The sequence below is a fragment of the [Bacillus] enclensis genome, assembly GCF_001456935.1.
Classification (GTDB): domain Bacteria; phylum Bacillota; class Bacilli; order Bacillales; family Bacillaceae_B; genus Rossellomorea; species Rossellomorea enclensis.
This window is the reverse complement of sequence record NZ_KQ758484.1, coordinates 170,380-252,382: the sequence shown is the minus strand read 5'-3', so window position 1 is coordinate 252,382 and position 82,003 is coordinate 170,380. Positions and strand designations below refer to the sequence as shown.

Annotated in this window: 83 protein-coding genes and 2 other annotated features (1 of these 85 cut by a window edge); of the genes, 51 read left to right on the top strand and 32 right to left on the bottom strand. The window is 46.9% G+C overall.

The annotated features are described in order from the left end of the window. On the top strand, positions 1–881 hold an 881-nt coding region (locus AS034_RS14040), incomplete at its 5' end, for a hypothetical protein (protein ID WP_058298974.1). A gap of 49 nt (positions 882–930) precedes the next feature. Here AS034_RS14040 and AS034_RS14035 read toward each other — a convergent pair. Further along, positions 931–2,220: an MDR family MFS transporter gene (locus AS034_RS14035; protein WP_032085623.1), complete on the bottom strand. Its 1,290-nt coding sequence runs from the start codon at positions 2,218–2,220 to the stop codon at positions 931–933. 162 nt (positions 2,221–2,382) lie between these two features. Here AS034_RS14035 and AS034_RS14030 point away from each other — a divergent pair, with 162 nt between their 5' ends. Beyond that, complete coding sequence (locus tag AS034_RS14030) at positions 2,383–2,964, top strand: DUF6944 family repetitive protein (RefSeq protein WP_058298973.1); 582 nt, start codon at positions 2,383–2,385, stop codon at positions 2,962–2,964. Positions 2,965–3,046: 82 nt separating this feature from the next. On the opposite strand, the gene AS034_RS14025 is transcribed toward AS034_RS14030, so the two are convergent. Beyond that, positions 3,047–4,279, bottom strand: a complete 1,233-nt coding sequence (locus AS034_RS14025; protein WP_058298972.1) for an aminopeptidase — start codon at positions 4,277–4,279, stop codon at positions 3,047–3,049. A 220-nt stretch (positions 4,280–4,499) separates the two neighbouring features. Between AS034_RS14025 and AS034_RS14020 the strand changes: the two genes are divergently transcribed. Further along, positions 4,500–4,892, top strand: a complete 393-nt coding sequence (locus AS034_RS14020; RefSeq protein ID WP_244888161.1) for a hypothetical protein — start codon at positions 4,500–4,502, stop codon at positions 4,890–4,892. Positions 4,893–5,182: 290 nt separating this feature from the next. Here AS034_RS14020 and AS034_RS14015 read toward each other — a convergent pair whose 3' ends face one another. After that, entirely contained in the window at positions 5,183–5,635 is a 453-nt protein-coding gene (locus AS034_RS14015) for an RrF2 family transcriptional regulator (RefSeq protein ID WP_032085627.1), read from the bottom strand. 175 nt (positions 5,636–5,810) lie between these two features. Between AS034_RS14015 and hmpA the strand changes: the two genes are divergently transcribed. Beyond that, positions 5,811–7,043: an NO-inducible flavohemoprotein gene (gene hmpA / locus AS034_RS14010; RefSeq protein ID WP_058298970.1), complete on the top strand. Its 1,233-nt coding sequence runs from the start codon at positions 5,811–5,813 to the stop codon at positions 7,041–7,043. A gap of 46 nt (positions 7,044–7,089) precedes the next feature. Here hmpA and AS034_RS23000 read toward each other — a convergent pair whose 3' ends face one another. Further along, positions 7,090–7,257, bottom strand: coding sequence for a hypothetical protein (locus AS034_RS23000; RefSeq protein ID WP_169792814.1), 168 nt, complete (start codon positions 7,255–7,257; stop codon positions 7,090–7,092). Positions 7,258–7,510: 253 nt separating this feature from the next. Here AS034_RS23000 and AS034_RS14005 point away from each other — a divergent pair, with 253 nt between their 5' ends. Next, complete coding sequence (locus tag AS034_RS14005) at positions 7,511–7,885, top strand: DnaJ family domain-containing protein (RefSeq protein WP_058298969.1); 375 nt, start codon at positions 7,511–7,513, stop codon at positions 7,883–7,885. Positions 7,886–7,931: 46 nt separating this feature from the next. Here AS034_RS14005 and AS034_RS14000 read toward each other — a convergent pair whose 3' ends face one another. The 5 genes from AS034_RS14000 to AS034_RS13980 all read right to left on the bottom strand — a co-directional run bounded on the left by AS034_RS14000 (position 7,932) and on the right by AS034_RS13980 (position 12,932). Then, a complete protein-coding gene (locus AS034_RS14000; RefSeq protein ID WP_058298968.1) occupies positions 7,932–8,528 on the bottom strand; it encodes a hypothetical protein in 597 nt (198 codons plus the stop codon). After that, on the bottom strand, positions 8,515–9,555 hold the full coding sequence (locus tag AS034_RS13995; protein WP_058298967.1) for a hypothetical protein: 1,041 nt from the start codon (positions 9,553–9,555) through the stop codon (positions 8,515–8,517). Before AS034_RS13995 ends, AS034_RS14000 begins: the two co-directional genes overlap by 14 nt. Continuing rightward, entirely contained in the window at positions 9,555–10,469 is a 915-nt protein-coding gene (locus AS034_RS13990; RefSeq protein ID WP_032085632.1) for an ABC transporter permease subunit, read from the bottom strand. The genes AS034_RS13995 and AS034_RS13990 overlap by 1 nt, the downstream gene beginning before the upstream one ends. A gap of 669 nt (positions 10,470–11,138) precedes the next feature. Then, complete coding sequence (locus tag AS034_RS13985) at positions 11,139–11,330, bottom strand: hypothetical protein (RefSeq protein ID WP_032085633.1); 192 nt, start codon at positions 11,328–11,330, stop codon at positions 11,139–11,141. 120 nt (positions 11,331–11,450) lie between these two features. Then, on the bottom strand, positions 11,451–12,932 hold the full coding sequence (locus AS034_RS13980) for a methyl-accepting chemotaxis protein (protein WP_058298966.1): 1,482 nt from the start codon (positions 12,930–12,932) through the stop codon (positions 11,451–11,453). Between the two features lie 226 nt (positions 12,933–13,158). On the opposite strand from AS034_RS13980, the gene motA reads away from it, so the two are divergent. The 10 genes from motA to AS034_RS13930 all read left to right on the top strand — a co-directional run bounded on the left by motA (position 13,159) and on the right by AS034_RS13930 (position 26,350). Further along, positions 13,159–13,950 carry a flagellar motor stator protein MotA gene (motA, locus tag AS034_RS13975; RefSeq protein ID WP_058298965.1) on the top strand — a complete coding sequence of 264 codons (792 nt, stop codon included), beginning with the start codon at positions 13,159–13,161 and terminating at the stop codon, positions 13,948–13,950. Beyond that, positions 13,937–14,722, top strand: coding sequence for a flagellar motor protein MotB (motB, locus tag AS034_RS13970; protein WP_058298964.1), 786 nt, complete (start codon positions 13,937–13,939; stop codon positions 14,720–14,722). Before motA ends, motB begins: the two co-directional genes overlap by 14 nt. A 241-nt stretch (positions 14,723–14,963) precedes the next feature. Continuing rightward, positions 14,964–16,364, top strand: coding sequence for an alanine/glycine:cation symporter family protein (locus tag AS034_RS13965; protein WP_032085637.1), 1,401 nt, complete (start codon positions 14,964–14,966; stop codon positions 16,362–16,364). 373 nt (positions 16,365–16,737) lie between these two features. Beyond that, positions 16,738–17,832, top strand: coding sequence for a carbohydrate kinase (locus AS034_RS13960; protein ID WP_058298963.1), 1,095 nt, complete (start codon positions 16,738–16,740; stop codon positions 17,830–17,832). Positions 17,833–17,883: 51 nt separating this feature from the next. Next, positions 17,884–18,810 carry a pseudouridine-5'-phosphate glycosidase gene (locus AS034_RS13955; protein WP_141687734.1) on the top strand — a complete coding sequence of 309 codons (927 nt, stop codon included), beginning with the start codon at positions 17,884–17,886 and terminating at the stop codon, positions 18,808–18,810. A 514-nt stretch (positions 18,811–19,324) separates the two neighbouring features. Then, a complete protein-coding gene (locus tag AS034_RS13950; protein ID WP_058298961.1) occupies positions 19,325–21,778 on the top strand; it encodes a PAS domain S-box protein in 2,454 nt (817 codons plus the stop codon). A gap of 253 nt (positions 21,779–22,031) precedes the next feature. Next, positions 22,032–23,351, top strand: coding sequence for an FAD-dependent oxidoreductase (locus AS034_RS13945; protein WP_032085639.1), 1,320 nt, complete (start codon positions 22,032–22,034; stop codon positions 23,349–23,351). Beyond that, positions 23,348–24,337, top strand: a complete 990-nt coding sequence (locus AS034_RS13940) for a class I SAM-dependent methyltransferase (RefSeq protein ID WP_058298960.1) — start codon at positions 23,348–23,350, stop codon at positions 24,335–24,337. The genes AS034_RS13945 and AS034_RS13940 overlap by 4 nt, the downstream gene beginning before the upstream one ends. A gap of 119 nt (positions 24,338–24,456) precedes the next feature. Continuing rightward, positions 24,457–25,755, top strand: coding sequence for a lysine N(6)-hydroxylase/L-ornithine N(5)-oxygenase family protein (locus AS034_RS13935; RefSeq protein WP_058299148.1), 1,299 nt, complete (start codon positions 24,457–24,459; stop codon positions 25,753–25,755). 79 nt (positions 25,756–25,834) lie between these two features. Beyond that, positions 25,835–26,350 carry a type 1 glutamine amidotransferase domain-containing protein gene (locus tag AS034_RS13930; RefSeq protein WP_032085641.1) on the top strand — a complete coding sequence of 172 codons (516 nt, stop codon included), beginning with the start codon at positions 25,835–25,837 and terminating at the stop codon, positions 26,348–26,350. A 495-nt stretch (positions 26,351–26,845) separates the two neighbouring features. Here AS034_RS13930 and AS034_RS13925 read toward each other — a convergent pair whose 3' ends face one another. Next, the gene (locus tag AS034_RS13925) at positions 26,846–27,067 is read right to left on the bottom strand and encodes a DUF1128 domain-containing protein (protein ID WP_032085642.1); all 222 of its coding nucleotides are present in this window, start codon (positions 27,065–27,067) and stop codon (positions 26,846–26,848) included. A 285-nt stretch (positions 27,068–27,352) separates the two neighbouring features. Here AS034_RS13925 and AS034_RS13920 point away from each other — a divergent pair, with 285 nt between their 5' ends. The 4 genes from AS034_RS13920 to AS034_RS13905 all read left to right on the top strand — a co-directional run bounded on the left by AS034_RS13920 (position 27,353) and on the right by AS034_RS13905 (position 31,226). Further along, positions 27,353–27,769 (top strand): hypothetical protein, encoded by a 417-nt coding sequence (locus tag AS034_RS13920; protein WP_058298959.1) that lies wholly within the window; start codon positions 27,353–27,355, stop codon positions 27,767–27,769. A gap of 37 nt (positions 27,770–27,806) precedes the next feature. Further along, positions 27,807–28,649 (top strand): YihY/virulence factor BrkB family protein, encoded by an 843-nt coding sequence (locus AS034_RS13915; protein ID WP_032085643.1) that lies wholly within the window; start codon positions 27,807–27,809, stop codon positions 28,647–28,649. A gap of 113 nt (positions 28,650–28,762) precedes the next feature. After that, positions 28,763–30,526 (top strand): sensor histidine kinase, encoded by a 1,764-nt coding sequence (locus tag AS034_RS13910; RefSeq protein ID WP_058298958.1) that lies wholly within the window; start codon positions 28,763–28,765, stop codon positions 30,524–30,526. Further along, complete coding sequence (locus AS034_RS13905) at positions 30,504–31,226, top strand: LytR/AlgR family response regulator transcription factor (protein ID WP_058298957.1); 723 nt, start codon at positions 30,504–30,506, stop codon at positions 31,224–31,226. Before AS034_RS13910 ends, AS034_RS13905 begins: the two co-directional genes overlap by 23 nt. 42 nt (positions 31,227–31,268) lie before the next feature. Here the strand turns inward: AS034_RS13905 and AS034_RS13900 are convergent, their stop codons facing one another. After that, complete coding sequence (locus AS034_RS13900; protein ID WP_058298956.1) at positions 31,269–32,165, bottom strand: glycerophosphodiester phosphodiesterase; 897 nt, start codon at positions 32,163–32,165, stop codon at positions 31,269–31,271. A gap of 300 nt (positions 32,166–32,465) precedes the next feature. Here AS034_RS13900 and AS034_RS13895 point away from each other — a divergent pair, with 300 nt between their 5' ends. Continuing rightward, the gene (locus AS034_RS13895; protein ID WP_058298955.1) at positions 32,466–33,914 is read left to right on the top strand and encodes a carbon starvation CstA family protein; all 1,449 of its coding nucleotides are present in this window, start codon (positions 32,466–32,468) and stop codon (positions 33,912–33,914) included. 12 nt (positions 33,915–33,926) lie between these two features. On the opposite strand, the gene AS034_RS22760 is transcribed toward AS034_RS13895, so the two are convergent. Beyond that, positions 33,927–34,076 (bottom strand): hypothetical protein, encoded by a 150-nt coding sequence (locus AS034_RS22760; protein WP_156416146.1) that lies wholly within the window; start codon positions 34,074–34,076, stop codon positions 33,927–33,929. Between the two features lie 745 nt (positions 34,077–34,821). Between AS034_RS22760 and AS034_RS22995 the strand changes: the two genes are divergently transcribed. From AS034_RS22995 to AS034_RS13850, 9 genes are all read left to right on the top strand, one after another. Further along, positions 34,822–34,995, top strand: a complete 174-nt coding sequence (locus AS034_RS22995; RefSeq protein WP_169792813.1) for a hypothetical protein — start codon at positions 34,822–34,824, stop codon at positions 34,993–34,995. Between the two features lie 361 nt (positions 34,996–35,356). Next, on the top strand, positions 35,357–35,911 hold the full coding sequence (locus AS034_RS13890) for a sigma-70 family RNA polymerase sigma factor (RefSeq protein ID WP_141687721.1): 555 nt from the start codon (positions 35,357–35,359) through the stop codon (positions 35,909–35,911). Continuing rightward, the gene (locus tag AS034_RS13885) at positions 35,904–36,530 is read left to right on the top strand and encodes a hypothetical protein (protein WP_058298953.1); all 627 of its coding nucleotides are present in this window, start codon (positions 35,904–35,906) and stop codon (positions 36,528–36,530) included. The genes AS034_RS13890 and AS034_RS13885 overlap by 8 nt, the downstream gene beginning before the upstream one ends. A 47-nt stretch (positions 36,531–36,577) precedes the next feature. Further along, positions 36,578–36,826, top strand: a binding site (T-box leader). A 90-nt stretch (positions 36,827–36,916) separates the two neighbouring features. Further along, positions 36,917–38,134, top strand: a complete 1,218-nt coding sequence (locus tag AS034_RS13875; RefSeq protein WP_058298951.1) for an MFS transporter — start codon at positions 36,917–36,919, stop codon at positions 38,132–38,134. Between the two features lie 48 nt (positions 38,135–38,182). Next, positions 38,183–38,374, top strand: a binding site (T-box leader). A 44-nt stretch (positions 38,375–38,418) separates the two neighbouring features. After that, positions 38,419–39,849: a proline--tRNA ligase gene (gene proS, locus AS034_RS13870; RefSeq protein ID WP_058298950.1), complete on the top strand. Its 1,431-nt coding sequence runs from the start codon at positions 38,419–38,421 to the stop codon at positions 39,847–39,849. 605 nt (positions 39,850–40,454) lie between these two features. Beyond that, a complete protein-coding gene (locus AS034_RS13865; protein ID WP_032085650.1) occupies positions 40,455–40,637 on the top strand; it encodes a hypothetical protein in 183 nt (60 codons plus the stop codon). A gap of 129 nt (positions 40,638–40,766) precedes the next feature. Further along, positions 40,767–41,258: a hypothetical protein gene (locus AS034_RS13860; protein WP_058298949.1), complete on the top strand. Its 492-nt coding sequence runs from the start codon at positions 40,767–40,769 to the stop codon at positions 41,256–41,258. A gap of 73 nt (positions 41,259–41,331) precedes the next feature. Next, on the top strand, positions 41,332–41,895 hold the full coding sequence (locus AS034_RS13855; protein WP_032085652.1) for a GNAT family N-acetyltransferase: 564 nt from the start codon (positions 41,332–41,334) through the stop codon (positions 41,893–41,895). 376 nt (positions 41,896–42,271) lie between these two features. Beyond that, positions 42,272–42,793: a hypothetical protein gene (locus AS034_RS13850; protein WP_058298948.1), complete on the top strand. Its 522-nt coding sequence runs from the start codon at positions 42,272–42,274 to the stop codon at positions 42,791–42,793. A gap of 160 nt (positions 42,794–42,953) precedes the next feature. On the opposite strand, the gene AS034_RS13845 is transcribed toward AS034_RS13850, so the two are convergent. The 8 genes from AS034_RS13845 to AS034_RS13810 form a co-directional block, all read right to left on the bottom strand. Then, positions 42,954–43,466, bottom strand: a complete 513-nt coding sequence (locus AS034_RS13845; RefSeq protein ID WP_141687720.1) for a DinB family protein — start codon at positions 43,464–43,466, stop codon at positions 42,954–42,956. Between the two features lie 78 nt (positions 43,467–43,544). After that, on the bottom strand, positions 43,545–45,137 hold the full coding sequence (locus tag AS034_RS13840) for an FMN-binding glutamate synthase family protein (RefSeq protein ID WP_058298946.1): 1,593 nt from the start codon (positions 45,135–45,137) through the stop codon (positions 43,545–43,547). Between the two features lie 11 nt (positions 45,138–45,148). Continuing rightward, positions 45,149–45,415, bottom strand: a complete 267-nt coding sequence (locus AS034_RS13835; RefSeq protein WP_058298945.1) for a hypothetical protein — start codon at positions 45,413–45,415, stop codon at positions 45,149–45,151. 4 nt (positions 45,416–45,419) lie between these two features. Beyond that, positions 45,420–46,004, bottom strand: coding sequence for a cytochrome c oxidase subunit 3 (locus tag AS034_RS13830; RefSeq protein WP_058298944.1), 585 nt, complete (start codon positions 46,002–46,004; stop codon positions 45,420–45,422). Continuing rightward, positions 46,001–47,929, bottom strand: a complete 1,929-nt coding sequence (locus AS034_RS13825; protein ID WP_473243013.1) for a cytochrome c oxidase subunit I — start codon at positions 47,927–47,929, stop codon at positions 46,001–46,003. Before AS034_RS13825 ends, AS034_RS13830 begins: the two co-directional genes overlap by 4 nt. A 45-nt stretch (positions 47,930–47,974) precedes the next feature. Further along, entirely contained in the window at positions 47,975–48,976 is a 1,002-nt protein-coding gene (gene coxB, locus AS034_RS13820; protein ID WP_052011245.1) for a cytochrome c oxidase subunit II, read from the bottom strand. 11 nt (positions 48,977–48,987) lie between these two features. Then, the gene (locus AS034_RS13815; RefSeq protein ID WP_058298943.1) at positions 48,988–50,709 is read right to left on the bottom strand and encodes a pyruvate oxidase; all 1,722 of its coding nucleotides are present in this window, start codon (positions 50,707–50,709) and stop codon (positions 48,988–48,990) included. A gap of 394 nt (positions 50,710–51,103) precedes the next feature. Next, on the bottom strand, positions 51,104–52,783 hold the full coding sequence (locus AS034_RS13810) for a hypothetical protein (protein WP_058298942.1): 1,680 nt from the start codon (positions 52,781–52,783) through the stop codon (positions 51,104–51,106). 287 nt (positions 52,784–53,070) lie between these two features. Between AS034_RS13810 and AS034_RS13805 the strand changes: the two genes are divergently transcribed. Further along, positions 53,071–53,544 (top strand): hypothetical protein, encoded by a 474-nt coding sequence (locus AS034_RS13805; RefSeq protein WP_058298941.1) that lies wholly within the window; start codon positions 53,071–53,073, stop codon positions 53,542–53,544. 84 nt (positions 53,545–53,628) lie between these two features. On the opposite strand, the gene AS034_RS13800 is transcribed toward AS034_RS13805, so the two are convergent. The 3 genes from AS034_RS13800 to AS034_RS13790 all read right to left on the bottom strand — a co-directional run bounded on the left by AS034_RS13800 (position 53,629) and on the right by AS034_RS13790 (position 56,516). Further along, on the bottom strand, positions 53,629–53,970 hold the full coding sequence (locus AS034_RS13800) for a YflT domain-containing protein (RefSeq protein ID WP_058298940.1): 342 nt from the start codon (positions 53,968–53,970) through the stop codon (positions 53,629–53,631). Between the two features lie 116 nt (positions 53,971–54,086). Beyond that, positions 54,087–54,878, bottom strand: a complete 792-nt coding sequence (locus tag AS034_RS13795; protein WP_058298939.1) for an endonuclease/exonuclease/phosphatase family protein — start codon at positions 54,876–54,878, stop codon at positions 54,087–54,089. Positions 54,879–54,881: 3 nt separating this feature from the next. Continuing rightward, entirely contained in the window at positions 54,882–56,516 is a 1,635-nt protein-coding gene (locus AS034_RS13790; RefSeq protein ID WP_058298938.1) for a PTS transporter subunit IIBC, read from the bottom strand. Between the two features lie 341 nt (positions 56,517–56,857). On the opposite strand from AS034_RS13790, the gene AS034_RS13785 reads away from it, so the two are divergent. Beyond that, positions 56,858–57,334: a hypothetical protein gene (locus AS034_RS13785; RefSeq protein ID WP_058298937.1), complete on the top strand. Its 477-nt coding sequence runs from the start codon at positions 56,858–56,860 to the stop codon at positions 57,332–57,334. Position 57,335: 1 nt separating this feature from the next. After that, the gene (locus tag AS034_RS13780; protein ID WP_336433371.1) at positions 57,336–58,049 is read left to right on the top strand and encodes a DUF421 domain-containing protein; all 714 of its coding nucleotides are present in this window, start codon (positions 57,336–57,338) and stop codon (positions 58,047–58,049) included. A gap of 133 nt (positions 58,050–58,182) precedes the next feature. Here the strand turns inward: AS034_RS13780 and AS034_RS13775 are convergent, their stop codons facing one another. From AS034_RS13775 to AS034_RS13760, 4 genes are all read right to left on the bottom strand, one after another. Next, entirely contained in the window at positions 58,183–58,479 is a 297-nt protein-coding gene (locus AS034_RS13775) for a putative quinol monooxygenase (protein WP_058298936.1), read from the bottom strand. Positions 58,480–58,551: 72 nt separating this feature from the next. Next, positions 58,552–59,187 carry a nitroreductase family protein gene (locus tag AS034_RS13770; protein WP_032085668.1) on the bottom strand — a complete coding sequence of 212 codons (636 nt, stop codon included), beginning with the start codon at positions 59,185–59,187 and terminating at the stop codon, positions 58,552–58,554. 20 nt (positions 59,188–59,207) lie between these two features. Next, positions 59,208–59,630 (bottom strand): MarR family winged helix-turn-helix transcriptional regulator, encoded by a 423-nt coding sequence (locus AS034_RS13765; protein ID WP_058298935.1) that lies wholly within the window; start codon positions 59,628–59,630, stop codon positions 59,208–59,210. Positions 59,631–59,804: 174 nt separating this feature from the next. After that, positions 59,805–60,164 (bottom strand): winged helix-turn-helix transcriptional regulator, encoded by a 360-nt coding sequence (locus AS034_RS13760; RefSeq protein WP_032085670.1) that lies wholly within the window; start codon positions 60,162–60,164, stop codon positions 59,805–59,807. Positions 60,165–60,722: 558 nt separating this feature from the next. Here AS034_RS13760 and AS034_RS13755 point away from each other — a divergent pair. The 4 genes from AS034_RS13755 (at position 60,723) to AS034_RS13740 (ending at position 63,562) form a co-directional block, all read left to right on the top strand. After that, a complete protein-coding gene (locus AS034_RS13755) occupies positions 60,723–61,919 on the top strand; it encodes an MFS transporter (protein WP_058298934.1) in 1,197 nt (398 codons plus the stop codon). A gap of 123 nt (positions 61,920–62,042) precedes the next feature. After that, positions 62,043–62,444, top strand: a complete 402-nt coding sequence (locus AS034_RS13750) for a YhfM domain-containing protein (protein ID WP_058298933.1) — start codon at positions 62,043–62,045, stop codon at positions 62,442–62,444. Positions 62,445–62,462: 18 nt separating this feature from the next. After that, the gene (locus AS034_RS13745) at positions 62,463–63,029 is read left to right on the top strand and encodes an ATP-binding protein (RefSeq protein ID WP_058298932.1); all 567 of its coding nucleotides are present in this window, start codon (positions 62,463–62,465) and stop codon (positions 63,027–63,029) included. Next, positions 63,026–63,562: a DUF1572 family protein gene (locus AS034_RS13740; protein ID WP_058298931.1), complete on the top strand. Its 537-nt coding sequence runs from the start codon at positions 63,026–63,028 to the stop codon at positions 63,560–63,562. The genes AS034_RS13745 and AS034_RS13740 overlap by 4 nt, the downstream gene beginning before the upstream one ends. A gap of 37 nt (positions 63,563–63,599) precedes the next feature. Here AS034_RS13740 and AS034_RS13735 read toward each other — a convergent pair whose 3' ends face one another. Next, positions 63,600–65,522 (bottom strand): heavy metal translocating P-type ATPase, encoded by a 1,923-nt coding sequence (locus AS034_RS13735; protein WP_058298930.1) that lies wholly within the window; start codon positions 65,520–65,522, stop codon positions 63,600–63,602. A gap of 218 nt (positions 65,523–65,740) precedes the next feature. Then, positions 65,741–66,925, bottom strand: a complete 1,185-nt coding sequence (locus AS034_RS13730) for an MFS transporter (RefSeq protein ID WP_058298929.1) — start codon at positions 66,923–66,925, stop codon at positions 65,741–65,743. A gap of 122 nt (positions 66,926–67,047) precedes the next feature. Between AS034_RS13730 and AS034_RS13725 the strand changes: the two genes are divergently transcribed. Further along, a complete protein-coding gene (locus AS034_RS13725) occupies positions 67,048–67,434 on the top strand; it encodes an OsmC family protein (RefSeq protein WP_032085677.1) in 387 nt (128 codons plus the stop codon). Between the two features lie 143 nt (positions 67,435–67,577). Here AS034_RS13725 and AS034_RS13720 read toward each other — a convergent pair whose 3' ends face one another. After that, a complete protein-coding gene (locus AS034_RS13720) occupies positions 67,578–67,997 on the bottom strand; it encodes a pyridoxamine 5'-phosphate oxidase family protein (RefSeq protein WP_058298928.1) in 420 nt (139 codons plus the stop codon). A gap of 141 nt (positions 67,998–68,138) precedes the next feature. On the opposite strand from AS034_RS13720, the gene cax reads away from it, so the two are divergent. From cax to AS034_RS13700, 3 genes are all read left to right on the top strand, one after another. Continuing rightward, positions 68,139–69,197: a calcium/proton exchanger gene (cax, locus tag AS034_RS13715; RefSeq protein ID WP_058298927.1), complete on the top strand. Its 1,059-nt coding sequence runs from the start codon at positions 68,139–68,141 to the stop codon at positions 69,195–69,197. Positions 69,198–69,605: 408 nt separating this feature from the next. Further along, entirely contained in the window at positions 69,606–70,421 is an 816-nt protein-coding gene (locus AS034_RS13705; RefSeq protein ID WP_058298925.1) for a YfkD famly protein, read from the top strand. Between the two features lie 161 nt (positions 70,422–70,582). Beyond that, positions 70,583–70,762 carry a hypothetical protein gene (locus tag AS034_RS13700; protein ID WP_058298924.1) on the top strand — a complete coding sequence of 60 codons (180 nt, stop codon included), beginning with the start codon at positions 70,583–70,585 and terminating at the stop codon, positions 70,760–70,762. Positions 70,763–71,009: 247 nt separating this feature from the next. Here AS034_RS13700 and yfkAB read toward each other — a convergent pair whose 3' ends face one another. Then, entirely contained in the window at positions 71,010–72,137 is a 1,128-nt protein-coding gene (gene yfkAB, locus AS034_RS13695; protein ID WP_058298923.1) for a radical SAM/CxCxxxxC motif protein YfkAB, read from the bottom strand. A 113-nt stretch (positions 72,138–72,250) separates the two neighbouring features. Between yfkAB and AS034_RS13690 the strand changes: the two genes are divergently transcribed. The 7 genes from AS034_RS13690 to pdaA all read left to right on the top strand — a co-directional run bounded on the left by AS034_RS13690 (position 72,251) and on the right by pdaA (position 77,414). Next, positions 72,251–72,433, top strand: coding sequence for an SE1561 family protein (locus AS034_RS13690; protein ID WP_058298922.1), 183 nt, complete (start codon positions 72,251–72,253; stop codon positions 72,431–72,433). A gap of 450 nt (positions 72,434–72,883) precedes the next feature. Next, positions 72,884–73,330 carry a GNAT family N-acetyltransferase gene (locus AS034_RS13685; RefSeq protein WP_058298921.1) on the top strand — a complete coding sequence of 149 codons (447 nt, stop codon included), beginning with the start codon at positions 72,884–72,886 and terminating at the stop codon, positions 73,328–73,330. A 98-nt stretch (positions 73,331–73,428) separates the two neighbouring features. Then, positions 73,429–74,982, top strand: a complete 1,554-nt coding sequence (locus tag AS034_RS13680; protein ID WP_058299145.1) for a fumarate hydratase — start codon at positions 73,429–73,431, stop codon at positions 74,980–74,982. Between the two features lie 123 nt (positions 74,983–75,105). Then, positions 75,106–75,543, top strand: a complete 438-nt coding sequence (locus tag AS034_RS13675) for an NUDIX hydrolase (RefSeq protein WP_058298920.1) — start codon at positions 75,106–75,108, stop codon at positions 75,541–75,543. A 48-nt stretch (positions 75,544–75,591) separates the two neighbouring features. Further along, positions 75,592–75,768, top strand: coding sequence for a hypothetical protein (locus AS034_RS22990; protein WP_169792812.1), 177 nt, complete (start codon positions 75,592–75,594; stop codon positions 75,766–75,768). Positions 75,769–75,863: 95 nt separating this feature from the next. Further along, positions 75,864–76,421 (top strand): DUF4825 domain-containing protein, encoded by a 558-nt coding sequence (locus AS034_RS13670; protein ID WP_058298919.1) that lies wholly within the window; start codon positions 75,864–75,866, stop codon positions 76,419–76,421. 219 nt (positions 76,422–76,640) lie between these two features. Beyond that, entirely contained in the window at positions 76,641–77,414 is a 774-nt protein-coding gene (pdaA, locus tag AS034_RS13665) for a delta-lactam-biosynthetic de-N-acetylase (RefSeq protein ID WP_058298918.1), read from the top strand. A gap of 50 nt (positions 77,415–77,464) precedes the next feature. Here pdaA and AS034_RS13660 read toward each other — a convergent pair whose 3' ends face one another. Further along, positions 77,465–77,902, bottom strand: coding sequence for a DUF4362 domain-containing protein (locus AS034_RS13660; RefSeq protein WP_058298917.1), 438 nt, complete (start codon positions 77,900–77,902; stop codon positions 77,465–77,467). A gap of 116 nt (positions 77,903–78,018) precedes the next feature. On the opposite strand from AS034_RS13660, the gene AS034_RS13655 reads away from it, so the two are divergent. The 4 genes from AS034_RS13655 to AS034_RS13640 all read left to right on the top strand — a co-directional run. Further along, complete coding sequence (locus AS034_RS13655) at positions 78,019–78,888, top strand: DNA-3-methyladenine glycosylase family protein (protein ID WP_058298916.1); 870 nt, start codon at positions 78,019–78,021, stop codon at positions 78,886–78,888. Positions 78,889–78,903: 15 nt separating this feature from the next. Then, positions 78,904–80,310: a 23S rRNA (uracil(1939)-C(5))-methyltransferase RlmD gene (gene rlmD / locus AS034_RS13650; RefSeq protein ID WP_058298915.1), complete on the top strand. Its 1,407-nt coding sequence runs from the start codon at positions 78,904–78,906 to the stop codon at positions 80,308–80,310. 205 nt (positions 80,311–80,515) lie between these two features. Then, positions 80,516–80,887, top strand: coding sequence for an SEC-C metal-binding domain-containing protein (locus AS034_RS23480; RefSeq protein WP_231938131.1), 372 nt, complete (start codon positions 80,516–80,518; stop codon positions 80,885–80,887). Positions 80,888–80,950: 63 nt separating this feature from the next. Beyond that, on the top strand, positions 80,951–82,003 hold the 5' portion of the coding sequence (locus AS034_RS13640; protein WP_058298914.1) for an SWIM zinc finger family protein. 609 nt of this gene lie beyond the right edge of the window; 1,053 of the gene's 1,662 nt are visible here — the first part of the coding sequence; its start codon is at positions 80,951–80,953; its stop codon lies beyond the right edge, outside the window.

Here is an 82,003-nt window from a genome sequence, read left to right as displayed (position 1 = left end):
CAGCAGTTGAAGGAGAAGACAAATCAGCGGAAGTGAATGCAGAAACGGAAGCTGGCGTGAAAAATGAAACAGTAGTGGACGAAGAAAATGACACTACTATGACTTCAACAGAAGCAGGAGCATCTCAGGACGTGAACGCAGCGGTTGAAGGAGAAGACGAATCAGCGGAAATTGGAGCAATGACGGATGCTGGAGTCATGAATGAAACAAAGGTCAATGAAGAAGACGACTCTGTTTCATCAAAAACTGCCGGTAACCTTGCTTCAGGCCTGAATGCTTCAGCTGCCAATGAAGACAGTGAAGTGATGGCTGATGCAAAGACTGACAACACTGGATGGGTACTGTTCGAAAGCAATGAAGAAAATGATTCTTCCAGTGCAGCGATCGGTACTGAATCCATGAATGGTTTCACACTTGGAGCGATGGATCGTGAAGACGGTGAATCTTCTAAAGTAGAAGCTATGAACGACACTTCCCTTATGACAGTGGCAGAAAACAGTGAAGATTCTTCTGCATTTGCTGCAGAAGCAGGCAACGATCTTATGTTTGATGCCATGACTGAAGATGAAGATGGAGAATCTGCTGCTATGATGATGAACAACGTTGATGCGGCACTATGGGCTGAATCAATGGAAGATGGTGAAGAAGAGTACAGAAATGCAGGCCTTTCAGCTGGTACTGACACTGCTTTAAATTTCCTTTCTTCTGATGAAGATCGTGAATCATCCCTTCTTTCCAACCTTGGTGTGAATGCTGATGCAAGCTACACAGAGTGGGAAAACGAAGATGATTCCGATCGTGAATTCAACCTTGGTCTTTCAACGGATCTTGGACTAAATGCGATGCAGTCTTCTGAAGATGGTTTTGACTTGGGACTGTAAAAGAGTAAAGAAAAGGAATGATCCATTCGTGGATCATTCCTTTTTCATGTTATTGGACAGCCTTCTTTAATTGGATTTCTTCCTTTTCGAAACGTTCAAACATGATGTAGAACAAGCCTGCGCTGATCAATGCTAACAGCGATAAGATGATGAATGTCCAGTTATACCCGGCATAGAGCGAGAGGGTGATCGACAGCGGTGCAATCGTCCTTGCGATCGTAAAACGCAGGCTTGCCGCCGCAAAATACTGTCCTCTCATGTGATCCGGTGCAAGCTTCGAGACAAAGCTCTGCTGGATGCCTGCGGTCATAAGTTCTGCGAACGTGAATACGGCCATCGCGGCGATGAAGAACCATACGGAGCTCGACAGCCCGAACATAAGGATCGATCCTGCATAAATAACGGATGACAGGATGAACACATTCCGCTCGCGGAACTTGGTGATCCAGCGCGTGATGACAACAGTCAATAGCGCTACGAAGAATCCATTTTCCGAAAGGATAAGTCCGAAGATCTGCTCGCTCACCAGCGTCAGGGACCAGTCGCCGATGCTGAATAGCACAGCCTTATCCATTACATCTTTGATATAAACAGGTATAAGCAGGTCGAGCTGCATGAATGTCTGCCCGACAAGGATCCCTGCAAGAATGAATAATAAGAACGTTTTATCTTTGAAAATAACCCCGTAATCCCTGAATTGATCGGTCATCACGCTGTACCAGGCTTTCTTTTTGCCCTCAGTCACAAGCAGCTTGCTTCGATCCCCGGGTGCGGTTTCACGGGTCATTTTATATAAAAGAAAAGACAGTCCCATACAAATGATGGCTGCAGCCACAAGGAGCTCGAATCTATAGTGCACATAGAAAATACCGCCTAAGATCGGTCCGACGACCACAGCTATATTGATGGACGTATAAAACACTGCAAACACGTGGCTCCTGTCTTTCTCATCGACCACATCGGCAACCATCGCCTGACTTGCAGGCCAGTAAAATGAACCGAATACCCCCACTAAGCTGAAACAAATGAATCCAATCATTGCGGAATCAAGCCAAGGCGAGCTTGCCAGGCCAAATATCAGAAAGGCAAATCCCTGTCCGAAGGCGGAGATCACCATCATCGTCTTCCGTCCGAAACGGTCCGCGCAATAACCTCCCATCAGGTTGGCTGCCACCGCAAACACTTGAGAAAGGACCAACAATAATCCTGCAGTCTGTTTACCGAATGCTTCCGTAAAATAAATCGTCAGGAACGGAAAAAACATCCAGAATGTGATGTTGATCGCTGCTTCCCCAAACAGCCGCACTTTCAGGTTGCGGTCCCAATCGCGAATTCTCATCTATTTCTCCTCCCCTTTGAAAACTCTTGATGAACTAGAATATCATAGCTCGGGAAATGAAATAAGACAAGATAGATTTACTGGAATTTACAAATTTCAAGACGTATCTTCATAATACTGAATACACTATTGTATCTTTATAGTGCGGGAGGGGGAGCAGTCATGACGGGTGAAGAGATTATCCTTAGCGGAGCATGGACACAAGTGGCTGGCACAGTGATTGCTGCTGTCGGGGAGACCCTTCTTGTAAAGGATTCGGGAGCAGGCTCCCCGGGTTACAGGTTCGTCTCGATTGGCAATGGCTTTGAGGCATCGGGGAATTCCCTTCAGGGAGTGGGATCCCTTCAGTTGTTTGACGGTTCTGAGGCGGAATGGCTCAGGATCATAGGAGAATGGGTGCAGGCTTCGGGTAATGCCACAAACGTAGTGGCAGCTGAACTTCAATTCTCCGGTGAAGAAACAGAAGGGTTGAAACTTGATGTGGTCGGGGACTCAATCCAGGCGACGGGCCTTGGCTTCGAGGCGTACGGTGCAGGCTTAAGTCAGCTGAGATACAAAGACCTGCTGGCTGCAGGGAATACTGTTCAAGCTCTTGGAGCCATCATTGAAGGAGTTGGGGAAAATTTTATCCTGAAGGGGAAAAGAGAGTTGGGTCTTCAAATAACGGCATTCGGCAGCTATGGACAGGTTGCGGGTGCCACAATGGCAGCGATTGCCCTGACAAAAGAGTTCGGAGGTCTATGAGTTGCTGGATTCTTCTTTTATATATTAAAAAACCGGGAAATGGAGCCGCAGCCCATTCCCGGTTTTTCAATCACGGATGAAATTAGAACGCCCAGCCGCCGTCACGAAAGACAGGTTCTTCCGTACCGTCTTCTTTGATTCCATTGATGTTCATCTTGTCTGAACCGATCATGAAATCAACGTGGGTGATACTGTTGTTCAATCCGTTTTCATCAAGTTCTTCCTGACTCATTTTCTTTCCGCCTTCGATACAGAATGCATAGGCATTTCCGATGGCAAGGTGGTTTGAAGCGTTCTCGTCAAACAACGTGTTGTAGAAAAGGACGTTTGATTGGGAAATCGGTGATTTATGAGGAACCAGCGCGATTTCTCCAAGGTAGTGCGAGCCTTCATCCGTGTCTACAAGGCGCTTCAGGATTTCTTCGCCTTCTTCGGCTTTTACGTCGACGATACGGCCGTTTTCGAATGTGATGGTGAAATTGTCGATCACGTTCCCGCCGTAGCTTAATGGCTTCGTGCTTGAAACCGTGCCGTTGACTCCTGTTTTCAATGGGACAGTGAAGACTTCTTCTGTCGGCATATTCGCCATGAACTCGACACCCTGCTCATTCACACTTCCTGCACCTACCCAAAGGTGACCTTTCGGAAGCTCGATTGTCAGGTCTGTACCCGGAGCAGTGTAGTGAAGCTTTTGGTAGTTCTTATCGTTCAGGTATGCCACTTTTTCATGAAGTGTTGCATCATGGTCCTTCCAAGCCTGAACTGGATCTGCCTGATCAGCGCGGACGGCTTTGAAGATGGCATCCCATAATAAGTCCACTTGCTCCTCTTCGGAAGCATCCGGGAATACTTTTGCAGCCCAGTCTTTAGAAGGAGCGGCAAGTACACACCAGCTTACTTTATCGGATTGGATGAACTGACGGTATTTGGACATCGCTTTACCGGCAACCTTCTGGAAGTTGGAGATGCGGTCAGGGTCAACACCCTTCAGAAGGTCCGGGCTTGAGGAGACGATGCTCATGAACGCAGCGCCGCCTTCCGCGAGCTCTTCGACTTCACGTGCTTTCCACTGAGGGAACTCCTGGAATGCCTCATCTGGTGCTAGATCATACTTAGTACGATTCACAACATCGTCATTCCAATTCACATAAACATGCTTTGCGCCCACTTCATAGGCTTTTTTGACTACAAGGCGGACAAACTCTGCCGCATCGATGGAGGTGTTGATCACCAACGTTTGACCCTTTTGCACGTTCACACCGACTTGAACGGCAAGATCTGCGTACTTTTCAAGGTTTTGCTGAAAGTTAGACATATGTATTCTCCTTTTTTTCAGAATGTTCTATTACAATTCAATTGTATCAGTGCCATCAAGGTTTGCAAGTGTTTTCAACCGACATAAATAGACGGGCCCCCTTTATCGGAGAAAAGGGAATATGAACGTTCTTTAACAATGCGCGCATTTTGTCGACATGCCTGAAGACCCGCGGATATAATAATCTTATATCTTTAGTGTAATGAAGGGGGAAACCTGGTTGGCCTTTAATGTACTTTTATTAAGAATGTCCGCGGTGTATGCATTAATCGGCGCCTTCATGGGGTCGCATATGGCAGGGGCGGGATCCTATGCCTTTAAACCTATCCATGCTCATATCCTGGTTGTCGGATGGCTGAGTCTTTTTGCCTTTTCTTCGTATTATCGTTCTTACGAGGTGCCTAAGACATCAAAGCTTGCAGCCTTTCACGTATGGACCGCAATCATCGGCACGTTCGGATTGACGTCCGGAATGTGGCTCTATAATCTTAATCCGTTCAATCTTCCTGGTACGTTTACGATGGTCTTTTATATTGTCGGCGGAACCACACTGCTTGTGAGCTTTTTCCTGTTCATGCTGATGACATTCAAATATGCGGAAAGCAAAAAGTAAGCGGAGTGCCTGTTTCCAGTTTGGGGACAGGTTTTTTTGATGGGATTCTAGTTGGTGTGTGTGGCGGGTTGTTGTACCAGGTACAGAGTTGTTGGTTTGTACCAGGTAGAAAAGTGTCGAATTGTGCCTGGTAAAGAAACGGCGGTTTGTGCTGGTACAGAAGAGGTGTTTTGTTCCAGGCACAAAAAGACCAAATTGTGCCTGGCACCCCGACATGGCACCCCGGCCATAAAGAGCGCCGGAAGAACCTAAAATAAGAAGCCTCTCACAACTATGAGAGGCTTCCACCATTACTGTTCGGTTTCAGGGTGCTGCTGTTGAAAAAGCAGTCGGTAATCCATCGGATTGGTTACGAGGTCGGCAAGTGTATATCCGTCAAGCACGGTCAGGTAGGCGTTCAGGGCTTTGGCGAGGACATGCTTGAGGCCGCATACGGGAGTGATGACGCAGCTGTTGTTTTTACCGAAGCATTCGACCAGTTCAAAGTCTTCCTCTGTTTTCCGTACGAGCTTCCCAATGTTGATGTCAGCGGGCTCCTTGGCGAGCTTGATGCCGCCGTAACGGCCGCGGATGGTCTCGATGACCCCCATTTTGCCCAGTTCATAAGTAACTTTCATCAGGTGATTCTTCGATATCTGATAAGAGTCTGCGATTTCTTTTATAGTAGAGAGTTCGGATTTAGGCTTGGACGCCAGATAGATCAGGACTCTCAGTGAATAGTCAGTGTATAGTGTCAATTTCATTTGAATTCACCCTTTTCCTTCCCATGTACCTATTATACTAACCGGAAACGATTGTGTCTAAATAATGTATGCAATTGTGTCTAATCTGTTAAAGAAGTATTTATAATATTGCTTTGAAGCTGTTATGGGTGTAAGTTAAAGATGTATTAAAAATATTTCTTTAGAGGTGAATGAAATGTTATCTCAAAAAACAATTGATATCGTGAAATCGACAGCTCCAGTTCTAGAAGTGAAAGGGACAGAAATTACTTCTGTATTCTATAAAAATATGTTTGCCAGCCACCCGGAATTGCTGGACATTTTCAACCATGCCAACCAAAAGAAAGGAAGACAGCAGACTGCCCTCGCCAATACGGTGTATGCAGCTGCCAAGCATATCGATCAGCTGGAAGCATTGCTGCCTGCAGTGAAACAGATCGCTCATAAGCACAGAAGCCTTGGCATCAAGCCTGAACACTATCCGATTGTTGGGGAGCACTTGCTCGGTGCCATCAAAGAAGTACTTGGCGATGCAGCCACTGATGAAATCATCGGCGCATGGGCTGACGCTTACGGTGTGATTGCAGGAGTCTTCATCGATGTGGAAGAGCAGATGTACGTGGAAGCAGAAAGCAAGGAAGCGGGCTTCCGTGACTTCAAACCATTCGTCGTTGCCAAGAAAGTGAAAGAAAGCGATGTAATCACTTCTTTCTACCTGAAGCCGCAGGACGGGGAGAAAGTACCTGCGTTCAATCCAGGTCAGTACATTTCAGTGCGTGTGACGATTCCAGGCCAAAAGAATACCCATATCCGTCAATACAGCCTATCTGGTGCATATAAAGAAGAGTATTTCCGTATCTCTGTGAAAAAAGAAGAGGAAGTGGATCCAAACGGAATTGTTTCTGTATTTCTTCATGAGAAAGTTCAGGAAGGGAGCGTTGTGGAAGTGAGCGCCCCTGCAGGAGACTTCTTCTTGAATCAAGAAAATAAAGGAGGCAAGGTTGCACTCATCTCAGGTGGTGTGGGTATTACACCTATGGTGAGCATGCTTGAAACCATTGCCGAAGAAACACCTCAACGTCCTGCAGCATTCATCCATGCAAGCAAAAATGAAGGCGTGCAGGCATTCAGAAAAGATATCGATGGGCTCATGGATAAACTTGAAAACGGAGAAGCCTGCTATATTCTTGAGAATCCGTCCAACGTTTCTCTCTGCCATTTCTCCGGCTATGTGAATAAAGAAATCCTCTCCACCTATGTTGACAGCGAGACGGAATGCTATGTGTGCGGACCGGCACCATTCATGAAAGCCGTGATCATGACACTGAAAGAAATCGGTCTTCCTGAAGACAAAATCAACTTCGAGTTCTTTGGTCCTGCGATGGATCTGTCAACGGTTGATGAGAAGGAAAAAGTAAAAGCACAATAGGTGAAAAAGAAGGCATCAGGAGCAATTTCCTGATGCCTGTTTCATATTACAAACGGTGTTCGTCGTTATCGACCCTGTTCTTGAAAGCCTCCTGGGTGACAATCAATTCTTCGTCACCAGGTGGTTTTTCTGTGTGCCTTTCTGTTGTGCTATTATTAGGGAAATTGCCTGGATGTCCTTTTTTCTTTGCTTCGAATGATTTTCCGCGTGCCATAAAGAAACACTCCTTTCAGATGTCTTAAGATAGTTTTTCCATGAGATATGAAATTATGTAGGAGGCGGAAGCAGGAAAACAGGCGATTGCATCCAGACTGAACGCTCAGTCGGAGGTTGTTGCTATTTCGTCAAAAATCATCCCGGTCAAATGCAGAATTTCGTATACACTAATAGTAACAAGCGGCCAGCCGCACTTCTTTTGGATAATGAGCCAGTCCCGCTGAAATCTTTACAGGAAGCGAGGGATTCATATGGATTTTTCAACGATTGTTTCAGAACAAAGGATCAAGAAGGCCCAGGAGGACGGGGAGTTTGAAAATCTTCCGGGATACGGGAAACCACAGAATCTGGACGATGATTTATCGATACCGCCCGCTCTCAGGATGGCGCACAGGATCATGAAGAATGCCGGTTATTCGACAGAGGAAATGGACATGAAGAAAGAAATGATGAGGATCGAGGATTTGATCCGGGTCTGTGAAGATGAGACGAAAAAAGAAGAACTGCAGAAGAGCCTCAACGAAAAGATGGTAAGATACAACTCGATGCTCTCGAAAAAAAGAGTGAAGACGAACAGCTCCATTTTCAAGAATTATGAGCAGAAAATCGAAAAGAAACTTCTTTAACAAGCAGACCCCCGTTCATGTGTGAACGGGGGTTTTTTCTGATGGACTATTTGATTGGTTTGGGTTTTGTCTGGAACATTGTCTCACACAATCCCCATGCGATATCGTTTCCGTTCGGATCGGTTATGCTCACGATTGGAACAACACGGGATACCACCGTAACATTATCCACTTTGGTCATACCGGTTATGAGCTTCATGTTCTCTCCGTTAATACCGTAGATTTCCTGTATTTTCAAAGGCTGCAGTGCCGGGTTGAATAGGACTTCCAATAAATAACGTTTGGAAGGATCCTTCCTGGGAAGAGTGATTGAATAGTTTCCGTCCTTATCCACTTTCCCGGTGCCTTCAGCAGTGATTTCCGCACTTGCCTCCGCCTGCCAACGAATGATGGTGCCATATTTGCTGGAAAGGTCGCCGTATTCCTTGATGTTTGCATAAATCACGGAATTTTTAGGGAGATTGCTTGTTCCGTCGATGATGAGCTCATTTGATTTCAGGTTCACTTTCCCGTCAAGTTTCACAAGTTTACCTGTATTCTGCTTGGTTTTTACTGCCGGTGCGGCATCCCATTCGATTCTGCAGCCCGCCAGGAGGAGGGTGCTCATGATTAAAAGGATGAAGGCCAGCTTAAATGGATTCATGATGATTTTCCCTCCTGTTTTCACGGCCGGCAAGGACAAACAAATTATCGGCAGACGAAGGGGGAATCTCAGGTTTAACCACAATCTTTTTCGGTTTCCTCAAAGACTTTCCTTCAATAAATACTTCCTTTATAACCGAGTTGATTTCATTCACACAAAAAATCGCTGCCGCAAAGAAGGCAAGGGGAGCCAGAAGCAGCCAGGGATAGAGATGGACCTGATAGATATTGATGCTCATGGTGGCAGCCCAGTCATTGATGAAGGAGAAATATTCCGGCCTATGTTCAAGCAGTCCGAATTCCACCATTCTCAGGCCGCCCAGACAGATATGCAGGATGCCAAGTTGAATGAGTAAATAGAGAGTCTGTGCCAGTTGTTCGGAAAACATCACGATTGCATGGCGGCTGAATTGGGAGCGCAGGTGTCTCTTGATAATAAAAAACCTGCCTGCTCCGATCTGCCTTGAAACTGAAATAAAATCATTTTTAAGAAATTCTCTCATTTCCTCCCCGATGTACATACCGAGTGAAGGGATGACAATGAGAGAAATCACGATGACTTGAATAACAAGAAACTTCATGGAATATAGAGAACCTGTCTCAAATGCTCTCTGAAGGGGAGCCAATAATACAAAGGCGATAATGGCAAGCGGGATGAAATTGAACGTATCCCCGAGGCCTTTGCAAACCTGCCTCACCCAGCCAGGAAGAAATGCGTAAGTCAATCCGAACAAAAAGCCTCCGGCCATTCGGATCAAGGCAATCGCAGTTGCGGCGAGGAGAGTGTATTTAGCTCCTTCAATCAGTACAAAAAAGACGTTTCGCCCTAACTTATCACTCCCCATCGGCCCCATTTCAGAAGGGGTATAGGGAGGAGAAGCGAGTAATTTGCCAGTCTCTTCATCCTTTAGATAAGAAGGTCCCTGTTCAAAAAGATGTGGATGGGTGCTGGGCAGGACGAAGCTCACGGCGATCAGTAACAACAGGAGCCCGATCGGTATCCATAATCGTAATAAGCGGATGCTCATCAGGCCTGCACCTCCTCATGCGGCAGCCATTTTTTCAACAAGAGCCCGCCCAGGCTGAACACCACGAAAAATGGGATGTAAATCATCAGCATGCCCAGAAAGAAAGCACTCGGGTTCCTCTGGGATACGTCAAGCAGGACATTCATAAAACCATTGATGTTGAAAAGGATTTCGATAATCAATAGATTGGACAGCATCAAAAGAAAAATCGGTTTGATATGAAAATAAAAATGGATCCACACATTCCTGAACAAATGCACCCATATCGTATACGCCCTGGAAAATCCCTTGGAGAAAGAATATTCCACATAAGGCTTTTCCTCTTCTTCCCTGAGTTGAAAGAGAAAATGTTTCGTGAGAAAAGCAATCGGCATGATTGCCAGGCAAATAATCGGAACCAGGTAGACTTTTTCATCGCCCAATGTATAGATGTCAATCAAAAGAATATCTGTCTTTTTGAAAAACCAGATCACAAAGAACTGAATGAAGACGATGATCAAAACATCCGGAAGCGAATCAAAAATGTCCATGATCTTCAAACATACTTTATACACTTTTTTTGGCAGGAACATGAAACAATAACTGAGAAGTGCAGAAATGGCGGCGGCTGCCAGGAATGCAAGAAATAAAAGTAGAAAAGAGTATCCGAACAATTGAAAAAATATGGGATATATAGGGTATGTCTTATAGTCCGGCTCTGCACTCGCTTTCAAATCGGAGCTGATTTCAACGATGAGTGAAGAAGGATGCAATAATTGACTGATGGTTTCGGATAAGGTATGAAAGTATTTCCCCATCATGACTACCAGTTCAATGTCGTATGAGAGCAGGACCCCGGCACCGCTGAAAAGAAATAAACCGGCACATGTCAGTAAAAATTGTGCAGGCAGCGTGAAGTATCGAATTTGTTTCATTTGGACCCCCTTGAATCGTTCTGTCTATGTATAGATTATAATTCTATATGTCAAAAATTACAAAATATTTATAAAATTATTACAAATTTGAGTGAGTTTTCTATTTTTTGAATAAGAAATATTTCCACTGTCTGGTTAGGCTGATTTTACATATTTTTAGAAACATTTTTTCAAAGATGACTGATATAAGCTGCCGAATCCATAAAAAAACGAGGTTCGGACACAACTGAAAAATTGCCATATAAAGACGAACAATATCAGTATAGGCTCTTTATATCGCTAATGATTTCCGTGCAAGACTACGCTTTCCGCGGGTAGCCCATGAGCCTCCTCGGCAAGCCTGCGGGAAGAAAAGCGGAGGGGCTTTGAAAAGAGGCGGTTGGCATAAGGCGAATCGACCACGAAGGCGTTCTTTGCCTTCTTGGTCGAATTGACTTATGACATGTGCCTCTAAGCCCCGTAGCTAGACAAGTCTCACATAAGCTACTCTTCCCGCAGGAGTCTTCGTCTTGCACTCCAATCAACCGCTAGAAAAGACTAAAATCTAAGTGTATTTTTAACAAATTAAAAACCCGAACTAATTTGCCTCATTGTGTGCAAATTAATTCGGGTTTTACTCAGACAAAACACTTTTGTTCCAGTCTCGTTATGTTTTCTTACCATATTATTTTACTTCTCTCCCTGTTCCCCTTCAGGCTTGAAAAGGAAGTAGGAGATGATCCCCGATAATAATGTACCGCCGAGTACGATCAGGGTCCTGGTGCCTGCAGGGACCTCTGTATATGCTTTGCCCAGATAAGAGTTGGCAACGAGGAACACGACGAGCATGATCGGGATCGTGAAGATGAGTCTTTTTTTCAAAAATGCCACATCCTTTATTTCTGCTGACTTAAGTTTATCATAATTGGCGCAGGGATAAATCTACAAACCGATGAACTTTCCCCACAAAAAAGACAGGCCATTTTGGCCTGTCCCGATCGATTAATCCTTAATACTGTGTTCGATCCGCTCAGTGCTCTCAGCGGTGTCCTGGATGTAGCGGGCGATGGTTTCATTGTCCTGGTTCAGGGTTTCGATCGTCGCACTGATTTCCTCGAGACCTGCACTTGATTGTTCAATCACGGCAGCAAGTTCTTTGGTGGAAAACTCCACGTCCACGGTCTGGCCTTTAACCTCAGTGGCTGTGGATGCCAGCCGCTGAAATTCGTTTGAGATGCCGTCCAATTTTTCACGGAGCGAAGAGAAGTATTCCGTCACTTCACCGGTGGCAGACATGTTTTCATGAAGCTTCGTTGAACTCAGTGACATGATCTCAAGGGCAGTCGAGTTGACTTCGTTCACGGACGATAAGTTGTCGTTGATCCGGGTTGCAGTATTCCTTGTGATTTCGGCGAGCTTGCGGATTTCATCAGCCACGATCGAGAAGCCCCTCCCGGCTTCGCCGGCACGTGCAGCTTCAATCGACGCATTCAATGCAAGCAAATTCGTTTGATCGGTGATGTCCTGTATGCTTCCGATAAACGTATTTGTTTCTTCGATTTTCTTCGTCAATTCTTTAAACGTACTGCTCAGACCTTCAATGATATTTTTCAGTTCAGTCATGTTTTCATGAAGATATGTAACCCGTTCATTGCCTGAGAAAGCAAGGTGGTTCGCTTGGTCGGACTGTGCGGCCAGGCCATTTGAGAGGTGCGTGACTTCTTCCATTTTTGTCATCGTCATGGCAGCGACCGAGGCGATGTTATTGATTTGGTCACTCTGTGTCTGGCTGCCTGCAGAGATTTCCGTTACTGCTGTCCTCATTTCATTTTGCGAAACAAGGTGGACTTGGATTTGATCATTGATCTGGTTGATGCTTGTTGATATGGTCGTCAATTCTTTGGCTAAAAGAGAACGCTGCTCATCTTTTTTCATGCTGTCGTTTTCAAGTCTCTGAAGGAACTCCTGGATTTGGCCGGATTGTTTTTTATTCAGATGAATGACGACTCCGAGCACGATCCCGACGAGCAGATATGTGAGTAATGCAGGAAGGAACAGCTCATTGAACAGGGCATCTTCACCGGCAGCGAATACATTGTTCAGAATCAGGATAATCAGACCGGATATATAGCCGATGGCGAATATGACGGTACGGAAGTGGATGGCTGACAGGACGGCCATAAGCGTCAATATGACCATATTCTTGGCGTTCGCCCCTTCGGTAAGCAGCCAGATCAGCATAATGATGTAAATGGTCGGGATACTGAAATAGACATACATCTCAGGTTTTTTCAGAATCAGCTGAAGAATGATGAAATAGACAATCAAAAGAATCAGCTGTGAAGCGAATACCGAAGTGGCAATGATGCCTGAGTCGTTCAAAATGGCATAAATGAGACCCGCAAGCAGGCTTACTGAATACGTGATCAGTAATAAAGCGTTCTTCCGTTTTGTATCGGAAATTTTCATTTGCTCAGGTGTCACGATGTTTCTCCCCTTTAATATGTAAAATAAAATCCCTCTTCCTATATATATCGGTTTGAAAAATACAACTTTTATACTATTTATGGAAAAAATTTTACGCTTGTATGGGAGGATGAACCCCAATCCACGCCTGTAGAGAAGCAGGAGGATTGATAAAAAAACTAAATAAATGGATGGTTTGTCCGATAGTAAAAGTACTACTACAAAGAGTAAGGTGGACAAATCGATGGATAAAACGTCAGTTATTGGAGTCATTTTAGGATTGATTGCGGTTGGTGTGGGGATGTTTTTCAAAGGCGTGAGCCCGGTAGCTCTCATCAATCCCGCAGCCATTTTGATTATCCTGCTTGGAACGGCAGCTGCCGTCACCATTGCATTCCCGACCCACGAAATTAAAAAAGTACCGAAGTTATTCGGCATGCTGTTTAAAGAACAATCTGTCCAGGATCCAAAAGAAGTCATTCGTTATTTCTCGGAAATTGCTGATATCGCCCGTAAGGAAGGTCTGCTTGCGCTGGAGTCAAAGTCACAGGAGGTAGAGGATCAGTTCCTGAAAAATGGACTTTCCCTTGCCGTAGACGGACAGAGTGCAGATTACATACGTGATGTACTACATGAGGAAATCGATGCGATGGAAGAACGGCACAGCGCCGGTGCTTCCATCTTCTCACAGGCAGGAACCTATGCCCCGACGCTCGGGGTGCTTGGTGCCGTAATCGGTTTGATCGCAGCCCTCGGCAATATGGAAAATACTGATAAGATGGGTGAAGCGATTGCCGGTGCATTCATCGCGACGCTGCTCGGAATATTCACCGGCTATGTCCTGTGGCATCCTTTTGCGAATAAGCTCAAACGCAAATCAAAGCGGGAAGTGCAGCTGAAAATGATGATGGTAGAAGGCATTCTTTCCATTATAGAAGGAGAGAGCCCAAGGGTCATCGAACAGAAGCTTGCCTCTTATTTACCGGCAAGCGAGCGGATGCTGCTGATGGAGGGAGAAGCAAATGAGACGGCGTAAGAAGAAACACGATGATGATCATATGGACGAATCCTGGCTTATCCCTTATGCAGATTTGCTCACCCTGCTACTGGCACTTTTCATCGTCCTTTATGCGGCAAGCTCTGTGGATGCCCAGAAATTCCAGGAACTCTCTGAATCATTTAATGAAGTCTTTACGGGGGGGACCGGGATCATGGATAAACACAGTCCGGTCGAACCGCCAAAAAAGAGCGAAGTTGAAGTGAAAGCCAGTGCCGCTGTGAAATCTGACGAAAAAGCGGAACTTGATGAAAAAGAGATCGCACGTCAGGCTTTTTTGAAAGACCAGGAAGAATTAAGAGAGCTACAGGAAAAAATCAAAGAATACATTAAAACGAACAATCTTGAAGTACAATTCATTACAAAGCTTACTGATGAAGGACTGCTGCTGACGATCCGGGACAATGTGCTGTTTGACTCCGGGTCAGCTGTCGTGCACAATACGGATCTTGATGTTGCGAAGGAACTTTCTGAGTTATTGGTCATGAATCCCCCACGGAACATCATCATTTCAGGTCACACAGATAACGTTCCGATCCGAAATGCGGAATTTGATTCGAACTGGGAATTAAGTGTGATGCGCGCAGTCAATTTCATGAAGATCATCCTTGAAAACGAGGAGCTCGATCCTCAGTGGTTCAGTGCGAAGGGCTTTGGTGAGTTTGAACCGGTAGGGGACAATACCACCAACGAGGGAAGGGCCTTGAACCGCAGGGTGGAAGTATTGATCCTGCCGCGCGTGACCCAGTGAGAGTGAATGATGGATATATAAGGACTGAAACTGCTTGTTGGAGCGGTTTCAGTTTTTTTAATTTGGGATGTTTCACGGTGCCGATTCAGGGGAAAGAAAAATAGAAACAGCAGAATCAGTGTCTAAATTTTCAGAACCTGTTGAGGGCAGGCCCTCTATACATAAGTCTATCCGTACATACATATTTTTTGGAATGTTCTGGCGTTTAGACATTGTTTCTACCACTTAAGGAGGAGTTCCGTTGGAGAATTTTTTTGACATCATAGGAAAAATATCGGCTTGGCTCTGGGGGCCGCCGCTGATCATCGTACTGGCAGGGACGGGTCTGTATTTGACGTTCCTGCTCGGATTCATTCAGTTCAGGCATCCCCTTTACATTTTCAAGCAGACAATCGGAAGCGTATTCAGCAAGAAGAAGCCGAAAGGGGAAGGGACAGTCACGCCGCTGCAGGCTTTGACTTCTGCACTTTCCTCCACAATCGGAGCTGCGAACATCGTCGGGGTCCCTGCCGCGATCATGTTCGGGGGACCCGGTGCTGTCTTCTGGATGTGGTTCATCGCGCTTATAGGAATGGCCCTTAAGTTCTCCGAGAGTGTACTGGCCGTACGCTATCGGGAGAAGAATGAAAAAGGCGAGTTCGTCGGCGGTCCGATGTACTATATGAGAAACGGGCTGAATATGAAGTGGCTAGGCGTCTGGTTTGCCTTTGCACTTATGATCGAGCTCATTCCGAGCGTCATGGTCCAGGGGAACTCGGTTGCCGCAACGGTCGAGGAATCATTTAATGTGAACGGCCTTATAACCGGTTTAATCATGGCCTTTATCGTTGTGCTCATTGTTTTCGGAGGCATTAAACGGATCGGAAGGGTGACAGAGGTATTCGTGCCGTTCATGGCCCTTTTCTATGTTGGTGCAGCCCTTGTCATCATGTTCATGAATCTTGATGCGATCCCAGAGTTCTTCAGCTTGGTACTGGGACATGCGTTCCAGCCGATGTCCGCAATGGGCGGATTTGCCGGTGCGGCGATTGCAGAAACAATCAGGTGGGGGTTTGCCCGCGGGTTGTATTCGAATGAAGCAGGACTTGGTACTGCACCTATCGCCCATGCTGCAGCCAAGACGGACCACCCGGTAAGACAGGGATTATGGGCGATTGTCGGAATCGTCATTGATACGCTGATTGTCTGTACGGCAACAGCCTTCGTCGTACTCTCGTCAGGTGTATGGACGGCGGAAGATGCCCTGGATGACCCATCTGCCCTGACGACGGAAGCATTCAGTCAATACTTTGGATCATTCGGCGGTATCCTCGTCACGGTATCATTAATATTCTTTGTTCTATCGACGATCATCGTCATCGTCTTTTACGGTGCGAAACAGGCAGAATTCCTCTTCGGATGGAAAACGGCCCAGGCCATCAAGATTGTTTATGTAGCGGCCATCGTCCTCGGTTCAGTGGGTGCAGCCAAGACAATCTGGCAGTTCCTTGACCTTGCGCTTGCTGCCATATTAATACCGAATATCATCGCTGTCCTTCTCTTAAGTAAAGAAGTGAGAAGGCTGACGAAAGAATTCTTCACCTCGGATGAATACTACTTGAAAGACATCGGAAAAGCGAAGAAAGACAAGAAGATCAGTTAATCATGATACAACGAAGTGATGACCTGACTTGACCAAAAGCGTTTGTTTTAGACTAAATAAAACCCGAACTGACTTGCTTTTTAGAAGGTAAGTCAGTTCGGGTTTTTTGTATGCACAGGTGATTATTTGCTCATTTCAGCGGTTGATTGGAATGAAGGACGAAAACTCCAATTAGAAATGCGGAATGGCTTTGAACAAAGGGAGGAGGCTCACGGGCTACCCGCCGAAAGCGAAGTCTTGCACGGAAATCAATAGTGGTGTTTGAGATTTGTACTAAAATTTTGTCGAAAACCATTTCTTGCCCACAATTAAACAAAAGTTTAGAATATTAACAAAAGTTACTTTTACATATTTTTCAAAGGAGTGGGAGTCGTTGAACGAGAAGGAAAAGCTCTTGTTGACGTTAATTGAGGGTAATCCGTTTATGAGTCAGCAGGAGCTGGCGGAGAAAAGCGGAATGTCACGGTCTGCAGTTGCCGGATACATTTCAAACCTGATAAAGGAAGGCAGGATTCTTGGGAGGGCGTATGTTCTTCCGGGAAAAAAAGGAGTAATGTGCATTGGCGGAGCCAACATTGACAGGAAACTTCAGCTCCACGATGAATTCCTTCCGGAGACATCAAATCCTGCAGTTTCAAGCCAGGCAAGCGGGGGAGTTGCGCGAAATATTGCAGAGAATCTAGGACGAATCGGTCTTCAATCCTGCCTTTTGACAGTAGTAGGAGACGATACCGAAGGCAGCTGGCTTCTGAACCAGACGCGGAATTTCGTCGATGTATCTGCTTCGGTCTCTTTATTTAAACATACGACGGGGACGTATTCAGCGATTTTGAACAAGCAGGGGGAAATGATGTTTGCCCTTGCAGATATGGAATTAAATGAAAGCGTTGACATAGGATTCATCGAGAAAAGGTGGGGGACGATTGCTTCATCCGAGATGGTGCTCCTTGATACGAATTTTCCGGCAGATGTTTTGAGCTACATCATCAAAAGATGTCAATCGGAAGGAATTCCGTTGACGGTCGTTCCCGTATCGGCTCCGAAGGTAAAGAAGCTGCCGCCATCCCTTGAAGGGGTCACCTGGTTCATTTGCAACAAGGGAGAGGCTGAAGCTTACCTGGGTATGACAATCGATACAGAGGGAGATTATTTCAAGGCTGCAAAGATAATCACCCAAAAAGGGGCGGAAAGGGTCGTCATCACAAGAGGGGATAAGGGGCTGGTGTATTACAGGGTATACAAAGAAGCAAGTGCCATCCTGCCTCCGGAAGTGAAAGTCATCGACGTCACCGGTGCCGGCGATGCGCTTGTGGCGGGCATCATCTATGGATACCTCAAAGGGTCTGACACGGAAGGTGCCTGCCGGATCGGAATCACCTGCTCGTCATTGACGCTGCAATCAGCCCATACGGTCAGCCCTTCGCTTACAAAAGGTAAGCTTCAGCAGTACTTCAGCCTGTATTATTAGGCACTCGCAGAAGCGTAACAATAAAACAAATGGGGGAATGAAGCAATGAATTTGGAATCTTATATAGAGTACTCAGAAGAAGTCCTGGAAGGAAGGAAGAATGGGAAAGCCATCGCAGCCCTGGAATCTACGATCATTTCTCATGGTATGCCCTATCCGCAGAACGTACAGACGGCACGAGAAGTCGAGGATATCATCCGTGAAGGGGGAGCGGTACCTGCGACGATTGCTATATTGAACGGAAAAATAAAAATCGGCTTGTCCCATCAAGAATTGGAATATCTGGGCCAGGCGTCAAATGTGATTAAAGCAAGCCGCCGGGACATTCCTTATATCTTGTCTGCCGGGAAAGACGGAGCAACGACGGTGGCAGCAACTATGATTCTCGCGGAACTTGCCGATATTGCGGTATTCGTGACAGGCGGGATCGGAGGGGTCCACCGCGGTGCAGAGAAAACAATGGATATCTCGGCAGACCTCGAGGAACTTTCCAGGACAAACGTTGCCGTCGTATGCGCCGGTGCAAAATCGATACTGGACATCGGACTGACACTGGAATACCTTGAAACCAAAGGGGTGCCCGTACTTGGATATCAGACCGATTCCCTGCCTGCTTTTTACACAAGAAACAGTCCTTATCAAGTAAACTATAGAATGGAGTCTTGTGAAGAAATGGCTTCTCTGTTAAGAACAAAATGGGAGCTTGGACTGAACGGAGGCGTAGTCGTTGCAAATCCGATCCCTGAACAAAACGCACTGGAAGAAAACGAGATGAACAGCATCATAGAATCCGCGCTGCAGGAAGCAGAGGAGAAAAACATAACCGGAAAAGAAGCCACCCCGTTCCTGCTCGGAAAAGTAAAAGAACTCACAGAAGGCAAAAGCCTTATCGCCAACATCGCACTGGTCAAAAACAATGCCCGGGTCGGCGCCGAACTGGCCGTTAAATATAAATCTATGAAAATAACACATGTTTAAACTAAAACCCGGGCTTTTTTGTCCGGTTTTTTTATTGATTTATTTACAGTGGGGTGATTGTGATGAGCAGGCTTCAGCGGTTGATTGGAGTGCAAAACGTAGACTCCTGCGGGAGAAGCGTGTTAAGTGAGACCGCGCAGGGAGGTACGACTGAGGAGGCTCACCAACCGCCCGCGGAAAGCGAAGTTTTGCACGGAAATCATTAGCGGTGATGAATGGAAACAAATAAGTTGAGAAGTCAAAAAGAGCTTCTCTACTTAAGGTTGCCTAAAAACATAACCAAAATCTGTGTAGGTCAATTTATTGACGGTTTCATTCATATCAAAAGGCTCACGGGCTACCCGCGGAAAGCGAAGTCCTCCACGGAAATAAACAGAGTTTATGAGCAGTTGATATTTAAACATTACCACTCAACAATGGAGCAGATTCCCATTATAGTATAAAGACAAGCATTTATATGAACATAAAGGTAGGGTAAAATGAACATATATCACATTACGAAAAGGAAGGTACTATGGCTGAAATTAGACCTGTGAACGCCATAAGCGTTCATTCGATCCCTGTCCCCGCCGCTTTATGGAACCCTGTCCTGTCAACCATCATAGAAGCCAATCCCGAATGGGAAGAACGATCAGGCATAGACAGCTTCGATATTAAGAGATTGCTGGAATCAGAGTCAGAACATTTTATTTACAACGAATGTTCATATTCACTGAAGCGCGGGACGGTGGAAGAAAGCCTGGAGCTGTTGATGATCGTCCCCTCCATTGAAACCAGGACCTCGGAAAATGAAAAAGATAAACAGAATTCCAGCTCGGACATTTACCAATCCTTGATACGCAACACGCCGACCTGTGTATGTATCATTGATAAAAACGGAGTTCTCACGGAGATGAATGAATCCTTCAAACAGCTCTTCAAGCTGACAGATGAAGCAATCGGGGAATCACTCTGCCGGCAATCACCCTTCAAGAACCCTGCCTTTGTAAACCTGGTCATGAAGGGGATTCAAGGGAAAAATGTTCAGAGGGAGGAACTTACCTTCAAGACAGGTGATGATAGAGAATGTACCTGTCATATCACAATTTCACCTGCAGATTATAATCAGCGGGGTGCGGTCGACCAAGTAGGCATCATCCTGCATGATATCACGGAGAAAAAGGAATATGAAAATGATTTACTCTCTTTAAAAGTGGAATTGGAGAATACACTGAGGCTCCAAAAAACAATTACGTATAAAATAAAAAAACATCAAGATGATTTTGTGATTGAAATGGCAGCCGGCGACCTTCTTAACAAGCTGGATATATCTCCTTCCAATGTGATCGGTAAAACGATACAGGAAGTCTTTGACACGTATCATCTTGGGAAGATACAGCCTAAGCTCAAGAGAATCTGGGTAACGGGTGAAGAACTGACGTACGAGGATGAATATAAGGGACTTGAGTATATCGCCTCGATGGTCCCGGTCATGAAAGACGGGGAAGTCACCACCATCATCTGCTCCATTGCCGATATATCCTTGATCAAGGATATCCAGAGGAAGCTGATTGAAACACAGGAAAAATACCGGTCGATGGTTCAGTACAGTCCCGATAATATTTATATGTTAAATACTGAAGGAATCGTACAGGAAGTGAACCCGGCAGCAGAGGGACAATGGACATTCCCATCAGATGACATGATCGGGAAGCATTTCAGCGAATTTATCACAGAAGATCAGCAAATAGATACCATCAAGCATTTTGAGACAGCGCTGCAGGGGGAGGCGACAAGATATATTACGACCCTTAACAACAAGGATGGAAACCGAACCCATATAAGCGTGACGAATATCCCGATCCGTGTAAACGATAAAGTAATCGGTATTTATGGTATCGGTCAGGATATCACGGCAAGGATGAAAATAGCGGAGGAGCTGAAAGAGGCGAAAGAGCTCCTTGAAGCTTATTTTGAACATGCAGGTGACGGAATCGCCCTTCTCGATCCTGCAGGGGAAATACTGAAGGTCAATCAGCATTTTGAATCGATGTTCGGTTGGAATGAGGCTGAAATAATAGGAGAAAGTATCACGATCCTTCACTTGGAAGAGCAGGTTTCTCAATTTAAGCAGAATCTAAAAATGGTCAAAGCAGGAAAGCGGATCAAAGACTATGAAACTGTAAGGTATCGTAAAGACGGTTCTCCGATAGAGATTGTCTTCAACCTCAATCCTATCCTGAATGACACCGGCAAGCTGATCGGTATATCAGCCATCATCCGCGATCTATCTGAAAAGAAGCGAAATGAAGATCTCTTGAAGAAATCCGAACAGCTTGCAATGATCGGCCAGCTAGCTGCGGGGGTGGCACATGAAATTCGAAACCCGCTCACCACAATCAAGGGATTCCTGCAGCTGATGAAGGAAAGTGCTGAGGATGATTTCCACCTGCAGGTCATTCAGGGAGAGCTTGACCGCATCGAAATCATCACGAACGAATTTCTGGCACTGGCAAAGCCCAGGGCGGTTCATTTTTCTATGACCTCCCTAACAACACTGTTAACAAGTTCGGTGGAGTTCATCAAGATGGAATGCCTGAAGCAGGGAGTGGATGTTCGTTTTTCTGTTGAAGAAGCGGAGATTTACTGCGACTCCCATCAAATCAAACAGGTCGTGCTCAATGTCATGAAAAATGCATTGGAAGCTATGCCTGAAGGAGGACTGCTGAGCGTACAGCTTGAAAAGGAAAACGGCTGTGCGAAAATATCCATTCAGGATAACGGAGCCGGAATACCGCCTGAGCGGATGAAGCATCTTGGCGAACCTTTTTACAGTACAAAAGAAAAAGGAACCGGCCTTGGCTTGATGATCTGCCAAAAAATCATCAAGGAGCACAACGGTTCATTTTCAATCCAGAGCAACGTAAATGATGGATCGACCGTCACGATCCTGCTTCCGATTGCCGGGAAAGCAGGGAAAGAATACTAAAGATGAAAAGCTTCAAAACGGAATGACCATTTCCCGTTTTGAAGCTTTTTTGTTTCACCATTTATTGTGAGGAAATGACGATTCCTGCCGGGAGAAAGTCGACAAATAACGTGTTCTCTTATTGGGGAAAGTTTATTTTCCGGGAAATAGATCATTCTACAAATTTCGTCCCGTCCCGTTTCTTGTCGCCGGCACATCGGCAGGTTTCAACATTCGCGCTTAAGGATAAATGATAGGAAAGAGGTGAAACGACATGCGGACAAGCATTTTTATCAGCGGAGGGGGAATCGGGGGATTGACCCTGGGCTTGAAGGCAGCCCGATGCGGGATCGATGTGACCGTTGCAGAAAGGCTGCCTGGTCCCAGTCCCATTTATAAAGGGGAGCTGCTTCAGCCGAAAAGTCTGGAAATACTCGATTCCCTTGGGGTGATCGAGTCCATTTTCAAACATGGACATAAAATCTCTGATCTTGAGATGACTGAGCTTAAAAACCTGAAGGCTGTCCCGGAGCATTCCTTGATGAGCTACTCGATCCTGCCTAGCCGGTATCCTTTTTCCTTGATGATCCATCATGAAACCCTCAAAGAAATCCTCTTGGATAAGGCAAAGGAATATCCTTCTTTTCACTACCACCCCCACACCATATGCAAAGAAATAAAGGATCATACTGTGACTCTTGAGGACAGGAAAGAGAAGCAGTCCTATGAGGTGGAGTGTGATTTCATTGTCGGGGCGGAAGGAAGGAGCTCCGTCACACGGAACTACATGGACATTTCAGTAAAGGAAAAGAATTATAATCACCACTTCCTGACTGTCACGTTCCCAAGGCCGGAATCGATGGTGAAAGGGAAAATCATTTCTACTTATCAGTCCTTCCTGGGATTGTTTCCGCTCCCTGACAACGAAGTAAGATCTGTTTACCTGATTCCAGCGGGAGAGTATAAATCTCTCAGGAAAAAGCCGATTTCTGAATTTCATAACCTTTATAAAAAGTTGTGTCCCGAACTGGAGGGTTATGTCGATCAAATAAAAGAGTGGAAGCAGATCCAGCTGATGGTGCCCCTCAAATATCACAGCGATACGTATGTGAAGGATCATCTGGCGATCATCGGGGATGCAGCGCATACCGTGCACCCGATGGCAGGTGAAGGAATGAATATGGCGATACAGGACGGCGATGTCCTTGGTGAATTGCTATGCGATATGCACAAGGAGGGAAAGCTGGATCCTGTCAATCTTGAGTGGTATCCAAAGGTGCGGAAGAAGCGGGTCTCCCATCAGATGCATCTTAGCCACTTATCTGCGCTCGCCTACTCTTATCCTTACAGGCCGATCGGCTGGCTGCGTAAAAACAGCCTGCAGCGCATGGAGAGGGATACGGTGTCCCACTACAAACAAATGCTCAATATTTCAGGGCTTGGCTTGTGGAGGGAAACCCTGTACGACCGGATGATACAAGGCGGAGTCCTTCCGATCAGAACGGACAAGATCTCCTGCGATAAAGAGCAGGGCTGCACCATTTTCACACAAAATCAAGACTATCCCTGGAAAGAAACGGAGGCATTACGATGATTGCAGAAATGGCAGAAGTTTGGCGGGCAAGGACCTGGATGAAAAAGAATGTCCCGTTTCTATACAGCTGGCATGCCTACGTGGGGTATGAAATGGAGCTATTCGAAAGTTTCAAAAAGCCCGCTTCGATTCAGGAAGTGGCTCTGGCAAAGAATGTGGAAATGGATTTACTGGAACAGTGGGTGGAAGTCGGAATCACACTGAAGCATCTGAAACGCCAATCAAAAGGCAGGGTGAAGGTGAAAAACGGCTGGAAGCTGCCTTCTTCCAAAAAAGAAACGTTTTCCTCAGGAGTTTTGCTGAAGGAAATGATGGAGCTCCATATCCCGGCACTCCTTTCCTACCCCAGCCTGTTGAGGAATCAGACAAGGCAGCATTTCAACTCGGATCTGCATGGTTCGACCGTTGCCAAGACATCCATCCTGTTGGAACGATTCGCGTTTCCAAAGCTTCAAAAAGTGATGAAGAAGTTCAAGGTGAATTCCGTCTTGGACCTGGGATGCGGCGAAGGCGGCTATATCCGAAGGCTCGCGGACCGTTATCCGAAGAAAAAAATGGTCGGCATCGAAATCCACGAAGGGGTGGCGAGGGAGGCGGAGGACCAGCTGCAAAGCTATGAGAACGTAGACATCGAGTGCTGTGATTTACATGAATATGAACCGGAACAAGCATTCGATATGGTCATGGCAAACAATCTATTTCATTATATCGATCCGTCGGAGCGGCTGCAGTTTTTTGAGAAAGCCTCGGACTGGCTGGAGAAAAAAGGGCTGTTCTTCGTCCTGACGCCGATGCAGAAATCAAAGCACGGCCAGCAGTTCTCCAGTGCGTTCAACAGCTTTTTCATGACGTTCCAGAACCTGCACCCGATTCCATCCCAAAAAGAGATGGAGACACTGGCCAAAAAGACAGGCTTCAAAGTGGTTTCTGTCGAACCAATCGTAAAGGAAGGCGGCTGGTATGCGCTTTGCTTTAAAAAGAAGTAGAAATGATGAAGGACTTCCCTTATACGGGGAAGTCCTTCTCAAATAGTTTTTCCTTACTTAGGAAAACATAAAAAGAATATGTATCGGGACTGGAGGTAAATGCGTTGGAAAGAGAAGAGATGTATGACTGTATCGGCATAGGGATCGGGCCGTATAATCTGAGCCTGGCCGCACTGATGGATGAGAAGACGGATTTGAAGGTGAGATTTTTTGACAAGACCCCTGAATTTCAGTGGCACCCCGGCATGCTGATCGACCTGACCGATCTGCAGGTACCGTTCATTGCCGATCTGGTTACGTTTGCGAATCCGCAGAGCAGGTACAGCTACCTGAATTATTTACATACTCATAACCGGCTGTACAAGTTTTTCTTTTTTCATAAATTTGAAATGCCCCGGCAGGAATATAATGACTATGCAAGCTGGGTCGTAAAACAGCTGCCGCATTGTCAATTTCACAGCGAGGTCACCGGTGTGAAGGATACTGGCGCTTATTTTGAAGTAGAAGTCAGGAACGGGCAGACTGAAGAACGCGAAGTGTACAAGGCGAGGCACGTGGTGATGGGGACCGGGAGCAAGCCGCTTATACTGGATGGTATGGAGGGGCTTCCGCCTGAGGATGTCCACCATACGAGCAGCTATCTGTTTCATAAAGAATCCACCGTGGAAAGCGCGTCCATCACGATCATCGGATCCGGTCAGAGTGCCGCAGAGGTATTTCATGATTTATTAAAAGAGCAGCCCAATCATCCGTACAAGCTGACCTGGATGACGAGGTCGGAGGGGATCCTCCAGCTCGAGTCATCAAAGCTTGGCCAGGAGTTCTTCGCCCCTGATTATGTGGATTACTTCCACGGACTGTCCTTTGAAAAGAGGCTCGAAGCTTTAAAGACATTGGATCAGCTCCGGAACGGGATTGATATGGATACCCTGAATAATATTTATAATATCCTTTACCATCATTCTGTCAGTGAGAATGCCCCGGATATTGTGATTCAGCCCTTGACCGAGGTTCAGAAGATCCGGCAGGAAGATGATCACTATGTCCTGGAATGCAGGCAGTGGCAGGAGGAGAGGGATTTTTCATATGTGTCAGGGAAAGTCATATTGGCAACCGGTTATGTCCCGAATATCCCGTCCTGGTTCGATGAAGCTTTAGGGGACAAAATCGTCTGGGAGGATGAAAAGAGGTTCAAAGTGTCCCGCGATTATAAACTCGTCTTCAAGGACGGGGAGGACCGCAGTCACCATTTTTATACGCTGACGAATCTTGAACATTCACACGGTGCAGGTGCGACCAATCTGGGACTTTCAGTAGACCGCAATATCGCGATCATCAATGATATCACCGGGAAGGAAGTATACAAGACACAGCGAAATACAATTTTCTCCCAATTTTCAATGGACGAAACCGATTGACACGTTTTAATTTTGATTGAACGGGTAAATTTATTATGTGAGCAAATAAACAAACTAACAAATAGGAGTGTTTTATTTTATGGCTAAAGTTGCATGCTTACTTACAGATATGTTTGAAGACGTTGAATTTACAGATCCTGAAAAAGCATTGAAAGAAGCAGGTCACGAAGTCATCACGATCGAAAAGGAAAAAGGGAAGTCCGTGAAAGGAAAGCAGGGGGACGCGACGGTCTCCATCGATGAAAGCATCGATAATGTTAAACCTGAAGACTTTGACGCACTCTTGCTGCCGGGCGGATTCTCACCTGACCAGCTACGAGCGGATGAGCGTTTCGTGAAGTTCACGAAGCACTTCATGGATGAAAAGAAACCGGTCTTTGCCATCTGCCACGGCCCGCAGCTTCTTATCACCGCGAAGGCGCTTGAAGGCAGACACGCAACAGGCTTCCATTCAATCAAAGTCGACATGGAGTATGCAGGTGCCACATACGAAGACAAAGAAGTCGTCGTTTGCGGAAACCAGCTTGTCACAAGCAGGACACCGGATGATATTCCGGCATTTAACCGTGAGTCGCTGGCTTTGTTGTCTAAATAATAATGATAGTGGCAAAAGGGACATCCTTGATGGGGTGTCTCTTTTTTTTGTGAGGTTTTGAATGGTGAGACGTGCAGTTTATCGTGGATTGATGTTCCGAAGTGGGATGAAAAATGCTTTATATTTGTGGTTTGCAAGCCGTTTTGGGATTATTTTTGCTTCATTTTTTAATTTTTGAACGATTTAAGAGGAATTTCAATGTTATAAGGGATCTGTGATCCTTCTGGGAGTCCTGTTATGCTGTGACTCGGGAAAATATGATCCATTCTGAAAATTTATGATCCAAATTGGAAAAATACGATCCAAATTCAAGATTTATGATCTTATAAGAATCATTCTAAAGAACAATCGAACAACCAGGCAGGCACGCCGTGAGGCACAAGTCCGATGCCTAATCCTCTAGAGACTGGCACCCGTTCCCATGCCTATCCCGGCATATAAAAGCCCGTCCCGCACTGCGATAACGCATCAACGCAGTGCGGGACGGGCCTTTCATTATTTCCTCAATGCACCAAGCTCTTCGATGATGGCTGTCATTTCGCTCGGGCTGAAGCGGTCTTTCTTTTCGACCATTAGGTAAAGATCGTGAAGGTCTTCGTACATTTCCTGGTTGAAATGTTCAGGCTTGATGGCGCCTGCGTTTACGACGTTGAGTTTATCCTTGATGGCGGTGACCATGTATTCGATATTTTCTGCCGTGTTTTGTGATAAATCCATAACTGTTCGTCCTTTCTTTCGTGCCTTTTGTTAGTATTCATCTTTCCATGATTCTGCTGCTCTGTCAACATGGCATTGAGTTAGAGAGTGTCGAAAGAAGGATTTTTTTACCTGAATGTTTTACACTATTAGGAATTGGGGAATTAGTAGTTAAGCATGTAAGGTTGGAGAAAACTATACCGGAAAACCGGACTTTGAAGGAACTCTGACCCTATTTAGAGAAAACAATAGTAAATGGCTGCGGCTGCAGCCGATCATGAAAATAGAATATAGGAGGATCATGAAATGGGAAATAGCAAGTTTTTTAAAGGAGTCATGCTGGGGGCCGCCGCAGGAGGACTGTTGTCGCTTCTGGATAAAACGACACGCAGGGAAATGGGCACAACGCTTAAAAACAGCGGGTCTGCCATTTCCAGGTATTCGAAGAATCCGAAGATGCTTGCGGATACATCCAAGGATATTTATGAAAAGATGCGTACGACTGCCGATCAGGTGAGCAGGGATATTCAGTTCATTTCAGAAAAAGTGAATGAAATCAAAGAGATGACCCCTCAAGTGAAAGAGATGATCGAGGAGACGAAAGAAACGTTCGAAGATTCTACGGAAGCTTATAAAGAGACGTTCTCCGATCATCCTTCTAATGAAATCAACGCGGGTGAAGAAGGCAGTCAGCCTGTTGCTTCATCTTTCAAAGGCTACTGAGGAGGAACACCGGAGGATTACTGAAAGAGGTGAGAGGATGTCTGTGGGAACGACCCGCAAAGGTTGGAAGAAAGATTCAAAAAGATTATTTAAACAAATAAGCGCCAATGATATAGCTGGGCTGGCGGCGCAGATCGCCTATTACTTCTTGTTATCATTGTTTCCATTGCTGATTTTCGTCTTTACGCTGCTGCCGTATCTGCCTGTGGATCAGGCGGACATCCTTGGCGTGATCAGGGATTTTGCGCCGGGTGAGACGATGTCGATGATCGAGGAGAATTTGAGTGATGTCATGAACAATAAGAATACGGGCCTGCTCTCGATTTCCATCATCGCGACGATATGGTCTGCGTCCAATGGAATGAACGCGATCGTGAAAAGTCTGAACCGCGCATATGATGTCGAGGAAACGAGGTCGTTCATCGTTACCCGGCTGATGTCGATTGTCCTGACACTCGGGATGGTCGTCGTGTTTGTGGTTGCACTTCTGCTTCCGGTCTTTGGAAAGCAGATTGGTCTCTTCTTATTTTCTCAATTTGGCTTTTCCGATCAATTCCTGACAATTTGGAACGGCATTCGCTGGGCGATCTCGCCGCTTATCCTGTTCATTGTGTTTGTCGGATTGTATTATTTCGCACCAAGTAAGAGGATCAAATGCTTGAGCGCCATCCCGGGTGCAATCTTCGCTGCAGTCGGCTGGGTGCTCGTTTCGCTGGCATTCTCCTTTTACGTCAGCAATTTCGGCAACTATTCGGCGACTTACGGGAGTATCGGGGGAATCATCGTCTTGATGATCTGGTTCTATCTGACAGGAATCATCATCATGATCGGCGGGGAAATCAATGCCCTTGCCACAGAGAAAGACGATACACCGTGCTGATAAATATAATCAATTAGGGGAAGATTCTATTAAACAAACGTTTGATGGGTCTTTCTTTTTTTGTGTGCACCTGGAACGGTCAAGTATAATGAAGGAAAAGGGGGTGCGGAGTGATGCTGATAGCCGCCATGATCGAACGGCTTGGGATCATCGTTACGATTGCCTTTGTTATGACAAGGCTCGGCTTCTTTCGAAAGCTGATTGAACAAAGGAGTCATGTGAAGAAGTCACAAACTGTATTGATCGTCTTATTGTTTGGTTTCTTTGGGATCATCGGTTCTTATACAGGGTTGATTGTGAACGCAGAAGCAGATGAATATGCAAAATGGCATATGACGCTTCAGGAAAATGAAGCCATTGCAAATTCAAGGGTCATCGGGATTGTGGCAGCCGGACTGCTCGGCGGCCCCTGGATCGGGCTTGGTGCAGGACTGGTCGCCGGGGTGCACCGCTATTTTCTTGGAGGATTCACCGCCTTCGCCTGCGGGATTTCCACCATCCTTGCAGGAGTGCTGGCTGGATACATAGGAAAGCGTGAGAAAAAGAACCGTCTGGTGTCCCCTGTAAAAGCATTCGTGGTCGGATTTTTGGCAGAAGCGATGCAGATGGCCATCATTCTTCTCTTTGCAAAACCATATGGGGCAGCCTATGAACTAGTATCGGATATTGGCTGGCCAATGATCATTGCCAACGGGATCGGTACCGGGATTTTCCTGCTGATCATTAAGAGTGTTGTGTATGAGGAGGAACGGATGGGGGCGGTGCAGTCACAGAAGGCACTCCGCCTCGCAGACAAAACAGTGAAGTATATGCGGAAAGGATTGAATGGATCTTCAGCGTATGCCACGTGCACGATTCTGATGACAGAAGTCGATGCCATTGCTGTCTCGATCACGAACAGAACCCATATCCTCGCACATGTCGGGGTCGCTTCCGATCATCATCAGAAGCACAAACCGATCCAAACCGAGGCAACGAAGCGGGTGATTGAAACCGGGGAGCTGTTGAAGGTCGGTAAAAAGGAGATCCATTGCGACAGGGATGACTGTCCGCTCGGTGCTGCCGTCATGGCCCCGCTTTTAAAAGGGGACGAGATCGTGGGAACACTGAAATTCTACTTTCACTCGGAAAAAGTGATCTCACCAATCATGATGGAGCTAACAAAGGGAATCGCGACGCTGCTCAGCAATCAATTAGAGCTGGCGGAGATCGATACGCATAAAGAACTGGCCAAGGAATCAGAGGTCAAGGCCCTTCAGGCGCAGATCAGTCCTCATTTCCTGTTCAATGCGATCAATGTCATCGTATCCCTGATCAGGATCAATCCCGATAAAGCACGGACGCTGCTGATTTCCCTCTCACAGTTCATCAGGCAGAACCTGAGTGGAAGTACAAAATCCACATCCACTTTGAAAGAGGAATGTCAGCATGTGAAAGCGTATCTTGCGATTGAAGAAGCGAGATTCTATGACCGGCTGCAGGTCGAATACAACCTGGATGAAGATGCCATGCAGGCTGTCGTTCCATCGATCACCCTGCAGCCGCTGGTCGAAAACGCAATCAAACACGGGATGAAGAATCAGGCAGAAGGGTTTATTTTAAACCTATCCATTACAAGGGTGAACGGCAATGTAAAGGTAAAGGTGGAAGACAACGGAGACGGGATCGAGCAGTCCCGGCTTGAGACCCTCCTGTTTCAGCCGGTGGAATCGAAAACCGGCACCGGCCTTGCCTTGTACAATGTAAACAAACGACTGGAAATGATGAATGGGGAAGAATCGGGACTTATCATCACATCCGATAAAGGAAAAGGAACAGCCGTTCAGTTCACAATTAAAGGAGGAAGTGCAGCAGATGAAAGTCGCAATCATCGATGATGAGCCATACAGCCGTGAGGAAATGAAGCATCTGTTAAGTACGTACGAATGGGTCGAAGTGATAGGAGAAGCAAGCTCGGCTGAAAAAGCGATGGAGCTTCTGCTGACTGATGACCCGCAAGTCTTGTTCCTTGATATTGAAATGCCGGGTATGAGCGGCGTCGAGCTTGCCGAGGCACTCCGGAAAATGAAGAAAAGACCTCAGATCGTTTTCGCGACGGCCTATCCGGATTACGCCCTGAAAGCATTTGAAGTGGAAGCGGTCGACTACCTTCTCAAGCCTTTCGATGAAGAGCAGCTCGCACGGACGATGGAAAGGCTGAAAAAGACCGTCGCAGGTGAAAATGCTGATGGGAGGGAATCCAGGAGTCAAGGGAAGCTCGCTGTCCAGGATGAAGACAAGATCATCTTCATCGAGCCGGAAGCCATCCTCTATATTTTCCGTGAAGAGCGTGAAACGTATATCTGCACGGGGAAAAAACGGTATACGTGCCGGCTGCCGATCAAGGAACTCGAGGCAAAGCTTGTCACCTATCCATTCTTCCGTGTCCATAAAAGCTACCTCGTCCAGCTGCCATTTGTCGAGGAACTCATCCCATGGGGAAACGGAGTCTACCAGCTGAAGGTGAGCGGTGCGAAGGAGAAAATCCCGGTTAGCAGGAATTATGTGAAAGAGCTTCGGGAGAGGCTGGAGTTGTGATGAAAAAAGATGCGAAGCGGGGTGCTTCGCATCTTTTTTGAATTAATTCAGCTTCATTTCCTTCATTGTTTCTTCCAGTACGTCCGGATAATTCGTGAACATCCCGGTCACTCCCCATTCAAGCAGCTGTTTCATATCCTCTTTGTCATTGACTGTGTATGGGTGGATCAAAAGGTCGTGTTCACGGACTTTCTGTACATAGTCCTGGTTGATTTTTTTGTAGCTCATCCCCAGGCCGGCTGCGTACTCGGAGTAGTGATCAAGCTCCTCATCCGTAATCGTGGCTGTCCCTTTGTAATCAAGCAGCTGGACAAGCGGGATATTTTCATTCAGGTTGTGGACCTTTTGGAGGCTTTCCTCACTGAATGACTGGATGATCACGCGGCTTGACGGACCATTTTGCCTTGTCAGGTTGTAGTCTTTCAGGATCTCAAGCAGCTTTTCCTCCATTCCAGGGTAGACATCCGGTGATTTCGTTTCAATATAATAATTCTTATTTTTACCGAAGTGTTCAATCACTTCCTGGAGGGTCTGGACCTGCAGCCCGTTATATTCATCTTTCGCTTTTTCCGGATATGCCGCGTTGAACCATGAGCCGGCATCCAATGACTTGATTTCTTCAAGAGTATGATCTTTGACCTGGCCGGTGCCGTTTGTGGTGCGGTCGAGGGTCTCATCATGCATGGCGATGAGCTCTCCGTCTTTCGTCATCTGAAGGTCAAGCTCTATGTAGTCTCCGCCCATTTGGTCACCAAGCTCGTAAGAAGGCAGCGTGTGTTCAGGCGCGTATCCCGAAGCACCTCGGTGTGAAATGTTCAAGATCTGGTTGTCGTTCAACTGCGGGTTATTGCCTGATTGAGCTGACGCAGGGGTGACGGCACCTGCCCCTATACCGATTACGGCTGCTGATAAACAGATGTTCCTCATGAATTTATTCATTGTCATTCTCCTCTCAAATAACGTTCTATTTAAGGGTAATGAACAAACATAAAGAGAGGATGAAAGAGTTGAAAAGGCAGTGTGAAGATTCCATTAAGGGAGCGTTACAGGCAGGGAGAAAGGACTGGGAGGAATGGTCTGTACGGCGCGATTATCGGCATGAAACCCCACTGCACGTCAACCAGTCTGGAACGCATGTCAGTCTGTATTTTTGACATGTTGGACATGAATGTGACGATACTGTGACATTGTTTGATATGATGTAAGCGTATTCATTTTGAACGAAAGGGGATCAGCATCATGGTCACATTTCTTGTTGCAATCGCATTATTAATCGTTGGTTACTTCACATATGGAAAATTCATCGAAAAGCTCTTTGGTGTAAATGAGGGACGTACGACACCTGCTTACGCAAAAGCGGACGGCGTCGATTACGTGCCGATGAACACGAAGAAGAATTCGATGATCCAGCTTTTGAACATCGCCGGTGTCGGGCCGATCTTCGGACCGATCATGGGGGCATTGTATGGACCGGTCGCATTTTTATGGATCGTCCTCGGGGCTATTTTTGCAGGGGCCGTTCATGATTACTTGACTGGTATGATTTCAATCCGCAACGGAGGCGCGCATCTGCCTGCCCTTGCAGGTAAGTTTTTAGGAAAAACAATGAAGCACGTCGTGAATGGATTCTCGATTTTACTTCTGGTTCTTGTAGGTACGGTATTCGTAACAGCACCTGCAGCATTGATCGCCGATTTGACTCCGGCATGGATTTCATTGGGCGTGATCATTGCCGCGATTTTCGTTTATTACCTTTTGGCAACATTGCTTCCGGTCGATAAAATCATCGGCCGCGTGTATCCGCTGTTCGGGGCACTGCTTCTAATCAGTGCTGTCGGTGTCGGTGCAGGACTTGTGATTACAGGTGCTGACATCCCTGAAATCACATTGACAAATATGCACCCTGATTCTGTCGCTATCTTCCCATTATTATTCTTGACGATTTCATGCGGGGCGCTGTCAGGATTCCATGCGACACAGTCTCCGATCATTTCAAGAACGACTCAAAATGAAAAGAACGGACGCAAGATCTTCTACGGCATGATGATCCTTGAAGCCATCATCGCGATGATCTGGGCAGCGGCTGCGATGAGCTTATTCGAGCCGGGTGAACTGAGTGCGATCTTAGCTGAAGGCGGACCTGCTGCAATCGTCAGCGAAGTGTCCATGTTAATGCTTGGTTCCATCGGCGGAACACTTGCGATCCTTGGTGTCATCGTCCTTCCGATCACATCAGGTGACACTTCTTTCCGAAGCGCCCGTATGATCATTGCTGATTATATCAACGTGAAGCAGGTAAAAATGTCAAGCCGCCTTTGGATTGCCGTTCCATTATTCGCAATCTCAATCGCTCTGACACAGATTGATTTCAACTTACTATGGAGATACTTCTCCTGGGCAAACCAATCAACGGCCATGATCGCACTGTGGGTAGGCGCCATGTACCTTGCCCTTCAGAAAAAACCTCACTGGGTGGCGAGTGTACCGGCCGTATTCATGACGATGGTCACGTTCACGTATATCCTGAACGCACCAATCGGTTTCGGATTGTCGATGGGCATTGCTTATGCAGGCGCGACGGCTGGTACGATCGCTGTTATCATTGCCTTTGCTTGGAGCCTGAGAAAACGACTGAACGCAGGCGGTGTGATCCAGGTTGATGAGGATGTTCCTCAGCCAGCGGCGTAAAGGTTGCAGGAGTTACTGGAGGCCGCTTTGGAATATGCCGGCTGCAGCCTGAACGTGGTTGTTGAAGCTGCCGGATGGGAGGAGGTTCCTCATCCGGCGGGGCTGCTGCTGAATTTCACCGGCCAGGATGGAAAATGATTTCAGCACCCTGAGCAATGACATTTTTCTGTTATCCTTGATGAGTTTTCCGGTTATTACCGGGAAGCTCTTTTCTTTTTTTGCACAAAATAAGAATGGTTCATAAAACCATTGTTTTGTTAAGCTGCCGGTCCTGGCTCTGGCTGCAGGGATGTATGAGTTGCAGCGGGACGGGGGGACAGGTCCCTTGTCCCGCCACGGACCGGATGCAGATTTTACGACTTGTTTTTAATCTAATGAAACAGGAGTGATTCAGCATGACAAAGAAAACGAAAAAAGACGGCGGAACAAAGCAGAATAAAAACCACAAACCTAAGCAAAAGACATCTGGTTCTGCAAATGGGCAGAATGGATATCACTAGGATTTGGTGAGGGGCCAACCTCTTTGGGGGTTGGTCTTTTTTTGGTTTGGCGGGGTTGTGGGGAGGCGGTGCTTTCCTAGGCTGCCGTTTTGGAAGCAACGCCTCGCAGCGAGGGCGGCGTAAAGATTTTTCGACAAGTTGCTTGAAAATCGATGAAAGTGGTTCATAAAATTGAAAAGTGGCACGTAAATTTGGAAAGTGGCTTGTATTTTCTGAAAGTGGATCGGAAAATGTGAAAAGTGGCTTGAAAAGAGGTTGGCATCCAAAATTTTCACTTGAAGGGACACGTCGGAGTGTGGGATGATGCGGTTTTTAACCGGAAGCATTCAAAAAACAAGCTGTTTTCCCTGAAAAGATGTATTATAATGGAGAAATAGAAGGTTTTCACCTCAAAAGGGGGTTTCAAGATGACGGAAAAGAAAAAGATCAGCCTGCAGGAAGCGATGAAGCAGCAGCTGGCGAAGAAGAAAGAAGCCCAGTCAGGCGGCAAGCAGTCGAAGAACGGTCTGGCTTCGAATCAGCGCATGCAGAGTCAGCAAACGAAGAAGCCGAGTAATACCCGCCGTAAGATGGGAAGTTAATAGAACGAAGAAGAGCGCTTAGTTTTTGTAGGAGCTCTTTTTTTATTGAATTTTTTAGAGTTGGCTGCTCGTAAAGAAATCGGTTTGCCCGCTGCGAACCCCTACATGACCCAACTGACTTATCCAACTTATGCTGACAAATCCCGTTTTATGCGCAAAAATACTAATATATGCTGACAAAATCAAATATATGCTGAAAAATTTCATTTTATGCTGAAAAATTTTGTTTTATGATGAATTTGCCATTTTATGGATATGGCACCACGTACTCTCCTCCCAACTTCTTCAAATTGTCAAAACCTCTTTTAAAAAAAATCAAACCATCTACTATCCTCTGTCGTCAAAGGTGTAGAGAACTGGGGTGGATCTATTGGATGCGGACGAATTGCCGATTGAAAAATTAAACAGGGATGAGCTGCTTGAAGAGGCCATGGACCGGTATGGCCGGGCGGTTTTATATATGGCGTACTCGTATGTCAAGGATCACGGGCTTGCGGAGGATATTGCGCAGGAAGTGTTCGTGAAGTTTTACAATAAGATGGAATCGTTCAGGGGTGAGTCGAGTCTGAAGACATATTTGATGCGGATCACGATCAATCAATGCAAGGATCATCTGAAGCGCTGGGATACGAGGAAGGTCCTTTTCACGAATAAGCTGAGCGAGGTCCTTCAGGAACGCGGAAATCCTGAATCGAAGACAATTCACGGAGAAGAACGGAGTGAGCTGCATTCGAAGCTCCTCAAACTGCCGGTCAAGTATCGGGAGGTATTATTTTTGCATTATTATCAGGAATTAAAGGTGAAAGAGATCGCAGGGGTTCTGGAACTTAGCACGGGTACGGTCAAGACGAGACTGAAAACGGGCAGGGACAGGCTGCATCGCTTGTACGGAGAACGGGGGCGGCATGATGGATAGGGAACTCGAGCGGAAGATCAAGAGAATGACCGATGAGGGGTTGAAAGATCTGGATTTCAATTCCGAGCTGAAGGGGAAAGTCCGCCAAAAAATAAAGCGGGATAAGCCGTACCGGAGGCGGTGGTATGCTCCCGTGATCAGTTTGCTGATTGTGGTGTTGCTGCTGTTCATTTTTGCAGTGGTGAAGGGGGAGAACCTCGGCTTCATCGGAAATGAGTGGCTGAGCGGTTTTTTTGAGAACAGTAAGAACTTTGATATTGAAATCAACGCTTCCCACGGTCCGTCGGTAAGTACGTTTGACGGGACGATTACCCGGGAAGATGTCGTAAAACCACTTTCTTTTACAAAAGATGAAAGGGATAGGATTTTTGCCAAGATTGAAAGCATTGATTTTGAAGGTGGATTGGATCTTCCGGACGATAAGGGCTGTAATATGCAGCCTTACGGGGGATATGAGGTGAAAGCCAGGATCAAGGGTGATGTTTACGAGTACCGATCTTCCGGCTGCCACACGACGGCCGACAGCCGGGCGCTGGATGAGCTGTGGGAGATGATGCTTGAAATGATCGGCAATAAGCCAGGGTATGAAGAGATGGTGGAGCCCTACTTGATCATGTAAAAATAGGTTTACTTCCTCCTCATCAGATGATAATATAGTAAAAATTAACAAATGCGATGACGAGAAGAGTAGCCGGCAGAATCCTTCGCCAGAGAGCCCCGGGAGCTGAAAAGGGGCAGGGAGGCTTTCGGTGAACCAAGACTCTGAGCTGCATACCGGAACCTCGGCGGGGATGGTATGACGGGAGCTCCTGTTATAGAGCTAGGGTATGGGCCCCTTAGGCAGTACCCGAAAAGGCCGGTATGGCAACATATCGGTGAACTGGGGTGGCACCGCGATCAAATCTCGCCCCCAAGACTGAAGAGGTCTTGGGGGTGGGATTTTTTTATTGTCGTCCTTCTGAAGATGGGGGACGTTCTGAATAAAATCGCGGGGAGGAATGGTTGATGGGTTGGAAGAATCCGTTGTTGCTGTTGTTGAGTATCGGGTTGTCTAATATTGGGGCATGGATTTTCTTGATCGCTCTGAATCTGATTGTGCTGGATGAGTGGGGTTCGGCACTGGCAGTCGGCATATTGTATGTGTTGAAGCCGCTTGCCGCATTGGTTACGAATGCGTGGGCGGGGAGTGTGGTCGACAGGTTGAATAAGCGGAGGCTGATGGTGTTTTTGGATGTATCCAGGGCTGTCCTGGTGGCAGTGCTGCCGTTCATTTCTTCACTGCCGCTCATGTACGCGGTGGTGTTTGTGGTCAATATGGGGAGTTCTGTTTTTTATCCGGCATCGATGACGTATATGACGATGCTGATCCCGAAGAATAAAAGGCAGAGGTTCAATGCACTCAGGAGTCTGGTGGGTTCCGGTGCATTCATTGTCGGACCAGCGGTTGCAGGATTACTTTTCATTGTGGGCACCCCGGAAACCGCCATCTTTTTAAATGGAGCGGCGTTGTTACTCTCCGGGATTGTGACCCTTTTTCTGCCGGATGTGGAAGAGGGCGCAGCCGAGGGGGCGAAGAAGCTGTCGCTGGACATGATAAAAGAGGATCTGCGGGTGGTCAGGCGTTTCAGCCTGCACCGCCTCTATGTGATGATGGTGTACTTTTTATTCAGCTGCATGATTGTGCTCACTGCGGCCGTCGATTCGCTGGAGGCTGCTTTTTCAAAAGAAGTGCTCGGATTTTCGAACAGCACGTATGGATATTTGGTGAGTATTGCGGGAGCGGGATATCTCGCCGGCGCAATGGTGAATACCGTGATTGCAAACAAGGTACGGGATGTGAAGCTGTTTGCGTTCGGCTCGGTCGCGGTATCGGCGGGATACATGGTTTATTCAGTCTCGGGTGGATTTATGGCTGCAGCCATCGGGTTTTCGCTGCTGTCCTTCGCTCTTGCCTTTGCTCAAACCGGGTTTGACACATTCATTCAGGAGCGGATCCCTGTCGAAGTGATGGGACGGGTGAGCAGTGTGTACGGCTGGGTCGAAGGGTTTCTGGTTATCGCTGCAACCATCCTGATCGGTGCGGGTGCTCAAGTTTTGTCCATCCGTCACGTCGTGGCAGGCGGTTCCCTGATCATGGCGGCCGTAACCGTTTTACTCTGTATCTATTCATTGAGCCGGGCGGAGGAGAAGCAGGCTGAAAGAGCCGCTATCGAACCACGCTAAAATTAAATTGACACTACATGGAAATCTCTATATAATCAGTTCAAATACTTGAAATCTTCGATGAGGATCAGTAGAGTGACCCTGTCTTTTCAGAGAGGGGGCCGATTGGTGCGAGGCTCCTATAGACAATCATTTGAACCTGCCTCTGAGTCTGAATATTCAGCGGTTCATACCGTTATCATGTGAGAGAGTGAAGCTTTGCTTTGAATCAGGGTGGTACCGCCAGTAATGGTCCCTGATGATGAGCCGGGCTTTTTTTATTTTATAAAAAAGAGGTGTCCAGTATGGCAAAAGAATTTGTAAAAGACGTCACGGCGATGGACGAGGATTTCGCCCAGTGGTATACAGATGTCGTGAAGAAGGCGGAGCTGGTCGATTATTCAAGCGTCCGAGGATCGATGATCATCCGTCCTTACGGCTATGCGATCTGGGAAAATATCAAGAGTGCGCTCGATGCGAAAATCAAGGAGACAGGGCATGAGAATGTGTATATGCCGCTGTTCATTCCAGAGAGCCTCCTGCAGCGGGAGAAGGATCATATCGAAGGATTTGCGCCGGAAGTGGCATGGGTGACGCACGGCGGTGAAGAGGAATTGGCTGAGCGATTATGTGTACGCCCGACTTCCGAGGTGCTGTTCGGCGAGCATTATAAAAACATCATCCACTCCTACCGCGATCTGCCGAAGCTTTATAATCAATGGGCAAATGTCGTGCGCTGGGAAAAAACGACGCGGCCGTTCCTGCGGACGCTGGAGTTCCTGTGGCAGGAAGGTCATACATGCCATGAGACGGATGAAGACGCGCACGAAGAAACGGTAAGGATGCTCGACGTGTATGCGGAGCTTTGCGAAGAGCTGCTGGCGATCCCGGTGGTGAAAGGTCAGAAGACGGAAAAAGAAAAGTTTGCCGGTGCGAAGTATACGTATACGATCGAGAGCCTGATGCACGACGGAAAAGCGCTGCAATCCGGGACGTCCCACCACCTGGGTGACGGATTTGCGAAAGCGTTCGGTATTCAATTCACCGACCGCGAAGGAAAGCTGCAGCATGTGCAGCAGACATCATGGGGACTGACGACGCGCATCATCGGGGCGATGATCATGGTCCACGGAGACGACCGGGGACTTGTCGTACCGCCGCGCATGGCACCGACCCAGCTGATGATCGTGCCGATCGCGCAGCATAAAGAGGGCGTGCTTGATTTTGCCTATGATTTGAAAGAGAAGCTGTCAGCCGTGGCGCGTGTCGGGATCGATGCGAGCGACAAGAAACCGGGCTGGAAGTTCAATGAATATGAGATGAAGGGGATTCCATTGCGCCTCGAAGTCGGGCCGCGTGATATCGAGAACGGTCAGGTGATCCTGGCCCGCCGTGATAGCGGTGAAAAGGTGACGGTCCCAGTGGGTGAGCTTCAAACGAAAGTGCCTGAACTTCTCGAAGAAATCCAGAAGAACCTTTTTGAAAAGGCAAAGGAGCATCGCGAAGAAATGACGACCATTGCTGCAGGGTTTGAAGAGTTCAAAAAGGTTGTCTCGGAAAAAGGCGGCTTCGTAAAAGCAATGTGGTGCGGCGAGCTTGCCTGTGAAGAGAAAATCAAGGAAGAAACCGGCGCGACTTCACGCTGCATGCCGTTCGAGCAGGAGAAAGTGGGAGACACCTGCGTCTGCTGCGGGAAACCGGCTGAGAAGATGGTGTATTGGGCGAAGGCTTATTAGGATTTGGGGTATGCGATGTGTGGACCAGGTACGGGGGTGTGGGTTTGTACCAGGTACAATGCAGTGTTGGTGTACCAGGTACAGGTCGGTGAAATTGTACCTGGTACATAATAGGGGAAATGTACCAGGTACAAGAAATACTATTTGTACCTGGTACATTTTTTTTGCAGATGTCTGTGCCTGGCACAATCAAGGAGGTTTGTGACAGGCACAGCTGCCCGGGTTTGTTCCAGGCACAAACCGCCAATTTGAACCAGGAACAAAAACCCAAATCTGAGCCATGCTCAACACCCCGACTTTGAGCCTGGCTCAAAACGACGGAATCGAGCCTGGCTCAATCATCCCGAATCGAGCCAGGCACCCCGCAACCCCGCCTCTACACCCTGCACCAGGCACCAACTGGGCCGACGTACCTGTCCCCCCCCCCGGCCCGCAATCCCCAACCGGGCCGACCCATCCCAATCCACAAGCCCCCTTCCATTACCCTGGCCCAGCCCGCATCTCATCCCAATCCATGTCGGATATAATTCTTCCGGCCCTTCTTTTCAAACCCTCGTCTATTTGGTGGCCCTTCTTAATATAGATAGGTAAGGAGGGGATTAGAAGTGTTCATGGAACTTATTGTGATTCTTATTATTTCATTCGTGGTGATCAGTCTGTGGATGATTAATGTCAGGCTCGGCCGCATTGCCAATTATTTTGATAATGGTGACGACCATTCCCTTTCGGATGAGGAAATAGAGAAGGAGCTTGAGGAAGAGTGGGAAAAGTGGAATCAGCAAAAATGATGGAAGCGAAGCGTTTCTCTTGAGGGGGCGCTTCTTTTTTGTGGAAAAAATTAGAGGATGCGGAATAAGCACAATATGGGAAGCTGTATCGTAGGCTGATAGGAGAGGATAGCTGTGAGGTGAAACTCAGTGAATAAGATGGTGAGATGGATCATCGGTTGTGCCGCGTTTCTCCTGGCGTGCCTGGTGCTCTATTTAAAATTTAATCCTCCGCTTGCGAGTAATGGCTATGGGTGGAGCAGCGCCCAGCCTGGACTTGTGACGGTGGAGCTGCAGAACGAAGGCTTTCACGGGGTCAAGTTGAAAAAGGTATTTGTCAACGAAGGCGACCGTCCTTGCAAGGTGGACTTGGGGGTGAGCCGTTCCAGTGCGCTGATAGGCATTTTTGCATTAAAGGAAGAAATCGATGGAATCAGTTTTCACCCTATAGATGAGTACGAAATTGAACCAAAGCTGAACCGTGAAGAGGTCATCGAGCTGGAAGAACTGGATAACAGAAGTACGATTCGTCATTACGGCCTGGCGGTCGATCATTGCAAGAAAGTCGACTCCGTGACGGTGAAATATACGTATTTCGGTTTTCCTTATAAAAAAGAAATCAAGATTGAAAGAATGGAGTAAGGGCGCACCTCATAAACTGGTATAATAAGAGAAAAAGAATTTTCCGGGTCCGCCCTGAAAGTGAGGTGCCTCCGTGGATAAAAGGAGTTTAAGCGTTGAGACGGCCAGATTGGTTGTCAGGCCGTTCATGAAGAGTGATTATCATAACTGGCTTCATGAAAATATGAACAAGCTGCCTTCGCAGCATAAATATGATATCGGCTTGCAGGATATGAGCGAGTGTACGGAATTCTGGTTCCACAATATGATCGATCAGCAGAATATCATGATGAATAGCGATGAGGTGTATATATTCGGTATCTTTCTAAAGCAGACGGGTGCTTATATCGGGAGCGTTGATTTCTCTACGCTCATGAGGCTTAATTTTCATTGGGGCCGGGTCGGCTATACGCTGAATAATACGCACTGGCGGCAGGGATATGGGAAAGAAGCCGTCCGCGGGGCGCTGAAGATCGCTTTTGAAAAAATCAATTACCACCGGGTGGAAGCACATATCAATCTTGATAATACCCCTTCGATCAAGCTTGCTGAAGGAATCGGCATGAAGTATGAGTGCACGCGGAAAGGCTTTATAAATGAAAATGGAAAGTGGACGGATAATCACGTGTTCTATATGAATGCGGAGGATTATTACTAAACTCCTTGGAAAAAGAAACGCTCGGATTTCAAATTAACGGGTTAGGTTTTCGAGTACAAAAACTTAATTAACAACGCCAAATAGAAGAAGTCCAATTCGCAACCAAATTGGACTTCTTCTATTTGTTAATAAAACAGGTTTTTTAATCAAACAATTAGCACTGCAATTCTCAAACGTTTTGAGATAACGACTGAAGTTATTGTCACCGTGAGAATTCGTATGCTGGCTGCCATAAAAATTGGATTACCAAAATTCATAAAAGGATTTTGGATAATTATGTTAAAATAGAGAGTGGCTAATTTAAATATCGAAGCAGGTTACTTTGAGAAGACGTGAAATTTTTAGTGCAAGAAACGTTACATACAGGGGAGAGACGATGAAAAAAATAATAATTGGTATTGTAGCTGTAGTAATAATGATGGTGTCTGCTTTATTCTTTTTAGAGAATAGTAAAAAGAATAATTCATATTCAACGCCAGAAGAAGCATTAAGTAATGTTGAAAATCCCAGACTTAGAGTTTTAGAAATTATTGATACAAAGCTCTACGATAGTGTCGCGTATGTTTTTTACTATTCAGAAGTAAGTGAAACTCCTAAGAACTATTTAGCAGCAGGAAAGATAAATAAGAATAAATATGGTTGGCGGTTTGACGAAATAATTGGTATCGGAAATATTGATGAAAATAATGCGGGAATGTCTTCAGGCAAGGATAATTACATCGTCGGGCTTGCCTCAAAAGAAGTAGAAAAAGTGCAATTTGGAATTCAAGAGGCTGAATTGATAACAATAGATTCTAAAGGAATGAAAGCATTTTTATTTCACGATGTAGAACCTGATTTAATGGGTCATACGGATTTCGGGTATTTTGATAAAGACGGAAACGAACTGCCTTATTAAAGTAACGGGTGCTATGGGTAAAGAAAACAATGTGCAAAAATGCTTGGAGCAGTGTCCCCAAGCATTTTTTTATCAAATTGCCTTCTGATTCAAGTGCGGACTAGTGTGCCGAAAGCATTGTAAATCCGCATTTTGTACCTCAATACCGAACCCGTGGATTTCAAATCCCAGCGTTTCTTTTTTCAATGGCCAGGTCCACTTCCCGTTTATGGTGAAGGTCATGTTCAGCCAGCCCCTCGAGATACTTGATCAGGGTTATTTCTTTACTGCCTGGTTTGAGTGTCTGTTCCCAGGATTCATCAGGTATCTCTTTTAAGCTTTCAATCAATTTTTCTCTTGTAAGGATAAATTGCCGGATGACTGCTGTTTGATTGCTTGTACGTGCCTTGGTAGCAGATTGTTCATTTAACATCTGCGGATCTGGGGCGCTCGGCAGCGGCTCTCCCGTTCCAAGAAAGGGGAGGCGCTTATTCACGACAAATTCATCCCAAGGCTCGAGATGGCCGACTATTTCGGCGATGCTCCACTTGGCTTCTTCAACTGGACGAAGCCATTCTTCCTTGGGAAGAGACTCCAGCGATCGTGCCCATCTGATGAATTCTTGATGATGAAAAAGAATGTTTTCTCTTGGATCTTCCACACCCATCACTTCTTTCAAATAGTATGTATTCAATATTTTACCATAGTTGTAGATTGTCAATGGTATATAAAAGCCCGTCCCTGATCTTACCTTGGAGGGACGGGCAGGATTTTATGCCTTTTGCAAAACATGAGCCGCATCCGGTTCCATCGGATACAGCCGGCCGTCTTTGTCGCGGAACACGATATGCCCGCGATTGAGTTTTACAGGTGTATCGACGCCTGCTGCCGCTGCAAGGTTGTACAGTCCTTCGCGAAGGGACAGCATATAGTTGCAGACACGGAAAGCTTTTTCCTCGACGATCAGGGCCTTTTGAAGTTTGTCGTCGGTTGTTGCGACGCCGACCGGGCAGTTGTTGGTGTGGCATACCTGTGCCTGGATGCAGCCTACGGAGAACATCAGGCCCCTTGCGATGTTGACAAAATCGGCACCGAGAGCGAGAGCGAAGGCGATTCTATCAGGAGTCAAAAGTTTTCCGGAGGCGAATATCTTCAACTTGTCGCGGACGCCGAATTTAAGGAGCGTATCATGGACATAAGGCAGGGCCGATTTGATCGGGACACCCGTTGAAGCAGCCAATTCCTGATAGGAAGCCCCCGTTCCTCCTTCGCCGCCGTCCACCGTGATGAAATCCGGGTGTTTTCCCGAAGAAGCCATATAGGAAGCGAGTTTTTCGAAATCATCCGTGTTCCCTATAACGATTTTGATTCCGACCGGCTTTCCGCCGATCTCGCGCATTTTCTCGATGAAATCGAGCATTTCTTCATTGGTTCCGAATTCCTTGAAGCGGTTGGGACTGTCGATCGATTTATGCGGTTCCACGTTTCGGATGTTGGCGATCTCCGGTGTCACCTTTGCCCCGTCGACATGGCCGCCACGGGTTTTCGCTCCCTGTGCGAGCTTCAGTTCGAATGCCTTCACTTCATCCAGATCGCTCTTTTTCTTGAATTCTTCCCATGAGAACTCTCCATCCTTGGTACGGACACCGAACAGGCCCGGTCCGATTTGGCAGATAATATCGACACCGCCTTTTAAGTGATGCTTCGATAATCCACCTTCACCGGTGTTCATCCATGTCCCTTTGGCGAGGGCGAGGCCGGTCGACAGGGCGGTGATGGCTTTTTCCCCGAGCGATCCGTAGCTCATCGCCGACTGCCCGACGAGGCTCCTGACTTTGAAGGGGTTCCTGCATGTTTCCTTCCCGATGACAGGGGAATCTTCTTCACGGAGCAGGAAGGGGGAGACCTCTTTTTCCTCGCGGTGTTCCTTCCTCCTGAATAGATTGTCCTTATCGATTTTATATAACATCGAGTTGATTTTCTGACTATTGTCGACACGCAGTTCATCACGCTGGACCGGGAATAATGCATTCCGGATATAATAGCCTTCCTTTTCAAAATCGCGTTCAGAACCGAATCCGAGCATGCGGGATTTGTACTTACCCGAAAGCACGGTCTGCTGGTATTCATTCCGGGAAAATGGTTTCCCTTCATTGTCATTCGAGAAGAGATACTGCCGCATTTCCGGTCCGATTTTCTCTAAAATATACCTCATCTTTCCGAGGATCGGAAAATTACGAAGGACGGCATGTTCTTCCTGTTTTTCATCTTTGAACATAAGATACAGGATCATCACGGCCGGAACCAGGATGATCAGTCCGATAAGTGTTAATAAAATGCCTAATACAATTGAAATTCCATCCATTTGTTTTCCTCCTATTCCAATAAAACCAGATATAAAACCGCAAGGCCGCCGATGAGGAGGCCGCTTGATAACGAAAGCCATTTCCATTTGTTCAGTGGCGGCTTCGCCTTCATCAGCGATGTCAATTGAACCGCGATGGAGACGGCGGCCAGAGCGAGGATCGACAACAGGGAAGCTGCCGGAGACATCTGCTTCCTGCCGTATTCGATCAGCAGATATCCTGCGACGGCCGTGCCGATGACAATTACATATAGGATGATCAGCGTCGATTTTTTCATGGTGCTATCCCACCTTCCCGTATAAATAGACGAGTGTGAAAATCAGTACCCATACAAGATCGACAAAGTGCCAGTAAAGGGAAAACACGGCGATCTTTGACTGCAATTGTTCAGCCGGACCCTTCAACTTCAGCTGGATGAGCAGGAGGGCCATCCAGATGCATCCTGCGGCAACATGCGCCCCGTGGGTCCCGACCAGCAGATAAAACGCGGATAAGAAAGAGCTGTTCTGCATTTCGTAGCCTTTTTCGTAGTAATGGAGAAATTCCCTTCCTTCCATGATTAAAAATGCTCCAGCCAGGACCAGTGTCAGCAGAAGGAATACGGACGCCTTCCCGGCTTGTTTCGCTTCCGACGCATGGCTTGCGATGTAAATCGTGAAGCTGCTCGAAAGCAGGAGGACGGTCGAGACCATCACTCCTTTCAGTTCAAGCATCTCATTCGGGGAGGGCCCTCCGTCTGTATGGGAACGCAGCGTCAGGTAGACACCGAATAAAGAAGCGAAGATGACGACCTCGGCGGCGATGAAAAACCACATTCCCATTTTCTTGTCTTCTTTCTGTTCGAGAAGAAAGGGCTCTGTGTTCATGATTCTTCCTCCTTTCCTTCAAGCTCGGAGCGGGTGTAAGCCTGCCAGCTGTCATCCTTGAAGGACCTCAGGATCAGCATGGAGGCTACCCCGATCACGCCCGCCCATTGAATGAGGGGCTGATAAAATATGAAGCCGAAGGAGGAAACAAAAAGAATGCCAGACAGAAACACAGGCTGTGCCGTGTTCCGGGATACATAAATCGGTCCGTCCTCCCTGATGGTCCGCAGGGTCCCATCTCCTTTCTGCTTTTCATACCATAACTGATCGATCGTCGTGACGACCGGGCGATCGATGAAGTTGCCTTCCGGGGGCGGGGATGGGAGCGCCCATTCAAGCGTACGTCCGTCCCATGGATCCCCGGTCGTGTCTTTTTCACCGTGCCTCATACTCCAGTAAATATTGAACAGGAAGATCATGACCGCAGCGGCCATGATGAAGGCACCGATCGTACTGATCAGATTCAGGCTGCCGAGCCCGTCCCTTTCAAAATAGGTGAAGACCCTGCGCGGCATCCCGTTAAGCCCCATGAGGTGCATCGGGAAAAAGGTCACGTGGAAGCCGATGGTGAACAGCCAGAAATGCCATTTTCCAAGCACCTCGTTCAAAAGAAAGCCGAACATTTTTGGCCACCAGTAGTAAACTCCGGCAAAGATTCCCAGGATCGTGCCCCCTACAATCACATAATGAAAATGACCGACGACAAAATAACTGTCATGGTACTGATAATCCGCCGGCGCGGATGACAGCATGACCCCGGTGGCTCCGCCGATCAGGAACGTGGGGATGAAGGCAAGCGAGAAAAGCATGGCCGTCTTGAACCGGATCACGCCTCCGCGGAGGGTGAACAGCCAGTTGAAAATCTTGATGCCGGTCGGGACGGCGATCGACATCGTGGCCAAGGCGAAAATGGCGTTCGAAATCGGTCCGAGCCCGACGGTGAACATGTGGTGGATCCACACCATGAAGCCGAGGAATCCGATCAGAACGAGCGCGAAGACCATGGCTCCATAGGCGAATAAATTCTTTCGTGAAAAAGTCGTGATGACATCCGAAAAGATCCCGAAAGCGGGAAGGATCAATATGTAGACCTCGGGATGGCCGAATATCCAGAATAAATGCTGCCAGATCAACGGATTCCCGTCCGTACCGCTAAGGAATGCCGTGCCGTAGACGCGGTCCATCATCAGGAGCAGCAAAGCAACGGTCAATGCCGGGAAGGCAAATAAAATCAATATCGATGTAACGAATGAGGACCATGTGAAAAGCGGCATCCTCATGAATGTCATCCCTTTTGCACGTTTCCGGATGATGGTGACAAGAAAATTGATGGCCGAGAGCATGGTGCCGACCCCCGCGATCTGGATGCCGAGCGTATAATAGTCAAGACCGGGGCCGGGACTAAATGCATCGAGACTGAGAGGGGAGTACGCCGTCCAGCCGGTTGACGGTGAACCGCCAAGCACAAAGCTAACATTCACCAGCGCCCCGCCCGTCAGGAACAGCCAGAAGCTGAGCAGATTCATATAAGGGAAGGCGAGGTCCCTTGCGCCGATCTGGAGCGGGACGGCCACATTCATTAATCCGATCAAGAGCGGCATCGCCACGAAAAAGATCATGGTCGTCCCGTGCGTCGTCATCATCTGATTGTATTTTTCACCTTGAAAGACCCAGAACTGATTCTCGGGGAGGGCCAGCTGCAGCCGGATGATCAGCGCATCGAGACCGGCCCTCAGGAAAAATGCCCCGCCGGCGGCAAGATACATGATCCCGACCTTCGTGTGGTGGGTGGAGGTCATCCAGTCCCATGCGTATGTCCACTTCTTATACCGGGTCAGGAAAAATACGGCCAGTATTCCCATCAGCAGAATCGAAAGGTCCGCTGCGATGATATCCGACGGGAATACAAACTCCCTGCCGAAAATCGTATATTTGATGTCCATTGGAGTACCCCCTTTTCACCCTGCAGGTTATTTTAAGTTTGATAGATAGTCGGCGAGTGCTTCCAGTTCCTCATCTGACAGATCCCCGAATCCGGGCATTTTTGCCCCGGGCTTGAAGGATTTCGGATCTTTTATCCACTTTTTCATATTCTCATCGCTGTTAGGAATGACACTCGCGATATAGTCCTTCCTGCCGACGCCGGCAAGGTTCGGACCGTCGCGTTTCTCCGTGTATCCGTCGGCGTGGCAGCTTAGACAGTTGGATGTGAACAGTTTCTTTCCTTTTTCATATGAATCGGATGCAGCCGCCTCAGGTGCCCGATCCTCCTGTTTATCGCTTATCCATTCATCATATTTTTCCTTGCTGACGGCATGGACTTTGAATCTCATCAAAGAGTGGGAGGCCCCGCAGAGTTCCGCGCATTTCCCTTCATATACCCCGGTTTCAGAGGCGTGAAGGGTCAGCCGGTTAGGGGTCGTGCCGCCGGGATTCAAGTCCTTTTTTCCGCCGAGCTGCGGTACCCAGAACGAATGGATGACATCATCTGATTTCAACTTGAACACAACCGGAGTGTCCACAGGGATCCACACTTCATTGGACAAGGTGACCCCCTCATCGCTGTAGTTGAATTCCCACCAGTACTGGTGCCCTGTCACGGTGATTTCCATCTTGCCGTCTTCATTTTCCTGGGAATCTGACAGTGAAAAAGTTCCCTGGACGGTGGGGACAGCCAGGATCAATAGAAGAATGATGGGAATCACTGTCCAGGCGATTTCATATTTTCTGTTCCCTTTCACGTATGCAGGCGTAACGTCCCTGCGTTCCGGGGTTTCCCTGTATTTCCATGTGAAGATGACAAACATCGAAAAGACCGTGATGAAGACAAGGATCATGATTCCGGTGGAAAGCTGGAACAAGTTTTCCTGCAGTTTGGCTACAGGCCCTTTCGGATCAAGGACCTGAAGCGAACTGCATCCTGAGAGCGGCATTATGGTGAAAAAAAGTACCAGGAATAACAGACGTTTCATGTGCATCCTCCTTAAAACAGCCGCTTTAATGCTTTGCGAAGCGGAGGCATTTCTGCTTCATGCTGCTTGAAGAATTTTTTCATCACATGCTTTGAATAACCGGCGGCCTGATCCATTGTGATTTTTCCAGGAAGGGGCGGCTGATCTTCAATATGCACATCAATAATGACCGGCTTATTCGATTTAGCGGCCATATCGAAAGCGGGTTCAAGATTCTCGTGTTTCACGACCCTGTACCCCTCACCACCGCAGGCTTTCGCAAATTGGGCAAAATCGATGTCCTGAAGGTCGGTTTCATATTCAAGGTGGCCGATCGATTCCTGTTCGTATTTAATCATCCCGATTTTTCGGTTATTGAGGATAACGACGATGATCGGCAGCTTATATTTGACGGCCGTCACAAAATCTTGCATCACCATCGTGAAACCGCCGTCCCCGCACACGGCGATTGCCTGGCGTTCAGGGTTGGCGAGGGCGCTGGCGATCGCTCCCGGTAGTCCGCAGCCCATCGTCGCCATCCAGCTCGAAATGATGAATTTTTGATTGGTCATCCGGAAATGCCTTGCCGTCCAGACCGTCACGTTCCCGACGTCGACGGAAAGGACGGCATCATGGTCGGCAATCTTCTGGATCATCGGGATGACCTGAGGCGGCTTGATCGGGGTGGTCGCTTCGACTTCATCCTTCTCGACATGCTTCCACCAGTTCTTCATATTAATCTGGCATTCTTTTAAAAAGGCACGATCTTCCCTGCGTGGCAGTGATTTATTCCACTCCTGCAGTACAAGCTTTGAATCACCTGCAATCCCTGCCGTGACAGGATATCGTTTGCCGATCTGGGCGGGATCGGCATCGACCTGGACAGCCTTCGCATCATCCGGCAGGAACTCCCGGTAAGGGAAGGACGTCCCGATCATGATGAGCAGGTCTGTCTCCTCCATCGCTTCATAGGCTGGTTTGGTCCCGATCTGACCGAGCTGGCCGAGATTCAGCGGATGCTCATCGGGGAGCGTCCCTTTTGCCGGAAGGGTGAAGATGATTGGGGCGGCCAGCCTGTCAGCGACCTCTTCCAGCTCATCCACTGCCCCCTTAGCACCAGTCCCTGCAAGGATGACCGGACGTTTGGCATCCTTAAGAAGTTTAAGCCCGTTCTGGATATCATCAAGCAAAGGAGCCGGCTTTGACTTCGAAGACACGCTTGACGTATTACGTACACTGTCCTTGATTTTCTGTGCTGGCATATCGTCCGGGATGACAAGCACGGAAACGCCTTTTCTCGCATAGGCCGTCCGTATCGCCTGATTTAACAGATCCGGAAAGGATTCAGGTGAAGAAACACGGGCATTGAATACGGATACATCCTGGAAAAGACGCTCAAGATGGACCTCCTGAAACGAGTCCTCCCCCAGCTTACTGCTCTCCACCTGGCCGGCAAGGACGAGTACCGGCGCACCGTCTGCCTTCGCATCATACAAACCGTTGAGAAGATGGATCGCACCGGGTCCGCCGATCGACAGGCAGACGCCGACCCTGCCGGTCACCTTCGCATAAGAAGAGGCGGCAAGTGCAGCGACCTCCTCATGTCGGACCTGAATGAACTCCAGCTGCTCCTTTTCGATTCTCAAGTTGTCGACAAAGTGATTGATCGAATCACCGGGCAATCCGAATATATGCCGGATATCCCATTCTTCCATGACCTCTGCAGCTATCTTTCCTGCTGAATGTTCACTCATTTCTATCATCCTCCAAAAATTTGGTTTTTGTAATTCGTTACCACTTATACAGAATGAGTAAACGGAGAGGGAGGAAAGATTTATATTTTGTTAGTGAGAAAGGGATGGAGGGGAATTTGTAGTAGGTAATTTTACCTGGTCTGATTGGGTATTTATGTTAAAATAATAAGCATTAAAAGGTATCTTAGATGAAAGGAAAATGAGAGGAAGATGAGATATGAATGAAGCATCCACAGCCGTCCTCCTTTATCCTCAATTCAGTGAATATGAATTGAGTGCAGGGCGGCAAGCCGGTCGTGACGGCGGGGGTGGGGGGGGACGTTTGGATGGTGAGAGAAGAAAATCAATCAAATCAAAAAGGACGAAACCCATTTCAGGTTTCGTCCTTAGCTTTTTATTCCAATCCCTCAATCTTCAATGCCTTCACCGGCAGGAAGCTCTCGCCTGTATCCATGAAAGTGACGCTCACTTTGTCTTTTTCCTTCAGGTATATCGCCAGCGGGCTGAGCTCGGAAGAAACGAGGTAGTTCTTGCCGTTATCCAACAGGAAGGAGACAGCCGTGTAGTCACCGACCTTTTCTTTGTATACGCGTACGACGGTTCCGGCTGCTTGCTTTTCTTCAGCCTTGGAGCTGCCGTCTACTGTGCCGCCGCCTTTTTGCAGGGCGGTTTTGTATTTCTTGATGGCCTGGTTCGGCGTATCTGCATAGGCGGAAATCTCCGGATTCGCTGCTGATACGATGAAGTAGTTTTGCAGGAAGCCATTCGCGTCAAGAACCGGTGTCAGCCAGCTTGCTTCACCGAAGAAGTTATATAGAACCGGCATTTCACCGTCCCATTTTTTCTCGATGAATTTCTTCTGGATGATCTGCAGGGCACCCTGTGAATCCATATAAGACTCTTCGAGGTTACCTGTATAGAATGTTGCCTCGCCTGTACGTGAGTTGGTCAGGGAGTACCCGAGCATTGAATCGACGCCTTCTTTCGGAGACGTGAAATCAGTGAAGTAGTACATTTCGCCGTCTTCGGTGAAAATAGGGCTGACATTCGCTTCGGTTCCTTCATCAGACGGCAGCTTTACTTCCGATTTACCGAAAACGCTGTTCCAGAAGCCCTGGACGTAGTTACCGAAGTAGCTGTTCTGCAGGCTGACCGTTTCCGGCGACACCGCCCCGTCTATAAAGTCAGGGGATTCACTCAGTTTATAGGATTTCGTCTCTCCGTTCTGAGGATCGACAACGACAATCCCTTTCGCTTCAAATCCGTTACGTGCAGAGATGAAGTCCCCGTACGTGCGGATATAGAACGGTTTGCCCTCATCGTTGATTTCGAGCTGCGGATCACCGTTGAAAATATATTTTGGATACTGCATCCGGATATGACGCTCAATATTCTTATTGAAGAAAGAAGATGGAGTATAGGTCATTTCTTCCTTCATGAATTTAGGATTCGCTGATGAATCGGTAGCACTCAGCGTGAAGTAACCAGGTGTTTCGTCTCCTTTGATCCATTTGAAGAATCCGGAGAATTCGACCGGTGCGATGTAGACATACTCACCGTCGACCTTTTGGATTTGCAGGCTCCCGAGTTCATAATAGCTTGTATTCGGTACTTGCCCAAATGCTTTTTTCATTTTGTTGCGTGCAAATTGCGGAGGTACGCTCGCTGGTGTTTCATTTTCATCAAATGCTTGGATTTCCGTTTTCACATCCATTTTGGCCGATTGATACTTCTCATCGGCATTGAATACGAATGCAGTCAGGAAGTAGGCACCGACACCAAGGCCGATGAGGAAAATCGCTCCTTTGATCATGCGCTCCTTACCGGCTGCAAAAGCAGCTCCGGCACCTGCCGCAATGATGAACAAGATCCACATCGACGTAAAGTTGCGGTCGAGGTTCGTCATGTAATAGAAAATGAAGGCACCGATGACCGTAATGATCATGGTGGCAGCGATCATCCCGACCACGGAAGGATTCGCTTTGCCTTCTTTCTTTTTTGTAAAAGTGACCGGGACCAGGAGCAGCGCCATGATCAATCCGACAATCACTGAAAATAATAATATATTACCCAATGTATGTTCCCCTTTCAAAGGTCTATTTCTGTGTATGGTTTATATACGGATGAGGAGTGGGGGAGGTTTCAAAATTTTGCTGGGAACGGGGGTTGGTAACGAATTCTTACCTGACAAGCAAACGTCCAGACATGAAAACCAGCTTGTAGGGATGTTCGTCCGCAAATCGAGAGGGAATAGATGATTATTCTGTAATAAATGGTTGAAGTCACTGCTAATATGTCCCAATCAACGAAATGGTTAAGTTCATATAATGAAGTATTCTGAGAAAAAGGGGGTGAGGATGAATGGGTCTTAATGAATGTACTTGTAAGTATAGGTTAGGCATTGAAGCAACCGACGCAACGGCGCAGGTAGTCGTTGATGGAGGAGATCCGCAAATGTTCACGGAAACGATCAATTTTTCTGCTGAACAATGCTTTACCGGTGGACCAAACTGTAACCCTGCAGTAAATAACTTTACTATTGACTTCGGAGGGCCTCCGGGGACCACAATCAATTTTACCATGGGCAGACGCGGGATGATTTCGTGTGAAGATAATACTGTTGCCTTCATGGTGAACGGTACTGCACAACAAAATGGAAACGTGATGCCAACTGGTGAGTATATTGTGAATTTTTCTTATACAATTCTGCCTGATGATACCGCTGATGTTACGATTGAAGCATCAAATAATGGCAGTTCGTTTTCTACAACATTCAATGCGGAAATTACTCCGCAAACCTTTATAGGAGATTGTGACGAAACCGTTGAAGGATAGACAGCTGAACATTTAAAATCGAAAAGCCGGATGCTCCCTGTGAGGAGTGTCCGGCTTTTGTACTGCTGACTTTGAGTTGCATCTTTAAAATTCGACCTCATCTTCATTTTTGACGACTAATAATGTCTTACCTTTGTCTAATTCCTCTTCCAGCTTTTGAGCCTTCGATTGTTCAAATCCGATTTCTTTCATTTTCGAAATCAGTTTATCAGACTTTCCTCTGAATATATTTTTGGTAGCAGTGCCGACTCCTGTTACACTGACCCCGATCTTATTGGCATCATTGCTTTTTCTGGCACGCCGGACATGGTCATTATCATGGGCAAGCATATAAATGTCATCTTCACTGACGCCATTCTTTTTGAGTTTGTCGATTGATTCACTTAAGTGTTCATCGTTATGAAACAGTTTGAAAATAGGATTCATTGGAATTACCTCCTTAGAAGGACACTTACCCCTTGAACACTGGATTAAACAAATCGATTGAACGCTCCAGTCAAAATAAGAAGAAGCCCGGAGCGTGGAACTCCGGACTTCTTCTTTCACATGTTAATATGCACTTCAATCCCATAATGATCCGACACGACAGGTTTGTTGTTACCGTTGAAAATAACGTTGGATGATCGCACATCCACTTCTTCACTAGCCAGGACCAAATCGATTCGTAAATTCGTTTTATTTTCGTCCCATCCGGCAATTTCGCCTTCGACGGTGACACCGTCATCACGTTCAGCGGCAAGCTCATAGGTGTCTACAAGATCTTTTGATAAAAGATAATCATAGCCTTCATCGCGGATGTAAGCGTTGTTGTTGAAGTCTCCCATCAAAAAGGAAGGGGACTCAGCCGTGATCTGTTCCAGCAGTGAATCGGCCTGATATCGAAACGGCTCCTCCTCATCCTTCCACCAGCCGATATGGCAGGAGTAGAAGGAAAGGGGGCGGCCGTGATAGGAAATCGTCGCCCCGACGATCTTGCGGGTCTTCCAGTAGGACTGGTCGTGACTTTTGGATATGAAGAAGCGGTGTTCTTCGACGATATCATGCTTTGTCAAAATCGCGACGCCTTCTTCGTAGACATCATAGCCGATATGAGCGAAATCCCAGACGATCTGGTAATCGGCGACGCCCAGCTTATTAAGTTCATCAAGCAATACAAGGGCGAAATTGTCTTTTTTTACAAGGCCCGATACTGTCTCGCTTTCGGTCAGCTGGCTGACTTCCTGAAGCGCGATGACATCGTAGGATTTCTCTGCGATAGCATGAGCCAGGATCGATATCTTTTCAAGCTGGTTGTCTTCCTGCCAGGAGTGGCAGTTCAATGTCAGCAGTTTCATCAATTACGCTCCAAGCAGGTCCTGGATATCGGATTTGATGACGTCTGCTTTAGGACCGTAGATGGCTTGTACGCCTTTATCCTTCAGGATCAGTCCGAGTGCTCCATTCTGTTTCCATTCAGCTTCGGTGCCGACAGTGTCAGTGTCTTTAACGGTGACACGAAGGCGGGTCATGCATGCATCGACGTCCACGATGTTTTCCTGGCCGCCGAGTAAAGCGACGATCTGCGGGGCGATGGAATCTTTTTTCACAGCAGAACTTCCGGCTGCTGCTTCGTCTTCGATATAGTTGCCGTTGCGTCCCGGTGTCGGAAAATTGAACTTCTTGATCAGGAAGTTGGCAACCCCGAAGTTCAGGAAGAAGAAGACAAGACAAGCAATGACGAAGTTGACAAGGTCCATCCAGAGTCCGGCTTTGACGATCATCGGAACACGCGTCAACAGCTCGATCGATCCGAATGAGTGGACGCGGATGTTGATGATATCGACAATCGCGAACGCAAGACCTGTCATGATGGCGTACACAACGTATAGAAGGGGAGCAGCGAACATGAACATGAATTCAATCGGCTCGGTCACACCTGTCAAGAAGACAGCAAGACCAGCTGAGAAGAACATGGATTTGTATTTTTTCTTTTTATCCTGGTCGACGTTTCTGTACATCGCGAATGCGATACCGATGAGGGCAGCTGATGATAAGATCATCTGACCCACTTTGAAACGTGCAGGTGTTACGTCATTCAATAATTGCTTGTAGCTTTCTGTATCCCCGGCTTTAAGGAAATTGTTCAAATCGGCGATCCAGGCAAGCCACAATGGATCTTGTCCGGCTACCGTTGAACCTGCATTCGATCCGGTGAGAATCTTATAAGTTCCGCCAAGCTCGGTGTAGTTGATTGGAACCGTCAGCATATGGTGAAGTCCGAATGGCAGCAGCAGACGTTCCATGGCACCGAAAATGAATGGTGCGATGATCGGTGCACTGTTGCGTGAAGTCGCAATCCATTGACCGAAATCGTTCAGGGCTCCCTGGATGAACGGCCAGACGATGGATAGTGCAATCGCTGTAATGACCGATCCGCCGATCACCACGAATGGCACGAAACGCTTACCGTTAAAGAACGAAAGAGCGTCCGGCAGTTTATCAAAGTTGTAATATTTGTTGAAAAGATTCGCTCCCAGGAAACCTGAGATGATCCCGACGAACACACCCATGTTCAAGGCAGGTGCACCAAGAACTGATGTAAAATAGTCAGATACAATCAATGTCTGTCCGAATAGGGAAGAAACGGTTGCTTCCGGGTCGGCAAGCATGTCACCGTTCACTCCGAAAATCGCCCCGGTGATGCGGTTGATCAGGATGAAAGCGATGAGTGCCGCGAACGCCCCGCCGGCACGCTCCTTGGCCCAAGATCCCCCGATGGCGACGGCGAAGAGGATATGTAAATTGGTGATGATCCCCCAACCGATGTCTTCCATTACTCTTGCAACCGTTTGCACTAACGTGATGTCTCCACCCGTCATACCGATCAATTTACCGATCGAAATCATGATTCCTGCAGCAGGCATAACAGCCACGACAACAAGCAGTGCCTTACCGAATTTCTGCCAGAAATCAAATGACATTAAATTCTTCATAATCCCTGTTTCCTCCTTTAATACCAATATCTATTGTGTATTCGTTTTCAAAAATAATTGTGTGCGTTTTCATTTCTAAATATAAAAAATGAAAGCCGGATTGCAATTGAGTGTAGGGTACTCTGAACACATACAATGAAATGCAACCGTTTGCACTAAAATTCGATAAATCTTATTATAAGAAAACTCTTTCCATAAATCAATAGGAAAATATTATTTTGAAAAAATATCGATTCACCGCGCTGCAGTTCGTATGCAGACTGAAGAAGATTTGTAAAAAAAGTATGATTGTAAAATTTTGTCTAATACTAAAAGAAATATAGCTCGTAAAGGATATTATAATGATAGGACTCATACTAGCAATCATCATTTTCAATTCGGCAGCTTATTTTTTCAGCGGCCGGTTGACAAGGAACCATAAACTGCATATATGGACGTTTACGATTGCCTTTCAACTGGCTCATGACCTGATCGTAGAATATAAGCATATGGCTTATTGGTATTTCGGTAAAGGGATCAGCTGGCAGGGGTTGATGGGACATACTATCTTACTGCCGCCTGTGAACATCCTGTTTCTCAACTTTTTTCCCTTCGGAAAAGGGTTTTTGAAGCAGTTCTCCTACGTGGCAGTATGGACAGCAGGACTGCTGATCTATGAGTTGGTGGCAAGACTGCCTGAACCATGGGGATATTTTCAATACGGCTGGTGGAAATGGGAGTATTCTGCCATTGAAGATCCAATACTTTTATTGTTATTGGTATTGTTCTATAAGTTCATTATCTGGATTGAGAAAGGAACCATGAAAGGGGAAGGTTAACGTGAACGTGAACGTGCAGGATGTTGATTTCCTGGAGATGATCTCCCGGTCAACCGCAAGTTTCCTGGTATTGTTGCTCCTCGCGCGGCTGCTGGGGAGAAAGCAGCTGAGCCAGCTGACTTTTTTTAATTATATCACCGGTATTTCAATCGGTTCGATCGCAGCGGATATAGCAGGGGAATCGGGGACACCTTTTCTGAACGGGCTGACCAGTTTGATCTGGTGGAGCTTCTTGAGCTTCCTTGTTGGATACATCAGTCTTAAGTCTTCCAAAGTGAGAGTAGTTCTTGATGGTGAGCCTTTAATCGTCATTAAGAAGGGGAAAATCCTTGAAGACACGTTAAAAAAGCTGCATCTCAATATGGATGATTTAAGCATGATGCTGCGGGAGAAGGGGTTGTTTTCAATGAAAGCTGTTGAAACGGCCGTCTTTGAACCGGATGGCAAGCTGTCTGTTATCTTAAAGCCAGCTTATCAATCCGTGACGAGGGAGGATCAAAATATAGTGAAAACCCCACCGACGTACATACCATCTGAATTAATCGTGGATGGCAAGGTTGTTGAACAGAACTTGAAGGAAGTGGGAGTGACGAAAGATTGGATTGATATGCAGCTGGACAAATTGCAATTGAATCGAAGCGATGTTTTTTATATGGAGATGCAGGAAGATGGAAGTCTTTTTATCGATCGCAGGAATGATGGTTTGAGGGAGTAGCGGACATAGCCAGAGGATTGGGAATGACTAAAGTGAATGCGGACAGTGTAGAGAATGTCCGGAGGGATTACCGCCCTTTCTGTATTAAAAAAGTCGTCCAGTAAATGATGGACGACTTTTTTTAGGAGTGCGATTATCTTTCAACTTTCTCGCCTGCGTAAACTTGTACATCTAAAGGAGCGGCCATATACTCCGGCGCTCTTCCTGCAAAAGAAGTAAAGTGGCTGCTTGTATTGTGAGCTTCTACGGCAGCCTGATCTTTCCAGATTTCCACCATTGTATAGGTGTGGTCAGCGTCAGTAGCTTTCATTAAATCGTATGAGACATTGCCGTCTTCGTTACGTGAAGCAGCGACCAGGGCCTGCATCTCTTCAAGGAATGCAGCTTCTTTTTCAGGATTAATTTGAAAATGTGCGTGGATGATGATCATATGGATTCCTCATTTCTTTTATAGTTATAGGGGTTAGGGGATGGGACAGTGTACCTGTCCCCTTGTCCCGGTTTATTTCCATTCTGTAATTTTTTCGACCGGCAGGCGGACGGATTTGTAGCCTGCATCGGCTGCTTTACCGATGGAGATGAGCATGACCGGATAGTAGCGGTCTTTGTCCATTCCGTAAGCTTCCGCGATTTGGTCTTTTTCATAGCCGCCGATCGGGTTGGTGTCGTAGCCATGTGCTCGGGCTGCAAGCATCAGCTGCATGGATACGAGGCCGCCGTCAATCAGGTTCATTTCCTTATATTGTTCTGCCGGCATGACATCAAGCAGGCCTTTTATCGAAGGAAGCTGGCGGTCCCTGACTTCAGCCGGCATATAGCCTTTTTCAACGGCTTCGTCATAGATCTCATCCGCGTAATCCAGGCTGTTCATGTCAACAAATACAGCGATGACAGCAGAGGAAGTCTTCACTTGCGTCTGATTGAATTTGGCGAGCGGTGCCAATGTTTCTTTCCCTTCGGCGCTGTCGATGACGAGGAAGCGCCACGGCTGCAGATTGACAGAAGAAGGAGCAAGCGTTGCTTCCTGAAGGATTTCAGTCATTTCCTCCTTGCTGATTTTGATGGATGGATCGTAGTTGCGGATCGAGCGGCGTCCTGTGATGATTTCTTGAAAGTCATTGATTCTTGTTGTGTTCATGTTGAAAAAACTCCTTTATATTAGTATTGAATGTTTTTTCCATTTTGCTGGATTCGCATGAGCAAATCCGACAGCATCTCTTGTTCATCCGTACTGAAGTCCTTCAGCATCTGTGAGATGAACTGTTTCTTTTCTTTGCATAGAGCAGCAGTTCTTTCCCTGCCTTCATCTGTCAGGCTGACAAATGTGATCCGGTTGTCGTCCGGATTCTTTCTGCGGGATACCATTCCCTTTGCTTCGAGCTGCTTCAAATGCCGTGTGACAGCTGCATTGTCTATATTCACTTCCCGCTGCAGGGCTCGCTGGCTGATTTCATCGACTTCCATCAGCTTGTGCAGCAAATCGAGGCGTGACTGGCTGATCCCCGTGCATCGTTCGAACTTCGGGCTCAGCTGTTTATAAATATCATTAAGATGACGTAAAATCGTTTCTTCGCTGGACAAAGCATCCTCCTCCTCTGAATGATTGAGGGGTCAATCATTGATACGTCAACTAATATAATACAGGTCGTATATGAAGTCAAAACATCCGGTTTCCCCCCTGTAAAGCTGGGCAGTTTTTACTAAAAAGAAAACACCCTGAATCCTTTCAGATCGGGGTGTTTTTTACGTTAACCATCATTCGTTTTCTCCAGAAATTACTAATACATCTTCACCTTCAGAAATCGTTTTTTCAATATGCTGCTCGCCCCATGAACAAAGCATCTGCAGTGCGGGGGCAAGGGAGTTGCCGTATTCAGTCAGTTCATATTCCACTTTCGGCGGCACCTGGTTATAGATGATGCGATTGACGACGCCGTCTGCTTCGAGTTCCCTCAGCTGCTGGGTGAGCATTTTCTGCGTGATGTTCGGCATCATCCGCTTCAGCTGGCTGGTACGCAGCGTACCGTTGTCGATGAGATGGCAAAGGATGACGACTTTCCATTTACCGCCGATCACTTCAAGCGCCGCTTCCACGGGGATATTGTACTTCTTCATTAATAACCCTCCTCTAAGGATCTTTTCTTACTGTATATCATGTTCCGTGTAGTAGTATTCATTCGCTTAATTACAGTTGAAATATAACATAACCGATCATACACCGCCTAATGGACGGATTGGCGTCTTATGGGTACTCCCGGGTACCTATTGGACTTTAAAGTGCGTAATTCCATTATGGAACCATACCCCTCATAATGTTGGATAGGCGGGAAAGCGAAAGGCGCCTTCGTGAGTACCGGGTGTTTAGTTTAAGGGTCTTTTGCTGCTGACATGGCAGCTTCCGTTTTAAAGACATTTTGCTTTTTGATAATATAAATTGCTTTTTGATAATAAATCACTGGTTTTTGATAATATAATCGGATTTTTGATAATAAAACTGCCCGTTTTTGATAATAAATCGTTCTGATGGCCAGTGAGGGGCGGTTTTACAACTTCAAAATGGTCTTTCAAGCAATCAATTAACGAAATTCAGATCAAAATGCTTCCTTTCAACTGAAATCAAATGAAAAAGTCGTTTCTCACGTCAAATTTAATCAATATAAGGAGGAATTCTCTATGAGTTCTCATGCACATACAATGAACCACTCAAAAACAAAAGGAGGCACGCCTGCGCTGCTTGCGCTGGCGATCTCCGCTTTCGGAATCGGCACGACTGAATTCGTGCCGGTCGGACTTTTGTCATCGATCGCAGATGACTTGTCGATATCAATCACGCTCGCCGGGTTATTGATTTCCGGCTACGCAGTCGGGGTTGCAATCGGTGCCCCGGTCCTTACAGCTTTGACAAGCAAGATGAACAGAAAGTCACTCTTAATGTCGCTGATGATTTTGTTTATCGTCGGCAACTCGGTTTCAGCCCTTTCAACCAGTTTCGGTCTGCTTCTTGTGGCACGCTTCATCACAGCCTTTTCACACGGTATTTTTTTCTCAATCGGTTCGACGATCGCGGCAGACCTGGTCCCTGCCCATAAACGGGCAAGCGCCATCGCCTTCATGTTCACCGGACTGACTGTCGCAACCGTAACGGGAGTACCGCTTGGCACGTTCATCGGCCAGGCATTCGGATGGAGAGCGACGTTCTGGGGAGTGGCGCTGCTCGGAGTCATCGGCATCATTGCAAGCTCGATCCTTGTACCAAAAAATCTAAAAGAAGCACCACCGGCTAAATTCAGCGAGCAATTAAAGATTTTGCGTAATGGAAAATTACTGTTGGCATTCGCCATAACGGCACTTGGTTACGGCGGTACATTCGTTGCGTTCACGTATCTGACACCGCTTTTGGAAAGTGTCACAGGTTTCAGCTCAAAATGGGTGAGCATCATCCTTCTTGTATATGGAATCGCCGTGGCAATCGGTAACGTGGTCGGAGGGAAAGCATCCGATCGAAATCCCCTTAAGGCATTATTCTGGATGTTCATACTGCAGGCAGTCATCCTCGTGGGATTGACCTTTGCGGCCCCGTTCAAGATTGCCGGTCTGATTGCCATCTTCCTCATGGGCTTGTTTGCCTTTATGAATGTACCAGGGCTTCAGATCCTGGTCGTTGATCTGGCGGAAAAATATGTGCCGTCAGCCGTTAACGTGGCCTCTGCCCTCAATATTGCGGCATTCAATGTCGGAATCGCGATCGGATCGTTCGTCGGCGGTCTCATCGTAGACGGAATTGGACTGATCCATACACCTTGGATCGGGGCCATCATGGTGGCCGGGGCCGTCCTTCTTACAGCTTGGCTGAGAAAGCTTGAGCAATAATCAATATAAAATAAAAAACGTCCCTTGGATTAAGGGGCGTTTTTTTTCTGAAAAAGAAGCTGAAGGAGAAGTGTACATGGTAAAATAAGGATAGTCCAAACCGGAATTGGAAGGGTGCTTCAGATGAAAAAGTGGTTCGTGATTATCCTGACTCTATCAGTGCTTGTTTTTTGCGGTTATGTGTTTTTTTACAACGGGATCTCCAATATCGAACGGATCGAGATTGAAAAGTACAACCATAAAACAGAGACGTATGATCAGGAGAAAATAGTAACGGACCAGACTTCCATCAAGACGTTCACCAAAAGCCTGAACAGAGCAAGGCATGAGAAAAATACGATCTATGAAATGGCCAATCATGAAGACTACCTGGTCACCGTCACTTATGAAGACGGCGCCACAGATGAGTTCAGGGTATGGGAAAGCTCAGGACGGTATACACATATCATCAGGGCCGGGGAAGGCGATAATTTTAAAATCAGCGGTGATAAGAACAGGGAAAAGCTCATAAAACTATTGAAATAGAACGAACGGGGGAAAAGAATGAATCGTTTCGTCATCATGACCGTCGGCAAGACCCACAGCGGGAAGTCGACGTTTGCGGATAAACTGGAAGAGCAGATGGAGAATGCCGTCGTGATCGATCAGGACCGCCACGCAGAATTCATCAATACATATTATAGAAAGTTATTGGCGAAAGAGGGGCCGAATACAATCAAATATGCAGTCTCCAAAACCATTGTCGATCACGCAGTCGGGCATACAGACTGTCACCTCATCATCTGCAATTCAAACCGGAACAAGGGAGGAAGGGAGGAACTGCTCGACTACTTCAAAAGCAATGGATTCAAAAGCATCCTGGTCCATTTCGAGCTGCCTGATGAACTAATCCAGGAGCGTATTGCGGCAAGCACCAGAAGTAAAAGGATATTCAGGAATGCCACTACTTTCAAAGAAGTGCTTGCACGTCAAAATGAAGAGACTGGAATAGGGAATGTGATCGATCCTGATGAAGGGGAAGCGGACCGTCTATTTGTAATCAGGGATGAAGCGGAAGTGGAAAATGTCATTGGAAAGATAGTGGGAATGGTAGAAGGAGGGGCCATATGAGTCTGGGGAATGAGTATATAAGAGTCATCCTTAAACGATTTAGGAGTGTAAAACGCCTTGGGGATAAAACATTGGAACAACTATCGGAAGAGGAGACCTTCTGGACCGATAACAGTGCGTCGAACAGTGCTGCGATCATCGTAAAGCATATGAGTGGGAATATGGTTTCAAGATGGACGGATTTTTTGACTGCTGATGGTGAAAAAGACTACCGGAACAGGGACGGGGAGTTCCAGAACGATTTATCTTTAAAGTCTGAAGTGGCCATTGTGTGGGAAAATGGCTGGCAAACCCTGATGGATGCATTAGAGGAACTCACGGAGCAAGATCTATTAAAAACGGTCACCATTCGCGGCGAGCGCCACTTGGTGTTGGATGCCATTGAAAGGCAGCTTGCCCATTATTCTTATCATGTGGGCCAGCTTGTCTATATCGGCAAACTCCTGAAAAATGAACGCTGGGAGAGCCTCAGCATTCCAAAGGGGAAATCAGAGGAGTTTTTAAGAGAAATGTTGAAGAAGCACGGTAAGTGAATAGGAAAAAACCGCCCTCATACGAAGGCGGTTTTTATTATGATCTCAACAACCGCAGTCCATTCAGAATAACCAGGATTGTACTTCCTTCATGCCCGATGACCCCATATGGAAGGTCAAGCACCTGCAGGAAGTTGGATGCGATCAGGATCATGATGACACCGATTGAGAAGATGACGTTCTGCTGGACGATGCGCTTCATTTTTTTCGATAGTTTGATTGCTTCCGCAATTCGGGTGAGGTCGTTCTTCATCAGGACCACATCCGCAGTTTCGAGTGCGACGTCGGTTCCTTCTCCCATCGCGATGCCAACATTGGCTGTTGCGAGAGCCGGGGCGTCGTTGATTCCGTCCCCGACCATGGCGACCGTCCCAAAATGGTTTTTCAGTTTCTTTAACTCTTCCACTTTCGTTTCAGGAAGACATTCAGCGATGAAGGAGGTGACGCCTGCTTCTTTCGCGATGGCCCGGGCTGTCTTTTCGTTGTCTCCCGTCAGCATGATCGTTTCGATGCCTTCTTGTTTCAGTAATTGCAAGGCTTCGGCCGTTTCCTGACGGACGATATCCTTCAGGGCGATCAACGCAGCGATTTGACCGTCTATTGAAGCGAAAACCGTTGTCTTTCCGTGTGATGCCAGTTCGCTGTATGCTCCGCTCTTATATGCGGCGGCCAGCTCCTTCCCGACAAATTCAGCTTTCCCGATTTTCCACTCTGATCCGTTCACTATTGCTTTAACACCCCAGCCTGATACGTCCTCGAGTGAATCCGGCTGGATGAGGTCTGCCTTCAGTTCCCTGCGGACATGGCCGGTGATGGCCTGGGCAAGCGGGTGGTTCGATTGATTTTCGATGGAAGCGATGACGGTCATGACTTCCTTTTCGTCATATCCTTCTGCAACGAGTGTATCGGTTACAACGGGTTTCCCTTTTGTAAGCGTCCCTGTTTTATCAAACGCAATGGCTTTCAGGTTGCTGAGGTTTTCGAGATGAGCCCCGCCTTTAAAAAGGATCCCGTGCCGCGCCCCATTTGAAATCGCGGACAGGCTGGCCGGCATGATCGATGCCACCAGTGCGCAAGGAGAAGCGACGACTAGCAGGACCATTGCGCGGTAAAAGGTTTCCGTCCAGCTCCATCCGAGCAGGAAGTGAGGGACGAACATCATCAGGAAGACGACGGCAAGGATCACTTTAACATAGGTGCCTTCAAAGCGTTCGATGAACAGCTGGGAAGGAGATTTCTCACTTTGTGCGGATTGCACGAGGTCGATGATTTTCTGGAACAAGGTTTCGCTGCTCGGCTTTGTCATTTCGACAGTGACAGCACCGTTGATATTGACAGTTCCTGCGAAGACTTCATCGTTTGCTTCCTTTGTCACAGGGACGGCTTCCCCGGATATGGCTGCCTCGTCGATGGACGTCGTCCCTTTTACAATCACTCCGTCAGTCGGTACGCGTTCTCCGGGCTTTATCAGGATACGATCTCCGATATCGAGCGCAGAGACGTGGACTTTCTTTTCACCTGAGGATGTCACGAGCCAGGCTTCCTCCGGCTGCATTTCCATCAGTGCGGAGATTTCCTTCTGACTTTTGTTCATCGTATATGTTTCGAGCGCTCCTGAGACTGCGAAGATGAAGATGAGGATGGCACCCTCTGTCCAGTAGCCGATGATCGCGGAACCGACCGCGGCAAAAATCATCAGCATCTCGACATTTAGTTCCTTGTTCTCGATCGTTTCTTCAATGCCTTCCTTGGCTTTTGCAAATCCGCCGATGACGAATGCAAGCAGGTAGAAGATGACACTGAGGGTCTCACTGTCTCCTTTTGAGAAAAGCCAGCCGAGTAAGATGAACACACCGCTTATGAGGGCGGCAATCAATTCTGCGTGTGGTTTTATTTTTTCAAGGAAGTGATGTTGTTCCTTCGGTGTTCCGATTGAAAGGGCTTTGGACTGTGAGCTCATATGGTACTCCTCCTTTGATTAACTGAAAATCAGGATTCCTAATTGAGAATAATAATCAACGTCATTATCCCTATAAAACAACGAAAGCTGCCACCTGTTAGGGATGACAGCAAATCTATATGTGTTTTGAATGGACTTTTTAAAGAATCTCTTAATTTATAATTATTATAATCTGATAGTACCATATCTATATGAGAAAGAAAAGGGTTTTGTGCGGATTAATTATTTTGTGAAACTTCCCGGCGCCTGTTTTGCAGGGAGAAGACGAGCAGACTCACAAAAATCAACAGCATCATCAAGCTGATCAGATAGAAGAAGCTTGGTCCGCTGAACCATTCGATGACGATTCCACCGATGAACGGGCCGATCATGCTTCCGAAACTGAAAAAGATGCCGCACATAATATTTCCTGCCGGAAGCAATTCCTTCGGAAGGAGATCGGTCATATAACTGATGCCGAGTGAAAAAGTCGATCCAACCGCCATACCGGCGAGTGTGAAGCAGGTGAATAAACCGATCGTCGATTCCGAGACGAAGCCTGCAGCGGTAAAGCACATAAATCCGATCAGCATGACAATCAGCAGCACGTTCTGCCTCCCGTATTTATCACTCATGACGCCGAGCGGGACCTGAGAAATGATGCTTCCGACTGCAAATGCGGGCAAGAGGATCGAGACCGCTTCAACCGAGATACCATTCCGGAGGGCGAATACCGGGAAATTCCCGTTAAGCGATGCTTCAAGAAATCCGTAGCCGAGCGGCGGAAGAAGCGCGACCCAGGCGTATTTCAGGACCTTGCCGAAGCGCTGGAATGATCCGAGGAACGAAGCACTGCCGAGATTCTGCTGTTCAGGGAACTCATTCTTCAGCTTAAAGACAAAACTCCAGACAAGAAGGCTCAAAAGAGATGAAATGATGAACGGGAGAGCCTGGCTGTATTCGATGAGCTGTGCCATCAGTGGGCCGACTGCAAATCCGATACCGAACGATACGCCATAGATTGAAATGTTTCTCCCGCGGTGTTCTTTTGGTGAAAAAGATGTGATCCAAGTCTGGGTGGCAAAGTGGAGCATATGGTCGCCGATCCCTATGAAGAGGCGGAGTGCAAACCAGAACCAGAATGATTTCCATAATGGAAACAGAAAGAGTGATAATGCAACGACGATTCCGCCAATGATGATCATCGGTTTGTAACCTATTTTTTGAAGCGGTTTTTCCATGAGAGGTGAAGCAAGTAAGATTCCGATATAAAGTGCTGTGGCGTTCAGGCCGTTCAGCGAAGAGGAAAGGCCGTCCTGCTCAAAGATGATGGCGATCAGCGGGAGGAGCATCCCCTGTGAAAAGCCCGAAATCGCCACGATGGCCACAAGCACCCGGAAGCGGAATGAAAGTGATTGATTCATCTGCAAAACTCCTAAACTAGAGATTTTTCCTTATTAGATGGTACCCCGGAATCGATTGTTTGGCAATGGGGCGGGGTATAGAGTAAAATTTAGAGAAATGATGAATGAGGAAGGTGTACTAAATGGAATTCAATATGCAAGAAGGCGGTTTTTATACAGATTTAGGTTTCGGGAAGCTGGAGGTATCGGGCAATGAAGAATACGGATTCCGCCCATTTCAGCTGCTCGTATCATCAGTAGCGGTCTGCAGCGGAGGTGTCCTTCGCAAGGTGCTCGAGAAAATGCGCATCGATTTCGATGATATCCATATCAAAGCGGATGTCGTAAGAAATGAAGACGAAGCGAACCGGGTGGAAGAAATCTCTCTTCACTTCACGATCAAGGGAGAAAACCTCGATGAGAAAAAAATTGAAAAAGCCATGAAGCTTACGCGTAAAAACTGTTCCATGGTCCAATCCGTCCAGGACTCAATCAAAATTGAAGAAACGTTTGAACTTGTTTCAAAGTAAAGCCGTGTAAGCAGCGAAAAAATGGGCCTTCGAAGGGAAAGTTACCCTTTGACGGCCCGTTTTTTTGTTTCAACTATAAGAATAGGTGGAATATGGTTGATAGGCTGAAAGAGCGCTCTGTCGTGTATTGCATCGAGCACCTGCTAAAGAGTCAATTCCTGCGGTTCTTTCCCCGGTTTTGCATAGTAAAGGATGGTGACGGGGTTGAGTTTTAATAGGAGATATTCAGGATCCTCCGGACTTGCGATCCAGTGCTTAAGCTCTTCCGACCAGAATTTCTTCTTGAGTTCTGCAGATTCTTCAACGGATGCTTCTGCTTCGATTTCTACATAATGTTCATGATTTGAATCACGGTCGTAGCCAAGAAGGATATGGACATTCGGGTTCTGTGCGATATCCTCAGCTTTATGGGCATGCTCATTTGTGGCGGTATAGAGAGTAAGATCATCATGATTGAACATCATAAAGCGTGAATATGGTTTATTGTCGCGGATAGTGGCCAGTGTCCCGATTTTATGGTGGGAAAATAATTCGGTTACTTTATCTTTCAGAGTGTTCGTCATAAGATTGCCTCCTTATAAAAGTTCTATCTATTAATGTGTCTTTTCATAGTGGTTTCATGAGTTTCTTCGCAAAAAAAATAATACATTCCATACACTAGTAAGGGATCTTACAAATAATAAACAGGAAAAGAGGACTGTACCGTGAATAAAATCTTTTTAATCCTTGTATTGGCCGGTGTTCCGATATCCGTCATCGGAAGCCTGCTGCATTGGCCGACCGTGATGATGTTCGTCATTTACTGCCTGACGATCGTCGCGCTCGCAGGTTTCATGGGCAGAGCGACGGAGAGTCTTGCTGTGATATCTGGTCCGCGAATCGGCGGGCTGCTGAATGCCACATTCGGGAATGCGGTTGAACTCATCATTTCTATTTTTGCATTAAAAGCAGGACTCATCGGTGTCGTTCTCGCTTCCTTGACGGGATCTGTACTCGGCAATCTCCTGTTGGTGGCGGGACTTTCATTCTTTGTGGGTGGAATCAAATTCAAGCGGCAGAAATTCAATGTGTTTGATGCACGCCATAACTCAGGGCTCCTGATGTTTGCGGTCATTGTAGCATTCGTCATACCGGAAGTGTTCGCACAGGAAATGAATGAACGTGCCACGATGGTGATGAGTGTCGGGGTGGCAGGAATTCTGATTGCCCTTTATCTGTTCGCCCTTTTCTTCAAGCTCGTCACGCACCGCGGTGTTTATCAGCATGGAGAGGTGGGAGACAAGAATACTCATGAAGAAGAGCCGGAATGGAGCAAGGGGAAAGCCATTCTCATTCTTGCAGCTTCAACGGCAGCCGTTGCGTATGTGTCAGAAAGCCTCGTCCATACATTTGAAGAAGTAGGGGAAGCGTTCGGCTGGAGCGAGCTGTTCATCGGGGTCATCATCGTCGCGATTGTAGGAAATGCGGCAGAGCACGCCTCAGCGGTCATCATGGCCTATAAGAACAAGATGGACGTGGCTGTGGAAATAGCGGTCGGGTCAACCCTTCAGGTTGCCATGTTCGTCGCACCGGTGCTCGTTTTCGCCTCATTGTTCTTTGAAACAAACATGCCGCTTGTCTTCACACTTCCGGAGCTGGTCGCAATGGTATCGGCCGTCCTCGTCACGATCATCATCTCGAATGACGGGGAGACGAACTGGTTTGAAGGCCTGACCTTGCTGGCTGCATATTTTATTATGGGAATTGGGTTTTACTTTTTGTAGGCATTCACAGAGAAGGAAGTAAGATCAGAGGGATGCCTCTGGTCTTTTTTTCGACATTAGACCTGGCCGAGTACTACCATCCTCCCGCCATTTGAAGTAAAGGCCTCCTCTGCGGCCAATCAATCCTGCTTCATCCAATTGAAGCACCGGATTCTCTTCCTGAAAATAAAAAAACAGCGGTCTCCCGTTTAGGGAACCGCTGCTTCTTTGGGAAAATAGAAAATTATGAAAAACTGCCAGCATTCCAAGATGTCTGACAACCCTCCAGGTGACTTCATTATAAAATAATTATCGAATTTTGTAAATATTCTTTCAGTTATAAGATTTTATTTTTCCGTGGATAAGCTCCTGCAACATAGAAAAAACTAAAGGCAAACCCTTAAGTTTAAGTTGAAAGGAGTCTACACAATGAAAATAATGCGTACAGTTCTTATGTTCATTCTCGCATTTCTTGTAGCATCTGCCGGCACCCATGCTGAAAAAAGTCCCGCTCCGCGAAAAGACGCGGACTCCGGGAAAGTCACCATACCTAATTCAGTCCTGGATATCGCGAAAGAAAACACATACCCGAATTCAACACAGGATCAGCCGTATCTTCAGCCAAGCGAATTTACCCAGGAGCTTCTGGATACAGCAAATGTTAAAATTGAAAACCCTAACCTAATCCGAATTTTGAATGAATCTTCCATCAATAAAGCACCTACCATCGGATTGCGTGCGACCATCTATTTGGGGGAATGGCCGCTCAATTATGCTTCAACCGAGACATCCCCGAACTGGGAATACCAGAAAATCAACACGAATTACTATGATAACCGCGGCGGAAAAGGCAACTATCAAATTCACTACGTGCAAGAAGCGCAAAAAGTAGTAAAAGGCGGGCTGACAGCGAAAGTCCCTCATGCTGATGACGTGGAAAAAATGATGATGATCAAAGCCATGGACAACTCCCAGCTTCCACTTGCGTTCCAGACAATCGTCGGGGCAGGAACGAAAAAGAATCAAGTCTATAATATTTCCCCAAAACGCCTGGGCTATCTATATGCATACGCGCCGGCAATCAACGAAAAAGGAAAAGTGACCTATGGAGAAGTGTATCTTCAGATGAAAGGCACCAAACGTTCTGTAGTCGTCAAAAACGTTACCTCCCAAGGGGTAGGAGCCTGGATCCCGATTCAGGATCATGTACATTTCGGATTTATGGCAAGCGAAGTACCTAGATAAAAGAGAAGGCCCGTCCCGTACCATACAAGGACGGGTTTTCTTATGATCATGTTTAAATAGTGTCGAATGGTGGTATATAAATAATTCAGCTGAGCCCTTTAAAATATTTTGATGATATGTTATAATATTCAGAATAATCTAAACAAAAGGAGGTGATGAGAATGGAGTATCTATTAGTATTCGGAGCCGTACTTGTGCTGGCGACGGCTATGAGAATCTGGTTCGGATCCAGACGAGCGAAGTATTACGCAGAAAGAATCAAGCGCTATGGTTTAGGCGAACAGCCATTTGAGAAAGCGGCACGTGAACCCGCACCGATCGATGACAAAACGATCAAATAAGAAACACTTCGGATTATTTCTTTCCGGGGTGTTTTTTTGTTTTGGTGAAGCGGCTGGCGGTTTTCAATAATGATTATTAGTTGCGCAATTATCGGGAAAGAGGCGCAATTAATTGGAATCTGGCGCAATTATCTGGAAAGGGGCGCAATTATTAAAATTGAGGCGCGAAAATCGTAAAACTGGCGCAATTAACGTTTTTCGCAGCAACAAAAAAATCCCAGCCTCATTCTGAAGCCGGGACGGTCAATCAACGCTCAATCAATGATTTTCTTTTAGAAAAATCAACATTCTCATAATACATGGACTTCACCAGTACATTCGGTCCGAGACATTTAGCTGCAGGGCAGTGACAGTTCAATTCCTTCGCAAGCTCCCCTTCCTGCCATTTATCGAATATTTCAGGCAGTGAGTCATTCGTAATGTTCCCCAGCGGCGGCGTATCGCCGAAGTCGGTTACGATCACGTCACCAGTAAAGATATTGACGTTCAGTCGCGAGCGGCCATCAGGGTCATTCCGTACACTTACATTTTTGGCTGAGTACAGCTGTTTCAATAAGCTGCGGTCTTCTTCAGAGGTGCTGCATGGATAGAATGGCAGCGTGCCGAACAACATCCACACATTTTCATCTCGGAACTCCAGAATGCCTTTAATTGCATCACGCGTCTCATCAAGTGACAGGGTTTCGAGGCTCGAAGCGAAATCTGATGGGTACATAGGGTGAATCTCGTGCCGTCCGCATTTCATCTCATCGACAACCTGGCGGTGGATCTTTTCGAGATAAGGCAGCGTGTTTTTATTGAGCATCGTTTCAGCAGAAACAAGCACACCAGCTTCAGAAAGCGCGCGGCTGTTCTCAATCATCCGGTCAAACAGCTTCTGGCGCTGCTCACGGGTCGGCTTCCTCTCCATATTGGCAAAACCGACATCGATGAACTCATCTGTCGTGCCCCAGTTGTGGGAAATATGTAAAACATCGAGATAAGGGGCAATCAACAAGTAACGGTCAAGGTCGAGGGTCAGGTTCGAATTGATCTGTGTATGTACCCCTCTTGTATGCGCGTACTTCAAAAGCGGCAGCACCACATGTTCCACCGATTTCTTGGAAAGCATCGGCTCCCCGCCGGTAATACTAAGGGAACGAAGTGCAGTGATTTCATCAAGGCGCTGAAACACGGTATCCATAGGCAGCGTCTCCGGATCCTTCGGCGTCAGGGTGTAGCCGACTGCACAGTGCTCACAGCGCATATTGCAGAGCGTAGTCGTGGTAAATTCGATGTTGGAAAGCGTAATGCCTCCGTGCTCCTCCACATCGAGATATGCCTCCCAAGGGTCATGGTCGATCGACATCTTCTTGAAGAGAGTAGTTGATTTCATATAGTAAAAACTCCTTTACAATAAGTCACTAACTCATTATTGAAAACTGCTGACCCCTTGTCAATCCGAAAGTTATTGGTTACCATGATAAAGGTATGAAAGGAGAGATTCTCTTGGGCAAAGCCGTAGATGATAAAAACTCACAGGTAGATTACCTGAAACAGCGTTTGAATCTATTTGTAGATGTATTAGATTCCATCGACCCTGAACAGGCCGATGTGGAAGATATCGACCGCCTGATTTCCATGATCGATGATATAGAGACGAAATGCGAACAATTTAAGAAGAGCGAATAAGAGTCCTGGTGATGGGGCTCTTTTTTTTATTTTGGGTTGGGAGTGGGCTGTTGTTTGTAGATTGAGCTAGGCTCGGGTTTGGTGTTTTGAGCCAGGTTCAAATTGGGTTTGTTGAGCCAGGCTCAATCGGGTGGTTTTGAGCCAGGCTCAAACCGGGGTCATTGAGCCAGGCTCAGGATCAGGACCGGTGCCTGGCACGTTTTTGGTGTTTTGTGCCAGGAACAAATCGAGCAGATTGTGCCAGGAACAATCCACCTAATTTGTGCCTGGCACAATCACAGCCACCAATTCCAGCCACCATTCCCGTTTATTCTTCCTGGCACAGGCAGAATGATATCGTTATTTCCCGGAAAATGATGAACCCTGTCACATATCCTCTAACCCCGGGGAGGATTTTCCTGATTTTAGTCAAATACATAACAGTGGTTCACATATAAAGGAGAGATACATATGCAAATTCAGGCGATACAAAAAGAGCAGTGCCCCGCAGCGAAGGAAGTCATCCTGGCCGGATTCCTTGAGCGGTTCGGTTTCATCGACCACACCCTGAACCCTGATATCCAGGACATCTGGAGTGAGTACATGCAGGGTGATCATTTATTTTATGTGGGGATGGACGGGGATAGAATGATTTGTACCGGGGCGATCAGGAGGGAATCTCAAGATACGTTTCAGGTTGTGAGGATGTCTGTGTTGAAGCCTTACCGAAAGCACGGTCTCGGCCGGCGGATGCTCGACCATTTGGAAAACAAGGCAAAATCCATGGGTGCACAGAAACTGATCCTGGAGACGAATAAACAGTGGGCGGATGCCATTCAATTTTATAAGAAGAACGGGTATTCGGAGACTCATGAAGATGAGGTGTCCTGTTATTTCCAAAAGGAATTTCCTTTGTGAAATCCCTTTCAATCCGATTCTTATAGGAGTATAATGATTGGTGAAAAATCATGAATCGTTTATACAATTCAATTGGTTGAGGGGAAAGGGGAAGAATGATGAATAAAGAGACATTGCAGCAAAGTATGTATGACTTGATCGTGGAAACGTCCACGAACCTGCCGAAGGATGTGCGCCGTGCGATCCGTTCTGCGAAAGAGCGTGAGAATGCGGGGACGCGGGCGGCGATGAGCCTTGATACGATTTCGAATAACGTAAAGATGGCGGATGACAATGTATCTCCGATTTGTCAGGATACAGGTCTTCCTACATTTAAAATAAAGACTCCGGTCGGAGTGAATCAGCTTGAAATCAAAGACGCGATCTATGCGGCGATGGTACAGGCGACAAAGGACGGGAAACTCCGTCCGAACTCAGTCGATTCCCTCACTGGTGCAAACTCAGGGGACAACCTGGGTCTTGGTACACCTGTCATCAAATTCGAACAGTGGGAAGAGGACTATGTGGACGCTCGCCTGATCCTGAAAGGCGGCGGCTGTGAAAATAAAAACATCCAGTACAGCCTTCCTTGTGAGCTTGAAGGACTGGGCCGTGCGGGTCGCGACCTTGACGGAATCCGAAAATGTGTGATGCACTCAGTGTACCAGGCACAGGGTCAGGGATGCAGCGCAGGGTTCATCGGCGTCGGTATCGGGGGAGACCGTTCTTCGGGATATGATCTTGCAAAAGCACAGCTATTCCGTTCAGTGGATGACGTAAATCCTAATGAAGATCTTCGCAAGCTTGAAGAATACGTGATGGAAAATGCAAACGAACTTGGCATCGGTACGATGGGCTTCGGAGGGGAAACGACGCTTCTTGGCTGTAAGGCCGGCGTGATGAACCGTATTCCGGCAAGCTTCTTCGTATCGGTTGCCTACAACTGCTGGGCGTTCCGCCGTCTGGGTGTGAAGCTTAATTCCGAGGGTGGAATCGCTGAGTGGTTCTATCAGGAAGGCGAGAAGATCGATCTTACTCAAGGGTCCGAAGCTGAACTTGAGACGGCCGCTGCTGATGCCGGTGAGGCGCCGAATGTTGTGACGCTTCAGGCACCGATCACGGAAGAGCAGATCCGCGAACTTAAAGTGGGTGACGTAGTGAAGATTAACGGCCGCATGTACACGGGCCGCGACGCGATCCACAAACACTTGAGTGACAACGATGCGCCGGTTGACCTTGACGGACAGATCATCTACCACTGCGGACCGGTCATGCTGAAGGACGATGAAGGCAGCTGGCACGTGAAAGCGGCCGGTCCGACGACATCGATTCGCGAGGAACCTTACCAGGGCGATATCATGAAGCGATTCGGCATCCGCGCGGTCATTGGAAAAGGCGGCATGGGGCCTAAGACGCTTGCTGCTCTTAAGGAGCACGGTGGTGTCTACCTCAACGCAATCGGCGGAGCAGCTCAGTACTATGCTGACTGCATCAAGGGTGTTGACGGTGTCGATTTGATGCAATTCGGTATTCCTGAAGCCATGTGGCACCTGAATGTAGAAGGGTTCACTGCGGTCGTGACCATGGATTCACACGGAAACTCATTGCACGAAGAAGTCGATAAATCATCATTGGAAAAACTGGCTCAGTTCAAGGAGCCGGTATTTAAATAAAGAAGAACAGCGTCCCGTGGATATACACGGGACTTTTTTGTTGTCATTATTCGGAAATTTCCAACAATGGGTGAGTTTGTGGTAAAATAAGGATATTGATGCAGGTGGAATGGAGGAAGCACTTTGAGCGAAAATCAACAGGCACAGCACATTTTTACCCCGCCAAAACATATTGTTTCGGCGGCGACAATTGTTTTAAATGAACAGGGTGAGCTGCTGCTGATCAAAGGACCGGAAAGAGGCTGGGAAATGCCCGGCGGTCAGGTGGAAGAAGGAGAATCACTTAAGGACGCGGCCATCAGGGAAACAATCGAGGAATCGGGGATTGAAGTGGAAATCACGAAGTTCTGCGGAATTTTTCAAAATGTGGCTCAGTCCATCTGCAATACCTTATTTTTAGCGAGGCCTGTAGGGGGGACACCGACTACCTCTGAAGAAAGCCTTGAAGTTGGCTTTTTTCCGGTTGAAGAAGCTTTGGAAATGGTGACTTTCCAAAATTTCAAAGAACGGATCAGGCAGTGCCTTGACGAAGGGACCCACCCGTTTTATGTGGAGTTTTAAGGAGCGCCGGAAGTACATAGGATAGTAAAAAGGAGGCGTCCAATTATAATGTGGTGGTTCTGGATCATGATTGCAGGGATTTTAATTTTTGCTTATTTGATCGATGTCCGGAGGAAGCGGAGAAAAAATGATGATCACCTGCCAGGCATCAATCCTGGTGCGAAGCCCGGGGAAGATAGTAATTATTCTGGGGGTGATCACCGCGGGAGTTCTGGAGGTCAGTAAAAGCAGCATGAGATTTTTTGCTGCTTTTTTCATTACCTAAGAAACTTTCCATCAATCGCCATTTTTAGTATACTACGGGGAAATGGAGGGATCTTATGAAACGGATTACAGCATTCTTCATCATGATACTTGCCGCGGCAGTGGTTCTTGCAGCCTGCAGCGAGCCGGCGGATAAAGTTAAGATAACGAAAATTGAAAATGTGAATTTGGATAAGTTAAAGGAAATGACCGGGACCTATGTCGGGGACAATAATAAGGTATACAGCATCGTTCAAAGCCTGCCAGGCGGTGAAACGGTGAAGGGAATCGACTTGTCCGATGAAAGAATCAAGGTTACATACGGTCTTGAAGAAGGCTCCGGCATCTCTGAAGAGCAGTTCAATAAGTACTGGTTCAACGGGAAAAATGTCGATAAGCAGAACTTTTATTATAATGCCATTTATCTTGCGCTTTTAGTTCCTAATTCGAAAGGATACTCGTTTGAAATCGATGATTTCACACTCGATGTCTCGAGACAGCAGGTGGAAAAGGAGTTAAAAGAGGAATTTAAGGATTTTCCCGATGTGAATGACGAAGAAGCGGTGAGGAAATTCATCGAGAAAAACAAGGCTAAATTGAAGGAACTTGCCAGTGAAGAGTATCAGGCTTTTTGATATGAGGGCAGGGCTTTAAAGAAAAATCGACAGCTCGAGCATAAATTCCGGAATTCGAGCACAAATCATATGCTTTCGAGCACAAATCCAAATTGCCGAGCAAAAAACGAAGCTTTTCGAGCATAAACTGGACGAGCCCTAACATTTGGATACTTTTAGTAAGCATGAAACCTCTAACTTCTCAAAAACTAAAGAAAATGAATGAGAAGGAAGGTTATTATGGCTAAGTTACTGAAAATCCTATTGATTTCGTCCCTGTTCATCCTGATCCTGCCGGCCAATGCCAAGGCCGTGTCGAACAACCCTATTGGCTGGGGCTTCAAGAAAAGCCGCGATGAAGTACCTGCGGAAGCTGGACCGGCCTATGATGCACTGCTGGAAAAGTACGGGGCTTTCTATAAAGGCTCCCCTGATAAAAAGGATATTTACCTCACGTTTGATAATGGCTACGAAAATGGTTACACGGAAAAAGTCCTGGATGTCCTTAAAAAAGAAAAAGTGCCTGCGACGTTCTTCGTTACCGGCCACTATCTTTTAAGCGCAGAGGACCTGGTAAAACGAATGGTCAAAGAAGGACATATCATCGGGAATCATTCCTGGCACCATCCCGACTTCACCACCACGACTGACCAGCGGATCCGCGAAGAACTTGAAAAAGTGAAGGGGAAGACCGCAGAGCTCACCGGTCAGAAAGAAATGAAGTACCTGCGCCCGCCACGCGGCGTATTCAGCGAACGGACCCTTAAAGTCGCACAGGAAGAAGGGTACAAGCATGTCTTCTGGTCACTTGCCTTCGTCGATTGGAAGACAAACGAGCAGCGCGGATGGAGATACTCCTATGACAACATCATGACCCAGATCCATCCGGGAGCAATCATCCTGCTTCATTCTGTTTCCAAGGACAATGCCGATGCATTGGAAAAAGCGATACAGGATTTGAAAAAACGCGGTTACACATTTAAAAGTCTGGATGAACATCCGGCGATGAAATAGGAGGGACGGGCCTTTAGCTTGCTAAAGGCCCGTCCCTCGATGCACGAGTATCAGTACCAAAGGATAATGGCTTCGGGATCATTACCACAATCTATAAGTCTGTACACATTGTCAGCCATTTCACCATTGGTGTATTCGATATTATTACAGGTGAATTTTTGCACTTTTCCATCTCCGAACTTATCTCTTCTTGTGTCCATTACCGATTTGAATACTTTACCGTCGAAACGGATGTCGTGCAGGATCGGATCCCCTTCTTCTGTATAGAAAACAATACGGATACTTTCTTCCTTTCCATTTCGTACATTTTCATAAAATTCCTCGAAGCGTTCAAGGTTCTCTACTTTACCATGAGTGTTCACGATATCCGTTTCTTTTGGTTCATAGTCCTCGACCGGTTTCCCCGCTTCCATCCCAGGATCCCCCGGCTCATCACAACCCCCAGCCAGCAGCACAAGCAGCATCCAAGCCGCCATCCACTTCTTCAAACCAACCATCCCCTTTTACCTGATACTACCAAATAAGACGGTATACAACGTTTAAAGGTTACACCCGCCATATGCTATAATACACATACGAGTTTTGAAGCGGAGGGATGAGGACGATGGTAACGAGGAATGTCAGGATTGAAGGCCCGTACAATTTCGACCGGGTGCTGGACAGGCTTTCGCTGGACCCGCTGAATGCAGTGGATAAGGAAGACCGCAGTGTAAAGGTGCCATATTATTTGCCGCATGGAGATGGAGAGGTTATCAACGTGCAGGCAGTCGGAACTACCGAGGAGCCCGGGTTCACGATCACCTTTGAAAATGATGAACAGCTTGAAGAGAAACACAACCGGATCTCTGAGATTTTTCAGTGGGAAAAAGGTCTTCACGAGGTGCATGAGCATTTCCTGCAAACGGCGCTGAAGCCCATATTCGAAGAACATGCCGGAACACCGATTGTCCTAGAATTCGATCCGTTCGCGAGCATCGTGAAGAGCATCATCCACCAGCAGCTCAACCTGAAGTTCGCTTTCACGCTGACGCACAGGTTTGTCACGACTTACGGCTGGCAGAAGGACGGAGTGTGGTTTTATCCATCTCCTGAAAAAACGGCAGCACTTACGGTGGAAGAACTCAGGGAGCTCCAGTTTTCACAGCGAAAAGCAGAATACGTCATCGGACTCGGACAGAAGGTGGCAAGCGGTGAGCTTAACCTGGACACCCTTCCAGAAAAAAACGATGAAGCCATCATCAAAGAGCTGACAAAGATCCGCGGCATCGGACCCTGGACGGCACAGAGCTATCTTTTATTTGGCCTTGGCCGCCCGAACCTGTTTCCGACAGCCGATATCGGCATTCAGAACGCCATCAAAATTTTATACAATATGGACAGGAAACCCACCCAGGAAGAGCTTAAACAATTCAGCTCGCCGTGGCATCCTTATTTAAGCTATGCATCCCTGTATTTATGGAGAAGTATCGAATAGAACGGACGTGAACCAATGAAAAAGCAATACACGAATAAACGGCAAGGCAACAATAATGAAGTGAAGATCGAGCTGAAACAGCAGTTTCCGCTTACGATAAAAAAGATCGGCATCAACGGCGAGGGCATCGGTTTCTTTAAACGGAAAATCGTCTTCGTCCCGGGAGCCCTGCCAGGGGAAGAAGTGGTGGTCGAAGTCACCAAGGTGCACCCGAAATTCACGGAAGCACGCATCAAGAAAATCCGAAAGAAGTCACCGCAGCGGACAAAGGCTCCCTGCCTCGTTTATGAAGAATGCGGCGGCTGCCAGCTTCAGCACATCACGTATGAAGGTCAGCTCGAAGCAAAGCGCGATATCGTTCTGCAGTCACTGGAACGCCATACAAAACTGAACCTGGACGAACTGGATGTACGTCAGACGATCGGCATGGACAACCCTTGGCACTACCGCAACAAGAGCCAGTTCCAAGTGGAATCCCATAAAGGGAAAGCATTCGCAGGCCTCTACAGCATGAACTCCAACAAGCTGATCAACATTGACGAATGCATCGTCCAGCACTCGGCAACCAACAAAGTCACAACAGAAATCAAACGCATCATCAATGACTTCAACATTCCTGTCTATGATGAGAAAAAGAAAAAGCCGATCCTGAGAACGATCGTGACGCGCGTCGGATTCGAAACAGGACAGGTGCAGGTTGTACTGGTAACGAACGACAAAAAGATCCCGCGCAAGGATTTATTGATTTCCGAAATCGAGAAACGCCTGCCGGAAGTCGTATCGATTGCCCAGAACATCAACCCGAAGAAAACGGGCATCATTTTTGGGGACGAAACGATCCATCTTTCAGGAAAAGAAAGCATCGAAGAACGCCTTGATGAATTCACCTATGAACTTTCTGCACGTGCATTCTTCCAGCTGAACCCGATCCAGACGACCAAGCTTTATAACGAAGCGAAAAAAGCAGCGGCTCTGACTGGTGAAGAGAAAGTAGTCGATGCATATTGCGGCGTCGGCACCATCGGACTTTGGTTAGCGGATGGAGCTAAGGAAATCCGTGGGATGGATGTCATTAAGGAAGGAATCGACGACGCCAAAAAGAACGCTGAACGATTCGGAGTCGACCATGCAAATTACTTCGTAGGCAGCGCAGAAGAACTCATGCCGAAGTGGAAAAAAGAAGGCTGGAGACCGGACGTAGTCGTTGTCGATCCCCCGCGTACAGGATGCGACCAGAAGTTCCTTGATACAATCAAGGAAGTGAAGCCGAAGAAATTTGTGTATGTGAGCTGTAATCCTTCTACGCTGGCAAAGGATATTGAGTATTTGAAGAAGCAGTACACTGTTGAGTATTTGCAGCCGGTGGATATGTTTCCGCAGACGGCGCATGTGGAGTGTGTGGCGAAGATGGTTTTGAAATAAACTAATAAAAGTAAAAGATAAGGTGTTTGGTCCCTGTATATATCAGCGGGTCAAGCACCTTTTTTGTTTTTTAGTGGTTCAGTTTTTCTAATGTGCCGGGGGTAAGGGACCTATTTTCATGTTTCAAGCCTTGCCTTCAATCAGTAGCAAAGCTATGGTAGCATTTATCTTATATATACTAATCATAAGCTCAAGGAATGAGGGAGTGCCGAAATGGTTAATTATAAATTCAAATCTAGAAGTCGTAGACAATCAAATAAAACAGGATGATCCAAAGTGCACGAATAAAACCTTAGCCAGGTTAGTGGATTTAGGTATTGAAGAACAGGTGTCCAAAGAGATGATTGCGACTGTCCTGACCGAAGAAATTTACGTTGTGATGAAATACCAAGAAACATTTAACGAAAAACGCTACTGCAAGAAGATGGCTTTACTGCCGGAGTACATAGAAGGTATTGAAGAAAGGGAAAGTGATCATGTAGTAATGCCTGTGAAAAAAGGGCCCTCTATTGGGAGGAATGATCCTTGTCCATGCGGAAGCGGTTCGAAGTATAAAAAGTGCTGTGGGAGACAATGAAATATTTAATGATCATCTTCAGTAGAAAAACTTTCAATTATAATTCATTAAGGTGGACCTGAAATGAATATTCATGATTTCAAGAGGTATATAGATAAAACAATTCTAGTCAGGGGATATGGCTATTACATTGATGGCAATGTCACGAAGGCGTCTAAACAGAGCGAAAACACTTTTCTTTTTCATGTGGAGGGAAGTGATGATTACGAAGTGCTGGTTGAGATGGCAGATGACGGTGAGATTCTTTTTTCCAAATGTGATTGCCCTTATGATTTTGGACCTGTATGTAAACATGAGGTTGCTGCATATTTTAGATTATCGAAGATGTTGAATGAAGATGTTGAAGATATCAAGGGAAATGATGGGCAATCAGACCTTCATATGGTTTTAAAAGGTCTTTCAAAAGAAGAGTTGACTGATATTATCGTAGATATAACGAATCAGGACCCTGCGTTGGAAAACGCTCTCCTGGTTAAATTCTCAAAAGGGGACGATCAGCAGGACCTTGAAGACTGCCGCAGATTAATAGATTCTATCATCAGGAAATATACTGGCAGAGAAGGTTTTATCAGGTATCGTCTTACTAGAGGATTTGTCACAGAAATGGAAGAGGTAGCAGAAAAGGCACGACAAGTTGAAGATACACTTTTGGCCCTGGAAATCGCATTTCTTTTATTTGAGGAAGCGATAGGTGCATTTCAATATGCAGATGATTCTGACGGAGATATTGGCTCCCTGGTTGACGAAACCCTTGAATTAATCGAAGAGATCGTTTTTGGCATCGATGATACAGATCCTCTCCAGTCAGAAATTTTCGGAGTGCTATTAGGACAGGTTGAAAACGACGTTCTAGATGGGTGGAACGATTACAAAATTGATTTGTTGAGTATCTGCTGTGAACTTGTAGATGATATAACGCTGAGGAAGCGGCTGATTGACAAAATTGAATCGATGTTGGATGAAAGATCAAGTGATCGGTATTCACCTTATGAGATTGAAAGCATGCTGCAATTATTGCTTGAATTGACAAAGAAATATGGAACACAAGAAGAAGCCGAAGAGTTTATTTATGAGCACTTGCAATATACAGCTTTTAGAGAGCATTTATTGAATAAG

Excerpts from the sequence above, each read along its gene's own strand:
- AS034_RS14035 (WP_032085623.1), bottom strand. The coding sequence starts at position 2,220 with ATGAGAATTCGCGATTGGGACCGCAACCTGAAAGTGCGGCTGTTTGGG.
- AS034_RS14030 (WP_058298973.1), top strand. The coding sequence starts at position 2,383 with ATGACGGGTGAAGAGATTATCCTTAGCGGAGCATGGACACAAGTGGCT.
- AS034_RS14025 (WP_058298972.1), bottom strand. The coding sequence starts at position 4,279 with ATGTCTAACTTTCAGCAAAACCTTGAAAAGTACGCAGATCTTGCCGTT.
- AS034_RS14015 (WP_032085627.1), bottom strand. The coding sequence starts at position 5,635 with ATGAAATTGACACTATACACTGACTATTCACTGAGAGTCCTGATCTAT.
- hmpA (WP_058298970.1), top strand. The coding sequence starts at position 5,811 with ATGTTATCTCAAAAAACAATTGATATCGTGAAATCGACAGCTCCAGTT.
- AS034_RS23000 (WP_169792814.1), bottom strand. The coding sequence starts at position 7,257 with ATGGCACGCGGAAAATCATTCGAAGCAAAGAAAAAAGGACATCCAGGC.
- AS034_RS14005 (WP_058298969.1), top strand. The coding sequence starts at position 7,511 with ATGGATTTTTCAACGATTGTTTCAGAACAAAGGATCAAGAAGGCCCAG.
- AS034_RS14000 (WP_058298968.1), bottom strand. The coding sequence starts at position 8,528 with ATGAATCCATTTAAGCTGGCCTTCATCCTTTTAATCATGAGCACCCTC.
- AS034_RS13995 (WP_058298967.1), bottom strand. The coding sequence starts at position 9,555 with ATGAGCATCCGCTTATTACGATTATGGATACCGATCGGGCTCCTGTTG.
- AS034_RS13990 (WP_032085632.1), bottom strand. The coding sequence starts at position 10,469 with ATGAAACAAATTCGATACTTCACGCTGCCTGCACAATTTTTACTGACA.
- motA (WP_058298965.1), top strand. The coding sequence starts at position 13,159 with ATGGATAAAACGTCAGTTATTGGAGTCATTTTAGGATTGATTGCGGTT.
- motB (WP_058298964.1), top strand. The coding sequence starts at position 13,937 with ATGAGACGGCGTAAGAAGAAACACGATGATGATCATATGGACGAATCC.
- AS034_RS13950 (WP_058298961.1), top strand. The coding sequence starts at position 19,325 with ATGGCTGAAATTAGACCTGTGAACGCCATAAGCGTTCATTCGATCCCT.
- AS034_RS13945 (WP_032085639.1), top strand. The coding sequence starts at position 22,032 with ATGCGGACAAGCATTTTTATCAGCGGAGGGGGAATCGGGGGATTGACC.
- AS034_RS13940 (WP_058298960.1), top strand. The coding sequence starts at position 23,348 with ATGATTGCAGAAATGGCAGAAGTTTGGCGGGCAAGGACCTGGATGAAA.
- AS034_RS13935 (WP_058299148.1), top strand. The coding sequence starts at position 24,457 with ATGTATGACTGTATCGGCATAGGGATCGGGCCGTATAATCTGAGCCTG.
- AS034_RS13930 (WP_032085641.1), top strand. The coding sequence starts at position 25,835 with ATGGCTAAAGTTGCATGCTTACTTACAGATATGTTTGAAGACGTTGAA.
- AS034_RS13925 (WP_032085642.1), bottom strand. The coding sequence starts at position 27,067 with ATGGATTTATCACAAAACACGGCAGAAAATATCGAATACATGGTCACC.
- AS034_RS13920 (WP_058298959.1), top strand. The coding sequence starts at position 27,353 with ATGGGAAATAGCAAGTTTTTTAAAGGAGTCATGCTGGGGGCCGCCGCA.
- AS034_RS13915 (WP_032085643.1), top strand. The coding sequence starts at position 27,807 with ATGTCTGTGGGAACGACCCGCAAAGGTTGGAAGAAAGATTCAAAAAGA.
- AS034_RS13910 (WP_058298958.1), top strand. The coding sequence starts at position 28,763 with ATGCTGATAGCCGCCATGATCGAACGGCTTGGGATCATCGTTACGATT.
- AS034_RS13905 (WP_058298957.1), top strand. The coding sequence starts at position 30,504 with ATGAAAGTCGCAATCATCGATGATGAGCCATACAGCCGTGAGGAAATG.
- AS034_RS13900 (WP_058298956.1), bottom strand. The coding sequence starts at position 32,165 with ATGAATAAATTCATGAGGAACATCTGTTTATCAGCAGCCGTAATCGGT.
- AS034_RS13895 (WP_058298955.1), top strand. The coding sequence starts at position 32,466 with ATGGTCACATTTCTTGTTGCAATCGCATTATTAATCGTTGGTTACTTC.
- AS034_RS22760 (WP_156416146.1), bottom strand. The coding sequence starts at position 34,076 with ATGTCATTGCTCAGGGTGCTGAAATCATTTTCCATCCTGGCCGGTGAA.
- AS034_RS22995 (WP_169792813.1), top strand. The coding sequence starts at position 34,822 with ATGACGGAAAAGAAAAAGATCAGCCTGCAGGAAGCGATGAAGCAGCAG.
- AS034_RS13885 (WP_058298953.1), top strand. The coding sequence starts at position 35,904 with ATGGATAGGGAACTCGAGCGGAAGATCAAGAGAATGACCGATGAGGGG.
- AS034_RS13875 (WP_058298951.1), top strand. The coding sequence starts at position 36,917 with ATGGGTTGGAAGAATCCGTTGTTGCTGTTGTTGAGTATCGGGTTGTCT.
- proS (WP_058298950.1), top strand. The coding sequence starts at position 38,419 with ATGGCAAAAGAATTTGTAAAAGACGTCACGGCGATGGACGAGGATTTC.
- AS034_RS13850 (WP_058298948.1), top strand. The coding sequence starts at position 42,272 with ATGAAAAAAATAATAATTGGTATTGTAGCTGTAGTAATAATGATGGTG.
- AS034_RS13840 (WP_058298946.1), bottom strand. The coding sequence starts at position 45,137 with ATGGATGGAATTTCAATTGTATTAGGCATTTTATTAACACTTATCGGA.
- AS034_RS13835 (WP_058298945.1), bottom strand. The coding sequence starts at position 45,415 with ATGAAAAAATCGACGCTGATCATCCTATATGTAATTGTCATCGGCACG.
- AS034_RS13830 (WP_058298944.1), bottom strand. The coding sequence starts at position 46,004 with ATGAACACAGAGCCCTTTCTTCTCGAACAGAAAGAAGACAAGAAAATG.
- coxB (WP_052011245.1), bottom strand. The coding sequence starts at position 48,976 with ATGAAACGTCTGTTATTCCTGGTACTTTTTTTCACCATAATGCCGCTC.
- AS034_RS13815 (WP_058298943.1), bottom strand. The coding sequence starts at position 50,709 with ATGAGTGAACATTCAGCAGGAAAGATAGCTGCAGAGGTCATGGAAGAA.
- AS034_RS13805 (WP_058298941.1), top strand. The coding sequence starts at position 53,071 with ATGGGTCTTAATGAATGTACTTGTAAGTATAGGTTAGGCATTGAAGCA.
- AS034_RS13800 (WP_058298940.1), bottom strand. The coding sequence starts at position 53,970 with ATGAATCCTATTTTCAAACTGTTTCATAACGATGAACACTTAAGTGAA.
- AS034_RS13795 (WP_058298939.1), bottom strand. The coding sequence starts at position 54,878 with ATGAAACTGCTGACATTGAACTGCCACTCCTGGCAGGAAGACAACCAG.
- AS034_RS13790 (WP_058298938.1), bottom strand. The coding sequence starts at position 56,516 with ATGAAGAATTTAATGTCATTTGATTTCTGGCAGAAATTCGGTAAGGCA.
- AS034_RS13785 (WP_058298937.1), top strand. The coding sequence starts at position 56,858 with ATGATAGGACTCATACTAGCAATCATCATTTTCAATTCGGCAGCTTAT.
- AS034_RS13775 (WP_058298936.1), bottom strand. The coding sequence starts at position 58,479 with ATGATCATCATCCACGCACATTTTCAAATTAATCCTGAAAAAGAAGCT.
- AS034_RS13770 (WP_032085668.1), bottom strand. The coding sequence starts at position 59,187 with ATGAACACAACAAGAATCAATGACTTTCAAGAAATCATCACAGGACGC.
- AS034_RS13760 (WP_032085670.1), bottom strand. The coding sequence starts at position 60,164 with ATGAAGAAGTACAATATCCCCGTGGAAGCGGCGCTTGAAGTGATCGGC.
- AS034_RS13755 (WP_058298934.1), top strand. The coding sequence starts at position 60,723 with ATGAGTTCTCATGCACATACAATGAACCACTCAAAAACAAAAGGAGGC.
- AS034_RS13750 (WP_058298933.1), top strand. The coding sequence starts at position 62,043 with ATGAAAAAGTGGTTCGTGATTATCCTGACTCTATCAGTGCTTGTTTTT.
- AS034_RS13745 (WP_058298932.1), top strand. The coding sequence starts at position 62,463 with ATGAATCGTTTCGTCATCATGACCGTCGGCAAGACCCACAGCGGGAAG.
- AS034_RS13740 (WP_058298931.1), top strand. The coding sequence starts at position 63,026 with ATGAGTCTGGGGAATGAGTATATAAGAGTCATCCTTAAACGATTTAGG.
- AS034_RS13735 (WP_058298930.1), bottom strand. The coding sequence starts at position 65,522 with ATGAGCTCACAGTCCAAAGCCCTTTCAATCGGAACACCGAAGGAACAA.
- AS034_RS13730 (WP_058298929.1), bottom strand. The coding sequence starts at position 66,925 with ATGAATCAATCACTTTCATTCCGCTTCCGGGTGCTTGTGGCCATCGTG.
- AS034_RS13725 (WP_032085677.1), top strand. The coding sequence starts at position 67,048 with ATGGAATTCAATATGCAAGAAGGCGGTTTTTATACAGATTTAGGTTTC.
- AS034_RS13720 (WP_058298928.1), bottom strand. The coding sequence starts at position 67,997 with ATGACGAACACTCTGAAAGATAAAGTAACCGAATTATTTTCCCACCAT.
- AS034_RS13705 (WP_058298925.1), top strand. The coding sequence starts at position 69,606 with ATGAAAATAATGCGTACAGTTCTTATGTTCATTCTCGCATTTCTTGTA.
- AS034_RS13700 (WP_058298924.1), top strand. The coding sequence starts at position 70,583 with ATGGAGTATCTATTAGTATTCGGAGCCGTACTTGTGCTGGCGACGGCT.
- yfkAB (WP_058298923.1), bottom strand. The coding sequence starts at position 72,137 with ATGAAATCAACTACTCTCTTCAAGAAGATGTCGATCGACCATGACCCT.
- AS034_RS13685 (WP_058298921.1), top strand. The coding sequence starts at position 72,884 with ATGCAAATTCAGGCGATACAAAAAGAGCAGTGCCCCGCAGCGAAGGAA.
- AS034_RS13680 (WP_058299145.1), top strand. The coding sequence starts at position 73,429 with ATGAATAAAGAGACATTGCAGCAAAGTATGTATGACTTGATCGTGGAA.
- AS034_RS22990 (WP_169792812.1), top strand. The coding sequence starts at position 75,592 with ATGTGGTGGTTCTGGATCATGATTGCAGGGATTTTAATTTTTGCTTAT.
- AS034_RS13670 (WP_058298919.1), top strand. The coding sequence starts at position 75,864 with ATGAAACGGATTACAGCATTCTTCATCATGATACTTGCCGCGGCAGTG.
- pdaA (WP_058298918.1), top strand. The coding sequence starts at position 76,641 with ATGGCTAAGTTACTGAAAATCCTATTGATTTCGTCCCTGTTCATCCTG.
- AS034_RS13655 (WP_058298916.1), top strand. The coding sequence starts at position 78,019 with ATGGTAACGAGGAATGTCAGGATTGAAGGCCCGTACAATTTCGACCGG.
- rlmD (WP_058298915.1), top strand. The coding sequence starts at position 78,904 with ATGAAAAAGCAATACACGAATAAACGGCAAGGCAACAATAATGAAGTG.